General features: G+C 44.7%; 94 protein-coding genes, 3 rRNA genes, 2 pseudogenes and 3 riboswitches. Of the genes and pseudogenes, 79 read left to right on the plus strand and 20 right to left on the minus strand.

Annotated elements, in window-relative coordinates; all coding sequences use genetic code 11:
• The first annotated feature begins 203 nt into the window (after window positions 1-203).
• The 12 genes from NSQ91_RS03260 (at window position 204) to NSQ91_RS03315 (ending at window position 15,931) form a co-directional block, all read left to right on the plus strand.
• On the plus strand, window positions 204-2,459 hold the full coding sequence (locus tag NSQ91_RS03260; RefSeq protein WP_340916382.1) for a glycosyltransferase 87 family protein: 2,256 nt from the start codon (window positions 204-206) through the stop codon (window positions 2,457-2,459).
• A complete protein-coding gene (locus tag NSQ91_RS03265) occupies window positions 2,449-4,227 on the plus strand; it encodes a phospholipid carrier-dependent glycosyltransferase (protein WP_340916384.1) in 1,779 nt (592 codons plus the stop codon). The genes NSQ91_RS03260 and NSQ91_RS03265 overlap by 11 nt, the downstream gene beginning before the upstream one ends.
• A 97-nt stretch (window positions 4,228-4,324) precedes the next feature.
• Window positions 4,325-5,305, plus strand: a complete 981-nt coding sequence (locus tag NSQ91_RS03270) for a glycosyltransferase family 2 protein (protein ID WP_036679898.1) — start codon at window positions 4,325-4,327, stop codon at window positions 5,303-5,305.
• Window positions 5,292-5,699 carry a GtrA family protein gene (locus NSQ91_RS03275; protein WP_076130538.1) on the plus strand — a complete coding sequence of 136 codons (408 nt, stop codon included), beginning with the start codon at window positions 5,292-5,294 and terminating at the stop codon, window positions 5,697-5,699. Before NSQ91_RS03270 ends, NSQ91_RS03275 begins: the two co-directional genes overlap by 14 nt.
• 102 nt (window positions 5,700-5,801) lie before the next feature.
• Window positions 5,802-6,467, plus strand: a complete 666-nt coding sequence (locus NSQ91_RS03280; RefSeq protein WP_340916387.1) for a class D sortase — start codon at window positions 5,802-5,804, stop codon at window positions 6,465-6,467.
• A 113-nt stretch (window positions 6,468-6,580) separates the two neighbouring features.
• Window positions 6,581-6,663: riboswitch (cyclic di-GMP riboswitch) on the plus strand.
• A gap of 70 nt (window positions 6,664-6,733) precedes the next feature.
• Window positions 6,734-6,814: riboswitch (cyclic di-GMP riboswitch) on the plus strand.
• A 13-nt stretch (window positions 6,815-6,827) separates the two neighbouring features.
• A complete protein-coding gene (locus NSQ91_RS03285; protein WP_038568647.1) occupies window positions 6,828-7,637 on the plus strand; it encodes a transglutaminase-like domain-containing protein in 810 nt (269 codons plus the stop codon).
• Between the two features lie 367 nt (window positions 7,638-8,004).
• A 16S ribosomal RNA gene (locus NSQ91_RS03290) occupies window positions 8,005-9,562 on the plus strand.
• A gap of 262 nt (window positions 9,563-9,824) precedes the next feature.
• Window positions 9,825-12,750: ribosomal RNA gene (locus NSQ91_RS03295) — 23S ribosomal RNA — on the plus strand.
• A gap of 127 nt (window positions 12,751-12,877) precedes the next feature.
• Window positions 12,878-12,994 (plus strand): 5S ribosomal RNA (gene rrf, locus NSQ91_RS03300).
• The 16S, 23S and 5S rRNA genes sit together here, the layout of an rRNA operon.
• Before the next feature lie 238 nt (window positions 12,995-13,232).
• Window positions 13,233-13,985, plus strand: a complete 753-nt coding sequence (locus NSQ91_RS03305; protein ID WP_340916390.1) for an acyl-[acyl-carrier-protein] thioesterase — start codon at window positions 13,233-13,235, stop codon at window positions 13,983-13,985.
• Window positions 13,986-14,181: 196 nt separating this feature from the next.
• Window positions 14,182-14,769 (plus strand): RNA polymerase sigma factor, encoded by a 588-nt coding sequence (locus NSQ91_RS03310; protein WP_076128449.1) that lies wholly within the window; start codon window positions 14,182-14,184, stop codon window positions 14,767-14,769.
• Window positions 14,744-15,931, plus strand: coding sequence for a DUF4179 domain-containing protein (locus tag NSQ91_RS03315; RefSeq protein WP_076128451.1), 1,188 nt, complete (start codon window positions 14,744-14,746; stop codon window positions 15,929-15,931). Before NSQ91_RS03310 ends, NSQ91_RS03315 begins: the two co-directional genes overlap by 26 nt.
• A 106-nt stretch (window positions 15,932-16,037) precedes the next feature.
• On the opposite strand, the gene NSQ91_RS03320 is transcribed toward NSQ91_RS03315, so the two are convergent.
• Window positions 16,038-16,955, minus strand: a complete 918-nt coding sequence (locus NSQ91_RS03320) for an AraC family transcriptional regulator (protein WP_339246281.1) — start codon at window positions 16,953-16,955, stop codon at window positions 16,038-16,040.
• Window positions 16,956-17,005: 50 nt separating this feature from the next.
• Window positions 17,006-17,452, minus strand: a complete 447-nt coding sequence (gene tsaA, locus NSQ91_RS03325; protein WP_340916393.1) for a tRNA (N6-threonylcarbamoyladenosine(37)-N6)-methyltransferase TrmO — start codon at window positions 17,450-17,452, stop codon at window positions 17,006-17,008.
• A gap of 127 nt (window positions 17,453-17,579) precedes the next feature.
• Here tsaA and NSQ91_RS03330 point away from each other — a divergent pair, with 127 nt between their 5' ends.
• The 18 genes from NSQ91_RS03330 (at window position 17,580) to ilvA (ending at window position 40,002) form a co-directional block, all read left to right on the plus strand.
• Window positions 17,580-19,715, plus strand: a complete 2,136-nt coding sequence (locus NSQ91_RS03330) for a DNA topoisomerase III (RefSeq protein WP_340916395.1) — start codon at window positions 17,580-17,582, stop codon at window positions 19,713-19,715.
• 161 nt (window positions 19,716-19,876) lie between these two features.
• Window positions 19,877-21,079 (plus strand): MFS transporter, encoded by a 1,203-nt coding sequence (locus tag NSQ91_RS03335; protein WP_340916396.1) that lies wholly within the window; start codon window positions 19,877-19,879, stop codon window positions 21,077-21,079.
• A gap of 112 nt (window positions 21,080-21,191) precedes the next feature.
• Window positions 21,192-21,455 (plus strand): DUF1294 domain-containing protein, encoded by a 264-nt coding sequence (locus NSQ91_RS03340; RefSeq protein WP_036680925.1) that lies wholly within the window; start codon window positions 21,192-21,194, stop codon window positions 21,453-21,455.
• A 40-nt stretch (window positions 21,456-21,495) separates the two neighbouring features.
• Entirely contained in the window at window positions 21,496-21,930 is a 435-nt protein-coding gene (locus tag NSQ91_RS03345; protein WP_036680923.1) for a universal stress protein, read from the plus strand.
• 233 nt (window positions 21,931-22,163) lie between these two features.
• Window positions 22,164-22,265, plus strand: a riboswitch (purine riboswitch).
• Window positions 22,266-22,570: 305 nt separating this feature from the next.
• The gene (gene purE / locus NSQ91_RS03350; RefSeq protein ID WP_036680920.1) at window positions 22,571-23,056 is read left to right on the plus strand and encodes a 5-(carboxyamino)imidazole ribonucleotide mutase; all 486 of its coding nucleotides are present in this window, start codon (window positions 22,571-22,573) and stop codon (window positions 23,054-23,056) included.
• Window positions 23,053-24,285: a 5-(carboxyamino)imidazole ribonucleotide synthase gene (gene purK / locus NSQ91_RS03355; protein WP_340916398.1), complete on the plus strand. Its 1,233-nt coding sequence runs from the start codon at window positions 23,053-23,055 to the stop codon at window positions 24,283-24,285. Before purE ends, purK begins: the two co-directional genes overlap by 4 nt.
• A gap of 5 nt (window positions 24,286-24,290) precedes the next feature.
• Complete coding sequence (gene purB, locus NSQ91_RS03360; RefSeq protein ID WP_036680917.1) at window positions 24,291-25,586, plus strand: adenylosuccinate lyase; 1,296 nt, start codon at window positions 24,291-24,293, stop codon at window positions 25,584-25,586.
• 487 nt (window positions 25,587-26,073) lie between these two features.
• Entirely contained in the window at window positions 26,074-26,964 is an 891-nt protein-coding gene (locus tag NSQ91_RS03365) for a phosphoribosylaminoimidazolesuccinocarboxamide synthase (protein ID WP_076279486.1), read from the plus strand.
• A gap of 125 nt (window positions 26,965-27,089) precedes the next feature.
• Window positions 27,090-27,335 (plus strand): phosphoribosylformylglycinamidine synthase subunit PurS, encoded by a 246-nt coding sequence (gene purS, locus NSQ91_RS03370; protein WP_036680912.1) that lies wholly within the window; start codon window positions 27,090-27,092, stop codon window positions 27,333-27,335.
• 5 nt (window positions 27,336-27,340) lie between these two features.
• Window positions 27,341-28,030: a phosphoribosylformylglycinamidine synthase subunit PurQ gene (gene purQ / locus NSQ91_RS03375; RefSeq protein ID WP_340394985.1), complete on the plus strand. Its 690-nt coding sequence runs from the start codon at window positions 27,341-27,343 to the stop codon at window positions 28,028-28,030.
• Window positions 28,008-30,254: a phosphoribosylformylglycinamidine synthase subunit PurL gene (purL, locus tag NSQ91_RS03380; protein ID WP_340916400.1), complete on the plus strand. Its 2,247-nt coding sequence runs from the start codon at window positions 28,008-28,010 to the stop codon at window positions 30,252-30,254. The genes purQ and purL overlap by 23 nt, the downstream gene beginning before the upstream one ends.
• Window positions 30,239-31,735, plus strand: a complete 1,497-nt coding sequence (purF, locus tag NSQ91_RS03385) for an amidophosphoribosyltransferase (RefSeq protein WP_036680905.1) — start codon at window positions 30,239-30,241, stop codon at window positions 31,733-31,735. The genes purL and purF overlap by 16 nt, the downstream gene beginning before the upstream one ends.
• 562 nt (window positions 31,736-32,297) lie before the next feature.
• Entirely contained in the window at window positions 32,298-33,338 is a 1,041-nt protein-coding gene (gene purM, locus NSQ91_RS03390; protein ID WP_076136912.1) for a phosphoribosylformylglycinamidine cyclo-ligase, read from the plus strand.
• Entirely contained in the window at window positions 33,338-33,955 is a 618-nt protein-coding gene (purN, locus tag NSQ91_RS03395; protein ID WP_076128467.1) for a phosphoribosylglycinamide formyltransferase, read from the plus strand. The genes purM and purN overlap by 1 nt, the downstream gene beginning before the upstream one ends.
• A 206-nt stretch (window positions 33,956-34,161) precedes the next feature.
• Window positions 34,162-35,709, plus strand: coding sequence for a bifunctional phosphoribosylaminoimidazolecarboxamide formyltransferase/IMP cyclohydrolase (gene purH / locus NSQ91_RS03400; RefSeq protein ID WP_076279485.1), 1,548 nt, complete (start codon window positions 34,162-34,164; stop codon window positions 35,707-35,709).
• A 23-nt stretch (window positions 35,710-35,732) separates the two neighbouring features.
• The gene (purD, locus tag NSQ91_RS03405) at window positions 35,733-36,998 is read left to right on the plus strand and encodes a phosphoribosylamine--glycine ligase (protein ID WP_076142419.1); all 1,266 of its coding nucleotides are present in this window, start codon (window positions 35,733-35,735) and stop codon (window positions 36,996-36,998) included.
• A 287-nt stretch (window positions 36,999-37,285) separates the two neighbouring features.
• The gene (locus NSQ91_RS03410) at window positions 37,286-38,581 is read left to right on the plus strand and encodes an SEC-C metal-binding domain-containing protein (RefSeq protein ID WP_076128473.1); all 1,296 of its coding nucleotides are present in this window, start codon (window positions 37,286-37,288) and stop codon (window positions 38,579-38,581) included.
• Between the two features lie 158 nt (window positions 38,582-38,739).
• Window positions 38,740-40,002, plus strand: a complete 1,263-nt coding sequence (gene ilvA, locus NSQ91_RS03415; RefSeq protein ID WP_076104158.1) for a threonine ammonia-lyase IlvA — start codon at window positions 38,740-38,742, stop codon at window positions 40,000-40,002.
• Window positions 40,003-40,089: 87 nt separating this feature from the next.
• On the opposite strand, the gene NSQ91_RS03420 is transcribed toward ilvA, so the two are convergent.
• Window positions 40,090-41,028 (minus strand): hypothetical protein, encoded by a 939-nt coding sequence (locus tag NSQ91_RS03420; protein WP_081387209.1) that lies wholly within the window; start codon window positions 41,026-41,028, stop codon window positions 40,090-40,092.
• Window positions 41,029-41,078: 50 nt separating this feature from the next.
• The gene (locus NSQ91_RS03425) at window positions 41,079-41,741 is read right to left on the minus strand and encodes a DUF1129 family protein (protein ID WP_076128474.1); all 663 of its coding nucleotides are present in this window, start codon (window positions 41,739-41,741) and stop codon (window positions 41,079-41,081) included.
• A gap of 183 nt (window positions 41,742-41,924) precedes the next feature.
• Here NSQ91_RS03425 and NSQ91_RS03430 point away from each other — a divergent pair, with 183 nt between their 5' ends.
• Window positions 41,925-42,125: a hypothetical protein gene (locus NSQ91_RS03430; RefSeq protein ID WP_036680885.1), complete on the plus strand. Its 201-nt coding sequence runs from the start codon at window positions 41,925-41,927 to the stop codon at window positions 42,123-42,125.
• Between the two features lie 1,182 nt (window positions 42,126-43,307).
• Here the strand turns inward: NSQ91_RS03430 and NSQ91_RS03435 are convergent.
• Window positions 43,308-44,234 (minus strand): IS3 family transposase, encoded by a 927-nt coding sequence (locus tag NSQ91_RS03435; RefSeq protein WP_143766647.1) that lies wholly within the window; start codon window positions 44,232-44,234, stop codon window positions 43,308-43,310.
• On the minus strand, window positions 44,183-44,500 hold the full coding sequence (locus tag NSQ91_RS03440) for a transposase (RefSeq protein ID WP_076305695.1): 318 nt from the start codon (window positions 44,498-44,500) through the stop codon (window positions 44,183-44,185). The genes NSQ91_RS03435 and NSQ91_RS03440 overlap by 52 nt, the downstream gene beginning before the upstream one ends.
• Before the next feature lie 476 nt (window positions 44,501-44,976).
• Between NSQ91_RS03440 and NSQ91_RS03445 the strand changes: the two genes are divergently transcribed.
• The 7 genes from NSQ91_RS03445 to corA all read left to right on the plus strand — a co-directional run bounded on the left by NSQ91_RS03445 (window position 44,977) and on the right by corA (window position 52,532).
• Window positions 44,977-45,807, plus strand: a complete 831-nt coding sequence (locus tag NSQ91_RS03445) for an alpha/beta hydrolase family protein (RefSeq protein WP_076195105.1) — start codon at window positions 44,977-44,979, stop codon at window positions 45,805-45,807.
• 85 nt (window positions 45,808-45,892) lie between these two features.
• Window positions 45,893-46,669 carry a DODA-type extradiol aromatic ring-opening family dioxygenase gene (locus NSQ91_RS03450; protein WP_038568677.1) on the plus strand — a complete coding sequence of 259 codons (777 nt, stop codon included), beginning with the start codon at window positions 45,893-45,895 and terminating at the stop codon, window positions 46,667-46,669.
• 204 nt (window positions 46,670-46,873) lie between these two features.
• Entirely contained in the window at window positions 46,874-47,971 is a 1,098-nt protein-coding gene (locus tag NSQ91_RS03455) for a DUF3048 domain-containing protein (RefSeq protein WP_076128478.1), read from the plus strand.
• A 202-nt stretch (window positions 47,972-48,173) separates the two neighbouring features.
• Window positions 48,174-48,791, plus strand: a complete 618-nt coding sequence (locus tag NSQ91_RS03460) for a DUF47 domain-containing protein (protein WP_036686871.1) — start codon at window positions 48,174-48,176, stop codon at window positions 48,789-48,791.
• A gap of 13 nt (window positions 48,792-48,804) precedes the next feature.
• Window positions 48,805-49,797: an inorganic phosphate transporter gene (locus NSQ91_RS03465; RefSeq protein ID WP_036686873.1), complete on the plus strand. Its 993-nt coding sequence runs from the start codon at window positions 48,805-48,807 to the stop codon at window positions 49,795-49,797.
• Window positions 49,798-49,878: 81 nt separating this feature from the next.
• Window positions 49,879-50,424, plus strand: a complete 546-nt coding sequence (locus tag NSQ91_RS03470; RefSeq protein WP_340916407.1) for a hypothetical protein — start codon at window positions 49,879-49,881, stop codon at window positions 50,422-50,424.
• Between the two features lie 1,148 nt (window positions 50,425-51,572).
• Window positions 51,573-52,532, plus strand: coding sequence for a magnesium/cobalt transporter CorA (gene corA, locus NSQ91_RS03475; protein ID WP_076128481.1), 960 nt, complete (start codon window positions 51,573-51,575; stop codon window positions 52,530-52,532).
• Between the two features lie 82 nt (window positions 52,533-52,614).
• Here corA and NSQ91_RS03480 read toward each other — a convergent pair whose 3' ends face one another.
• Window positions 52,615-53,175 carry a hypothetical protein gene (locus NSQ91_RS03480; RefSeq protein WP_038568686.1) on the minus strand — a complete coding sequence of 187 codons (561 nt, stop codon included), beginning with the start codon at window positions 53,173-53,175 and terminating at the stop codon, window positions 52,615-52,617.
• Window positions 53,176-53,604: 429 nt separating this feature from the next.
• Here NSQ91_RS03480 and NSQ91_RS03485 point away from each other — a divergent pair, with 429 nt between their 5' ends.
• The 5 genes and pseudogenes from NSQ91_RS03485 to NSQ91_RS03505 all read left to right on the plus strand — a co-directional run.
• On the plus strand, window positions 53,605-53,895 hold the full coding sequence (locus NSQ91_RS03485; protein WP_019913624.1) for a YerC/YecD family TrpR-related protein: 291 nt from the start codon (window positions 53,605-53,607) through the stop codon (window positions 53,893-53,895).
• A gap of 3 nt (window positions 53,896-53,898) precedes the next feature.
• Window positions 53,899-54,669 (plus strand): sirohydrochlorin chelatase, encoded by a 771-nt coding sequence (locus NSQ91_RS03490; protein WP_076276936.1) that lies wholly within the window; start codon window positions 53,899-53,901, stop codon window positions 54,667-54,669.
• A 231-nt stretch (window positions 54,670-54,900) separates the two neighbouring features.
• Window positions 54,901-55,791 (plus strand): diacylglycerol kinase, encoded by an 891-nt coding sequence (locus NSQ91_RS03495; RefSeq protein WP_036680719.1) that lies wholly within the window; start codon window positions 54,901-54,903, stop codon window positions 55,789-55,791.
• A 64-nt stretch (window positions 55,792-55,855) separates the two neighbouring features.
• Window positions 55,856-57,406, plus strand: a complete 1,551-nt coding sequence (rlmD, locus tag NSQ91_RS03500) for a 23S rRNA (uracil(1939)-C(5))-methyltransferase RlmD (protein ID WP_340916409.1) — start codon at window positions 55,856-55,858, stop codon at window positions 57,404-57,406.
• A 106-nt stretch (window positions 57,407-57,512) separates the two neighbouring features.
• Window positions 57,513-57,898, plus strand: a pseudogene (locus NSQ91_RS03505) (GNAT family N-acetyltransferase); the annotation flags it as partial.
• Window positions 57,899-58,233: 335 nt separating this feature from the next.
• Here NSQ91_RS03505 and NSQ91_RS03510 read toward each other — a convergent pair.
• From NSQ91_RS03510 to NSQ91_RS03525, 4 genes are all read right to left on the minus strand, one after another.
• Complete coding sequence (locus NSQ91_RS03510) at window positions 58,234-59,853, minus strand: M56 family metallopeptidase (protein ID WP_340916411.1); 1,620 nt, start codon at window positions 59,851-59,853, stop codon at window positions 58,234-58,236.
• Window positions 59,854-60,054: 201 nt separating this feature from the next.
• A complete protein-coding gene (locus NSQ91_RS03515) occupies window positions 60,055-60,654 on the minus strand; it encodes a DUF1129 family protein (RefSeq protein WP_339281657.1) in 600 nt (199 codons plus the stop codon).
• Window positions 60,648-60,968 carry a PadR family transcriptional regulator gene (locus tag NSQ91_RS03520; RefSeq protein ID WP_438357084.1) on the minus strand — a complete coding sequence of 107 codons (321 nt, stop codon included), beginning with the start codon at window positions 60,966-60,968 and terminating at the stop codon, window positions 60,648-60,650. The genes NSQ91_RS03515 and NSQ91_RS03520 overlap by 7 nt, the downstream gene beginning before the upstream one ends.
• 470 nt (window positions 60,969-61,438) lie before the next feature.
• Entirely contained in the window at window positions 61,439-63,229 is a 1,791-nt protein-coding gene (locus tag NSQ91_RS03525; RefSeq protein ID WP_340916414.1) for a flavocytochrome c, read from the minus strand.
• A 272-nt stretch (window positions 63,230-63,501) separates the two neighbouring features.
• Here NSQ91_RS03525 and NSQ91_RS03530 point away from each other — a divergent pair, with 272 nt between their 5' ends.
• The 18 genes and pseudogenes from NSQ91_RS03530 (at window position 63,502) to NSQ91_RS03610 (ending at window position 80,765) form a co-directional block, all read left to right on the plus strand.
• Window positions 63,502-65,088, plus strand: coding sequence for a histidine kinase (locus NSQ91_RS03530; RefSeq protein WP_340916416.1), 1,587 nt, complete (start codon window positions 63,502-63,504; stop codon window positions 65,086-65,088).
• Entirely contained in the window at window positions 65,063-65,845 is a 783-nt protein-coding gene (locus tag NSQ91_RS03535; RefSeq protein WP_340916418.1) for a response regulator transcription factor, read from the plus strand. The genes NSQ91_RS03530 and NSQ91_RS03535 overlap by 26 nt, the downstream gene beginning before the upstream one ends.
• 70 nt (window positions 65,846-65,915) lie before the next feature.
• A pseudogene (locus tag NSQ91_RS31965) lies at window positions 65,916-65,999 on the plus strand (SF0329 family protein); the annotation flags it as partial.
• A gap of 447 nt (window positions 66,000-66,446) precedes the next feature.
• Window positions 66,447-66,596: a six-cysteine ranthipeptide SCIFF gene (gene scfA, locus NSQ91_RS03540; RefSeq protein WP_076098734.1), complete on the plus strand. Its 150-nt coding sequence runs from the start codon at window positions 66,447-66,449 to the stop codon at window positions 66,594-66,596.
• A 122-nt stretch (window positions 66,597-66,718) separates the two neighbouring features.
• On the plus strand, window positions 66,719-68,113 hold the full coding sequence (scfB, locus tag NSQ91_RS03545; RefSeq protein ID WP_340916420.1) for a thioether cross-link-forming SCIFF peptide maturase: 1,395 nt from the start codon (window positions 66,719-66,721) through the stop codon (window positions 68,111-68,113).
• Between the two features lie 170 nt (window positions 68,114-68,283).
• Window positions 68,284-68,694 carry a hypothetical protein gene (locus NSQ91_RS03550; RefSeq protein ID WP_340916422.1) on the plus strand — a complete coding sequence of 137 codons (411 nt, stop codon included), beginning with the start codon at window positions 68,284-68,286 and terminating at the stop codon, window positions 68,692-68,694.
• Between the two features lie 258 nt (window positions 68,695-68,952).
• Window positions 68,953-69,216, plus strand: a complete 264-nt coding sequence (locus NSQ91_RS03555) for a type I restriction-modification enzyme R subunit C-terminal domain-containing protein (RefSeq protein ID WP_303047250.1) — start codon at window positions 68,953-68,955, stop codon at window positions 69,214-69,216.
• Window positions 69,217-69,730: 514 nt separating this feature from the next.
• A complete protein-coding gene (locus NSQ91_RS03560; protein WP_076282546.1) occupies window positions 69,731-71,605 on the plus strand; it encodes a flagellin N-terminal helical domain-containing protein in 1,875 nt (624 codons plus the stop codon).
• Between the two features lie 409 nt (window positions 71,606-72,014).
• Window positions 72,015-72,497: a nuclease-related domain-containing protein gene (locus tag NSQ91_RS03565; protein WP_340916425.1), complete on the plus strand. Its 483-nt coding sequence runs from the start codon at window positions 72,015-72,017 to the stop codon at window positions 72,495-72,497.
• Window positions 72,498-72,803: 306 nt separating this feature from the next.
• Window positions 72,804-72,986 carry a hypothetical protein gene (locus NSQ91_RS03570; protein WP_340916427.1) on the plus strand — a complete coding sequence of 61 codons (183 nt, stop codon included), beginning with the start codon at window positions 72,804-72,806 and terminating at the stop codon, window positions 72,984-72,986.
• 176 nt (window positions 72,987-73,162) lie between these two features.
• Window positions 73,163-73,510: a hypothetical protein gene (locus NSQ91_RS03575; protein ID WP_340916432.1), complete on the plus strand. Its 348-nt coding sequence runs from the start codon at window positions 73,163-73,165 to the stop codon at window positions 73,508-73,510.
• Window positions 73,511-73,966: 456 nt separating this feature from the next.
• Window positions 73,967-74,545 (plus strand): sigma-70 family RNA polymerase sigma factor, encoded by a 579-nt coding sequence (locus tag NSQ91_RS03580; RefSeq protein WP_081383426.1) that lies wholly within the window; start codon window positions 73,967-73,969, stop codon window positions 74,543-74,545.
• Window positions 74,538-75,395 carry a hypothetical protein gene (locus NSQ91_RS03585; protein ID WP_340916434.1) on the plus strand — a complete coding sequence of 286 codons (858 nt, stop codon included), beginning with the start codon at window positions 74,538-74,540 and terminating at the stop codon, window positions 75,393-75,395. The genes NSQ91_RS03580 and NSQ91_RS03585 overlap by 8 nt, the downstream gene beginning before the upstream one ends.
• Before the next feature lie 213 nt (window positions 75,396-75,608).
• The gene (locus NSQ91_RS03590) at window positions 75,609-76,721 is read left to right on the plus strand and encodes a helix-turn-helix domain-containing protein (RefSeq protein WP_340916436.1); all 1,113 of its coding nucleotides are present in this window, start codon (window positions 75,609-75,611) and stop codon (window positions 76,719-76,721) included.
• 112 nt (window positions 76,722-76,833) lie between these two features.
• Window positions 76,834-77,850 (plus strand): ABC transporter substrate-binding protein, encoded by a 1,017-nt coding sequence (locus NSQ91_RS03595; protein ID WP_312148553.1) that lies wholly within the window; start codon window positions 76,834-76,836, stop codon window positions 77,848-77,850.
• Window positions 77,847-78,668 carry an alpha/beta hydrolase gene (locus NSQ91_RS03600; protein ID WP_076190091.1) on the plus strand — a complete coding sequence of 274 codons (822 nt, stop codon included), beginning with the start codon at window positions 77,847-77,849 and terminating at the stop codon, window positions 78,666-78,668. Before NSQ91_RS03595 ends, NSQ91_RS03600 begins: the two co-directional genes overlap by 4 nt.
• A gap of 70 nt (window positions 78,669-78,738) precedes the next feature.
• Complete coding sequence (locus tag NSQ91_RS03605) at window positions 78,739-79,779, plus strand: FecCD family ABC transporter permease (RefSeq protein ID WP_076190092.1); 1,041 nt, start codon at window positions 78,739-78,741, stop codon at window positions 79,777-79,779.
• Window positions 79,779-80,765, plus strand: coding sequence for a FecCD family ABC transporter permease (locus tag NSQ91_RS03610; RefSeq protein WP_340916441.1), 987 nt, complete (start codon window positions 79,779-79,781; stop codon window positions 80,763-80,765). The genes NSQ91_RS03605 and NSQ91_RS03610 overlap by 1 nt, the downstream gene beginning before the upstream one ends.
• Window positions 80,766-80,845: 80 nt before the next feature.
• Here NSQ91_RS03610 and NSQ91_RS03615 read toward each other — a convergent pair whose 3' ends face one another.
• A complete protein-coding gene (locus NSQ91_RS03615; protein WP_076128531.1) occupies window positions 80,846-81,385 on the minus strand; it encodes a PadR family transcriptional regulator in 540 nt (179 codons plus the stop codon).
• A 46-nt stretch (window positions 81,386-81,431) separates the two neighbouring features.
• A complete protein-coding gene (locus NSQ91_RS03620; RefSeq protein ID WP_076185138.1) occupies window positions 81,432-82,619 on the minus strand; it encodes a YhgE/Pip domain-containing protein in 1,188 nt (395 codons plus the stop codon).
• A gap of 169 nt (window positions 82,620-82,788) precedes the next feature.
• On the opposite strand from NSQ91_RS03620, the gene NSQ91_RS03625 reads away from it, so the two are divergent.
• A complete protein-coding gene (locus tag NSQ91_RS03625; protein WP_340916444.1) occupies window positions 82,789-83,913 on the plus strand; it encodes an NAD(P)/FAD-dependent oxidoreductase in 1,125 nt (374 codons plus the stop codon).
• 162 nt (window positions 83,914-84,075) lie between these two features.
• Here the strand turns inward: NSQ91_RS03625 and NSQ91_RS03630 are convergent, their stop codons facing one another.
• The gene (locus tag NSQ91_RS03630; protein ID WP_076128537.1) at window positions 84,076-84,528 is read right to left on the minus strand and encodes an Lrp/AsnC family transcriptional regulator; all 453 of its coding nucleotides are present in this window, start codon (window positions 84,526-84,528) and stop codon (window positions 84,076-84,078) included.
• A 249-nt stretch (window positions 84,529-84,777) separates the two neighbouring features.
• On the opposite strand from NSQ91_RS03630, the gene NSQ91_RS03635 reads away from it, so the two are divergent.
• Both NSQ91_RS03635 and NSQ91_RS03640 read left to right on the plus strand, forming a co-directional pair.
• Entirely contained in the window at window positions 84,778-86,310 is a 1,533-nt protein-coding gene (locus tag NSQ91_RS03635; RefSeq protein WP_340916447.1) for an MFS transporter, read from the plus strand.
• A gap of 202 nt (window positions 86,311-86,512) precedes the next feature.
• Window positions 86,513-87,679, plus strand: a complete 1,167-nt coding sequence (locus tag NSQ91_RS03640) for a DUF4317 domain-containing protein (protein WP_340916449.1) — start codon at window positions 86,513-86,515, stop codon at window positions 87,677-87,679.
• 73 nt (window positions 87,680-87,752) lie between these two features.
• Here NSQ91_RS03640 and NSQ91_RS03645 read toward each other — a convergent pair whose 3' ends face one another.
• Window positions 87,753-88,286 carry an NAD(P)H-dependent oxidoreductase gene (locus NSQ91_RS03645; protein WP_340916451.1) on the minus strand — a complete coding sequence of 178 codons (534 nt, stop codon included), beginning with the start codon at window positions 88,284-88,286 and terminating at the stop codon, window positions 87,753-87,755.
• Window positions 88,287-88,477: 191 nt separating this feature from the next.
• Between NSQ91_RS03645 and NSQ91_RS03650 the strand changes: the two genes are divergently transcribed.
• From NSQ91_RS03650 to NSQ91_RS03665, 4 genes are all read left to right on the plus strand, one after another.
• On the plus strand, window positions 88,478-88,843 hold the full coding sequence (locus NSQ91_RS03650) for a winged helix-turn-helix transcriptional regulator (RefSeq protein ID WP_076282561.1): 366 nt from the start codon (window positions 88,478-88,480) through the stop codon (window positions 88,841-88,843).
• Window positions 88,825-89,394 carry an SF0329 family protein gene (locus NSQ91_RS03655; protein WP_076282562.1) on the plus strand — a complete coding sequence of 190 codons (570 nt, stop codon included), beginning with the start codon at window positions 88,825-88,827 and terminating at the stop codon, window positions 89,392-89,394. The genes NSQ91_RS03650 and NSQ91_RS03655 overlap by 19 nt, the downstream gene beginning before the upstream one ends.
• Window positions 89,395-89,507: 113 nt before the next feature.
• Window positions 89,508-90,230: an MBL fold metallo-hydrolase gene (locus NSQ91_RS03660; RefSeq protein ID WP_340916453.1), complete on the plus strand. Its 723-nt coding sequence runs from the start codon at window positions 89,508-89,510 to the stop codon at window positions 90,228-90,230.
• Window positions 90,231-90,483: 253 nt separating this feature from the next.
• The gene (locus NSQ91_RS03665) at window positions 90,484-91,242 is read left to right on the plus strand and encodes a hypothetical protein (protein WP_340916455.1); all 759 of its coding nucleotides are present in this window, start codon (window positions 90,484-90,486) and stop codon (window positions 91,240-91,242) included.
• A gap of 22 nt (window positions 91,243-91,264) precedes the next feature.
• Here the strand turns inward: NSQ91_RS03665 and NSQ91_RS03670 are convergent, their stop codons facing one another.
• Window positions 91,265-92,206: a helix-turn-helix domain-containing protein gene (locus NSQ91_RS03670; RefSeq protein ID WP_076306689.1), complete on the minus strand. Its 942-nt coding sequence runs from the start codon at window positions 92,204-92,206 to the stop codon at window positions 91,265-91,267.
• Window positions 92,207-92,631: 425 nt separating this feature from the next.
• On the opposite strand from NSQ91_RS03670, the gene NSQ91_RS03675 reads away from it, so the two are divergent.
• Both NSQ91_RS03675 and gnpA read left to right on the plus strand, forming a co-directional pair.
• Complete coding sequence (locus NSQ91_RS03675) at window positions 92,632-93,651, plus strand: glycoside hydrolase family 88/105 protein (RefSeq protein WP_076128555.1); 1,020 nt, start codon at window positions 92,632-92,634, stop codon at window positions 93,649-93,651.
• 12 nt (window positions 93,652-93,663) lie between these two features.
• On the plus strand, window positions 93,664-95,826 hold the full coding sequence (gnpA, locus tag NSQ91_RS03680) for a 1,3-beta-galactosyl-N-acetylhexosamine phosphorylase (RefSeq protein WP_280753646.1): 2,163 nt from the start codon (window positions 93,664-93,666) through the stop codon (window positions 95,824-95,826).
• An 83-nt stretch (window positions 95,827-95,909) separates the two neighbouring features.
• Here gnpA and NSQ91_RS03685 read toward each other — a convergent pair whose 3' ends face one another.
• The gene (locus NSQ91_RS03685; protein ID WP_340916459.1) at window positions 95,910-97,433 is read right to left on the minus strand and encodes a flavocytochrome c; all 1,524 of its coding nucleotides are present in this window, start codon (window positions 97,431-97,433) and stop codon (window positions 95,910-95,912) included.
• Between the two features lie 483 nt (window positions 97,434-97,916).
• On the opposite strand from NSQ91_RS03685, the gene NSQ91_RS03690 reads away from it, so the two are divergent.
• Window positions 97,917-98,804 carry a spermine/spermidine synthase domain-containing protein gene (locus tag NSQ91_RS03690; RefSeq protein WP_254848973.1) on the plus strand — a complete coding sequence of 296 codons (888 nt, stop codon included), beginning with the start codon at window positions 97,917-97,919 and terminating at the stop codon, window positions 98,802-98,804.
• Between the two features lie 52 nt (window positions 98,805-98,856).
• Window positions 98,857-99,726: an aminoglycoside phosphotransferase family protein gene (locus NSQ91_RS03695; RefSeq protein WP_340916462.1), complete on the plus strand. Its 870-nt coding sequence runs from the start codon at window positions 98,857-98,859 to the stop codon at window positions 99,724-99,726.
• 226 nt (window positions 99,727-99,952) lie between these two features.
• Here the strand turns inward: NSQ91_RS03695 and NSQ91_RS31970 are convergent, their stop codons facing one another.
• Window positions 99,953-100,033, minus strand: coding sequence for a putative holin-like toxin (locus NSQ91_RS31970; RefSeq protein WP_445670806.1), 81 nt, complete (start codon window positions 100,031-100,033; stop codon window positions 99,953-99,955).
• 365 nt (window positions 100,034-100,398) lie between these two features.
• Between NSQ91_RS31970 and NSQ91_RS03700 the strand changes: the two genes are divergently transcribed.
• From NSQ91_RS03700 to NSQ91_RS03715, 4 genes are all read left to right on the plus strand, one after another.
• Window positions 100,399-101,955: a glycosyltransferase family 39 protein gene (locus NSQ91_RS03700; RefSeq protein ID WP_248549423.1), complete on the plus strand. Its 1,557-nt coding sequence runs from the start codon at window positions 100,399-100,401 to the stop codon at window positions 101,953-101,955.
• A 31-nt stretch (window positions 101,956-101,986) separates the two neighbouring features.
• On the plus strand, window positions 101,987-102,235 hold the full coding sequence (locus tag NSQ91_RS03705) for a hypothetical protein (protein WP_076128566.1): 249 nt from the start codon (window positions 101,987-101,989) through the stop codon (window positions 102,233-102,235).
• Between the two features lie 96 nt (window positions 102,236-102,331).
• Window positions 102,332-103,084 carry a peroxide stress protein YaaA gene (gene yaaA / locus NSQ91_RS03710; protein ID WP_076279447.1) on the plus strand — a complete coding sequence of 251 codons (753 nt, stop codon included), beginning with the start codon at window positions 102,332-102,334 and terminating at the stop codon, window positions 103,082-103,084.
• A 175-nt stretch (window positions 103,085-103,259) separates the two neighbouring features.
• Entirely contained in the window at window positions 103,260-106,625 is a 3,366-nt protein-coding gene (locus NSQ91_RS03715) for a HEAT repeat domain-containing protein (RefSeq protein ID WP_340916466.1), read from the plus strand.
• Window positions 106,626-106,707: 82 nt separating this feature from the next.
• Here NSQ91_RS03715 and NSQ91_RS03720 read toward each other — a convergent pair whose 3' ends face one another.
• Complete coding sequence (locus NSQ91_RS03720; RefSeq protein WP_036684845.1) at window positions 106,708-108,483, minus strand: ABC transporter ATP-binding protein; 1,776 nt, start codon at window positions 108,481-108,483, stop codon at window positions 106,708-106,710.
• The gene (locus tag NSQ91_RS03725) at window positions 108,470-110,245 is read right to left on the minus strand and encodes an ABC transporter ATP-binding protein (RefSeq protein ID WP_076098706.1); all 1,776 of its coding nucleotides are present in this window, start codon (window positions 110,243-110,245) and stop codon (window positions 108,470-108,472) included. The genes NSQ91_RS03720 and NSQ91_RS03725 overlap by 14 nt, the downstream gene beginning before the upstream one ends.
• A gap of 274 nt (window positions 110,246-110,519) precedes the next feature.
• Between NSQ91_RS03725 and NSQ91_RS03730 the strand changes: the two genes are divergently transcribed.
• From NSQ91_RS03730 to NSQ91_RS03740, 3 genes are all read left to right on the plus strand, one after another.
• Window positions 110,520-111,221, plus strand: a complete 702-nt coding sequence (locus NSQ91_RS03730; RefSeq protein WP_340916468.1) for an ABC transporter ATP-binding protein — start codon at window positions 110,520-110,522, stop codon at window positions 111,219-111,221.
• 13 nt (window positions 111,222-111,234) lie between these two features.
• Window positions 111,235-113,880 (plus strand): ABC transporter permease, encoded by a 2,646-nt coding sequence (locus tag NSQ91_RS03735; RefSeq protein WP_076305244.1) that lies wholly within the window; start codon window positions 111,235-111,237, stop codon window positions 113,878-113,880.
• A gap of 960 nt (window positions 113,881-114,840) precedes the next feature.
• The gene (locus tag NSQ91_RS03740) at window positions 114,841-115,209 is read left to right on the plus strand and encodes a hypothetical protein (RefSeq protein ID WP_340916470.1); all 369 of its coding nucleotides are present in this window, start codon (window positions 114,841-114,843) and stop codon (window positions 115,207-115,209) included.
• Window positions 115,210-115,343 lie beyond the last annotated feature (134 nt).

Below are 115,343 nucleotides of genomic sequence, written 5' to 3' on the forward strand. Positions count from 1 at the left end.
TCCTTGATCCTGATCTCTGTTTATTTTGTACTGAAAATACTTCAAACCCCTAGATGGTCCTATGGTCTTACCATTTTGTTAGTTCTCTCGCTTTATGCTGATAGAATGGCCTGTTTTTTTGCTCCGGTATTTGCTTTAGCCACTGCGATTCTTCTATTCTATATAAGAGTCTATATAAGAGCCTTGAAGCTTAGGGCGATCCTATGGAATGGAATATTGTGGATGGAAGGGTCTGCGATCCAGATAAGGTTAACATACCCTATATTTATATGCTCTTTTATGAGAAAATCAATCCGAATGATTTCTTAGCAACGGTGAAATACACTAATTCGGGAGCTGTTTTTCAGAAGGGATATGCTTTTGGCTGGACTAAGATGAATATAGGACGAGGTGAGGTTGGGACGATGATCAAGAGTACACGTGCGGCCGTAATGACTGTATTGATGCTGTTATTGTTTGTGCTTCCTGTAACAAGCATTTATGCAGAGGGGAATCTATTGCAGAACCCTGGCTTTGAGGAGGGGGGAGATGATGCGCCTTCTAACTGGACTAAGGATATGTGGATTTCAGGAGACAACTCAGCTCTACTTTCAATCCAATCGGAGGAAGTTCATTCCGGCAGCAAGGCAGCAGTCATTGAGAATATCGAGCCCAATCATTCGAAATGGGTGCAGACGATTGAGGCTACGCCGAATAGTTATTATAAAATCTCTGGATGGATCAAAGTAGTAAGTACAGCAGGGGAGGGAATGGGCGCCAACATTCTTGCCGTTGGAGTAGGCGGGGGGTATCCCAGCGTAACTGATACGGCAGGTGAATGGCAGTATCTTGAATATATCGGCCAGACAGGACCGGAGCAGAAGTCATTTGGCATAGGCGCAAGTCTGGGCGGCTACTCTAGCTTGATTCAAGGTAAGGCTTATTTTGATGATTTTGCTGTAGAAAAATTAGACGCGGCTCCCGAAGGGGCTAACGTTATTTCGCTGGATAGTTCAGCGGTTAGTCCAGATGCCGGCGACAAAAAGGCAGACACTCCACATAAAGTATCTCCAACTAAGATGTTGCTGATCTCAGCGCTGTTTAGCGTGTTTTTTGCAGTGCTTTATACTAAGGCATTCCGTAGTGAGAAGCTTATGAAGCAGCCTGAGAATATTTATTCCAAATGGCTGAGCATTGCCATCGGAATTGCTTTTATCCTGAGAGTGTGGATTGGTCTTACCGCGCAAGGATATCAGAATGATATGAATACCTTTATTTCTTGGGGACAGCGTATGGTGGATTTAGGTCCAGGCAAATTTTATGAAGAAGGTTATTTTGCCGATTATCCTCCTGGCTATTTGTACATATTGTACGTGCTTAGCGCCATTCGTGGCGTTTTAGGATTCACTCAGGGCTCAGGTGGAGAGAATTTGCTCTTCAAGCTCCCTGCGATCCTTTCTGATTTGGTGCTCGGCTACTTCATTTATCAAATGTCACGCAAAAAACTCGGCACAGGAATAGCTTTCGGCTTAATGTTGTTGTTTCTGTTTAACCCAGCGGTACTTATTAATTCAGCGGCTTGGGGACAAGCAGATTCATTCTTTTTGATCTTCCTGCTGCTCAGTATCCATGGCGCTGCGAACAAAAAGTTTGTCCGCTCCGCAATTTTGTTTGCCTTAGCGACGCTAATTAAACCGCAAGCGTTGATATTCACGCCAGTATTGTTGTTTGCTTTTTATCATCACCGCGCTTGGAAGCAGCTTGGATTCGGAGCTTTGTATGGATTAGGGATCTTCGGATTGCTTGCGGCACCGTTTTTCTGGAATAACGGAGGATTGGTAGGGGTTATTGATCTTTACAAGAGTACGTTATCTTCCTATCCGTATTCTTCAGTGAATGCATTTAATCTGTATGCACTGACTGATCCGATGTGGTCATCCCTAAATCTAACCTGGCTTGGCATTCCATACCGTGTATGGGGCTTCATATTTATTTTAGTGGCTGTAGCTGTTGCGGCATTTTATTCCTTTAAAAAGGATCGCTTGGACCTGACCAAATCCTATTTTATCGGGATGGTGCTCATAGTAGTGGTCTTTGTGCTTGGCACCAAAATGCATGAACGTTATATGTTCCCTGCTCTTATTCTTTGTTTGTTTACTTATATAGAAAGTCGGGACCGCCGCTTTTTATCGCTATTTCTCGGATTCAGCTTAACGCAATACATCAATGTGGCGTACACCTTATCCCACCTGAATGCAGATGTTAGCCCGGGTGCAGACGGAATCGTATTAGTGACTGCTATAGCTAATCTAGCATTGCTGCTTTATATGCTGAATATCGGATACGATGTGTATGTCCGCAAGGGAATAAAACCTCTTCCAGCGCCAATTACACCGGAAGAACAGTATGAAGAAGATTTGAGAGTTGTCGGGCAAATTAAACCGCATCAGAAGGGAGGGCGATTTAACGATGAAGTTTAAGCGTATAGATTGGATATGCATAATAGCTATCACGGCCGTTTACGCAGCGCTTGCTTTATATAATCTTGGCTCTACTAAATCTCCAGAGACCTTATGGGAGCCTGCTGCCAGTGGTGAAAGCTTCTATGTAGATTTGGGGCAGAGTAAACCATTGGAACGGGTCAATATCTTTGGAGGCGTGGGCACGGGGAAGTTCAAGCTGGAATTCAGCGACAATCCTGAGGTCTGGAGCAGTCCGATGGATGTCAGTGAGGATGTCGGGAATGTCTTCATCTGGAAAAGCCAACCCCTGAACGTTACTGCGAGATATGTGAAGTTTACAGTTACCTCTCCAGGGTTCACTTTGAACGAAATGGCCTTTTATGAGCAGGGGGGAGAAAGAATCCCCCTTCCTATTGCCGGTGTGACACCGGATGCTAACGCAGTACCTAAAAGAGGAGCAGCGGCCAATCTTTTTGACGAGCAGTCGCTCATTCCGGAATATTCTAACTTTATGAATAGCACTTATTTTGACGAGATCTATCATGCGCGAACAGCTTATGAATATACACACGGGATAGTGCCTTACGAGAATACGCATCCACCGCTTGGCAAGCTTTTGATTGCCATAGGTATGGAGCTGTTCGGAGTCAATCCATTCGGCTGGCGTATTATCGGAACCTTGTTCGGAGTTGCCATGTTACCTCTCATATATGTAATGGCGCTTCGTTTGTTTAAGAAAAGCAAATACGCCGCCCTCGCGGCAGGATTGTTTGCACTGGATTTCATGCATTTCACACAGACAAGAATCTCCACGATTGACGTATACGGAGTATTCTTCATTATGTTGATGTTCTATTTTATGCAGCGGTATTACACAATGAATTTCTACAAGCAGCCTTTAAGAAAAACATTAATTCCGTTATTCTGGTCTGGCTTATTCTTCGGAATCGGCGTAGCTTCGAAATGGATTGTGCTCTATGGAGGAGCAGGGCTGGCCATTATGCTGGCTATCTCCCTTTTTGAACGCTACAGAGAATACCAAGCCTCCGGACGCTTGCTGGCAGAGGGGAAGATTAAAGACAAGGAATTGCTGGGCACCTGTCGTGAAGCAGTAGATTCTTTTTGGAAAAAGACTATTATTACGTTGGCTAGTTGTATCGGGTTCTTTGTAATTATTCCAGTAATTATTTACAGCTTATCTTTTGTGCCGGGGTTATCTGCATCAGCAGAGGGCTTCACTATAAAAGGTTTGATTGATTCCCAAAAGAATATGTACAACTACCACAGTCAGCTTGTAGCTACACATCCCTTTGCTTCCTCATGGTGGCAATGGCCGTTTATGAAGAGACCGGTCTGGTTCTTTAGCGGCGGTGAAGGTTTGCCGGAAGGTCAGGTCAGCAGTATAGTGACTATGGGGAATCCTCTTATCTGGTGGACGGGTATTTTTGCGATGCTGGCAACACTGTGGATTACGCTGAAACGTAAAGATAAGAATCTCTACATGATTTGGATTGCCTTCTTCTCGCAATATGTTCCGTGGATGCTTGTCCCAAGAGAAACATTTATTTACCATTATTTTGCTATGGTACCATTTATGATTCTTGGTATTGTATATATAATGAAGTTGCTGGATAGTAAATTCCCTAAGGCCCGTTACGTACAGTATGTCTATGTAGCCGTTGCTTTGCTGCTCTTTATCGCTTTCTACCCGGTACTGTCAGGGATGCAGGTCAGTGGAGATTACGTGAAAGATATGCTGCGTTGGTTCCCTACTTGGGTTTTCTAGGATTTAATAAAAATCTATAAAATAAGTTTATGCATGCAGCGTTATTATGAAGTGTAGATGGATGTAACGCTCCAAAAAGCTTGTAGGAGGAATAAAGGTGAAAGCCAGATATAGTGTGATTGTACCCATGTTCAATGAGGAGCAAGTAATTAGCCATACTTATGAACGTTTGAAAAAAGTAATGGACGAGTGCGGCGATACTTATGAGCTGGTCTTCGTCAATGACGGCAGTCGTGATCGTTCCGCCCAGATGATTCGGGAGATCTGTGAACGAGACGAGCATGTCAAGCTGATTGACTTCTCGCGTAATTTCGGACATCAGGTAGCGATTACAGCTGGCATGGACTATGCCGAAGGTCAAGCGGTTGTTGTTATTGACGCTGATCTTCAGGATCCTCCGGAGGTCATTCTGCAAATGATCGAGAAGTGGAAAGAGGGCTACGACGTTGTATATGCGAAACGCCTGAAGCGCCACGGAGAAACGATGTTCAAAAAGGTCACCGCGAAGCTTTTTTACCGCCTGCTCAGCAGTATGACAAGTGTAGATATTCCTACGGATACAGGCGATTTCCGTCTTATTGACCGTAAGGTATGTGATGTCCTGCGGGGACTTAAAGAAAAGAACCGCTATGTCAGAGGTTTGGTGAGCTGGGTTGGCTTCAAGCAGACTATGGTGGAATATGAACGGGAAGAACGTTTTGCCGGAGAAACCAAATATCCGCTGAAGAAAATGATTCGTTTTGCGTTAGATGGCATCACCTCTTTTTCACATAAGCCCCTTAAGATTGCTACGTATATTGGATTCTTTCTTTCATTTTCTAGCTTTCTCTATTTATTTTTCGTCTTGTTCCAAAGGATATTTTTCACCTCCTGGACGGTTCCGGGCTGGGCTTCCATTGTAGGTGTCAATCTGCTCTTTAACGGTATTGTTCTGATGCTGTTGGGTGTGATTGGGGAGTATATCGGACGGATTTATGACGAGTCTAAAGATAGACCGCTATATATTGTTAGTGAGACTAAAGGCTACCAGAACGAAGAACAACTGGACCGCCGGAAGGACCACAATGATGTCAGATAAGAACTTGCGCGCTGCATTCATACAGTTCCTCAAATTTAATGCCGTAGGTTTGCTCAATACGCTTATTGATTTTGTGATTTTCACATTGTTGAATTCACTAGGGATGGTATACGCATTGGCGCAGGTGATCTCCTATAGTGCAGGCACGGCGAATAGCTTTATTTTGAATAAAAAAGTTACCTTTCGTGATCGCAACCGGGGGAATAAAGAAGGCTTCGACCGCGTACAGCTGGTCAAGTTTATCGTGCTGAATCTGGTAGTGCTCGGAATATCACTGCTGTTAATGCATCTGTTGACAGACAAACTAGGTATTCAAGTCTTGATCTCCAAGGTGCTGGTTACCTTTATCACGGTGATCATCAATTTCTTTGGAAGTCGTAAATGGGTATTTTAAACATTAATTTCAGGCAGAAGGAGTTGCTATGCTTAAAGGCAAGTAGCTGTTTCTGCTTGATTTGTATATAACCATAGAAACAATATACGGAGGTGAATAACATTGCGTAAATTCTCCTATCTACTCATACTGGCTGGGATACTTATCATGTTATATCCGACAGCTAACGAGTGGTACAACGACAGGCAGCAGGAGAAGTTATTAGAAGCGGCTGAACTAAGCACTGCCGATAGTACTCCCCAGTCAGATCTGAGGAGCAGGTATGCTGAAGTTACTCAGCTGTTAGCAGAGGAATCGGTTCTGGATGCCCAGGCACAGCCCCAACCCCAAGAGACAGAAAAGCCTGAACCGGAGATTGAAGTCGGTGGCAAAGTAATCGCACTAATTGAAATCGATAAGATTGATTTGAAGCTGCCTGTATTAGAAGGGGCTACAAAAGCTAATATGAAACATGCTGCAGCCCATATGAAAGAAACGGCACCCCTTGGAGAGATCGGGAATGCTGCAATCGCGGCGCATCGGGCTCGAACTACGGGTCGTTTGTTTAACAGATTGAATGAGGTTGTTGTGGGGGATGTCATCACGGTAAAGACTAGTGATCAGGTGTTTAACTATGAGGTGTATGATATTTCTGTTGTAGATCCGAGTGATGTCTCCGTTCTTGACGGGAATGACAAGGATAAGATTCTTACTCTGATTACATGTGATCCGCTAGTGAATCCAACGCATCGGCTGATTGTTCATGCCAAATTAACAAAAGGAGAATAGTGAATGACAAGAAAACACAAATACCGGGAGATATTTATAAAATAATGGGTAATCTAGTAAATTAGGTCTTGTTCACAACTATAAATATGATAGTATTATACTATGAAAGCTAAACACGATAACGGCAAACCTTCCGAAAGGTAGGGACGCAAAGCTAAAGGGCCTTTTCCCGAAAGGATGGCAGCCAGCTACCGAATGAAGAGGCTTTTTTTGTTTCAAATGGATTCTATCAATTATATCTAGTAAAGCTAGAACAGATAGAGCTTATACGATAACGGCAAACCTATCGAAAGGTAGGGACGCAAAGCTAAAGGGCCTTCCCGAAAGGATGGCAGCCAGCTACCGAAAGGAGTTTTATCCGTGAAAAAGGTTTATTTTATGCTGGTGGCGTTGTTCGTCCTAATGACTTCAGTTCCGGTAAGTACAGCTCAAGCTGCAAGTGCAGATGCCAGCTGGTTGATTACATCCAAAGTGGCTCAAGGTGTTATTGGTATTAACTATGATATTCCGAAAGATAAAAGAATCAAACTCATGATCACCAAAGATAACAGCAGCTATACATATAACTTGTATGCTTCTGGACAAGCTGAGGACTTCCCTTTGCAACAAGGAAATGGGACTTATAAGGTTTCTGTTCTGGAGAATACAACCGGCAATAAATACAAAGCGTTATATTCCGAAGTAGTAGACGTAACCATGAGTGATTCGAATTCCGTATATTTGGGCTCCGTACAGAATGTGAAATGGAGTTCTTCTGATAAAGCGATTGTCAAAGCTAAACAATTAGTACAAGGCAAAACAACAGACGAAGAGAAAGTTAAAGCGATCTATAACTATGTAGTTGCGAATGTACAATATGATTACTCTCTTGCTAATAGTGTAACTACTGATTATATTCCAAGCATCGATAAGACATTGACTACTAAAAAAGGGATTTGCTATGATTACGCTTCTCTTTTTGCCGCAATGCTGCGGAGTGTAGATGTTCCTGCTAAGTTGGTAATGGGAAATACAAGCTACGTTACGCAATATCATGCATGGAACGAAGTGTTGCTTAATGGGAAGTGGGTTACCATTGATACTACAGTGGATGCAGGACTTGCAAAGAGTGATAAGAAAACCGATTTAATTAAAGCCTCAAGCAAATATACTGCGGCAAAATACTATTAAGTTCGTCGCTAGAAACATAACTCTATTAAATAAACAACTGGCTTAATTATTAAGCCAGTTGTTTATTTTTATATTAGGGGTTGCTTTTCTATTAATAGTTGGGGTATTATAGGTAAGCGTTGTTAGACAGCGTACAGGCGATATAGACGAGGCTGATAAAAAGCTTCGAAAAATAAAGCTTGCATTTCTGAAAACAACATGATATATTATAAGAGTTGCTGCTGAGACATTAAACGGCGCCAACGAGAACTTGATCTTTGAAAACTGAACAACGAGTGAGTAGGAAATCACGTAAGTGAAATCCAAAATTAGAGAATTAATTTTCTCGTCAGATGTTTCAAAATGAGCATATCGCTCTTTTCAATACTAATTGGAGAGTTTGATCCTGGCTCAGGACGAACGCTGGCGGCGTGCCTAATACATGCAAGTCGAGCGGAGTTATTTTGAAAGCTTGCTTTCAAAATAACTTAGCGGCGGACGGGTGAGTAACACGTAGGCAACCTGCCCTTCAGACTGGGATAACTACCGGAAACGGTAGCTAATACCGGATAATTTCTTTTTTCTCCTGAGAGAAGAATGAAAGACGGAGCAATCTGTCACTGAGGGATGGGCCTGCGGCGCATTAGCTAGTTGGTGGGGTAACGGCCCACCAAGGCGACGATGCGTAGCCGACCTGAGAGGGTGAACGGCCACACTGGGACTGAGACACGGCCCAGACTCCTACGGGAGGCAGCAGTAGGGAATCTTCCGCAATGGGCGAAAGCCTGACGGAGCAACGCCGCGTGAGTGATGAAGGTTTTCGGATCGTAAAGCTCTGTTGCCAGGGAAGAACGTCCGGTAGAGTAACTGCTACCGGAGTGACGGTACCTGAGAAGAAAGCCCCGGCTAACTACGTGCCAGCAGCCGCGGTAATACGTAGGGGGCAAGCGTTGTCCGGAATTATTGGGCGTAAAGCGCGCGCAGGCGGCTATTTAAGTCTGGTGTTTAAACCTTGGGCTCAACCTGAGGTCGCACTGGAAACTGGGTGGCTTGAGTACAGAAGAGGAAAGTGGAATTCCACGTGTAGCGGTGAAATGCGTAGATATGTGGAGGAACACCAGTGGCGAAGGCGACTTTCTGGGCTGTAACTGACGCTGAGGCGCGAAAGCGTGGGGAGCAAACAGGATTAGATACCCTGGTAGTCCACGCCGTAAACGATGAGTGCTAGGTGTTAGGGGTTTCGATACCCTTGGTGCCGAAGTTAACACAGTAAGCACTCCGCCTGGGGAGTACGGTCGCAAGACTGAAACTCAAAGGAATTGACGGGGACCCGCACAAGCAGTGGAGTATGTGGTTTAATTCGAAGCAACGCGAAGAACCTTACCAGGTCTTGACATCCCTCTGAATCTGCTAGAGATAGCAGCGGCCTTCGGGACAGAGGAGACAGGTGGTGCATGGTTGTCGTCAGCTCGTGTCGTGAGATGTTGGGTTAAGTCCCGCAACGAGCGCAACCCTTAACTTTAGTTGCCAGCAGGTAATGCTGGGCACTCTAGAGTGACTGCCGGTGACAAACCGGAGGAAGGTGGGGATGACGTCAAATCATCATGCCCCTTATGACCTGGGCTACACACGTACTACAATGGCCGGTACAACGGGAAGCGAAGCCGCGAGGTGGAGCCAATCCCATCAAAGCCGGTCTCAGTTCGGATTGCAGGCTGCAACTCGCCTGCATGAAGTCGGAATTGCTAGTAATCGCGGATCAGCATGCCGCGGTGAATACGTTCCCGGGTCTTGTACACACCGCCCGTCACACCACGAGAGTTTACAACACCCGAAGTCGGTGGGGTAACCCGCAAGGGAGCCAGCCGCCGAAGGTGGGGTAGATGATTGGGGTGAAGTCGTAACAAGGTAGCCGTATCGGAAGGTGCGGCTGGATCACCTCCTTTCTATGGAGAATCGTTCTCTGCAATGAGAACATTCAAATCGGAAGCTAAGCTTCCAAAACTCAGGTTTAGGCCTGTTACTCACTCGTTGCTCAGTTTTGAGAGTTTAAGCTCTCAAGTAAGACTTGATCCTTGAAAACTGGATACCGAAACGAATTTGCGTTTTAGAACATCTTTTAGCAACTTGTGCAAACAAGTAAATGTTATTAGTGAGATGATTCCAAAGAGAATGTCATCGTATGATATTTTCCTGCGGAAGAATCAAGGTTAAGCTAATAAGAGCACACGGAGGATGCCTAGGCGCCAGGAGCCGACGAAGGACGTGGCGAACAACGAAACTGCCTCGGGGAGCTGTAAGCAAGCTTTGATCCGGGGGTGTCCGAATGGGGAAACCCAGCTGTGGTAATTCGCAGTTACTCATTTCTGAATACATAGGAAATGTAGAGGCAGACCAGGGGAACTGAAACATCTAAGTACCCTGAGGAAGAGAAAACAATAGTGATTCCGTCAGTAGCGGCGAGCGAACGCGGAACAGCCTAAACCTAAGAGCTTGCTCTTAGGGGTTGTGGGACGTCTCACATGGAGTTACAAAGGAATATGGTAGGTGAAGAGGTCTGGAAAGGCCCGCGATAGAGGTAAAAGCCCTGTAACCTAAACTGTATTCTCTCCGAGACGGATCCCGAGTAGTGCGGGGCACGTGAAACCCCGTATGAATCCAGCAGGACCATCTGCTAAGGCTAAATACTACCTGGCGACCGATAGTGAAACAGTACCGTGAGGGAAAGGTGAAAAGCACCCCGGAAGGGGAGTGAAATAGAACCTGAAACCGTGTGCTTACAAAAAGTCAGAGCCCTATTAATGGGTGATGGCGTGCCTTTTGTAGAATGAACCGGCGAGTTACGTTTAACATGCAAGGTTAAGCCGAGAAGGTGGAGCCGCAGCGAAAGCGAGTCTGAATAGGGCGAATTAGTATGTGGACGTAGACCCGAAACCGTGTGATCTACCCCTGTCCAGGGTGAAGGTGCGGTAACACGCACTGGAGGCCCGAACCCACGTACGTTGAAAAGTGCGGGGATGAGGTGGGGGTAGCGGAGAAATTCCAATCGAACTCGGAGATAGCTGGTTCTCCCCGAAATAGCTTTAGGGCTAGCCTCGGTATAAGAGTAGTGGAGGTAGAGCACTGATTGGGTGCGGGGTCCGCAAGGATTACCAAGCTCAGTCAAACTCCGAATGCCATATACTTATTGCCGGGAGTCAGACAGTGAGTGCTAAGATCCATTGTCAAAAGGGAAACAGCCCAGACCATCAGCTAAGGTCCCCAAGTGTGTGTTAAGTGGGAAAGGATGTGGAGTTGCACAGACAACCAGGATGTTGGCTTAGAAGCAGCCACCATTGAAAGAGTGCGTAATAGCTCACTGGTCGAGTGACTCTGCGCCGAAAATGTAACGGGGCTAAACACACCACCGAAGCTATGGCTAGATGCTTTGCATCTGGGGTAGGGGAGCGTTGTGTAGGGGTTGAAGGTGTACTGAAAAGAGCGCTGGACACTACACAAGTGAGAATGCCGGTATGAGTAACGAAAAGATCAGTGAGAATCTGATCCGCCGAAAGCCCAAGGTTTCCTGAGGAAGGCTCGTCCGCTCAGGGTAAGTCGGGACCTAAGGCGAGGCCGAAAGGCGTAGTCGAAGGACAACAGTTTGAAATTACTGTACCACCGTAATCCGCTATGAGCGATGGGGTGACGCAGGAGGGTAGTGACGCGGACTGATGGATGTCCGTCTAAGCAGTGAGGCTGATGTGTAGGCAAATCCGCACATCATTAAGGCTGGGCTGTGATGGGGAGCGAAAATTGTAGTAGCGAAGGTCATGATCTCACACTGCCAAGAAAAGCCTCTAGCCAGGAGAAGGTGCCCGTACCGCAAACCGACACAGGTAGGCGAGAAGAGAATTCTAAGGCGCGCGGAAGAACTCTCGTTAAGGAACTCGGCAAAATGACCCCGTAACTTCGGGAGAAGGGGTGCCCCGGTAGTGTGAATAGCACGAGGGGGCCGCAGTGAAAAGGCCCAAGCGACTGTTTAGCAAAAACACAGGTCTGTGCGAAGCCGCAAGGCGAAGTATACGGGCTGACGCCTGCCCGGTGCTGGAAGGTTAAGGGGAGTGGTTAGGGGTAACCCGAAGCTATGAACCGAAGCCCCAGTAAACGGCGGCCGTAACTATAACGGTCCTAAGGTAGCGAAATTCCTTGTCAGGTAAATTCTGACCCGCACGAATGGCGTAACGACTTGGGCGCTGTCTCAACGAGAGATCCGGTGAAATTTTAATACCTGTGAAGATGCAGGTTACCCGCGACAAGACGGAAAGACCCCATGGAGCTTTACTGCAGCTTGATATTGAATTTGGGTACGATCTGTACAGGATAGGTGGGAGCCGTAGAAATCGGAGCGCAAGCTTCGGTGGAGGCGCCGTTGGGATACCACCCTGATCGTATCTAGGTTCTAACCTAGTACCCTTACCGGGTACGGGGACCGTGTCAGGCGGGCAGTTTGACTGGGGCGGTCGCCTCCTAAAGAGTAACGGAGGCGTTCCAAGGTTCCCTCAGAATGGTTGGAAATCATTCGCAGAGTGCAAAGGCATAAGGGAGCTTGACTGCGAGACCTACAAGTCGAGCAGGGACGAAAGTCGGACTTAGTGATCCGGTGGTACCGCATGGAAGGGCCATCGCTCAACGGATAAAAGCTACCCTGGGGATAACAGGCTTATCTCCCCCAAGAGTCCACATCGACGGGGAGGTTTGGCACCTCGATGTCGGCTCATCGCATCCTGGGGCTGAAGTAGGTCCCAAGGGTTGGGCTGTTCGCCCATTAAAGCGGTACGCGAGCTGGGTTCAGAACGTCGTGAGACAGTTCGGTCCCTATCTGTCGTGGGCGCAGGAAATTTGAGAGGAGCTGTCCTTAGTACGAGAGGACCGGGATGGACGTACCGCTGGTGCACCAGTTGTTCCGCCAGGAGCATGGCTGGGTAGCTACGTACGGACGGGATAAGCGCTGAAAGCATCTAAGCGTGAAGCCCCCCTCAAGATGAGATTTCCCAATTAGTAAGACCCCTTGAAGACGACGAGGTAGATAGGTTGGAGGTGGAAGTGCAGCAATGCATGGAGCTGACCAATACTAATCGGTCGAGGGCTTATCCTATAGTTAGAATGCAGATTCGTTTCGGATTCAGTTTTCAGGCATCAAGCCTGTAACACGCTTAGAAATTCATTGTCACTTCTGTGATGAACTGAATTTCACGCGGCAGCGTCTGTTTCACAGACGCATGTTTGGTGGCGATAGCGGAGGGGTTCCACGCGTACCCATCCCGAACACGACCGTTAAGCCCTCCAGCGCCGATGGTACTTGGACCGAAGGGTCCTGGGAGAGTAGGACGTTGCCAAGCACACGAAGCCATTGTTGATTTATCAACAATGGCTTTTTTGTTCCCTTTACCGCTTAATTTTAAAAATGTGGATAAGTTATGGGGAATTAACGAAATTATAAAAGTTACTAACATGTGGATGAAATAATAAAATATATTCAAAAATGAAAGTAGTCCCCAATTTATGTGGATAGAGCAGTGGTATATGTGGATACTTCAAGTAAATGCAAGGATATTTTGCATGGCAGGAGGATAAACAATGGACAACAGTAGCAATCTTGTGTGGATAGAAGATTTTTCTGTACATGCGAGCGACACGGATTATCGTTCGCAGGGTAAGTTATCCTTTGTTCTGGATATCATGCAATGTGCGGCAGACTTCGCAGTGGGTAATTTGGGGATAAGTGTGGAAGAAATTCTGAATGCAGGAATGGGCTGGATGATGATTACGTTAGATCTTGATTTTAAGCGTATTCCCCGCCCGAATGATGTGCTTAGCGTACATACCTGGAGCAAAGGCACTAAAGGGGCACTGTGGCAACGGGATTATCGTATTTTCGATGCAGATCATATAGAAATCGCTACAGCACGATCTATATGGGCTTTAGTAGATATTGAGAAGAGAAAGATACTTAGACCGAACGCTCTTCCAGTTCAGGTTAAACACTATAATGGCGATTCAGTAGGCGATATGCCTGTTAAGGTAGCGATCCCTTCTGATATTACCATGGAAGAAGCTTATCGGTATCAGGTAAGATATAGTGGGCTGGATAGCAACGGACATTTGAATAATGCCCGATACGGGGATTTATGTTGTGATGCACTCACTTTAGCGGAATGGGATAATGCAGAGTTCACACGCTTCCGGATTACTTATCTACAAGAAGCTAAGTTTGGGGATGAACTGACTATTTTACGTTCAGCTGTAACGGATGATGGTATATATGTACGCGGTCAGAATAGTGATACTGTATATTTTGAAGCATGTATAGCGTTAAAAAGTGTCCAATAGTACGAATAAGTAAGTGATTTATAAATATGGAATATTATTATAAAAGCGATTTCTCCGAAAATCAATCGGGGCAGTCGCTTTTTTTATTGAAAACGGATGATGTTTCTAACATATTTGGAAAATTTTTTTGAGCCTGTCACAATTCAAGGGATCACATTCGTTATATAGTTGTAGTCAATAACAAGGAGGTGATTCTTTGGAACGTCGCAGCCCCGGGGTCCAAGTGAATCAAACAATAATTGAAGAGGCTATCGATCAGGTTCTTGCGGGTAACCGCGAAGCCTATAGAACTATAATACAAGCCTATGAAAGAAAGATTTATACGTATTGCTATTATATTTTGAGAAGTCATGAAGAAGCAGAGGATGCTGTGCAAGATATATTTGTAAAAGTGTATCAGGAACTCAGACGTTATGAGAAACGAGTCTCTTTTAGTGCATGGCTGTATAAAGTGGCTTATCATCATTGTCTGGATCAGGTTCGCAAACGCAAGCGAAGAAACCGTCTGTTGTCGCTATATAAAGAGCAGCAGCCCAAAGCCTATTATAATCCTAACGATGAGGAGCCATTGCAGAAGTTATTTATGGATGACCTGACAGCCGAAGAGAGCAATCTCCTGATTCTTAAGGTGGTTGAGCAGTACAGCTTTGAAGAAATGGGTCAGATTATGGATTGTAATTCAGCTACTTTACGCAAGAAATTTGAACGTCTACGCAAAAAGTTAGTCCGGCAAAGAATGAATGAAGGAGGCAGCCCTCATGGAGAAATGGCAAGATCGAACTGAAAGTCAGAAGATGGAGCACATTCGTCAAACATTCCAAAATCATGAAATGCCGGTAGACAGTTTCAGCGATTCAATTATGAAGCGGATAGGAGACGAGGGAATGGAAAAACGAGCGTCAAGAAAGAATGGAAATAAGTTTCTGAAAAAATCATTGGTGGCTGCCTCGGCAGCAGCAGTGTTGGGTGCGGGGATAATCGGTAGCGGATTTGTATCCCCGGTCATGGCTGAAACATTGAAGCAGATTCCTGTTGTAGGAAGTATTTTTAAGGGGATTGACGATAAAGGTCTAAATGCTGCTGAGGAAAAAGGATTATCTACTGCCCCTAACCAAAGTGTTACCCATGATGGAGTGACCTTAAAGGTTACCGATGCCTATTATGACGGCTCGCGGTTGGCTTTTGCGATTGAACGGGAAGGCATTGATAATGATAAGATGATGGCTGAGATGATTATTGAACCGATTGAGTTCGATCCATCGCTAACAGAACAACATGCGAAAGTGACAATGAACCAGTCCGAAAAAGGGTTGTTGGGTTCAGCAGAAGTGAAATTGCCGAATGGGAAAAAACTGGAGAGCCAAATGTCATCTTTTGGTGATGTTGAGGGAAAAAAGAATGCTATTTTATACGATTACAGAAATCTAAATAATATAGAGGCTTTGGGGGATGAATTTGAATTAAGCATCAGTGTGCCGGTTACACAAATTGCAGAGCCTTTTGTAATCAAGGTGCCGGTGAAAAAAGTAACGGAAGGAATTATCAAGCTTGATCTGAACCAAACAAAAGAGGCAGAAGAATTCAGTTATACGATTACCAAGCTGGAATTAACTCCAGCCACAAGCAGATTACAGCTCAGCGAAGAAGGTAAAGCGCCAACTGTGAAAGAAAAGGATGGATACACAACCTCTGAAATGTTCTATGAAATTGTTGATGAACTAGGTAATGCGTTCTCATCGGGTGGGTCATTTAACTTGCCAGCTATAGTCTATCCTTTGGTAGATAAAGATTTCATACCGTTCGCGCAAACACCAAAGACAATTACAGTTAAGCCGTTTACTTACTCCATTGATGAAAATCATAAAGCATTAAGGGATGAAGAAGGAAAACAAGTTAAACATTATTATCCGGAGCTTGAACAAACGATTCAGGTGGAGCAAAAGTAACTATTAATCCCATAAGCAAAAAAAGCCCGTGTCTGCATAGCAGATACGGGCTTTTTATTAAAAGATAAGAATTTATAAGCTACACAACTATAATATCTTTATATTTCTAAGAGTAACGGTTGTCATCTATAAAAGACGACAATGTAGTCTCTATTTGTAAAAATTCTAACGGAATGTAGATTTCACTCACCGAGTTTTCGTTATCTGGTCCATGGTACAATTCACCATAATATTCTAATTCAAATGGAATGGACATCCTGTATTCTGTTTTCGGCAGCCAGATTCCGTAGATATATTTATAGGTAGAAGGGATATCACAAGAGCGGCCTTTATGGATGAATTTCAGATAACGTATGGGTGGTAAGATCTGAAGGGGGAAAGTCTGATTGTGGTCTGCTTTTATAGGACTAAGCTCGCAGGCACACATGATCGAAAACCCATTACTCTCATAGTCATCTGGCCAGAAGCCAAGCTGATAATATTTTTCAGGCTGTATTCTATCCGATATAGTGGCTACCTTATTGAAAAGCAAAGGCCAAGTATCAGAAATGACGGAGAAATCTAGGTCTACTTTAACTACGGGTCCTTGAAGTATAATTTCTCCGAAATCAACGAGCTGGGGGGAGAGATCACTATCAGAAAGGACTTGAAGTAGATCCTGTTCATATAGTCTAGGGAGCAAAGGGAGTTTCGTTTCAGTAAGTCTTTTTCGAACAAGAGAGGGAGTCGTGTGCAGCATTCTTTTGAAGGCACGGGTAAAGGTCTCATAGTTACTAAAGTTATAGTCTAATGAGATGTCCTGGAGTGAACGTTCTGGCATTCGATGAATGTCTAAGGCTGCTTCAGTGATTTTGCGTCTGGCTATATAGTCGCCGGGTGCTATCCCAGTGACTGCTTGAAATAGACGGGTGAAATGATAAAGGGAGTATCCCATTTCTTTGGAGAGGACAGCTACAGGAAGAAACGTGGTTAAGCGATCCTCAATGAGATCTAAGGCTTGAATGATTAGTTGGCGATTGTTCAAGAGATGTCCTCCCATAACAGTTAATAGAAATGGTGTCTAGCACGATTACTTCAATGATTTGCTGTCCAGTCGCCCCAAACAGCAGCCCAATCGGGAACTGTCACTTCCATTACGCGATCTGCACTAGGAAAATAGGCTTTGATGTCGAGAACCGGTGTGCCCGGATAGGCATCAAGCCCGGCCACCTCTACTATTCCAGAGTCTACATCGACAGACAGGATTGCTGCTACACTTAGCCCAATCGGATTAGGGCGAATAGGGGAACGGGAAGCGGATACTCCAGTTAAGGTCGCATCATAAGGAGGCTGAATCTGTGTAGTCTGCCGGAAATGATCCTCTGCAAACTCATGCAGCCACCAAAGCACTTGGCAATGACTAAACTGAGATAAACCTTTAAGCGCTGGTCTGAATTCCGGGTTGATTTCAAGCCGCAAATTATGTGCTGTACCTCTAACCGATCCTATAGATAATATATTATAGCTTTCTTGTTCATTCATTGACTATGACTCCTTTCGGGTATCAGATATGATCTAGTGTATAACAGAGGCATACGGTAAAGCCTGACGATATTTGCTAACATTCATTTAATGCTATAATGAAATTTGATGTGGAAAGGGGAGCATTATGAAGACATTAGTATTGGCGGAGAAGCCGTCTGTTGCACGCGAGATTGCACGGGTCATGGGATGTAATAATAAACAGAAGAGTTATATTGAAGGTCCAAAATATGTGGTTACCTGGGCGCTGGGTCATTTGGTCGGCCTGGCAGAGCCAGAGGATTATAATAAAAAGTTTGCAACTTGGGCCTTGGAGGATCTGCCGATTTTGCCGGAGAAGACTAAGCTGAAGGTGCTGCGGGAGACCAATCAGCAATACAAAGCTGTCCAGCATCTAATGAAGCGTCAGGACATTGAGGAGCTTATTGTTGCTACAGATGCTGCCCGTGAAGGGGAGCTGCTGGCTCGTTGGATTATGAATATGGCAGGGTGGAAAAAGCCATTCCGGCGGTTATGGATATCCTCGCAGACTGATAAGGCAATTAAAGAGGGATTTGCAAAACTCCGTCCGGGCCGGGAATTTGATCGGTTGTATGAATCTGCACGGTGCCGCGCAGAGGCGGATTGGATGATTGGACTGAATGTCACAAGAGCTTTGACCTGTAAGTTCGGTTCGCCGCTCTCAGCAGGACGGGTACAAACGCCGACATTAGGGATGATCATGGATCGTGAACAGGAGATTACGGGTTTCCGTTCCGTCGATTTTGAGACGCTGACTGCTGATTTTGGGGATTTCCAAGCGGCATGGCGGGCCAGTAACGGTAATGTTCGAATATTCGAAAAAGATAAGACAGCCAGCTTAAAGGATAAGCTTACAGGACGCAGCGGCCGTATTATTAAGGTACAGAAGAGTGAGAAAAGTGAACCTCATCCACTGGCTTATGATCTGACTGAACTGCAGCGTGATGCGAACCGGAAGTTCGGCTTCTCCGCGAAGCAGACCTCCAGTGTGCTGCAGCGGTTATATGAGCAGCATAAACTTGTCACATACCCGCGTACGGACAGTCGTTACTTAACTTCAGATATGACGGGCACACTCAAGGAAAGACTGGATAGTGTTGCGGTCGGTCCATATGCAGCGTTAGCACGTCCATTGCTGCGCAAGCAGCTGCCGATTACGAAGCGAATCGTGGATGACAGTAAAGTCAGTGATCACCACGCTATTATTCCTACAGAACAGACCGTATTGTTAAATGGTCTGAGTACTGAAGAACGTAAGTTGTATGATCTGATTGTGCGGCGTTTTATAAGCTTGTTCTATCCGCCAGCTCGTTATGATGCGGTAGCTGTAACCGTCAATGTGGAAGGCGAAAGCTTCCATGTCAAAGGGACGACAGTAAAAGATGCCGGCTGGCGCGAAGTATACGGCGGAGATATGAGTAGTGATGACGAGGAGGAATCTGCGGACGAGCCGGCAGCGGGCAGTGTAAAGCTGCCTGAGCTGCGCGAAGGGGCTACTGTCACGATTGGCCGCTGTATGTTGCGTGCTGGCCGAACGCAGCCACCGAAGCGTTATAATGAAGCTTCGCTGTTGACGCAAATGGAGAAGCACGGCCTCGGAACCCCGGCTACACGCGCGGATATTATTGAGAAGCTGGTAAGCTCCGATACGATTGAGCGGCAAGGTAATCTCCTGCATCCGACAGGAAAAGGCAAGCAGTTAATCGAGCTGGTATCCACTCAGCTACGAACCCCGGATCTAACCGCACGTTGGGAAGCTGAGCTGGAGAAAATAGCGCGTGGTCAAGGCAAACCGGAGCTCTTTTTACAAGGTATCCGCGGTATGGCACAGGAATTGGTAACAGGTGTGAAAACTAGCGGAGCAGAATATAAGCCGCATAATGTCTCTAACAGTCATTGTCCGGAATGCGGTACAAGACTACTCGAGAAGAAGAGCAAACGAGGTAAGCTACTGGTGTGTCCTGCAGATAACTGTGGTTACACCCGTGCAGGTGAGAAAAGACTATCGAATCGCCGCTGCCCACAGTGCCATAAGAAAATGGAGCTTAAAGAGGGTAAAGCAGGCATGTTCGTACAATGTCTAGGCTGTGGAATCACAGAGACCTTAGATAAGGATCACAAGCATGTTAATAAACGTGAACAGCAAAAGCTGGTGCAGCAATACAGTAAGCAGGAAAGCATAGGTTCTAACCTTGGGGAACTGCTGAAAGCAGCGCTTGAAGGACAAAAGAAGGATAAGTAGTAGGAATCATCGGATGGTTAGCTTCAATTAAAACGAATGATTAGAATAATGAAGGCTGCTGAGTGTGCTCAGTAGTCTTTTTTCTATCCTAGTAAGTTTATGTGGTCTACGGATAGGCTTTGAATTAGAATGGAAAGCAAATGAGTGGAGCAGGTGATTAGGTGGCAGCTGAGCAGCAGGCGAATCCGTTGAAAGCGGCAGATCGCCCACAGGGGCAAGGAAGCAGCAGGTTTTTCTTTTTGGTTATTGTATTTATGTTTTGGTTCTCTTCTTATATTTATGTGCCGGTGCTTTCACCATATGTTGAGCATTTGGGAGCATCGTATTTTATGGTGGGCATGGTGCTTGGGATATATGGGTTAATGCAGATCCTATTCCGTATACCCATTGGCATCGGTTCAGATTATTTAAATAGGCGGCGGCCGTTTATCTATCTGGGATTGATTGCGAGTGGAGTCAGCTGTTTTCTTTTTATGTGGGGAGCACAGCCGGGTTGGGCGTTGGCAGCACGTGCGGTATCCGGGATAGCAGCATCGGCATGGGTTGTGTACTCTGTGATGTTCGCAGGATATTTTCCAAAAGAGGAAGCTGGAAAAGCGATGGGCATGCTGCAATTCACTACAGTAATCGCCCAATTGACCAGCATGATGATCAGCGGCTATATGGTAGAGCATTGGGGCTGGAATGCCCCCTTCCTGATTGGGGGAATTGTAGCTATTGCGGCACTAATACTTGCGCTTCGGTTACCGGAACAAAAGCAGGAAAAACGGCAAAATGCCATACAGATCAAGGAGCTGGCTGGTGTCGTAAAGGAACCTTTGCTGGTAAAAGTATCACTGTTGTCTGTGCTGGCACACTGTGTGCTATTTATAACAATGTTCGGATATACTCCGAACCAGGCGCTGAATATCGGAGCAAGCAAAGAAAGCTTGGGCTGGCTAACACTCGCTTTTATGATTCCGCATGCCATCGCAACGCTCTACGGCTCACGTCTGTTTGGAGGGCTGCTGGGTGATAGAGGGAAGCTTATGCTAGGCTTTGCGGGAAGCGCACTGTTTACGCTGCTCATTCCTTCTATGCCGACGTTAGCGGCGCTTTGTCTGACTCAGGTGGGGAATGGTTTTATGCAGGGACTTATTTTTCCGCTGCTGTTGAGTAAATCCGTATCAGAAATAGATCCCTTTAAACGGGCTACAGCTATGGGTTTCTATCAGGCCGTTTATGCGATAGGGATGTCAGCAGGGCCATTCGTAGCAGGTTGGATGAGCTCTGTATATGGCTTGACCGGAGGATTCTGGTTAGGTGGGATTGCGGCGGCGTTGGCTACAATTTTATCCTGGGTATGGATGAAGGATATGAAGTAGAAGCAGCTAAAAGAAACTTAACAGACTTGGCAGAGCGTGTAAGGATGATTGGTTTTTTGTGCAAAAGGGGAATATAATAGAGATAGGAAGCAAGGAGGAGGAGCCCGGGAGAATGGTCAAGGTTGTAATGTTGTGGTTTGTGGTAATTAATATAATCGGGTATGTAGTGATGTCCGAGGACAAGAACAAAGCCCGCAAAAGGCGAGAACGTGTACCTGAGAAAACACTTTTTCTGCTGGCAGCCATGGGCGGTGCACTAGGTGTGCTGATTGCCATGTACCGTAAGCGCCACAAGACGCGTCATACATCCTTCAGGATCGGAATTCCGCTTCTGCTGCTGCTGAATATCTTTTTGTACAGCTATTTTTTAAGATAATAGTCTTTAGGATTACAAACTAGAAAAAGAGGTGGCGTACATGTTATTCTCTAAAATTTTGCTAGCCTATGACGGTTCAAAGGCTTCTAATCAAGCATTGGAGCGCGCAATTGAACTCGCTAAAGTCACACCAGGTTCTATATTGCATGTCGTACACGCATTTGAATTCCCAAGATTTTTTATCGGAGAAGCTCTTGCACCACTACCAGCTTCAGTAAATAAAGAATATTATGATTTGGCGGTGCAGACTACAGAAGAAGTGAAGGGACGTCTTGAGGCTGAAGGCCTGAATGCTGAGGTTGAGCTTTTACAAGGATCTCCTGCGGAAGTGATTTTGAAATATGCTAAGGAAAATGCTATAGACATCATAGTTATCGGCAGCCGCGGGCTTGGCGGTATACGTGAATTTGTTCTGGGCAGTGTCAGCCATAATGTAGTACAAAGCGCTCGTATTCCAGTGCTGGTTGTAAAATAATATAGAGTTCAAAGGGACGCTGATAGCGTTCCTTTTTTTCAATTTAAGGAAGTACAGGTCGTATTCTGGAGCTTAAACATCATAGAGTATTAGAGTTAGGAGTGTACGGAAAGAAGTCTTTCTTCACAAAATATAAGGTTATTGAGAATTCAAATCCGCCCAAAAGCGAACATTTATTATGGTGATTTTACCAATGTTCGTGTTTGAGTTGACATCATGTGTAGGGGATTGTTAAACTGATGTCATGAAGAGCTCGTATAAAACCGGGAATATGGCCCGGAAGTTTCTACCCGGGAACCGTAAATTACCGGACTACGAGGAAATAGGATGCTAGAATGCGATAATGCAGTCCAGATAATGGAGTGATGCATTGTGCAGCTTTCCGCGCTTAATGCCAGTTTGGTGAGAGGCAAGCGGGAGTGTTTTTTCCTAATTCCTTTACTAGTCCGATCCTCCCGCAGCAAAATGCGTCTGGACATCGGGCTTTTTTAATATAAGGAATAAGTTACACATAATACATCAACCTTATACTATTAAGGAAAACGATAGTCATCCCTGAAGGACGAGAATGTAGTCTCTGTTTGTTCGGATTTACAAGATAAAGATATCTCATACTAGTGATTGGAAGGTAGGTCGAATCATGTCTGTGCAGGTAGCTGTCATCATGGGTAGTAAGTCGGATTGGGATACGATGGAGCACGCTTGTGGGGTGCTGGAAGAGCTGGGATTGTCTTATGAGAAGAAGGTAGTATCCGCGCACCGTACACCGGACTTGATGTTCCGCTATGCGGAGGAAGCCGCAGGCCGCGGCATTCGCGTGATTATTGCAGGAGCAGGCGGCGCCGCGCATTTGCCGGGTATGGTGGCTGCAAAGACAATCCTGCCAGTGATTGGAGTGCCCGTGCAGTCGAAAGCACTTAATGGGCTGGACTCGCTGCTCTCCATCGTGCAGATGCCTGGAGGCATACCGGTAGCAACGGTAGCTATTGGTAAAGCAGGCGCTGTAAATGCGGGCCTGCTGGCCGCACAGATCATCGGAGCGTTCGACCCCGAAGTGCAGCAGCGTGTGCAGCTGCGTCGGGATGCGATTCGCGATGAAGTATTGGAAAGCAGCGACAGCTTATGAGGCCGGAGGAGCTGAAGCTGCAGGAGGCTGGCGGCGCAGCTTCGCCAGCTGCACAAGCGTCCGGTGCAGACACCGTCCGGACGCTGCTGCCCGGCTCGACCGTCGGCGTGCTCGGCGGCGGGCAGCTCGGGCGCATGATGGCGCTGGCCGGCAGCGCCATGGGGTACCGCTTCGTGGCGCTGGATCCTGCGCCGGATGCGCCGAGCGGTCAAGTTACGCCGCAGATTACGGCGGCGTATAACGACCGGGACGCGGCGCGGGAGCTGGCCCGCCGCTCGGACGTCATCACGTACGAGTTCGAGAACGTCGACGCGGGCGTAGCAGCGCTGCTGGCGGAAGAATCGTACGTGCCGCAGGGCAGCGCGTTGCTGTATACCACGCAGCATCGGCTGCGCGAAAAAGCCGCCATCGAGGCGGCGGGCGTTCCGGTCGCCCCGTACCGGAAGGTGGACAGCCTTGCGGAGCTAAAAGAGGTGGCGGCTGAACTTGGACTACCTTGTGTGCTCAAGACAGCCACAGGCGGTTATGACGGCAAGGGTCAAGCTGTGATTCGTCAGGAAGAAGAGCTGGATAAAGCTTTTCGGCAGGTTGCACCCGGTAAGGTGATTCCGGAGCTAGTGCTTGAGAAGTTTGTAGCTTTTCAATGCGAAATATCCGTTGTTGCTGCACGTAGTGCATCTGGGGAGGTCAAAAGCTTCCCGCCTTCTGAGAACATTCATGTAAACAATATTTTGCATCTGTCCATTGTGCCTGCAAGAGTGTCAGCGGACATTCAGCGCAGAGCTTGCGAGCTGGCTGAGACTTTAATCGCAGGCCTGAATGCGGTTGGACTGCTTGCCGTGGAATTGTTCGTCACAGCGGACGGTGAATTGTTCGTTAATGAGCTGGCACCAAGACCGCATAATTCCGGCCATTACACCATGGATGCTTGCGTGACCTCACAGTTCGAGCAGCATGTCCGGGCGATTTGTAATCTGCCGCTGGGCGATACAACGCTTTTGACACCTGTAGTTATGGTAAATGTATTAGGTCAGCATTTGGATGGTGCGATTAAAGCGACCTGTACACATGAGGAAAAAGATAATAAGCTGGGTATTGTACCTAAGCTTCATATATATGGCAAGACTGAGAGTAAGACTGGTCGTAAGATGGGTCATATCAATCTGCTGTGCAAGGATACCGGAGACGGCCTATCCTGGGTGGAGCAATCTAAACTTTGGAGGAACTAAAGAATATGATCGAACGTTACAGCAGACCCGAGATGCGGGCCATTTGGACTGAGGAGAATAAATTCAAAGCGTGGCTGGAAGTGGAAATATGCGCTTGTGAAGCATGGGCGGAGCTGGGAGTCATCCCACATGAAGACGCTGCTAAGCTGCGTAAGGATGCTAAATTCGACATCGCACGTATTGATGAAATCGAACAGGAAACACGTCATGACGTAATCGCCTTTACTCGTGCGGTTTCCGAAAGCCTTGGCGCAGAACGCAAATGGGTACACTACGGCCTTACTTCCACAGATGTGGTGGATACAGCACTGGGTTACTTGTTGCGTCAAGCGAATGAGATTCTAGAGAAGGATATTATTAACTTCATTGAGATCCTTAAAGATAAAGCTATTGCTTATAAAGATACACCGATGATGGGCCGTACACATGGGGTTCATGCTGAGCCAACTACTTTTGGTCTGAAAATGGCATTGTGGTACGAAGAAATGAAACGTAACCTGGAGCGTTTCCGCCATGCTGCGAACGGTGTGCAATTTGGCAAAATCTCCGGAGCCGTTGGTACGTATGCCAACATCGATCCATTCGTAGAAGAATTTGTCTGCCGTAAGCTGGGTACAAGCCCTGCACCGATCTCGACACAAACTCTACAGCGCGACCGTCACGCTGAATATATGGCAGCTCTTGCTCTGGTAGCAACCTCGCTAGACAAATTCGCTACCGAAATCCGCGCTCTGCAAAAGAGTGAGATTCGCGAAGTAGAAGAAGCTTTTGCCAAAGGTCAAAAGGGTTCATCTGCTATGCCGCATAAACGGAATCCTATTGGCTGCGAGAATATTTCCGGTCTGTCCCGCGTGATTCGCGGACATATGGTTACAGCTTACGAGAACGTGCCGCTCTGGCATGAACGCGATATCTCGCACTCTTCAGTGGAGCGTATCATCCTTCCGGATGCAACGATGCTGCTGAACTACATGCTGAACCGTTTCGGAAACATCGTGAAGAACCTGACTGTATTCCCAGAGAATATGAAGCGTAACATGAACCGTACCTTCGGCGTTCCTTTCTCTGGCCGGATCTTAACCAAGCTGATTGATAAAGGCTTCAGCCGCGAGCAAGCATACGACACTGTTCAACCACGTGCGATGCAAGCTTGGGAAGAGCAAAAGCAGTTCCGTGATATCGTGGAAGCTACACCTGAAATCACTAATGTCCTCACCCCAGAAGAGATTGAAGATGCATTTAACCCTTCTTGGCACCTTAAGCATGTGGATACCATCTTCCGCAAGCTAGAACTTATCTAAGAAAGATAAGTTAGTGGTGAACTAAGGAGCTAGGAATAGTACGAGCGGTTAAGGTTGTGCAGAATTGAAATGCAACTGGTCGATAAGGAACGGAGAGAAATTTTGGAGCTGTAGAAGCGTTAGCGTTCGCCTTTATTCTCGGATTTCTACCACTGGCAGTGGTTCAATCAGGAAATCTGAGGATAACAGCGATCAGAAGTCCAAACATTTCTTGTAGTTACGCCTTTGAGACTCTAAAAAAGATAAGTTAGTGGTGAACTAAGGAACGCTTTAATAAATGCAAAGCTGGATGGGGGAGCACTGTAGAGGAAGTTTGGAACTGTAGAAGCGTAGCGTTCGCCTTTATCCTCGGATTTCTACCGCGAGAAGCGGTTCAAATCAAGAAATCTGAGGATAACAGCGATCGGAAGTCCAAACATTCCTCGGAAGTGCTTCCTCCTAGACCAGCCCAACTTAGGAAGATCATTAGTTCAAGGGAGGAAAGGTCATGACATCATCGGCCGTATCCACAGCCGTGGAACTCATCAATGCGCCGCTGCTCTACAAAGGGAAGGTTCGTGAGCTATACGATTTAGGGGAAAATGTACTGATCGTAGTTACAGATCGGATATCTGCTTTTGACTATGTGCTGGACCCGGCAGTCCCTGAAAAGGGCAATGTGCTTAACCGTCTGAGCGCGTTCTGGTTCGGACAGACTAAAGAGCTGATGGAGAATCATGTCGTTCATATCGATGTGGATCTGCTCGGCGACGTAGTTAAGGACAAAGAGGCTCTCAGAAACCGTGTCATGGTGGTACGCAAAGCTGAGCGTATTGATATCGAATGCGTAGTGCGTGGATGCATCACTGGCGGCGGCTGGAGACAGTATCAAGAAACCGGCAAGGTAAATGGTATTGAACTTCCTGCTAACCTCCGCAAAAACGCGCTGCTGGCAGAACCGATTTTTACTCCTGCGGCTAAAAATGATGTAGGTCACGATGAGGATATTCCGTTTGAGAAAATGCAGGAATTAATCGGAGCTGATCTGGCGCTTGAGCTGCAGGAAAAGAGCTTAAAGCTGTTCGCTTTTGCTAGAGAATATTGTGCTGAGCGTGGGATCATTCTTGCGGACTGCAAATTCGAATTCGGCTTGTTGGACGGTAAGGTGATTCTGATCGATGAGATTTTTACACCGGATGCTTCCCGCTTCTGGGCTAAGGATAAATACGCGCTTGATATTGAAATTGATAGTATGGATAAAGAGCCTGTTCGTACGTATCTATCGGCATCTTCCTGGGACAAGAATAGTAAACCTGATCCGCTCCCACTGGAAGTAGTAGAAGAAACTACACGGCGTTATCTGGACATTTATCATCGTCTTACTGGCAAGTCTTTATAGTTCAACATAGTGTGTGCACTCATGGGAATAAATTCAGTATATATTTTTGAAGCTAAATGTACTCATTGTAGAATTTTCAGTTTCAAAGGGTATGCTCATTAAAATTTAGGAGGAACTACAAGCATATGTTAAAAGCGACGGTATATGTCACCATAAAGAAAAGCGTTCTTGATCCACAAGGGGTAGCAGTACAAGGAGCACTTCATTCGGTAGGCTTCCAAGAAGTTGAAAGCTTGCGTATCGGGAAATATATGGAGCTGACTTTGGATACGGATAACCGTGCTGAAGCGGAAGTTCGTCTCAAGGAAATGTGCGAAAAGCTACTTGCCAACACGGTGATCGAGGATTACCGCTACGAATTGGAGGACTAAACGACATGAAATTTGCTGTACTTGTCTTCCCAGGCTCCAACTGTGATATTGATTGCTACAAGGCGGTAGAGGACAGTCTCGGCGAACCAGTCGATTATGTGTGGCATACAGCGACGGATTTGTCGGCGTATGATTGCATTTTGGTTCCAGGCGGATTCTCATATGGTGATTACCTGCGCTGTGGCGCGATTTCGAGATTTGCTCCTGTTATGGCGGAAGTTGCTAAAGCAGCAGAGCAAGGGAAATACGTGCTAGGCATTTGCAATGGGTTCCAAATTCTTACTGAGGCTGGTTTGCTGCCAGGTGCGCTTCGCCGCAACATGTCGATGAAGTTCCGCTGTCACGATACAGTGCTTAAGGTTGTTAATAATGAAACCCCATTTACTATTGACTATGCTAAAGATGAAGAAATCATCATCCCAATCGCACACGGTGAAGGCAACTACTACTGTGATGACGAGACTTTGGCAGAGCTGAAAGCTAACAATCAGATTATTTTTACCTATAGCGATAATCCTAATGGCTCCGTAGCCGATATTGCGGGTGTTAGTAACGTACAAGGGAATGTGGTTGGCATGATGCCTCACCCTGAGCGCGCGGCTAATAGTTTACTTGGTTCAGAAGACGGCAAAAGAATGTTTACATCCATACTGAAGACTTGGAGGGATCGTCATGACGCAGCAAGTATCCGTTAAGGAACCGACCGCAGAACAGATTGCGGAGCAGAAAATTTACAGCCAGTTCGGTGTGTCGGACAGCGAATATGAGCTGATCAAGTCTTTTATGGGACGTTTGCCGAACTACACTGAAATCGGCGTATTCAGCGTAATGTGGTCCGAGCACTGTGCCTATAAGAACTCCAAACCCCTCCTGAAACGTTTCCCAATTTCCGGACCACGTGTCCTGATGGGACCTGGCGAGGGCGCAGGGATTGTAGATATCGGTGACAACCAAGCGGTTGTTTTCAAAATCGAAAGTCATAACCACCCTTCAGCGGTAGAACCTTTCCAAGGTGCGGCAACGGGTGTGGGCGGGATCATTCGTGATATTTTCTCCATGGGCTCCAGACCTATCGCAATCCTCAATTCACTACGTTTCGGGAAGCTGGAAAGTGATCGAGTGAAGTATTTGTTCGAACATGTAGTGTCTGGTATTGCTGGTTATGGTAACTGTATCGGGATTCCAACGGTTGGCGGCGAAATCATGTTTGATGATAGCTATGACGGCAATCCGCTAGTTAACGCAATGTGTGTGGGTCTGATCGATCATGACAAAATCCAACGTGGTGTAGCTAAGGGTGTAGGCAACCCTGTCTTCTATGTAGGCCCTCCTACAGGACGTGATGGAATTCATGGTGCTACTTTTGCATCGGTAGAGCTTAGTGAGGAATCAGAAGCTAAACGTACCGCTGTACAGGTCGGCGATCCATTTATGGAAAAGCTCGTAATGGAATCTTGTCTAGAACTGATCGACAGCGGCATCGTTATCGGGATTCAGGATATGGGTGCAGCTGGCCTTACATGCTCTAGTGCGGAGATGGCAAGTAAAGCAGGCAATGGTCTGGAGCTGTATCTTGATCAGGTGCCACAACGTGAAGAGGGCATGACGCCTTACGAAATGATGCTTTCAGAATCACAAGAACGGATGTTGTTCGTCGTTGAGCCGAAGGATGAGGCCCAGGCACAAGAGATTTTTGACCGCTGGGGTGTTATCTGCTGTAAAGTCGGTAAAGTTACGGATGATGGCCGCTTGAAATTGTATCATCACGGCGAGGTTGTTGGTGACATGCCAGTAACGGCGCTCGTGGATGAGTGCCCAGTATATAACAAACCTTCTGAGGTTCCTGCTTATTATATTGCGAATGAAAAGGTAGATACCCTTCGTTACGAGGAAGTTACGGATCTGGGCGGTGCATTGCGTACAGTACTTGGATCACCAACCGTAGCAAGTAAAGCATGGGTATACAATCAATACGATTACATGGTGCGGACGAGCACAGCTGTACGTCCTGGATCTGACGCGGCTGTAGTTACCATTCATGGTACTCGTAAAGGACTTGCGATGACTACAGACTGTAATGGCCGTTATGTTCATCTTGATCCTGAAGTGGGTGGACGTATTGCAGTCAGCGAAGCGGCACGTAACATCGTTTGTTCCGGTGCTGAACCGCTGGCTATTACGGATAATCTGAACTTTGGAAATCCTGAGAAGCCTGATGTGTTCTGGCAAATGGAGCGTGCGGTTGATGGTATGGCTGAAGCATGTCGTGTGCTGGATACTCCGGTTATCGGTGGTAATGTCAGTCTTTATAACGAAAATACTACGGGTTCCATCTATCCAACGCCGGTTGTCGGCATGGTTGGTTTAGTAGCGGACACGGATCATATTACGACTCAAGGGTTCAAGCAAGAAGGCGATTCCATTCTTCTGCTGGGAGTGACCAAGGCTGAGCTGGGCGGCAGTGAATTCCAATATGCTGTTCATGGTGTGACCGAAGGTCGTCCTCCGGCTTTGGATTTGGCTACTGAGAAAAAACTGCTGAACGCAGTCCTTACCTCAATTCGTGGCGTTCTGGTGCGTTCCGCACATGACTTGTCCGAAGGTGGACTTGCCGTAGCGCTTGCAGAGAGCTGTATCAGCGGCGGAATCGGAGCGAACGTTGAACTTTCAGCTAACGGTCTTAGATCTGATGTAGCATTGTTTAGCGAAAGCCAATCACGCATTGTGCTGACAGCCGCTCCTGAACGTGCGGAAGAGCTGAAAGCAGCGATTGCAGCCAGCGGTGTTCCCGTGGAAATCATCGGAACTGTAGGTGGAGACAGACTGCGCGTAAATCTGGACGGCGTGTCCGCACTAGATGAAGCTGTAGCAGAATTGAAATTCGTTTGGGAGGATGCTATTCCATGTCTTATGAAATAAAGACCGGGAAAGAGCAGGAGACTCCTATCCTGTGGACTGGTGACTTTTACAATGAAGGAACGGGCTCGGGAGATATTTTTGACACATTAAAAGAAGAATGCGGCGTTTTCGGGGTCTTCGGACACCCGGAAGCGGCGTCCATGTCTTATTACGGCTTACACGCCTTACAACACCGTGGAGAAGAAAGTGCGGGAATCTGCGTAGCAGACGGCCGCGATTTCAACTATCACCGCGGGATGGGGTTAGTAAAAGAAGTATTCGACAAGGACAAAATTGCCTCATTGGTTGGAGACATGTCCATTGGGCATGTACGTTATTCCACTAGTGGAGACAGCCGTTTAACCAATGCGCAGCCGCTGGTATTTAAATATCGTGACGGCGATTTGGCAATTGCTACGAACGGCAACATAGTAAATGAACCGTTGATCCGCAAACAGCTGGAGCAAAGCGGGTCGATCTTTCAAACTACGAGTGATACAGAAGTGCTGGCGCATCTGATTGCCCGTTCGCCAAAGGATTTTGTTGAGGCGGCAAAAGATGCGCTGCAGCAGCTCGTTGGCGGGTTTGCTTTTCTGCTTATGACAAATGATAAGTTAATTGTCGCTTCAGATTCCCATGGCTTGCGTCCGCTAGTGATGGGACGGATTGGTGAAGCGTATATTTTTGCTTCCGAGTCCTGCGCATTAGAGGTCATTGGGGCACAGCTGGTTCGTGATATTGAGCCGGGCGAACTGCTAGTCCTCGACAAAAACGGTCTCTTGGAGGACCGTTTTACCGAACCCAAACGTAAAGCGCTGTGCGCGATGGAGTATATTTACTTCTCACGCCCAGACAGTGATATGAACGGCTCTAACCTGCACTCCGCCCGTAAGCGGATGGGTAGCCGCATGGCACTGGAAGCTTTTGTCGATGCTGATCTCGTAACCGGTGTGCCGGATTCCAGTATTTCAGCAGCTATCGGGTATGCCGAGCAAACGGGAATTCCTTATGAGCTTGGGCTCATTAAGAATAAGTACACTGGACGGACCTTCATCCAGCCGAGCCAAGAACTGCGTGAGCAAGGTGTGAAGATGAAGCTGAGCGCCGTGCGCAGTGTAGTTGATGGCAAACGTGTCGTTATGATCGATGATTCCATCGTTCGTGGCACGACCTCACGCCGAATCGTCAATCTGCTTCGGGAAGCGGGAGCTGTTGAAGTGCATGTGCGGATTACTTCGCCGCCGTTCAAGAATCCTTGCTTCTACGGCATTGATACACCAGACCGCCGCGACCTCATCGCGTCCTACAAGACCATTGAGGAAATGTGCGAAGAGATCAACGCCGATTCCCTGGCATTTTTGTCGCCGGAAGGCTTAATCTCTTCCATTGGTGGACACAACAAAGATGACTACAAAGGCGGACTTTGCCTTTCTTGCTTTGATAATGATTACCCGACGCAGGTGGATTTTGGCGGGGCAGAGAAAGATGGCTGCTCGTGTTGACATCCCCCTAAGTCCCCCTTTCAAAGGGGGATTCCGAAGGGCTCTGCCCTCCGGCACCCGAAAGCTCGGCGGTAGGAGTTAGGTTATAACTTGCTAATTAGACTTGGGTACGAGTGCTCGCTTTGTCCCTGTGTGCTGCGCACGGACGGGACACGCTTTACGGCGCTCCGCCCCCCCGGCTGCATCCGCCGCTGGGACTGGCTCGCCAAGCTTCCCTCTGTTTGCTTCGCAAATACGAGGGCCGCTTGTCTCGCTTAAGGAGGTGCATGGCGCAGCTCATGCACTGAGGTCTTGAGGTCCGTGTGCAAGGCGCGCACTGCGGCTTGCAGTAGGGACAAACCGGTGGTTGGAGGGAGTTATGGAGAGGAAGTTTGGAACTGTAGAAGCGTAGCGTTCGCCTTTATGGTTGGATTTCTACCGCGAAGAGCGGTTCGAATCAGGAAATCCAACCATAACAGCGATCGGAAGTCCAAACATTCCTCGCAGTAACTCCCCTACAACCACCCAAAAGCCGAATGCGCCCAAACGCGCTCTAAACTATTAAAAGATGAGGTGTCCAATAGTGTCGGAAGCTTATAAAAACGCCGGAGTGGATATTGCGGCTGGTAATGAAGCGGTAGAACGCATGAAAAAGCACGTAAAACGTACTTACCGTCCAGAAGTAATGACGGATCTTGGTGGGTTCGGAGCGCTGTTTGGCCTCAATAAAGATAAATATGAAGAGCCAGTGCTTGTATCGGGAACCGATGGTGTAGGCACAAAGCTCAAAATCGCGTTCGCGGCGGATCGCCATGATACGATTGGCATCGACGCTGTAGCTATGTGCGTGAACGACATTGTAGTGCAAGGTGCAGAGCCACTCTTTTTCCTCGACTATCTGGCTTGCGACAAAGTGGTGCCGGAGAAAATTGAGGCTATCGTAGCCGGAATCGCTGAAGGCTGTCACCAAGCGGGTTGTGCACTGATTGGCGGCGAAACGGCTGAGATGCCGGGTATGTATTCAGCAGGTGAATATGATATTGCTGGATTCACAGTGGGCGTAGCTGACAAAGCGAAGCTGGTAACAGGCGCTAACATCGCTGCTGGAGACACAGTGATTGGTCTGGCTTCCAGTGGTGTGCACAGCAATGGCTTCTCGCTGGTGCGCAAGCTTTTGCTTGAGCAAGAGGGTTATGGCCTGAATGATGTGCTTCCTGAGCTTGGCGCTCCGCTCGCGGATGTACTCCTTGCACCAACTAAGATTTATGTGAAGCCTTTGCTGGCACTGCTGGAGCAGCTTCCGGTAAAAGGTATGGCTCACATTACGGGTGGCGGATTCATCGAGAATATCCCACGCGTATTGCCTGATAATGTAGATGTGGAGATCAATTACGGATCGTGGCCGATTCTGCCAATCTTCGGATTGATGCAGGACAAAGGAAATGTAAGCAACCGTGATATGTTCACTACTTTTAATATGGGAATTGGTCTTGTTCTCGTAGTTAGCGCTGCTGATGGAGAACGCGCTCTTGAACTGCTTAAAGCTAGCGGAGAAGAGGCGTATATCATTGGGAAAGTAACGGAAGGGGAACGCAAAGTAACCTTTACTGGAGCTGAAGTGTGATGCAATCAAGTCGAATCGCTGTTTTTGCTTCGGGGCAGGGCAGCAATTTTGCAGCACTGATCGAGGCACAGAAAGCAGGTTTGCTTGGAGACGGCAGGATTGAATTGCTTGTCTCGGACAAGCCGGAAGCGCCTGTAGCACAACGTGCGGAGGATGCGGGAATTCCCGCCCTCTTGCTGCGGCCAAAAGACTTCGCCAGCCGTGAACTCTACGAAGCAGAGATTGTAGCAGAGCTTCAGCGAAGGGAAATCGGGCTGGTTGTGTTGGCAGGGTATATGCGCCTCATTACACCAGTGCTTTTAACGCCGTATGCGGGTCGGATTATTAACATTCACCCATCGCTGCTGCCTGCTTTTGCCGGAAAGGATGCGATCGGCCAAGCGCTGGATTATGGCGTGAAGCTGACGGGAGTCACTGTGCATTTTGTCGATGGAGGTATGGATACCGGGCCAGTTATTGCTCAGCGTAGCGTAGTTGTGTTGGATAACGACACGGCAGATTCATTGGCGGAACGGATTCATAAGGTTGAGTATGAGTTGTATCCTGAAGTGGTTGGCGCTTTTGCCAGCGGGAAAGTGGAACTGAGTGGAAGAAAGACGATTATCCGCGAAAAGTAAGCCACACTGTAGCCATTCGAAGTTTTGGATCGACATTTGGTGACAGGCGGAGAGATTTCAGGGTATTTCTCGGGAAATATTGCATAAGCGGCATTATGTGTCGTGTAGTAGGTAATAGAGTCAGATTCTTTCTTATAGTAATTTCCCAAGCTTTTAGATGTCATCACATTAAATCGCACGTACAACCCGAAGGAGGACTATTCAAAGTGAGTATCAAAAGAGCGCTAGTTAGCGTATCGGATAAACAAGGTATCGTGGATTTTTGCCGCGAGTTGTCTGCATTAGGCGTAGAGATTATTTCCACAGGTGGAACAAGCACGCTTTTGGCTAAGGAAGGTGTTCCAGTCATCGGTATTTCCGATGTTACAGGATTCCCGGAAATCATGGATGGACGTGTCAAAACCTTGCACCCGGCTGTACACAGCGGATTGCTAGCGGTTCGTGACAATGAGGAACACACGCGTCAAATGAAAGAGCTTGGTCTGGACTACATTGATCTGGTAGTAGTAAATTTGTATCCGTTCGCGGAAACCATTGCTAAACCGGATGTATCGTATGAAGAAGCCATCGAGAATATCGATATCGGCGGACCGACGATGCTGCGTTCTGCGGCGAAGAACCATGCTTTTGTAAGTGTAGTGGTAGATGCTAACGACTATGCTACAGTGCTTGAAGAGGTTCGCGCAGGTGGAGATACAACGCTGGAAACACGCAAACGTCTTGCGGCAAAAGTGTTCCGTCATACGGCGGCTTACGATGCCTTAATTTCCGATTATTTGGCTAATGTTACTGGCGAACCGCTTCCTGAGCGCTACACCGTGACTTATGAGAAAATTCAGGATCTGCGCTATGGCGAGAATCCGCATCAAAAAGCGGCTTTCTATCGCAAGCCTTTGGCTGCGGGGGATACTCTTACAGCAGCTGAGCAATTGCATGGCAAAGAATTATCCTACAACAATATCAACGATGCTAACGCAGCGCTGCAAATCGTGAAAGAATTTGAAGAACCTGCTGTCGTAGCCATTAAACATATGAATCCTTGTGGTGTAGGTGTCGGTGAAAGTGTATACGAAGCTTATCAAAAAGCTTACAACGCAGACCCAACCTCTATCTTTGGCGGAATTGTAGCCGCTAACCGGATTATCGATGCAGACACTGCTAATCTGCTGAAAGAGATTTTCCTCGAAATCGTATTGGCGCCAGGGTTTACGGATGAAGCACTGGAAATCCTTACGAAGAAAAAGAACCTGCGTTTGCTCAAAATCGGCAATCTTAGCACGGCTAGCGCGCGTAAGAGCAGCTTCGTAGTTACCTCTATTGATGGAGGAATGGTTGTACAGGAGAGCGATGTGCATTCTGTGAACCCGGATGATCTGCAAGTTGTTACGGACCGTAAGCCAACCGAAGAAGAATTGAAACAGCTGTTGTTCGGCTGGAAGGTAGTTAAGCATGTGAAATCTAATGCGATTGTATTAGCGGCGGATGATATGACAGTTGGCGTAGGTGCAGGGCAAATGAACCGCGTTGGCGCGGCAAAAATTGCGATTGAACAAGCTGGCGAGAAGTCCAAAGGATCAGTCCTTGCCTCTGACGCCTTCTTCCCAATGGGAGATACACTTGAAATGGCAGCTAAAGCAGGTATTACCGCAGTTATTCAGCCAGGCGGCTCCATTAAAGACGAAGAATCGATCAAGGTCGCGAATGAGTATGGAATTGCTATGGTCTTCACAGGCGTCCGTCATTTCAAACACTAGAACGCTGGGAGGATTTTATTCTAATGGATATTTTAGTGGTTGGCGGCGGCGGCCGGGAGCATGCGATTATTTGGAGCCTGTCCCAAAGCCCCAAGGTTGGTAAAATCTATTGCGCACCCGGCAACGCCGGAATCGCGCAGCTAGCAGAATGTGTGCCTATCGGTGTGTTCGAGTTCGATCGTCTGACGGCTTTTGCCAAAGAGAAGGAAGTTGGCCTTGTCGTAATCGGACCGGATGATCCGTTAGCAGGGGGCATTGTGGATGCTTTTGAAGCACAGGCTATTCCAGTGTTTGGTCCACGTAAGAATGCAGCTGAGATCGAAGGCAGCAAAACCTTTATGAAGGATCTTTTGCACAAATATAATATTCCGACAGCAGCCTATGAAAAATTTGATGGCTATGAAGCTGCACTGGCTTACTTACGCGAGCAACCGCTGCCGATCGTAATCAAGGCAGATGGGCTTGCCGCAGGAAAAGGCGTGACCGTTGCCTATTCACGGGAAGAGGCAGAGCAGGCACTAGCTGATATTATGGTAACCAAAGTGTTTGGTGAGGCTGGCGCTCAGGTTGTCATTGAAGAGTTCCTAGCGGGTCAGGAAATGTCGATTTTGGCTTTTGTTGATGGAGAGACAGTTCGTCCGATGGCTGCCGCTCAGGATCATAAGCCCGCTTACGATGGAGATAAAGGCCCTAATACCGGTGGAATGGGTACCTATTCGCCTCTGCCGCATATCGACGAGGCGATTATCCAAGAAGCGATTGAGACCATCATTAAGCCAACAGCCAAGGCTATGGTAGCTGAAGGCCGTTCTTTCAGCGGCGTTTTGTTCGCAGGGCTGATGATTTCTCCAGAAGGTAAACCAAAGACCATCGAATTTAATGCCCGGTTTGGGGATCCGGAGACACAGGTCGTGCTGCCTAGATTGAAGAGCGACTTGTTAGAAATCTTTTTGGCAGTAACCGAGGGTAGACTTGCGGATATCGACATTGAATGGAGCGACGAAGCAGCGGTGTGCGTGGTTCTCGCTTCTGGAGGATATCCAGGCTCTTATCCTAAGGGAGTGCCGATCGAAGGGCTTGAGGACAGCCAAGGAGGGCTGATCTTCCATGCCGGTACAGCACGGGGGGCAGATGGCAGCTGGGTAACGAACGGCGGACGGGTCTTAGGCGTGGTAGGCCTGGGTGCTACGATTGCCGAAGCTCGTTCAGCAGCCTATGCTAGGGCTGAAGGAATCTCTTTTTCCGGGAAACAGAATCGCAGCGACATCGCTATGAAGGCTCTGGTATAAGGATAAAGCACTGTATCTAGCAATTTTTTGCGCTTTAAGTCCTAAAAAAGGACTGACAAGTGATAGAAGAAGTGCTATAATACTACACGTACGGGGGAAAATGTGCGGATATATACAGATAAGGGCCTTTCCGATCATGGGAAGGCCCTTTTAAATCGGAGTCCTTCAGACTTTGTGCAGTAACCTTATAAAGGATGCCTCGTGCCTGAAAATGTTGATACTTATAGTGCATACTAGCGATACGCTTATGGCGAATGGCTACTCACAGATTTAAGGGGGAATTCGTTTTGAGTAAGATTGGAAGAAATGATATGTGTCCTTGCGGAAGCGGGAAAAAATATAAGAAATGCTGCCTAGGGAAAGAAACTTCTGCAGTGGAATCCATCATGCGACTGGTAACAACGGAAGAATCCGCTGCTACTGTGGCTGTGGCCGAGAAACCAGAAGCGGCAGCAATTCCTGAAGCTAAGCTTACCCTAACTACGCTCAAAAAAAAGGTGTCACGTGATCTGAAATGGGAGCATCCGGCGCATGAACAATTGGCTCTGCATCTTATTGAGACCATGAGAGACAGCTATGACCGGGAGCTAATCTGGGAAGGTCTGGTTCTATGGAATGGTTATTCCCGTCACATCAAGCCTGCAGTGAAGAAAATGGGCTCCTTCTGTGCAGCTATCGAGTTTATCTTGTCTGAGGAATATGGATTCCTTCAAACTCAAGCTGATCTAGCGATCAAACATGAGGTTACTGCACCTACCATCTCCAGAAAAGTTAAAGAGATGCTTAATTATATCGAACAGTACGGCATGGGCGGGGCAGAGGAAGAATTACTTTTGCTCAACGTTTCAGGCACTCCGAAGGATCAGGAACAGGCTTTGCTGCAAAAAGCAATGGAAACTAAAGCATCCAATCGCCGGATCCAGCTAGCAGAAGCGGCATTGGAAGTTTATCCGGACAGTCCGGATGCCTATCTCATTTTGGCTGAGGAAGCTGAGAATGAAGCAGATGCCCGTGCTTATCTGAAAGCAGGGATGGAAGCGGGTGCGCGTGAGCTTGGAGAAGCCTTTTTCACTGAGAACAAAGGACATTTCTGGGGTCTTTACGAGACACGTTCGTACATTCGAATCTGCAAAAGCTACGCTGACTCCTGCTGGTTTAGCGGAAATGCAGAAGAAGCACAAAAGACGCTGGAGCACATTCTAGAATTGAACCCAGAAGATAACACAGGTGCACGTTACCTTCTAACGGCAACGTACCTTTACACTAATAAGCTTAAGAAGACCGAGAAGGTACTGGAGAAGTTCGGCAAGGATGCAGCAGCAACAGTAGCATATGACCGTATGGTTTTAGAATATAAGAAGAACGGGATTACTTCCCAGCTCAAGATGCTCTACCGCGTGGCAAAGAATGTGAACAAGCATGTGCCAGATTATCTGTTAGGTATCAAAAGATTGCCGCATAACCTGCCTGATTTTGTAGGCGTGGGTGACGCTAACGAGGCTATCGAATATGTTATTGTACATTCACGTTTGTGGACAAGCTTACCAGACCTGGTGAAGTGGATGCTGAAGCAACAGGACTAGTAGGTTTCATAGCGTAGGGATAGCAAATACTATTAAGAGACTATAGGGTTCCTTTAGTCTCTTTTTCTTTATCACTGATTAGGATGCTTGAAAAAATGTCCTCGGGAGAGTATGTTACAAGAAGTAGAATAACAGATAGATAGTGAGGCGAGAGGGTTATGAGAGAAGAGGAAGACCGAATCGTAGGAATGGAAGATATTGTGCGGGCTCATCACGTACTGCGTGAAGTCATAATCCGGACACCCCTACAACGTGATGCTGTGCTGTCAGCCAAGTATGATTGTGATGTGTATTTGAAGCGCGAGGATTTGCAGATTGTACGTTCTTTCAAAATCCGCGGAGCTTATAATATGATTCGTAGTTTGTCAGCAGAAGATAGAGCAAAAGGGATTGTCTGTGCGAGTGCGGGCAACCATGCACAAGGCGTAGCCTATTCCTGTAAAGCGCTTGGAATTAAAGGCAAGGTCTATATGCCAAGCACTACGCCTAACCAGAAGGTTAAGCAGGTTCGGCGGTTCGGCGGTGAGTTTGTTGAGGTCATTCTGAAGGGCGATACCTTTGATGACGCTTATGATGAAGCACTGCAAGCTTGTATAGATCATGGGATGACGTTGATCCATCCCTTTGATGAGCCACGAATCATTGCGGGCAACGGCACCATTGCAATGGAAGTGATGGAGAGTCTGGACAACCCTGCAGACTTTATGTTCGTAACCATTGGTGGAGGCGGCCTGGCAGCGGGCATAGCCACCTATGTGAAGACAGTTAGTCCTTCTACCAAGTTGATTGGTGTGGAGCCACTCGGAGCAGCTTCTATGACGGAAGCGATCAAGCTGGGAGAAGTGGTGACTCTAAAGGAAATTAATAAGTTCGTGGACGGAGCGGCTGTAAAACGTGTTGGCGGATTGACGTACGATATTTGTTCCCGTCATCTGGATGACATCGTGATGGTGCCTGAAGGTAAAGCTTGTACCACGATTCTGGAACTATATAACGAGAATGCCATAGTGGTTGAGCCAGCAGGTTCGCTGCCTATCGCAGCGCTTGATCAATATCGTGATCAAATCCGCGGCAAAACAGTTGTCTGTATCATAAGCGGCGGCAACAACGATATTGACCGGATGCAGGAGATCAAAGAGCGTTCATTGATTTACGAAGGCTTAAAACACTATTTCATGGTGAACTTCCCGCAACGTGCAGGTGCGCTGCGTGAGTTCTTGGGCGAAATCCTTGGACCTCACGATGATATTACCCGTTTCGAGTATATCAAGAAGCATGATAAAGAAAATGGTCCCGCGCTTGTGGGCATTGAATTATTGTCAACGGATGCCTACGAACCTCTCATCGAACGGATGCAGCAGAAGGGCGTCGATTATGTAGAGATCAATAAGGATTCTAATCTCTTTAACATCCTTATTTAAGGCTCGCATCCACTTCATAATCACGTTAATGAACATAAACAAGCCCGTCCCTATTCATTTCAGGGACGGGCTTTTGTGGTTTCTTTATTAGAGAGGTAACGAAGTCTTACGATATTGCTCGACCTCATCGGTCAATTTATAGCTATTATCTTTCATTAATTTCATGAAGCTATCCAGCTTTTGTAGAAATGGGCTGTTGTCATTATTTTTGGTCAGAATACTGGAGTAAGCCTTTTGCGCCTCCAAATCCATTTCCAGATTGTCATAATGGAAGAGAGGAGTGTTATTCTGGCCGTAAAACGTATTATTCACATACATAGTATACAAGGCTTTTACAGCAGAAATTCGGTTTGATTTCGGATGATTTTGAATGAATTGCTCTTGAGATAAAGCTCTGGCTGCTACCTCAGTCCAGGCGATAACTAGCCCGTTGTCCTTGGAAGAGGGCAGGTCCGATTCGGTGGCCATAATGGTAATATAAGCGCTGATATCATTGGTGACGTATAGCTTGTACTTGCGGTAAGCCCCATAATCGATCACCGGGAAAAAAGTACCCTCTGCTGTCTCCAGCTTATATCCGCTTTCGCTGGCACTTTTCAGCAGTGTACGCAGCTGGAGATCATCGGTAATAGCGGCAAGAGAAGACATGCTGGCGCCTGCTTTATAAATGGCGGTGAGCTTCCGCTGGACAGTGCTGGTACTGAATTTACTCTCCCAGGCTTGCAGCGCAGCTTTATGCAGATTCTCAAGCTTCAGCGTCATCATTGTTGCACGATACGAACCTACCGCATACATATTGGAGTTCAAATATTTTATGGCTTCGGGTAACTTTTCAGAGGTAGATAACAGCGGTAACGCAGCTTTATAGACAGCCTCTGCATGATTATTGCTAGCTGCTTGGGTTATTGCCTTAGCGCCTTCCCCAGGAGGGCTGGTAGCACCTTCGGCGTGAATAGCACTGGGCACTATGCCTAGCCCTAAGGCTATAGCTAGAACGGAGTAGAGAATATAATGCTTCTTAATCATGGAAGTTTCCCCCTATCTATCGGATGGAATAAAGTTTTCAGCCTAGGTATTTATTTTTTGAAAAATATAAATTTCAGTCCCAACCCCCCAATGATGCACAGAATTAAGCTTACCCACGGGGATATTGTAATGACCGGAAATAACCGATCGAGGAACATACCGATAAATACAGCAGCTACTGCGATGCCAATATAGATGCCAAGGCTTTTTATATCAAAAGGTTTGGCACTGGGTGCATCGCTTTCCGACAAGGAAGACATCCATTTCATAATGAGTTCAATTAAGATAATGGAGCCTACTCCCACAGCGAGCAGGGTGAAAAGGCTGATCTGTCCGAACATTCCAGGTGAATCGTCAGTCCATTGGAAGAAGAGTCCACCGATTGCCAATATCCCAAAAAGACAGGTCAGAGCTGCGCAGGGAATCATCAAGTAATAGTTCCATTTACTGCGCACCGGGCGCCCGGGAACACTGTCTATGATTTCTTTAAAATAATCGTGCGGATTCTCGCCGAATACTTGCTTGGCATTTTTCCCTTTACGTTGTTCCTTCAACAGCAGCTTGGCCGCATCCAGCAAAAGTTCCTCTCCGCGCAGAGGGTCAATTCGACTGGCTCGCACCGCAAGGATCATATCTTCTAAATAGGAGCGATTGAAGGGCGTCAACTGCTCACGCAGGGCGTTATTTTCCTTAATCATATCTTTCACTTTCATAATTTGGATGTAAACCTCCAGTGTTGTTAATCGGTATAGTCTTTAACCTAGAGTATACGTTTGCATGACAGGTCTACGCAAGGACAACCATTTCTATGGCGATATGCATAATCCTTTTAGAAGAGTGAACACTGATAATGTTGTTGCTTGATCAATATAGCATTGGGAAAGGTTGGGAGCTTTATGGAACATGAGAACAAGAAAGAACAGGGAAGATCCATGGGCAACGGTTTCGAGCCTACGCCCAATAATTCAATGGGGGATTGGGGCGGCTCCGATGGATTCAGCATGTGGGATTCCGCAGAAGATGCTCCCGAGGGCTTGCTTAAGGATTGGGAAGGCAGCCATGAAACCCATGAGATGTTTAACGACAGCTACGATTGATTAACAACCCTGGTCATTCATCTCGAAAAAACAACAGAGCAGCGATCCTCCGATACTGGGATCGCTGCTCTTTGTTTTTTGGTGGGGTTCTGAAACCCCGGAACTCCGGAACCCCGGAACCCCGGAACCCCGGAACCCCGGAACCCCGGAACCCCGGAACCCCGGAACCCCGGAACCCCGGAACCCCGGAACCCCGGAACCCCGGAACCCCGGAACCCCGGAACCCCGGAACCCCGGAACCCCGGAACCCCGGAACCCCGGAACCCCGGAACCCCGGAACCCGGAACCCCGGAACCCCGGAACCCCGGAACCCCGGAACCCCGGAACCCCGGAACCCCGGAACCCCGGAACCCCAGAACCCCGGGAACTCCAGAGCTCCCAGACCCCCGGTTGTCGTAGCATCCACCATCTTTCGGACTCAGATGACGTTATTAGCCAAATTATCGCCTTTTCAGCACAGTTTCGGACCCCAGTGATGCTATTGCTCGAAAAGTAGCTCTTATTTGCTGTTTTACAGGGTGATAGCGACTATGGGGTCCGATAGAATTCAAAAAGTGTGCTAAATCTGCGAATAGGGTCTTCTGAGTCCTATAGAGCCTGCTGAATCCGATGGATTCAGCAGCGGGATTTCCGCGGAAGATCCCCCCGAGGGCCTGCTTAAGAATTGGCAAGGCAGCCATGGAACCCATGAAACCCATGAAACCCATGAGATGTTTAACGACAGCTACGATTGATTAACAACCCTGGTCATTCATCTCGAAAAAACAATAGAGCAGCGATCCTCCGATACTGGGGATCGCTGCTGTGTGTTTTTGGTGGGGTTCTCAAACCCGAACCCAAACCCAAACCCAAACCCAAACCCAAACCCAAACCCAAACCCAAACCCAAACCCAAACCCAAACCCAAACCCAAACCCAAACCCAAACCCAAACCCAAACCCAAACCCAAACCCAAACCCAAACCCAAACCCAAACCCAAACCCAAACCCAAACCTCAAGCACCCCCAGACCCCCGGTTGTCGTAGCATCCATCTTTCGGACTCAGATGACGTTATTAGCCAAATTATCGCCTTTTCAGCACAGTTTCGGACCCCAGTGACGCTATTGCTCGAAAAGTAGCTCTTATTTGCTGTTTTACAGGGTGATAGCGACTATGGTGGACCTCTGTCAAGAAAGTGGACAGTCACGCAACAGACATTCTAGTCAATTGCTCAGCAAAACGAACTGGAGAAAGATACCCCAGCGCGCCATGCATTCGCTTGCGGTTATAGTAAAACTCAATATATTGAAAAAGTGTCTGGTAGGCTTGCTCCTTAGTTTTGAATCGCGGATTACAATAAATGAGCTCCTTTTTCAAAATGCTGTGCCACGACTCGATACAGGCGTTATCATAACAGTTACCTCTGCGGCTCATGCTGGACTCCATGCCATACGCTTTCAACTGCTTCGTGTATTCATGAGAAGTATATTGAGAACCTCTATCGGAGTGATGTAATAGACCCTTTTCCGGTTGTTTAGCTTCGTAAGCATCTTGTAAAGCGCCCGAAATCAAGCTAGTTTCCATATGGTTCTCCAAGCGCCACCCCACGATTTCGCGCGTGCAAAGGTCCATCACACTTGCCAGGTACAAGCGCCCTCCCCGGCAAGGAATGTACGTAATGTCGGTAACCCATACTGAATTGGGTTTGAGTATTTTAAATTGCTGGTTCAGCGTATTCGGGGCAATCGGATGGTCATGATTGGAGTCGGTGGTCTGTACGCGATACGTTTTGGAGACAATGGAGCGAAGCTTCATATGTCGCATGTACACACTCACCGTGCGTTCGGTAACGGTATAACCTTCTTGATGTAACAGGCGGGTGATCTTCGGACTCCCATACCGCTTTTGATGGTCTGCAAAATGATACTGAATTCGCTTCATTATCGCAGCCTTACGAAGCATATGCGTACTGGTTTTTTCTGTCCGCCACTTGTAGTACCCGCTCCGTGACACATGTAGGGTCATGCACATCTTCTCCAAGAGAAACTCGGAGCGATGTTTTTCAATAAACTGGAATCTCAGTTCCTTGGTTTGCTGAAGATGTGCACTGCTTTTTTTACGATCGCTAATTCCTCTTCCACATCGGCAATCTTGTTATCTTTTTCTTGAAGTTGCCGACGCATCTCCTTCAACTGTGCCTCGAGTTCCCGTACTCGATCCACGCTAGCTGCCGGTTCATTCTTTAGTTCTCGATACTGGCTCATCCATTGATGCAGGGTACTTTTTGGGATGTTGAGCTCTTCCGCCAAGTCGCCCACTGTCTTTGTTTGCTCTTGAATGAACTGCACTGTCTGTTTTTTAAATTCTTCGTTATACCGTTGTCGATGTTCTCCCATGTGAACACACCTCCGTGGACTCATTATCGCCAGTCTGTTAACTACTGTCCACTTTTTATTCTAGCTTCATGGGGTCCGATAGAATTCAAAAAGTGTGCTAAATCTGAGAATAGGGTCTTCTGAGTCCGCTGAAGCTACTGAGTCCGCTGAAGCTACTGAGTCCGGTGGAGCTACTGAGTCCGATGAAGCTACTGAACTAGAGGGAGCTGCTGAATCCCGGATTGGCGGTTTCAATCCACTCGACGTGGGAGCCCTAGAGTCATGTTCATATCTTACGGGACACCCTGATTGTCGCGCAGACTCTAATGCCCAAATACTCCGTGCGTTTATTAAGAATTGTCCCCTTGCTGTTGACAATATGAACGAAATCTTTATAATTAGATTATAATTCATACTAAGTTAATCGGAATTCTAATAAATTAAAATAAATTAAATTATAAATATAAATATAAATATAATTATAGGAGGATGCGGCAATGGAACGGAATATTGTAATCCGGCATAACGGAGAAGAATTGACGGCGAGCATACATTACCCGAACAAAGAGAAGGGAACCTCTTCGCGTTGCAAGGATAGACTGCCATTAGCCGTGATCTGCCACGGATTTGTGGGGAATCGTATTGGCGTAGACCGGATTTTTGTGAAGGCTGCTCGTGAGCTGGCACAAGAGGGATATATGGTTATTCGTTTTGATTATGTGGGCTGCGGCGAGAGCAGCGGGAATTATGGCGGCGAAGACATGGAATCGATGATCGCTCAGACTAGAGCGGTGCTTGATTACGGAATTAGCTCTGCTGATGTGGACCCACAGCGCGTGACGCTGATTGGCCATAGCCTGGGTGGCGCGGTGGCGTTGCTGACAAGTATTCGCGATCGCCGCGTGAAGAATCTCGTGTTATGGGCCTCTGTTGGTTATCCTTTCAATGATATTGTGAAAATTGTAGGGCGGGAGGCGTATGATCGTGCTGTGAAGAATGGGTCAGCGGATTATGTGGGCTATTCGTTTACACCGGTATATTTTAATTCTTTGGCGGCTTTTCAGCCCTTCCAAGAAGCGAGCAAATTTAGCGGCGATGTACTCGTCATTCATGGCACCTCTGATGATGTCATTCCGGTGGATTACGCTTTTCTTTACCAGAAGCTGTTCTGGACACGTCCCGAAGGACGTTGCGACAAAGAGATCATTTTTCAAGGGGATCACACCTTTTCTTCTGGACCGGCGCAGCAGCAGCTGCTTAAGCGGACTATAGAATGGATGAACGAACAAGAGCATCTGCAGACAGAGTGGCAGAATTGGATGATTTAGGAGAAGGTTTTTATTCGCATTAACTTGCAATAAGCGGTAAAATAAAGATGCACACCATATACTGGGTTATGGAGGTTGGCATCCTATGAAATTACCGTCATTTTTTATTGCGCACGGTTCTCCGCTCCTCGCACTGGAGGATAACGAGTATACCCGTTTTCTGGAGCGGCTTGGTCAAGAACTTGAAGCGCCACGCGGTATAGTAGTTTTCTCAGCGCATTGGGATAGCCCTGAACAGCTACTTACCGTTGATGAACTGCACGAGACACAGCATGACTTCTACGGATTCCCTGAAGAAGTTTACACGCTGACCTATCCGGCCCCGGGCGATCCGGCCCTAACAAGACGGATTTCTGAGCTCTTCAAGGATAACAATCTATCACATCAGCCCGTTCTGGGGCGAGGACTCGATCATGGAGTCTGGGTGATACTGAAAAAAATGTTCCCGAACGCCGACATTCCGGTAGTTGCTTTATCCGTCGATTCCCTGCGCTCTCCCAAGGAGCAGTACAATATCGGGCGGATGTTAGCACCGCTTCGTGACGAAGGCATACTGCTGATTGGAAGCGGTGGACTTGTTCACAACTTGCGGATGCTAAGTGAAAGTGAGCAACCTGAGGATTGGGCACTTGAATTCGATGCCTGGATTGCCAAGGGACTAGAAGCCTGGGATTTGCCTTCACTTTTTGCGTATGAGAAAAAAGCTCCACATGTACGCGATGCGGTTCCTTCTTATGGAAGAGAGCATTTTGCACCTCTCTTTTACGCGATGGGAACAGCGGATGGCAGCAGGAAGGCAGAGCGGATTTTTCAGGCTTATCAGTATGGGACATTAAGTCTTAATTGCTGGAAGCTAGACTAACTGAATGAATAAGAGACCCGCAGGGTGCAGCCCCAATGGCTGTACCCTTTTTTTTATATAAGAATTTATCTATTCCATGATATAAAATTTCCTTATGCTTGCTATGAAAAAAGGGAGAAGGTGATCAAGACAAATGGGACTGACTGTGATTAAATGGAAGGAATCAGTGAGTTTCATAAAACGTTTAGGAGGAACTACAAGCTTATGAAAGTAAATTGCTCTTCTTCCCGTCTATTATCTGCCATTGTATTGACCACCCTATTGCTCTCCGCTTGCGGAACACAGAGTGCAAATAATGAGATCACCCCGACACAGCAGCCTACCGCAGAGCCCACGCCTATCGAAACGATTCAACCCTCACCTACTATTGATCCCGCTGCTGAGCTCGTATCCGGATTAACAGGTCTTCCAGTTTCTGAAGACAGTCTTCCGCGTCCCTTGGCCGTAATGATAAATAATGCTCCTGCCGCCCGGCCGCAATCGGGGGTTAGTGAAGCAGATATTTTGTATGAGATTCTTGCCGAAGGTGGCATCACACGTTTGATTGGTATTTTTCAGAGCCATACAGGTGTGGTGAAAATCGGACCGATTCGCAGCATCCGCCCCTATCTGCTGGATATTGGCGAGAGCTACGGTGGTGTGACGGTGCATGCCGGAGGGAGTCCGGCGGCTTATGCCATTTTGCAAAAAGAGAAAAAAGAAGATATGGACGAGATCGGCCGTGCCGGAGCTTATTTTTGGCGGGATAAAGCGCGAAAAGCACCACATAACCTGTACAGCAACGCAGCCAAACTGCGGGAAGGTGCCGAGAAGCTTGGGTTTGCGCAAAGTGTGAAGGTACCTGGGTATCTTTTTAACAATCCAGATTACATACCGGCGGACGGAGAGAAAGCCGCTGAATTTAGCATAAACTATCTGCTCAAAAGTTATAAAGTTGACTATAAATATGATCCTAAACGTCAAACCTATCAGCGTTATGTGAATGACAAACCTCATGTGGATCTAAATAACGATAATCCGGTGGAAGCGGCCAATGTGATGGTTATTGGAGCCGATCATAAAGTGCTTGATGATGTCGGAAGACTTCAGATTGATGTGGAGCTTGGCGGGGAAGCGTTGCTTTTTCAGCGGGGACAGGTCACCAAAGGCAGATGGTCGCGTGAACCAGGGGATGTGATCCGCTTTGTGAGGGATGGAAAAGAAGAGCTGATGTATCCAGGAATTACCCATATTTTGGTGGTCCCTAATGCACCTTCATTTAGCAGTCATGTGGTATATGGCGGGGCGGATGGTACAACATAAGAAAGTCGGAATATCCAGTGTTATACAGATTTGTGTTCGGAATAATGGGTATGTGTTAATAGAGTGTAAAAAAGTTCATTTCTATAGCTTCTATACCTTGTACGGATATGATAAGATAACAAGGGTTGTCATTCATTTTCATGCTTTTTACATATGAATGGCTCTGTATTCACGGTAATTTTATGTAAAGGGGTTTAAAACAATGAAGTTGAGAAAAAAGGACATATTCTTTGAGACGCTGGAAAATATGGCCGATACTATTGTCCAAGCTGCAGATTATTTTGCTCAGAATATCACTGATCTCCGGAATAATGTCGATAATTTCGCTGCAGAGATGAAAAAGTACGAATCCCAATGTGATACTTACACGCACACCGTCATCAAAGAATTGAACAAGACGTTTATTACGCCGCTTGAACGTGACGACATTATGGACTTGATCACAAGCATGGATGATGTCATCGATGGTCTGGAGGCATCCGCCTCACGTTTCTATATGTACAACCTTCTTGACCCGGATGAATACATTGTACAATTCGCCGAAATCCTTCGTCAGTGTGCTTATGAAATCCAAAAAGCGGTTCATTTGCTCTCCCAGAAGAAGCTGCTTGCGATTCGTGAATATACAATCCGTCTGAATGACCTTGAGAATCAAGGGGACGAAGTGCTTCGTATTTGTACTAAGGTCCTGTTCGAAACTGTAAAAGACCCGATTGAGCTGATTAAACGCAAGGAACTGTATGAGCGGCTCGAGACCACTACAGACAAATGTGAAGATGTAGCCAACATGTTGGAATCGATCATCATGCGCAACTCATAAGGGGTACTAGAATATGGAAACATCTATATGGATTCTTGGAATTGTTATATTTCTCGCGCTTGCGTTTGACTTTATCAATGGATTCCATGATACGGCCAACGCAATTGCTACCTCTGTCTCAACACGTGCCTTAAAACCGCGAACAGCAATTATTATGGCAGCACTGATGAACTTTGTTGGGGCCTTGATGTTTACAGGTGTGGCCAAAAAAATCGGCGGAAGTATCACCGACCCGACCTTGCTTGAAAATGGGTTGGATATCATAATAGCGACGCTGATTGCTTCGATTATTTGGAATTTGATTACTTGGTGGCTCGGGATTCCATCCTCATCGTCTCATGCACTGATCGGCGCTTTAGCGGGTGCAGTATACGTGGGGGCAGGCTCAGCACACATCAATTGGGGCGGGTTTGTGGAAATTGTCGAAGGACTGATTTTCTCCCCAATCATTGCGTTTGTTATTGGTTATATTATCATGACCATCCTGAAATGGATCTTTGCTAAGCGTAGTCCACATACGGTCAACAAGGGCTTCCGCTCTATGCAGGTCCTTACGGCAGCGTTACAGTCGTTCACACATGGTACGAATGATGCGCAAAAAGCGATGGGGATCATTACTTTTGCACTCGTTACCTCAGGACGTCAAGAAACTATGGATGTTATCCCTTTGTGGGTTAAGATAGCTGCAGCTACGGCTATGGCGCTCGGTACCTCCATTGGCGGTTGGAAGATTATTAAGACTATGGGTACGAAGATTTTTAAAATCGAACCTATTAACGGTTTCGCGGCTGATATTTCCGCGGCATCTGTTATTTTCTCAGCAACGCTGCTGCATTTGCCAGTAAGCTCAACGCATGCGATCACATCAGCGATCCTTGGGGTAGGCTCTGCCAAACGTTTCTCTGCAGTGAAATGGGGAGTAGCCGGACGTATTGTGGTCACTTGGTTCATCACGATTCCAATCAGTGCGGTATTAGCAGGTCTGATTTTCAAAATCATTTTTTAAACACCCTTTAATAAAGATGTCAGTTAGCCATTGGGCTGCGGACATCTTTTTTTGTTGTTTGGACATGAGGATGGGTGAAGAATGTACGGTATAAATCCCGTAGAAATGACGGAGTTTAGCGTTGCAGGGAGAACGTACGGTATAAATCCCGCAGAAGTGGCGGAGTTTGGCGTTGGAGGGGGAATGTACGGTATAAATTCCGTAGAAATGACGGAGTTTGGCGCTGGAGGGGGAATGTACGGTATAAATCCCGTAGAAGTGACGAAGTCTGGTGTTGGAGGGGGAATGTGCGGTATAAATCCCGTAGAAGTGACGAAGTTTGGCGTTGGAGGGGGAATGTACGGTATAAATCCCGTAGAAGTGACGAAGTTTGGCGATGGATGGGGAATGTACGGTATAAATCCCGTAGAAATGACGGAGTTTAGCGCTGGAGGGGGAATGTACGGTATAAATCCCGTAGAAGTGACGAAGTTTGGCGTCGGAGGGGGAATGTACGGTATATATCCCGTAGAATTTACGAAATTCGAGGATGGTGACAAAAAGAAGAGCATAATTGCCCTAGAATTGGAGACACTTCGTCGAAGAAGCAGAAATAAAGGCATAAATGCCTTAGAATGGGTGAACTAGCGTCGAAGAAGCAGAAAGAAAGGCATAAATGCCTTAGAATTAGTGGAATAGCGTCGAAGAAGCAAAAAGAAAGGCATAAATGCCTTAGAATGACGGAACCTGACTTGTATGAGGTTGGACCAGCCCAACTTAACACATTTCAAGGGAACCCAGCGCACCTAAATCCAGTCCATCGTAACGTAACCTAGCCCAAATTAAATCAGCACTGTCCAACTTGTCTCATTTCAGCAGAATCCAGCGCACCGAAGTCCAGCCCTGCACAAAGTAACCTAGCCCAATTTACCATATTTTAATGGAATCCAGTGCACCCTTAATCCAGTCCATCGTAACGTAACCTAGCCCAAATTAACTCAGCATAGTCTAACTTACCTCATTTCAGCAGAATCGAGCACATCGAAGTCCAGCCCTGCACAAAGTAACCTAACACAAATTAACTCAACAGCCTAACGTAATACATTTCAACGGAATCCAGTGCACCCAACCCAACCCAACCCAACCCAACCCAACCCAACCCAACCCAACCCAACCCAACCCAACCCAACCCAACCCAACCCAACCCAACCCAACCCAACCCAACCCAACCCAACCCAACCCAACCCAACCCAACCCAACCCAACCCAACCCAACCCAACCCAACCCTTACCTTTCTCCCTGCTTTTCTGCCGTCGAAGAATATCGCCTTATTTCCATTATCCCGCCCGCATTCAACTTTACAGGCAAGAATTGCATCCCTATCCCACGGTCACTACCAGCCCAAAGTAAACCATATGTTACTTACGGTAAATGAACGAGAGGCGATGAACTCAAACTTTTGCGAAATCAAGGTCAGTCTGCTTACGATCGAAGGGTTGTTTACCATTCCTAATGAGCACTTTTTCACCAACTAATTCGTAAAATAGGCGGTAGTTATTCATAGCCACGAATTCATCTCACTCATAAACCCGATACCGACAGCAGAGAATAAGGACAGCTCGCCCCCAGCGCAACCAACCTTACACAAATGAATCGAGCATTAACGAACGACGAAGCACCAAATGTTTCTTAGTCTAGCTTGAGCGGTGCTGCTGGCTATGTTTTTTGCTTTTTGGAAGAGTTGTCTTCTTGCTGTACAATAGAGGCGTGGAAGAAGATGAAGCGGAGGAACATTTATGATACGTACACTTGTTGTCACACATAAAGGTGAGGTGCTGACAGAGATCCCTCTGCAAAATATCCGGCTGGAGGATTATGCTTGGATATGGGCAGATTTTGCTACGCCTACGCCAGAAGAGACGCTTTTGCTGGATGAATATTTTCATTTTCACCCCTTGGCGATAGAGGACTGTATGCATGTATTGCAGCGGCCGAAGCTGGATCATTATGAGAATGTGCAGTTTTTTGTGCTGCATGCGCTGAATGAGCGGACGTTGGATGCTGAGGAGGTTGACCTATTTTTAAGCGCGAACTTTCTTGTCTCCTATCACCATCAGGAAAAAGCAGAGATGAATGAAGCGTGGGAACAGGTGAAGAGCGAAATACATAGTCGAAAAGGCTGGTCGGGTGGGCCGATGGCAGCTGCATATACGGTGATGGACAAGCTGGTGGATAAATATTTTCCATGTCTCTACAGTTTAGAGGACGAGCTTGCGGATCTGGAAAGCAGCGGCAGCAGTGAGTCGGTGGAGGAATTGATGAGCCAGGTGTTTGGCGTGCGCGGAAGACTCCTCAAAATGCGGCGGACGATTGTGCCGATGCGCGACTTGATGTACCGGATCGTGAATTCACAGCATGTCCAGAGCAATGGCGAGGAACGGATTTATTTTGGCGACATTTATGACCATCTGCTAAAACTCTCCGATATGATTGAGGCTGATCGGGAAATGACAGCGGATTTGCGTGACAGCTACATTTCACTCAATTCCAACCGGATGAATTCGATTATGAAAACACTAACGGTAATCACCACCGTATTCATGCCGCTGACGCTTATCGCCGGGATCTACGGGATGAACTTTGTGAAGATGCCTGAACTAGAGTGGAAGTATGGTTATTTTGGTGTGCTGCTGTTTATGCTGGTGGTTGGTTTTGGGATGTTCCGATGGTTTCGACGGAGTGGCTGGTTTAAGTAAAAATAGAGCAGAAGCGCTAACAGCAAATCTCTTTCCTGCGAGAATTGCTGTTTTTCTGATACATAGCTAGAAAACGTCACCGCTATTTGCGGCGACGTTTTCCGGTGGAAGAAGTAGAGCGCCGGCGAGTAGTTGTAGTAGATTTGCGACGGGGTGAGGTGGAGCGCTTTTTTTTGCGGCGATTAGGACTGTACAGGGCAGCATCCTCTTCGGCGGCTAGTGCGCCTGCTGCGCCTTTGTTTTTACCGAAGCTACCCATGAACAGCTTAACCATTGGAGCCATCTGCTGGAAGCCGGACATCACCTTTTGTACTTTACCCATAGAGTTTACGATCCCGTCAATGCCGCCCATACGATCGATGATACCTTTGATTTGCTCCATATTCCCACCAATTCCGCCACCGCCGCCTAAGCCGCTGAGCAGTCCGGCAAGCCCGCCGCTTGCCTTTGTTGCAGCTTCGGCTGCAGGGAGCGCTAGCGCAGTTTCGGTGGCAGCTTCTGCTCCTAAAGCAGGAAGGATTCCGGTCTCACCTGGGAGAGCTGAGGGCGCATATGAACTGAGGCCGGGGTAGGCAGAGGCATTATACGAATCGCTCAGTGAACGCTGATTCCGGCGGGAATGATTATAGTAATGATCAGGCATAATATCACATTCCTTTGTTAGTGGTCTGCTATACTGTATGTCATGGGCGAACATACGGTATAGACGAATGCCCGGGTAATAGGGATAGGAGCGGAAAAGGGCGTATGCCTATAAACAGGTTAAAGTAGTGAAGAAACCGTGTACGAGCTTGATTTTCGGCGCTTTTGTAGTACTATAGTGTAGGCGATAATTCTTATGTAGAGAAAAATACTTGTATTGGGGTACATAAATGGTGTGCGCGTGGGGTGGACGTTTGTCCATCATTTTCGTTCTTTACAGCGTGAAATCGTTAATGCTTGAAAAATGCGCTCCAGTGCAATATAGTAAAGGCAGGATAGTGACATTAGGTTGATGTTTCCGGAGCTAGTTTTGTACGGAGCTTAATCAGAGAAACTAATGCTGATAGAACTTTTAGGGGATGAAAAATTGATGCAACTTAAGAAGTTAAATGATAAAAGTATAGACCAATTATTTGAAGCCATTTTAACATTAAAGAATATGGAAGAATGTTATGTTTTCTTTGATGATTTGTGCACCGTGAACGAGATTCAATCGCTGTCGCAACGACTGGAAGTAGCACGTATGCTTGGCAAAGGTTCGACCTACAATCAGATCGAAGCAGAGACAGGAGCAAGTACAGCTACTATTTCCCGTGTAAAACGTTGCCTGAACTACGGAAATGATGGTTATAAATTAACGCTGGAACGTTTGGGACGCTAATTTATGGTACCGGGCGTACTTATTATCAGTCACGGCTCCCGCGACGAGGTTTGGGTGTCGATTGTGGAAGAGGCCGTAAGCGAATTATCGCTAGATGAAGAGATGCCAGTGGTGGTCTCTTTTTTAGAGCTGGTAGAGGGCCGTCTGATTCAAGATGGAATAAATGAACTGGAACATGCAGGGGTCACAGATATAATTGTGATCCCATTGTTCGTTTCCTCGGGAAGCACACATGTCGATGAAATAGAATATGCACTAGGGGCTAAACCTGCACCTGAACGTGAGACCGATTTAGAGCCGTTCCACGTGAAGGCTAAGGTTCACTATGGTTATCCTGTCGACGATGACCCGGACATCGCTGTGATGATCTGGGACAAGCTCCGTAAGCTGTCTACGGAACCTGAACGTGAGACGATTCTGTTGGTAGGTCACGGCAGCATTTATGATGGCTTCCGCCAGCGTTGGCAGCAGGGTATCTCTTCACTGGCAGGACGTGTACGTGAGGTGAGCGGCGTAGCGGCTGCCGATTACGGTCTGCTGAATCCGGACAGTGTAAGAAGTAAAGTGGAGTATTGGCAGGAGCAGGGTCACGAGGTTTTGGTGGCGCCGCTTTTTTTGAGTGAAGGTTATTTCACTAAACATGTGGTTCCGAACAGACTTAAAGGGTTAACCTATAAGTATTCTGGCCAGACGCTTTTGCCGCACCCGCTTCTTCCGCATTGGATTGAGAGACAGGTAGAGACACTCCTCGGACAGATTCGAAAAAAGAGTTAAAAAGCTTCCTTTTTAGCCCACTTAATCATGAAAAATAGTGCCCATTTCCGTGGATAATACGGGATTTGCTGCATAGACATATATATAGTTGTTTTTGCCTAATAAGGTGTCGTGAATTGTTGTATAATGGAATATTTACGATAAATGTCCTCTGACATTGATTGTAGTGGTCCGAATTAGGTATAATCAATTAGGTTATTCTATTATAAAAAAACAGGTGGCGTTCCGGTAATGAAAACTGCGAGATTGATTTATAATCCCACTTCTGGACGGGAAGAAATGAAGAAGCGGCTCGCCGACATTTTGGACCGGCTGGATACGGGTGGCATTGAAGCCTCCTGCCATGCAACGACCGGAGAAGGCGATGCTATGTTAGCTGCTGCGGATGCAGTAGAGCGCGGTTATGATCTAATCATAGCAGCCGGTGGGGATGGCACTTTAAATGAGGTTATCAATGGTATGGCGGAGAAACCTAATCTCCCCCCGCTTGGCGTATTGCCACTTGGGACTACCAATGATTTTGCACGTGCGATGGGGATCCCGAAGAATTGGGAAGATTCCGTTGATTTGATCCTTCGTCAAGAGTCGCGTCCGATTGATATCGGTAAAGCCAATGATCGTTATTTCATTAATATAGCAGGCGGTGGCAGTCTAACCGAACTGACCTATGAAGTTCCCAGTAAGCTGAAGACCATGATAGGGCAGCTTGCGTACTATTTAAAAGGTATTGAAAAAATGGTCAGCCTATCTCCTCAGGAACTAATCATTCGTGCCAATGGGCAGGAGGTTATTCATGATGAGTTTATGCTGTTCCTGATTGCAAATACGAATTCTGTTGGCGGCTTTGAAAAGCTTGCTCCCGGCGCTCGAATCGATGACGGTCTGTTAGATGTTATTGCGGTTAAAAAATGCAACTTGGCAGAGTTTGTCCGTTTGGTTAGATTGGCCCTTCGTGGCGAGCATTTGCAGGATAAAAAGGTTGTGTATTTCCGTACGGATGCAATGGATGTAATCTCTCCAGGGCATGTCCAATTGAACTTGGATGGAGAACTTGGCGGAGAGCTGCCGGGTCGTTTTCGGATTTTGCCGCAGCATCTGCGGATTTTTGCTCAGAATAATTAGGTTGATTGAAAGCAAGAGTGTGGGATTATACAGCGATGATAATGAAAGAAGTGAACTATAAATAATGAGTAAACACCGCAGTGGACGCAGCACCAGCCGCCCAGCCGGCAAGGCGCCTGTCGCCGGACTGCCTGTGAATAAAAATGATGAGGTTATGCTCGATATTATCGGCATGACCCATGAAGGTGAAGGGGTAGGCCGCGTAGAAGGCTTTACCCTTTTTGTGCAGGGAGCCCTTCCCGGAGAGAAAGTCCGGGCAAGGGTGCTCAAGACCAAAAAGCAGTATGGCTACGCCAAACTGCTGAATATAGTAGAAGCGAGCAGCGCCCGCATCGCGGCGCCTTGCGAGATCTATGACCAATGCGGCGGCTGCCAACTGCAGCATATGGACTACACTGCTCAGCTGGCGTGGAAACGGCAGCTGGTGGTGGACAACCTGGAGCGGATTGGGAAGCTTCGGGTGAGTGGTGGCGGGGATAGCGGAAAGAGCAAAGAGAATGAAGCTGTTGAGAGTCAGATAGATAGTGCTAACGATGGTGGCATCGTGGATGGTACGACTGATGGCGCTGGAGTAGCTCAGACAGATGGCATTCTTGTTCGCCCTACACTCGGCATGGACGAACCTTGGCGTTACCGCAACAAGGCTCAGGTACCAATTGGCGTAACCGAAGGTGGCCTTGTAGGCGGTTTTTACGCACGGGGAAGTCACCGTATCATCGATATGGAGACGTGCTTAATCCAGCACGAAGATAATGATGACGTTGTGCGCAAGGTGAAAGACATTGGCAGAGAACTTGGCATCTCTGCTTATAGTGAAGAAACCGGTCGTGGCCTGCTGCGTCATGTCGTCGTGAAGAAAGCTTTCCGCACCGGTGAAATGATGGTCGTCCTCGTAACCAACGGCCGCGACATCCCGCATCTGGACGCCTGGATTGGCAGCATCCGCGAACAGCTGCCGCATGTAGTCAGCATCTGCCAGAACGTCAACACTCAGCGTACGAATGTCATCTTCGGTGGCGAAACCCGCGTCCTGTGGGGCAGAGACGTCATCTATGACTACATCGGCGATGTACAGTTCGCTATCTCAGCGCGTTCGTTCTATCAAGTGAACCCGGCACAGACTGAGGTGCTGTACGGAAAAACCGTAGAATACGCCGGACTGACTGGCAATGAAACGGTTATCGATGCCTATTGCGGCATCGGTACGATCTCCCTCTTCCTGGCACAGCACGCAGCCAAGGTATATGGAGTAGAGATTGTGCCTGAGGCAATTGAGGATGCTCGGGCGAATGCGAAGTTAAATGAGATGAAGAATGTAGTGTTCGAGGTTGGTGCCTCTGAGGATGTAATCCCTAACTGGAAAGAGCAGGGGATTACGGCAGATGTTATCGTTGTCGATCCACCGCGTAAGGGTTGCGATCCGCGGTTGTTAGAGACGATTCTGGCGATGAAGCCAGAGCGTGTGGTGTATGTGTCGTGTAATCCATCGACACTGGCAAGAGACTTGCGGGTGCTCGAAGATGGAGGGTACAAGACAGTGGAGGTAACTCCGGTGGACATGTTCCCGCATACGGTGCATGTGGAGTCGGTGGCGGTGTTGGTCAGGAAAGACTAATAGTTGAGGTGTATTGGTGGATACAGCAAAGGGTGGGGAGAAGTCCCTACTCTTTTTTATTTATATATGAAAATGTGGCAGGGGGGCATCGATCCGTTTGCTTAACTCAAACCGCCATATTAAAAAACAAGCATCTGAAGGGGTTTTTGGCGAAGAGACAGTCAAAGAATTTATAAAGAAGCCAGAAATTTACCTGTCGTATTAAAGAATAATGGAAGGCTTATGGGTGATATTGTTTTTCATGAACATTTTGGTGAGCATACATATGAAATTGGATGGGTATTTAATCCAAGCTTTCACAGTCAAGGATACGCTTCAGAAGCGGCATTAGCAATTTTGAAATATGGTTTCGAACAAATGAATTTGCACCGAATAATTGCAACTTGTCAGCCAGAAAATGTTCCATCTTATCGGGTTATGGAGAAAATCGGAATGAGACGAGAAGAATATTTCAAGAAGTGTATTCCCTATAAAAATGAATGGTATTACTAGGATATTATAGTTTAACATAGCTTTTATTTTAGGTGAGTAACAGCCACATCTTAATGTAAAATATACCTATCTACCGTCAGTACTCATCCCATGTGGAGAGTGTAGTATTGAGGGGCGAGTCTATATAGGTTACGCCGCCTGCTTTAGTGGGTTTTGGAAGTTGTAACTTATCTCGATTGAACCTTCTTCGTGAAGGAATACACGGTTAATCATCTTGTGAATCATATCTCTCAGGATTTCCTCGTTGCTTACTTCTAGCAAGGCGAATTTCGTTAACTCCGCCTTGAATTTCGATATGGGTCATTCGAGGCATAGTCCATTGTGTAGAACATTGATCACTTTGTAAATGATTCCTTAAATCGGTCGATCCACCAACGTCTACGAATTTCTTTTCCCCATTTATGACCGTAAACTCTTAACGTATATACTCGCCAGTACATAGGTGGATGATCCATCATTTGAAATTCCAAGAACCTTAAGAACCTAGGCGACCTTGCAAGAGATGACTTTATTTCTTTCAGATCATTTTTCTTCATACTATACTCTGCTGTTTTCTTGTTCGCTTCATCTTGGGATGTAGCAAGAGTCGCTAAGCTATTAGCCATTTGCAGCGTTCCTCCATCAAGAAATGAAGCGCCTAGATGATCTGCCCTTACTTCCATCAATTGAGAACAGAATGATTGAAATACTGGAAATAGAATTACAAGTAACCAAACTAAAAAAAATAAAGGAATAGCAAAAGCTTCAACATCAGAAATTTGTTTGAAGATAAATAAAAGTGAAACAACCACAATTAACATTAATAGAACTCTATACAGTTGCCCAAACAGGATATCTCTCTTCTTTACATGAACTGCTTCGTGGGCTAATATCCCTTCAATAGCATCTATGGGCAATTTTAATGTAGCGGTTGTTAAAGTTACCATTGACCGTCCAATATTCATACCTGTTGCTAGTCCATTGTATTGTGCGGAATCAGTCTCATAAACTTTCACGTTTGGAATATTAGCTTTAGCAAATACCTTTTCAGCTACTGATATCACTTCAGGATCGGTTGCAAGTTTAGCATCCATGGCAACCTGTAGTACACGATCAGATATATATATATTAAATAACCAATAAACAATCGCTATACTAACCATCAACCACGCAGGAGTTCTAAAGTAATATAGGAGCAATATCATCCCAGTATAAGCGGATACCCCCTTTACTGTTATAGCAAAATAGAACTTGCCAAGAAGCCGTTTGATATTCCGTTTATGATAAAATGGCAGAATGTAAAGCTCATTTTCAATAGTATTTTCAAATTTGGTTCCCGTTCCCAATTCAGTTTTCCACTTTTCTGTTTCTTTAATTGTCAGGTATATTGTTTCTCCTGGTAATTGAAGTCGTAATACTTTGTTAAAGCTAGTTGTAAAGTCGGTATTTGATGTGAACAGGGTAAGATATGGATGAAGTTTTAACAGGTCTACTGTTGATTCGATAGTTATCTCCTGTATATCTTTGATTGAAAATTTTCTTGAGTCCAAGCGGGAAATGATATATAAGTTGCCTTGTTGTTTAGAAAAATACAGGCTAGTTGTAAAATAGATCACAAGACGTTTGATCATTTCGGTAATAGCAATGAGCAGCCCGTATACAATTAAGTATTTTAATGGGCTATTTTCGGGTCCATATATCAAATATAAGAAGGCACCAGTAAATACAAGAATTGAAATTCCCAATTCCCCAAGTATCCGTTGATTATTTCGAATAATTCCTATTTCCTCGACTTCTAGTTGGATGACTTCTTCCTTTAGCTCTCCAAACTTCCCCTGACCCGTCATTAAAAGAGACATCGATAAGTACCCAGCCGAAACAAACGCAAAATAAATGAAACCTTCTGGAAAGCCCTGTTGGTAGAAGATAAATCCAATTGCTATAATAGCTCCGGTAATTTCACTTGCATAACCCAATTTACTACTCCATCTTCCAGTTAAGACGCCAACCAGATAAATAATACAACCTAGTAATAGATATAAGATAGTTTCAAAGATACTTGGGAACATATAATTACCTACAATTCTAATTATTTTTCTCATTGATCTTAATGGTTAACAGATGAGTGTGTTCTCGTTCTAACTAGCGAAGTAGCACTCTTTGCTTTATTGTGTCGGTCAACGTTTCTTTTTCACAAATGTACCAAATAACGAATAGAGAATGATAACAAGGCTGACCGTAGCGGTAATATAAGCAGCGCCATCATGAAGAACGAGATGTGGTCTAGCAGGCAGAATACGATCGGACACAAGAAAGAATCCAACATATACGAGTATAATGACCATTCCTAGTCCGTAAATCATCCAGAAGGATTTGTGCTTTGAGGAGAAAGAGCCAGCACGAAGAATGGTAAATAAAACATAGGATAGGGCTAGTGAGAGTGCTAGATATACGATATTCTCATATAGCGGAATCGTTAGGTCTCCGCTGAAACCGTTTAGAAAACGCCAAATAAGAAGCAAAGGGACCATAGGTGCAATTGTTTTTATTTGTTCCCATTTCGATGATTTGGGAAGCTCTTGAATGATCTCATTACAAAAGGACTTGGGATCTTGGCCAAATACTTGTTCGAATGATTTCCCCTCCCGCTGAGCCGTTAATAAATGATCTTCGAGTTCCGTGAGGATCTCACTAGCGCTGGTATCCGATACGGAAGAGTTGCTCTGAATGTAGAATCTCATTTCGTTTAAGAGGGATTTATTTTTTTCGTTCAGCATTTAGCACCATCCTCTTTTTTTATAATACTGTTTACCGCATTACTTAGTTCGTTCCAATTTCCACGGAATAATTGAAGCTGCTGTTCTCCTTTTAGGGTTAGGCGATAGTATTTGCGGTTTGGCCCCGAAGCAGAGGGACGTAGTGTACTTGCTACAATATTTTCTTTCTCCAGACGAAGTAAGAGGGGATAGATGCTCCCTTCCTTTGCGAACACGAAGCCACTAAGAGCAAGCTTTTCCATAATTTCATATCCGTATGTTTCCTCTTCATCAATGATTGCAAGAAGACATCCCTCAAGCACCCCTCTAACCATTTGAGTGAACACGTGCATTCCTCCAATTGTAGCCCCTAGCTATATTGTTCAACAAGGTACTGAGTAAATAAATAGGTAGCTTGTATTGCAAGCTACCTATTAAATACTATCCAATTGTTACTTATAATGCAAGTCAAGATATTATCATTTGAGGAATATGTTTTTTGGAAAGTTACTTTATTTCGTTAATAATAGAATATACTGTAGCAATTGACGAGCGTAGCCCCTAGGCTCCACCATAAAAAAATCGTGAAGATCATCGTGGTCACACTTTTGGTCACAGTGCTTATTTTTTTCATGCCGATGACACGAATACATAAATAAACCGCCCTGTTCGCAATGTTGCGAACAGGGCGGTTTGCTATGTCATAGAGGGCAGCTTGAAAGTTAGAGTCAACCTGCACTTTACAAACTATCTTGTACATTTTTAAGGATAACTTATTAGTAGAGCAGTTACACAAAAAATAAGATTACTCTGCTACAACTTGTTTGCCTGCAATCCGGCCGAATGTGAAGATATCAGCGATGGCATTACCGCCAAGACGGTTTGTACCATGAATGACCCCTGTTACTTCACCTGCAGCGAACAACCCAGGGATGACTTCGCCTTTTTCATTCAAAACGCGAGTCTTCTCGTCGATCACCAAGCCGCCCATTGTATGGTGAACGGAGGGTACAGCTTTTTCGATGTAGTAAGGGCCTTTTTCAAGAGATTTCAATCCACCGCGATGTTTGAAATCAAGGTCTTTACCTGTTTTCGCATAATCATTTACTTTATTAATCGTTTCTTTCAAAGTGTTCACGTCAATTTTAAAGAAATCAGCCGCCTCTTCAATCGTATCGGCTTTAAAGAGCAAGCCTTGTTTAACGAGTTGATCGTATTCGTCTTGATGAACTTCGATCGTTTTACCAATATCCTCAATGCCTTGATTCCATAATTGATACGTATATCCACCCGTTTGGGCAAGAATTGCTTTAGAAATAACGTCACGACGTTCTAATTCCTCAACGAAGCGCTTGCCTTCTTGGTTAATCAGGATCGCACCATCGAAGCGGGAGTCTGCAACCAGGGAAATAACACCTGTCTCAGGATTACAGATTGGATACGTTTGAATACTCTCCATGTTTGTCAGTTTGGCGCCAATCGTTTCTGCCATAACGATACCGTCACCTGTAGATCCTGGTGTATCGGTAGTCATATATTTTTCATCCATTGTAGGGTTATACTTCTTACGCATCTCTACATTGGATCCAAAACCACCGGTAGTGATGATGACGCCTTTGTTCGCATGGAATGTGATCTTGTCGCCAGTACCCGAAGTCGCAGTTACACCTGTTACTTTGCCGCTTTCGTCCTTCAGCAAGGTTTCGGCTTTCATATTCGTTTTGATCGTGATTTGATCAGCGTCTGTTTTGGCTTTTAACTTAGTAATCAATTCAACACCTGTATGACCTACAGGAATCAACGCACGTTTTCTGGAATGGCCACCAAATTGGAACAGATGATCAGGTAAGAACTCTACCTTGATATCATCGCGCAGCCATTCGGCAGATGCTAGAGCATTGTCGGCAAGAATACGAACCATCTTTGGATCCCCGAGGTTGTCTCCGCCTTTCATCGTATCATTATAGAACAAGTCAGCCGTGTCATCTGTGATGCCAAGAGCACGTTCAACCCAGTTGTCAGGCGCATTCATCTCACCACCGGAGATCAATGTGTTGCCGCCAACAGCTGGCATTTTCTCGAGCAGAACTACATTAGCTCCAGCGCTCTTCGCTTCGATAGCCGCACTAAAGCCAGCACCCCCGGCACCGATGACGACAACATCATAGGTTTGCTCGACTTCTTCTTTGTCTTTGCTTCCACTGACTGTAGCGCCAGCGACAAGGGTAAGTCCAGACTTCGTAATTGCATCTTGAATGGCTTCGAGATATCCTTTGCTTGTAACTGTAGATCCGCTAATGGCATCAACTTTTGCGCTGTTAGTTGCCATGACCTCTTGCTTGAGCTGCGTATAAACAGGTTCTGCAAGTACTTCATTTTCCTTATGCTCTGTCACTTTAATGTCAGTGATCTTGTTATCTAATAAGGAGACTTGTACTTTAATATCGCCATGTTTACCTTGCCCAACTCCTTCAAAGACTTGAACTCCGTTTGCATCTGCAGCGGGCTCTGCATCTTTACTGCCGCAAGCAGCAAGCGTGAACATAAGACTGAGGACTAGTAGAATAGATAACAGCTTTTTCGTGTGAGTTCGCATAATATCTCCTTCATTCTGTTGTGGATTGGTTACATACACTAGGGAGAGGAAGATTTGCTAGGCAAATCCTTTATCTCTAGCCTAGACATGAATGTTATTTCATGTGAAAATATGCACAAGACCTATTATAGATTTAGTACAGCATTATGTATTTGCACAGATTAGTGTTTTTTTGTCTTTTTCGGGCATGTAAGAAACGGATATTGTGAAGGGCTATGATTACAATGAAATCAATTCACTTAAAAATTACGTTAATCGCAGGAGGCTGCTTCTTGCTGCTGTTCGTTGCATTGCTTGTAACAATATATTTGGAGATGAACCATACGGTTGTCCCTTTGAATAAGAACTTAACGCAGCAAGTGGTTACTGCACGCAGCGACCAGATTGATTATTGGTTTAATCAGCGCATTGGAGAGATAGACATGCTTGCTTCTCTAGCTTCGGACCATCAGTGGACACGAGATGAATTGCTGCAAGAGTTCGATAAGTTCGAGGCGAAGAAGAAAGTAGAGTACGAATCCATACGCGTGGTGGATATTCACGGAAATTCCTGGTCAGCAAGGGACAAGCCTTTTTCGATACTAAACCGACCCTACTATCGAAAACTGCTGAATTCAGATTCCAATTATGTGGTAAGCAATCCGATCGTATCCAAAGCGAATGCAGCCGAAATCGTCGTCATTCTTTATCGCGTGAATCCATCGGTGAATGATGAGGTAGCTTATATTGCCGCAGCCGTCTCCGTCAAGAAGATGAGGGAGATTGCTCAAGATGTAATGCTATATGACCAGTCAGGCCAGCTTATCGTCGATTGCAGAGAGCTGGGTGAAGAAGATGGAGCGGAGGATACAGCAGATAAGAAGAACATGAGTGTATTTGAGGCTCCAATTCAAAATGTGGAAGGCTGGAAGTTAGTACTCAAAGTACCGAATTCAAGTCTATCGTTAGCGGTGATCAAAACCCAGCGGACTGCATTGCTGGTAGGCGTTCTTATCGGTAGTGCGTTTATCGTCTTTCTGGTGCTGCTTGCTTCTTCCATTATTCGTCCAATTCAGTCGCTTCGCCAGGTAATGGAAAATGTGCAGAACGGCAACCAAACCATACGAGCAGATGTTACGCGCTCGGATGAGATCGGCGATCTTGGACGAAGCTTCAATGACATGCTTGTTCAATTATACGCTGTGGAGCAGGACCGAAAGGAGATGGAACTCAGACTGATTCATGAGCAGATCAAGCCGCACTTTTTATACAACACATTGGATACGATCCAGTGGATGGCAACGGAACATGGAGCAGACAATGTGGTGGAGATGGTGGAAGCGCTTAGCGCGTATTTCCGATTAGGGCTTGGCACAGGCAGTCCCTACATTCTGCTTGATCAGGAGTTGTACCATGTCGAGAGTTATCTTCATATTCAAGGTGTGCGATATGAGGAGATTCTGGACTACGAGCTTCGATATGATGAAAAGCTTGCTCAGTGCCAAGTCGTTCGCTTCATGCTGCAGCCTTTGGTGGAAAATGCGATTTATCACGGGATTAAGCCACTTGGGGATCAAAAGTGCAAAATTTCGATTACAGCATATAAACAGGCCGATTATTTGGTCATTAAGGTTGAAAATAATGGGGTTATGATTCCGGAAGAGAAGCTTGTGCAGATAAATCAAGCCCTTCTTGATGATACATATGATCGTTCTGCCACAGGCTTTGGGCTATACAGTGTAAACCATCGCATTCGACTAGCTTACGGAGTGCCATATGGCCTTGCAGTGAAGAGCGAAGATGGCATTACCGTTATGGTCATTCGAATACCTTTGGACGGGGAGCGGAATGAAGATGTGGAAGATTGTCATCGTCGATGATGAAACGATCATTCGCAAAGGCTTGCGACAATACATTGAGGAGAGTCCGTATCTTTTTGAGGTTGCAGGAGAAGCGAAAAGTGCAAACGAAGCATTGAATATGGTGGAGGAAGCCCCACCACATGTATGTCTTGTGGACATCAACATGCCGAATATGAATGGGCTCGATCTGATGAACATATTGCGCGAACGCTGCCCGTCGGTTCTGGTTGTCATTATCAGCGGGTACGATAACTTTGAATATGCGCGTCAAGCCGTGCAACTGCAAGCATTCGATTATGTATTGAAACCTGTGCCGAAGAGTGATCTGAACAAGCTGCTTCATCGGATCGATGAGCATCTTCAGGTAAAATATCCTTTGCATTCACATGAAGACAGGGTGGATAAGGAGCGGGAGCTTCCCGGGTATACAGGGGATGGAACAGTGCTTATCCAAAAAGTGACCGAGTATATTGACGGTCATTATCAGGATCCGGAGCTGTCTATTACTCGAGTAGCAGCACTATTTCATATCAACCAAACCTATCTTAGTAAGCGTATGAAGCAAGAAATCGGTGCTTCATTCCTTGACTATGTCACCGAGCTTCGGATATCGAAGGCGAAGGAGATTCTGGATGACGTAATGCCGAATATCAAAATCGGGGATCTGGCCGTGAAGGTAGGGTATAAGAGCCAGTACTATTTTAGTCGTGTGTTCAAAAATAGAGTCGGCTCAAGCCCCTTAGAGTACAAAAAGCATCCGTTCGGTTATGGATAGGAGGGCCATTCTCGTCCCTCTGCAGCACGCCATAGATGTTATGCTCGGAGCCGCCTTCTATCAATACGGTTGGATTTTAAACATGAGCGAGAAGATGAAGTTAAAGCATCCAATAGTGCAATATTTTTATGAACTAAGGCGTAGTACATTATAAAAATAAATAACTTCATTGAATATTCAAGAGCAGATAAACTGTCCGGAAGTGTCTTAGGACTCCTCATATAAGTTTGTTCACATTGTCCACCCACGCATGTGGAGAGTGTCGCTCTACTGGTAAGGAAGGATACAGTGCTATGAAATCCTTATATTTATTGGACTTTACGGACAAGTATGAGAAAAAATGTTGTTAAAGAGATGGCATCATTGCCGTCTCTTTTTTGTTTCACTTTTTTAGTATTGCTCTGACTCTGGTTCCCGCTGCCGCATCCTACGATCACAAGCATGAAAGACTGCACGAAAATTAGTGTTGATGCTTATGTTTAACCCCTCTCTGCTCTGCTAGGTGACAGGCATCATAGACGTACCTGCGTGATGTTGCTACGATGTTCCATGGAAATTAAGTGAAAGTGATCACAAGAAATTACAGAAGGAGTCATTTATCGTGAAAAGAATCGTAACACTGAGCACCCGCAAACTGATGGATACCGCAAAACACGGCGGATGCGGCGCATGCCAGACCTCTTGCCAGTCCGCTTGTAAAACTTCCTGCGGCGTTGCAAACCAGAAGTGTGAAAATGCAATGAACAGATAGGATTCGGAATTTTACCGCCCATTGCTCTGCTGATGGGCGGCTATTTTTAAGAAATGAATGCTTCCTCTAAAGGATGGCAAAGCCGTTTCTACTTGTGTGCAAAAGGAGCTTGATTAGTAAGTATGATTCATCAATATAAACTAAACGGATACAATATCGTGCTCGATACCTATAGTGGCTCGGTGCATGTTGTTGATGACCTAGCATATGAAATTATAGCGGATTATGAGAAAACTTCTGTCGACCAAATCGTGACAATGATGTTAGAAAAATATAAGCATGATTCCAGCATTTCTGAGAGTGACATTCGAGAAACCATCGTGGATATCGAGGAGCTTATAAATGATGGACAGCTTTTTACAAAAGATGAGTATGAGAACCTCTCGCTCGATTTAAAAAAACGAAAAACTTATGTCAAGGCACTCTGCCTCAATGTTGCGCATACCTGTAATCTATCATGCGACTATTGCTTCGCTAGCCAGGGGAAATACAACGGAGACCGAGCGATCATGAGCTATGAGGTTGGACAAAAAGCTATCGATTACCTGCTTGAAAATTCGGGTCATCATCGAAATCTGGACATCGACTTTTTCGGCGGGGAACCGCTTTTAGCCTGGAAAGTGGTTAAACAGATCGTAGCTTATGCAAGAAGCAAAGAACAAGAATACAAAAAGAAGTTCCGCTTCACCTTCACGACGAACGGGATGCTGCTGAACGATGAGGTCACCGAGTTTTTAAATCAGGAAATGTACAATGTCGTATTAAGCCTGGATGGAAGAAAAGAGGTACATGACCGACTTCGCCAAACGGTTAACGGAAAAGGCAGCTATGATCATATTCTTCCGAAGTTCCAGGAATTCGTTCGTAAGCGCGGAGACCAAGAGTACTATGTACGAGGAACCTATACCCGTAACAATGTTGATTTCACTAATGATATATTTCATATCGCAGATCTTGGTTTTGACAAAATCTCGATGGAACCGGTCATTTGTGATCCAAGGGAACCCTATGCACTTACCGAGGAGGACCTCCCGGAGATATACAACCAGTACGAAATTCTCGCCAAGGAAATGATCGGGCGTGGTGAACAAGGCAAGGGGTTTACCTTTTATCATTACATGCTTGACCTCTCGGAAGGACCTTGCATCCAGAAGAGAATCACTGGCTGTGGTTCAGGAACGGAATATCTTGCCGTCACCCCTTGGGGAGAGCTTTTTCCTTGCCACCAGTTCGTAGGGGATGAAGAGTACAGCATGGGAAACCTCTGGGATGGCATCACAAAGCCAGAGCTGCAATGTCAATTCAAAGAGAGCAACTGCTACTCGAAGCCGGAATGCAAGGACTGCTGGGCAAAACTCTACTGCAGCGGCGGTTGTCCAGCCAATGCACTTCACGCGACGGGTTCCCTGGTCGGAACCTATGACTTCAGCTGTGACGTCTTCCGCAAAAGAGTCGAATGTTCCATGATGGTAAAGGTGGATGAATCTATTAGAGCGATGGAAGGGCAATCTAACTAGTTAACGTAACGGACGAATAAACTATAACCGAGAAATAGACACTTTTAAAATAAGTGCTCTTTCTCGGTTTTTGTATGAATTTAGAGAAGGAGGACCGTAAAACAAGCGAGACTAGCGGTTTCTGCATTTGAGAATGAGATAAAAATGAACGGGTATTTGGAGGATGAATCATGAGGGTTAAAATATTTCTTATGGTGACTATATTGTCTGCCTGTTTGGTTGGATGTAGTAATGTAACAGTATTTAAAGATCAAAATGATGGAATTGCAAAGAATATCCCTACGATAGAACCATCAATGGATGCAGGAAAAGAAGATAATCTTATTCCAAGTAATACATCTGAACCTTTTGTAGGAAGTAAGGATTTGGATAGTGAAACTGAGAAGTTCTTCTATGGAACTTGGAAAGTTGAAAACCTTTTAGGATTTGCAAATTCTTACAATGATGCTTCGGAATATCTAAGTGTCTCCGACTCTTCTACAGGGCTTGCTATACCCGTAAGTTTTTTGGATGTGAATAATGACAGACTTATCTTGATATTAGAGGCAACACAATTTGAACTGAAAAGAGTCACGGAGTAAAGGTTATGTAATGTTAGTCATTGATGTAAGATATTTTTAAGCAGCAGTTTTGTGTTCCTCCTACCAGCTTATAATTAAACCTGTTGCAGACTTTTGCTCGACGTTCTTTTTAAACTCCACTTTTGTTGAATATATTGGGTGAGCGTGCTACTCTCGGGGTTAAAATATACATTACTATAACATGTTGTAATTGAGGAAGAACTAAGGACATAAACAGGTTAGTCTTAACACTTAAGGATAAAGATTTGTCAGGAATTCATTAATTACCAGTCGCTGAGTCAAGGGCAGATTGTCTTTGTCAAAAAGGTAATTGATTATATTGTTCAGAACGGTTATATCGACAATGTGTCTGAACTGATTAAGCCACCTTTTGACAAGTCGCAGAGCTTCATTAAGCTGTTTGACGGAACGAAGCAAAAGAGACTTATAGAGATGGTTACACAGATTAAAGATAATGCGGCTAAGATTGTAGATTATGCTTACCAACAGACAAGTACTAGGCCACGATCTTCTGTGGTCTAGTTTTCATTTGAGGGTGACTCATCGAATAAAGTTGTTCACGCTGTTTACTCTACACATATAGAACGCATAGTATTGATGGAAAGAAAGTCGTAACTCCAAAAAAACTTGTGAAAAAATCAAATAAAGCTGTGAAAAAAACGGGGAATCATCAATTTGAAGTGTGTCTTTATTTATGCGAACAATGGTGATTGCAGATTGTGGGCTGTTTTTAACAGAGGTTTATTCATATTGAACAAAGGTGTTAGCGACTATACCCCTTTTTAAGTTGCTTTTGTAAGTTGTAACTAATTTCTATTGAGTCGTCTTTGTGAACGTTTAAACAGTTAATTCATCTTGTGAATCAAAGCTCCTCTAAAGAGTTCTTCATTGGCTTTTAAGCGTGGAGATGTTGAAAGGGGCTTACCATGGAAAACTAAACAAAAATACCTCGGATTTCTAAAAAGATAAAATATAGGTATTTAGTGCTAATAAAATGGATACAAAACACCGATGTAATATTATGGGTGGTGACAATATGAGAATTGCGCATAACATTTCCGCACTAAATACATTAAATAAATTAAATAAAAATAATAAATCTGTGGGAACTTCATTAGAAAAGTTGTCTTCAGGATTATTTATTAATAAAGCGGCAGATGATGCAGCGGGGTTGGCAATATCGGAAAAAATGAGAGCGCAGATTCGTGGATTAGCTCAAGCGGGAAGGAATGTTCAAGATGGTATTTCACTAATTCAAACCGCTGAAGGGGCATTAGGGATAATACAAGACCCTAATCTTTTAAGGTTAAGAGAACTTGCTATACAGGCTTCTAATGGTACTTTAACTGATTCAGATAGAAGCCATATTCAAAAAGAAGCTCAACAAATTAAAGAAGGGATAAATGAAATTGCAAATAACACAAATTTTAACGGAATTAACTTATTGAATGTCAGTTCGAACAATTCAGGAACCAATATAATATACACAGGTGAGAATATATCTTCATTAACTAGCTCAACTTTAATTGGAAATAGTGATAATATTCATAATGCTGCAGGGATTGAAATTATTACTGGGGTGAACGATGAGCTGACGGTGAAAGTTGATGGGAATTCTTATTCTGTTACTATTGCCTCGGGGATGTATAACGGCTCTTCAACTGCTTTATACAATGATATCAATTCCAAACTTGCAGCATTAGGGGCACCTGTAAAACTTACTGATGTGTATAGTAAGTGGGATGATACTCATATGAGAACCTTACTTACAAGTACATTACCAGGCAATCATACGATCGAAGTTGAGGGAACGGGATTTAATGAGATATTTGCTCAAGAAGATAACTTTTTGGGGAATTATCAAGTGTGGGGAAGAGAGGCAGATTTTTCAATAGGTTATACCGTGGTTTCAGGTGTAAACGATACACTTGATTTTAAAGAAAATGGAGTATCCAAAACGATTGTGCTAACAGAGGGGGCCTATAGCAGAGATGAGTTTATTATTGAATTAAATAAACAACTCACGAATGTCGGAGCCAATATTACGGCGTCATTTAAAGGTCCAATTGGCGTAAACACGAGCGCAGGTCCGGGTAATACTCATTACATGCTCTCATTGAAGCATAATTCAAGCAATTCTAAGAATGCCATACAGTTGGTATCCGGAAATGCATTGAATCCATTATTTATACGTTTGGCTAATCCCGGTGATGTTTGGACTCCAAATACAAAGAGTTACCTCTTAACCAATATTGATATTTCAAACGGAATATCAATAGAAAATAGCCAAGATTGGGAATTTACAGTTGATGGTTCAATCAAAAAAAAAGTTACATTAGGCGCAGGTTCATATACTACTTCCGATTTCATTAATATCCTTAATAATGAATTCTACAATATTAGTGCTGGTATAATTGCTAAAGATGATAACGGCATACTTAAGTTTGAGCGAGAAATGAATGGTAGTAGTTATACGGTATCTGATCTAACAATCATTGATGCTGTTAATAATAGTAATACATTACATTTAGAAGTAGGACCGAATGCAGGTAATATCTTTATAGTTAATTTATCGGATGCGAGGACAACTGCCCTAGGCATTAATGGGATTGACTTTTCAACAATACAGGGTGCAGAATCAGCAATATCCAAAATTGATAAAGCAATAAAAATAGTTTCAGCAGAGCGGTCTAAGTTCGGTGCTTATCAAAATGCATTAGAACACATACATAATAATGTTTCGAATTACGGAGTTAACTTAACAGCAGCGGAATCAAGGATAAGAGATGTGGATATTGCGAAAGAAATGATGAAAATGACTAAGAATAATATTCTTGCTCAAGCATCTCAGGCATTATTGGCTCAAGCCAATCAAAAACCACAAGATGTCTTAGAATTATTAAATATATAAGTTCACTTCCTTCTTGCTTAAGAGTCAACCAAGACTAAGATTTATGGGTTATTATAACAATTAGGCGAATACTGCGCCGTTCTTTATGAACGTCTATATCTTCAAGGACTAAAGGATGGCATGCAGCTTGCAAATGCCTTTACTGCCCCTTCAGTTTTCTTGGACTAAGACATGCCCTGTGGGTAGCGGAGAAGCACATAGGTATCGGGACCAAGGGGATATATTCAGATCTTATCTTCGGACTGTCAATGCGACAGTCTTTTTTTATATATATTAGGAATTTTTGTTTTTTAGATGCTGTTCATTCAAAAGAGGGCAGACCTCCATTCATGATATGAATAAAGGGATAACTTCCCATGTTGTCGAATAACCATACATATTGTAAATCTATATCAGATGAGGTTTTGATATGTTTAAAGCGCTATTGTCTCTCTTTAAAAAATCCGACACTAAGCCACCACAGGCAGTGCGTAAGGCACAAACTCCCAAGTCGAAACCGAAGGTTGCTTCCACACGAATTGGAGAGTTAGGTGAGCATAAAATCAATATCCAACTTGACCAGCTACCTAAGGAGTGTAAATCATTAAGCGATCTAATGCTTCCTAATCCCAAGTCTCGAACAGGTTACACCCAGATTGATCATATCGTTATTTCCCCGTATTGCTTATTTGTCATTGAGACGAAAAACTACAATGGAGAAATTAAAGGTGGGCGAACGGATCAACAATGGTCAGTGAGCAACCGTTACAAGATGTATAATCCGCTGAAGCAAAACTATGGACATATCAAGGCCATCGAGAGCCTGATACAAGGTATAGCTGCAGTGAAATTTATCTCTATGATTTCATTTACGATGAGATGTCGGTTCAGTATTGATCCGGATCTTCGGTAGTCCCACTCGGACGAACTGGTTGTCTATGATGTGGAAATAAGTGAGTTTATTTCTAGGAAGCTGATCAGTTTAAAAACAGGAATTCCTGAACCTTCTATCTCTCCGTCGAAAATACAAACGATTTATGAGCATTTGCTTAAGGCTAATATCACCGATACTAAAATTCGCAAGCGAGAATAAGGGGGAAGAACTAGAGAGGCCTGTGAGGTACCTATCATCGTACTAAAGGGAATCAACATACATGATCAAACAACTAAGAAGCTGGTGGAAGAATACAGAGATCCCTAACTTAATTGGTGGGATAAATTGAAAAAAAATGACAATAAGAGGGCGAGGGAACTACACGGTGCTTTATACGAGCAAGTACATCCTGGACCGGGCCTGGAGATTGCTGAGCTCCGTCTAGAAACGGAGGAAGAGCTTCGTGAATGGCGTGAGAAGCGCCGAAAGGGCAGAGTGAAGGTGAAGTTGGATCCTGAGCAGTATTAGACTTTGGGAAGGTTGTTGAAGTTCGGAATATTTAGGTTAGTGAAAATGAAGTAAGGTGAACGAAACATCATCGAACTCAAACTGAATCATACGTAAGTGGATTTGGCTATATAATGTAGCTAGCGCGGATACTTTAAGTATTCGTGCTAGTTTAATTATCAAGGGAATTAAACTACATGAATAAAAATGTCTTCAGAGTAGTTATTATTTTGATTTTTGGTTTAATTATTTTGGGTGGGATATTTGTATATCGTTCACCAACTAAAGAAATCAATCACTACATATCTCAATTTCCATTCAATAGAAGTAACCATATCCTTTATCCTGATAATATCTCTGGATTTCTTGCTTTTGATGAACAGGAAGGTTTACCTGCTCCTTCGGTTAGACTAAATGTCCTCAAACGCTCTCTAAATACTATGGAAGTATTAGCTGGTTTTGAAGTGATGGTGTATAATTCGGAAAATGTGCTAAAAGAGGTATACTCCGGCGAATTATTGTTTTTTTGGTTCGTGACAGATTAAATTGGAAGATTAGTACTGTGAAAATTATTAATGAAATGAAAGGAAATTTCACTTGAACAACTGAAGTACATAAATTATGAAATTAATTGTAACGCAGAGAATCTCCCCTTTTTCACCTCCCTATGTAGACCCCGCAAATCTAGTATCAACGCTTTCGCGGATAACACTCTTTTACCGCCATTGTTTCGTCCACTTGCCTATAAACATCGGCCGATCCTTGTTTGAATACAATTCATCTCTTATCCCAAAAATTCGGCTCGAAGTTGCTGTATGTTCTATTGAATGAATGTTGAAAAAAGCCTCTGGCTTCCCCACTTTTCGCACTCTCCCACAATTATCAAAACATTTTGTTAATGCTCCGCTCGTTTCTCCGTATTAACATATGTAAGTTTCTTCACAACAAATTGCGCAATTTGTTTAGCTTTTCGATGAAGGTGAGGTGGAAGGAGGGTGGAGATGGAGGTTATCCAGGGTAAAGTGGAGCGTTACATGAATACCGAAAGATCACGTGAAGCTATCATGTCCAAAGAGGAATTTACCCGGATGTATGATACGTACTACCAACGTGTTTACAAATATATCTGTTATCGGATTAATAACCACCACGCGGCAGAGGACATATGCAGTCAGGTGTTTGAGACTGTGATGTGTAAGTATTATAGTTTTTCACAAGAAAAATCCAATTTTGAGGTGTGGCTGTTTGCCATTGTAAGAAATGCTGTGACGGATTACTTTCGGGCGCAGAAGAAAAGAAGCTATACCTCACTGGATTCGTTGCTGGAGCTTATATTTCCCAAGCCGTCTCCTGAGGAGCTGGCGATCCGTGAGGATAATAATCAAGCACTGTTCAAGGCGCTCTCCAAGCTGCGTGAGAAGGAACGAAATATCATTGCAATGAAATATGGGGCTGGGCTGAAAAATTCCGAAATTGCACAGATCATGGGAGTTAGTGAGTCCAATATCGGTGTCGTAGTATATAGAAGCTTGAAAAAACTGCATATTTCCTTAAAGGCAGGAGGGTTCAAAAATGAATAAGAAAGATGATCTCACCAAATTCAGCAAAACCATAGAACTGCTTGAGAATGCCGAACAGGGCAGCACTACCGCCAAAGAAAGAATCTATAACCGCTTGATATACAAATTGGACCATGGGGCTCTTAGCCCCCAATCAGAGATAAAGGACGGGATAACGATGAAAAAAAGCAGCTGGAGAAATGCAATAGTGATTGGCAGTGCAGTAATTTGTCTGGGTGGAGCATTCTCTGCAACCTCCTATGCACAGGATATGTTCCAATCGATCATGGCAAAGTTTGAAGTGGGAAATCTCGAAATCACACAATACGATAAGGAAATCCCATCGGCTGCACAGTCAATGACTCCATCTGAAGATGCCCAAGGTGGGGAGAATGCGGTCATTGAATTGCCGGTTGCAGCTAAGTTGAGCCTAGATGAAGCACGTGCAGCACTTGGCATGAACTTCCCGGCACCCGATTGGATGGGAGACTATGAGTTTGTGAATTGTGTTCTTCAGGGGACCAGCATGGTTGAAGTGCAGTATAATTCCGGTGAGAATGCTGTGAATTTTCTAATCTCCAAGGGCGGGGACAATGGGATCAGCACTACGGAAGAAGTGAAGACAGAAGTAATTAACGGGACTAAGGTTTATTATGCAAATGGAATTGTGATATGGGAAGAGGATGGCTATACAGTAGAGTTGTATTCCCAAGTAGATTTTGACCAAGCTACACTAGGGAAAATCATTGATAGTTTTAACATTGGTGCGCCTGTTCAGCCTTTAGAGCAAGGTCAAGTGAAGGAGAACTTGCAAAAGAATGGAGCAGCGGTTGCAGCTCCGGCTCCGGCTCCGGCTGTAGATTCGGAATAAAAGACTTACTCCGGGCAGCAGCAGCCTATAGTTACACACAGAAGACGCGAGGGGATTAGTCCCCTAAGCGTCTTCTTTTTTGAGCACACTTTTATAGAACATTCCCCAACCATTGCCACCCCCCAAAAACAAAAGTATAATTGATAATGATTATCAATTAATGAATGAATAAAGAGTTAAGTGTATTTATATAAGCAGTAAAGAGGTGACAGCATGCAAAAACAATCGCAGAAGACGGATTTAAGCGAGGTTAGAAAATATATAGAAGAGAATTTCACGAAGCACCTGTCTTTAGCACATTTAGCTAATCTTTCTGGTCTTAGTTCCAGTTATTTTTCCTCGGCGTTTAAACAGGAATATATACAAAGTCCAATGGAGTTTGTTACCCAGCTGCGGATTCAAAAGGCTAAACAATTATTGCAAAAGGAAGACGTTCGCTTGAAGTTTATAGCAGAAGCGGTTGGATATAGTGATGAGTTTTATTTTAGCCGAGTGTTCAAAAAGGTTGAAGGGATCTCGCCAACGATGTATTCCAGCCAGCAAAAATCTCATATCGGTGTTGTAACTGGGAACATGATGGGGTATTTACATGCGGCAGGAGTCATTCCGTTTGCTGCACCCTTAAGTGCAAAATGGACACCGTACTACTATAATTTATGGTCGCAAGAAATCGAGCATAAGGTAACCTTGACGCAAAATAAAAATTATTGCAGCCCAAATGAGCTGCTGCATTTGCCAATCGATCTTCTTATTTCTCCCAAAGATTTGTCGTCAGAGCTGGTAAAACGGATAGAGGATCATTTTCCAATCTATTGGCTGGATGATAAGCAAGATTGTTTAGTAGCCTTAACTGAACTTGCTGCCCGACTAAATAAACAAGAAGAAGCGAAACAGTGGATCACACAGTATAGGGCAAGATTGGAAGACGTTCGGCGCAGGTTAGAATGGACCTCTACACCACCTAAAGTTCTAGTTATACGTATCTATCAGCAGCAAATCTTTGCTTATTGTAATACAGGCATTCAGCATCTTTTATTTCAGGATTTGGGAGCGGAATCTAGTTATGAGCAGCCCAGTCTATATAATGCAGAGATTACTTTTGAAGAGTTAAGTAGATTGAAGGTAGATAAGCTGTTTACGATTATCTGCCCCGATGATGATTCACGAGCAACATGGCATCATTTGCAGAGAGAGGTTGGGTTCAGACAGTTAGAGGCTATTAAGCAGCAACAAATCTATGTTATTCACTCCGATCCTTGGTTTGAATATTCGCCTGTAGCTTTAAAGCGGATGCTAGAGGAAGTTGCAGTAATGATGATACCTTGAAAATGTACATGTCTAATCATAAGATGTTACATGGTCAATGCGTCCTATCTCTTATACACTCAATACTGAGAATGATTATTATTGAGAATATAGGAAAGAGGGAAGGTCTATCATGAAGGGGTTTAATACAAAAACAATAAGTTATGTTGTAATGGTTGGTTTATTATCCATTCTACTAACAGCTTGCGGTGGCAATAATACAGCTAATCAGCAAGCAACAGATACTCCAGTAACAACCAGTGAAGCGAGTGCAACTGCAACCGATGAACCCGCTGTACAAGAAACGGAAGTAGCGGCTAGAGATGCGTTTGTAGTAACAGACCAAGTAGGCAATACAGTAAACATTCCGGGGACTGTACAAAAGGTGTATGCCCCTGGTCTAGAGGATTACTTAGTTACCCTTGGTGTAACCCCAGTAGCCCAATGGTCCACGGGTGAAAGACCGCAGCAGTATCTACAGGATACGTTAAGTGGTGTAAAAGAAATCAGCTTCGCTAATGGTGTTCCCTCTCCAGAATCTGTAGTAGATTTGGAGCCGGAATTAATTATATTCCCCACTGCTTTTTATGCACAAAATGGTGTTTATGAAAACTACTCGCAAATTGCTCCAACTTACGTGTTTAAGAATGCACTCGGCAATGTAGTGGAGGCCACAGAAACGATTGCGAAATTGCTAGGTTTAGAGGATAAAGCAACAGAAGCTATTGCTGCTTACAATACAAAGCTAGAAGCAACTAAAGCACAGTTAGCCAGCGTTTCTGCCGGTAAAAAAGCAATTTATATTAATGCGAATGCCCGTGCGATCTTTTTAGTGGGTAACTTCCATTACGGGGGTTATGTGCTGAGTGAGCTAGGCTTTGCTCAAAGTGCTCTTGTAGAAGGAGAAATGTCCGCTGATATTTCGCTGGAAATGTTGTCTGATTTAGACGCTGATTATATCTTTATTAACGATAATGATGGTCTGGGAGATGCTTTCCTGGCAGACATTAAAGCTAGTCCTTTATGGAAGGCGCTGCCTGCAGTTCAAGCAGGTAAAGTGTTCGAGGTGGATGGCGATCACTGGAGATCCAGTGGATTAATTGCTTATCAAAAAACGATGGACGATATTGTAGCGTTCCTGCTGCCATGATTATCAAACCGTACGTAAAACCAAACTATGAAACGATGTTGATCACGAGTAAAGCTAATCATAAGGACTATGAAATCTTTATTGCCAAACCTTTGGATGAGTCTGCAAAAGATGGCTACGGCGTCATTTATGTTCTTGACGGCAATGGGCTTTTTGAAACCGCTGCTGAAATCACCCGATTGCTGACGCGTAAGCCTAAAGGCTATCCACCCGCGATTGTTGTTGGCATTGGTTATCCTGGAGGTGAGGCGTTTGATACCGTGCGTCGAACCTATGATTTAACCATGCCAGCTGAGCTCGCGAATTTACCGAAACGTCCCAATGGGGAGCCTTGGCCTGAATTTGGCGGGGCAGATGAGCTGCTAGCTTTTTTTGAAAAAGAGTTAATGCCAGCCATTGCCCAGAGGTTCGTTATCAATAAGCAGAAGCAAGCATTGTTTGGCCATTCCTTTGGCGGATTATTTGTTCTGCATGCGTTGTTTACTCAACCCACCTTGTTTTCACATTATATTGCAAGTAGTGCTTCCATCTGGTGGAATGATTACGCACTTTTAAAGGAATATGAGAGTTTTAAAGCTGATTTACACAGCAATATGCTAAGTCAGTTACCTAAAACGCTTATGATTGCCGGTGGAGAAGAGCTGGATTATATGGTCAAGGATAGCTTGGATTTATGTAACAGCATGATAGCCTTACACCTTCCAAGCTTCGAAGTAAGCTGGGCATTGCTTGAGCAAGAGGAGCATGTGAGCGTAATCTCGGGTGCGATTAGTCGGGCCGTCAAATTTTTGCTTACCACATCCTCTGACTTAAGTTAGATAGAAATCATATTCGTTTGCATCTGAGCTGGCCCTTGGCTGGCTCTTTTTGTAAAGTGAAGGGAAAGGGTTGGAAACATTGGCCGCAAATGTTCAGAAATCATCACTAGCAGGAGAAAAAAAGTTCTCCTTTTTATTATTGCTAATCCTCATGCTCCTCCTATTAATAGGCGTATTAGTGCTTGCTATGGCCCTTGGCGCGAAAAAAATGCCCTTCGCAGATGTATTCATGTCTATTTTTGCTTTTGATGATAAGGCGTCTACTCATCAGGTGATCCAGTCGATTCGTTTACCCCGGGTACTTGCCGCTATGGCAACAGGCGCTGGATTTGCAGTAAGTGGAGCGATTATTCAAGGGATTAGTCGCAATCCTTTAGCCGATTCGGGGATTCTTGGATTAAATGCTGGGGCAGGGGTCACGTTAGTTATTGCTATGGTTTTCCTGCCGACGATTTCATTCACAGGTACACTTTGGCTCTGTATTCTAGGTGCGGGATTGGGAGCGGGTTTAGTCTTTAGTGTGGGTTTATTAAGTAAACGAGGCATGACGCCTATTCGGCTTGTATTGGCGGGTGCTGCCATCTCTGCTATGCTAACTGCCCTAAGTGAAGGAATAAGTATCTTTTTTTCAGTGGCTCAGCAGGTGGCTTTTTGGTATGGAGGAGGTTTAAGTGGCATTAGCATGGCTCATCTACAGCAAATGTTGCCTTGGATGCTTCTTGCGCTATTACTTGCCATCGTAATTTCAAAGTCGATTACTATACTTTCTGTAGGGGATGAGACAGCGGAAGGGTTAGGCGTTAATATAAAACTTATCAAAAATCTCTCGCTTTTAGCCGCATTCATGTTAGCTGGGATCTCATGTGCTTTAGCTGGATCTGTAAGCTTTGTGGGCTTAATTGCTCCGCATTTGGTACGTTACATAGTGGGTGTGGATTATCGTTATATTATTCCATTATCCGCAATTCTGGGAGCCATCCTTGTTGTGCTTGCTGATTTAGTGGCACGTATCGTAAATGCCCCTTATGAAATCCCTGTAGGTGCTGTAATTGCGGTTATTGGTGTTCCGTTCTTTCTATATTTGGCGCGTAAAGAAAGGCGGGAGCTATAGTGAAGCTAAGATGGAAATTTATAATTATAGCAATCATTTTACTGCTAGGCTTTATATATAGTGTATCTACTGGTCAAAGCAGCTTAAGCTTACAAGAGTTATGGCAAACCGTATTGGGAAAGGGAACACCGAGGCAGGAGCTTGTACTTTTTCAGTTCCGTATTCCACGTATGATCTTGGGTTTTCTAGTAGGTGGCGCGTTGGCAATAGCAGGAATGCTGCTGCAAGCTATAAGCCGAAATGCTTTGGCCGACCCGGGCATACTGGGGATAAATGCTGGTGCTGGATTATCCATGATGTTATTTTTACTCTTACAAAATAGCTCAACCGGCTTACATACTTATGTTCAGCCACTGTATGCTTTATTGGGCGGATTTATCGTTGTCGCTCTATTATTTATGCTTTCCTATGATCGCAATCAAGGCATTATTCCCATTCGATTAATTTATACTGGTATTGCTGTTGCGGCTGCGATTAGTGCATTTATGATTGTGTTAACCTTCGTACTAGATCCTTCGCAATATCAGATGATTAAGGTGTGGCTGGCAGGGAACATAGGGAATAGTAATTGGAGTCACGTGTATGCTATGCTGCCTTGGTTACTTCTTATTGTGCCTTTATTAATTCGGAATCATCTTATATTGGATGTACTAAGGCTTAACGATCTTGTAGTCATTAGTTTAGGGGTATCTCTAAATAAGTATCGTGTTTGGTTTTTAGTGTGTAGTGTCTTATTGGCGGCACCAGCGGTTGCTGTCAGTGGGAGCATTGGATTTGTAGGACTAGTAGTTCCACATTTAGTTAGACGACTCTTTCGTGGCCATAAAATAATGATTCCCGCGTGTTTATTAATCGGTGGCGGATTAGTTGTTATTGCAGATGCGCTTGGTAAAATGGTAGTAGCCAATACTGAAATACCAGCAGGAGTAATCGTGGCTTTAATCGGTGCTCCATACTTTTTATATTTATTAATTAAAAGTGAATAACTGAAAAAAGCTATTGTGTGATTGATGCTGGAAATAAAAAAAGAATGCCTTGATTATGCAATAATCCAAGGCATTCTTTTTTATATCGTTTTCGTTTTCAGCTTTTCTAAAAGAACTTTCCACCAGTGTATAGATTGCTCAAGTTGAGAAGCGTAGTAGCTTTCCATGAAATCTACACTTTCACGAGTGGAGCTATCTACATCTATTTGCTGGTAGATTTGATTTAATTGATCTTTTTTTATAAGTGACTGTTCAATTTTCTTCTCGATAATCGGGATCACTTTATCAGTCTCTACAAAACGAAGATTCACAAGAGCGACAATCATATCTGAAATAGATTCTGCATCTTCTATTACCTTATAAATTTTGAGCGGGAGCTGCTTGCGCCCTTTATCGGTAATGGAAAACACCTGTTTGTCTGGACGATGTTCTTCTTTGATAATCTCTACCTGTTCAACTAAGCCCTGTTTCGTAAGAGATTCAAAGTGATAATACAGTTTGCTTTCAGATAGATTGAGCAATTTATCAAAAGGAATAGGGGTGGATAGTTCTTTTTTTAATTTATAAGGATAATTATTTTCATCCATTAACTTACTTAAGATATAAATTTGAATTGACATCACAGAACCCACTCCTAATTGTTGGCTAAACTCTATCTTACCAAACCTAGGCGGTTATTTCAGCTGTATTTTTAACTTCAACGGGCAGTATAGTTTCTTTAGTTACAGGTACAGGTTTATGAACAAACCGGACGATTACAATGTTAATCATCATAGCCCCGGCAAATACGCCTGCTAATCCCCATAAGAAGGGGGCTGGACTAATGGAACCAAACATTTGTGCCAAATAAGCTTGCACAGAATAATACATCGGGGTGATGCGGCCGAACCAATCGTATGGTGTATACATCATATCACGAGGCATGGTAGCACCATTGGCGATGGTTTGCATGAGCAGGATTGGAATATTTAAGACCATACCGCCTTCGCCAACTAGGAAGACCATAATCGCACACACGTTAAATGCAGCCATATACATTAGAATTTGCTGAGCAGCAACTGGTAACAGTAAGGATAGGTCTACATCTGCAACAGAGAAGGCAATGGTTAAAGCAACGACTGTTGATAATACAGCGATTAATAAAGCTGTGAATTGAACGAACATAAACAGTTTTGTCTTGCTTGCTTTCCCGCGGTTCGCTTTAAAAGAAGCAACTAATTGCATGGAGGCAATCATTGCCCCAACATAACCAGCCATAGTTAAGAACATAGGTAACATGTTGTTGTGCATGCCGTCCGGAACATCATTGATGACAACATAATTCCCGACATAGCTATTTTCAATTTGTGTAGCCATTGCGGTGGCTTGTTCTTCTGGTACGTTAAAGTTCATTAACACACCTTTTGCGGTTTGCTCTGAGAAGTTCGCGCTTAATTGTTTGTTAATTTCTCCTACAACGGAAGACATGGCTGAAGATACCATGGTGGCAGAAGCTTCGTTGACTGTGAAATCAATACTTGCGGATACCTTACCGCTTTGAACGTTGGCTGAAAATTCTTCTGGAATATGGACAACTAGAGCTAACTTATTATGTTCTAATTCATCCATCGCTTTTTTATTCGATACATCGGTTTTTATCGTTTTGAATGGTAAACTCTCCGAGAACTGACTCGAAATCTGAGCCCCATATTGACCTGCATCATCATTGACAATAGCAATTTTTAAATCATCCATGTTCCCTGGAAGTGCTGTATACCCTGGTAAGAAAATACCAAGCATCGCAATGGCATAGAACACACCCATAAAAATAGAACCAATGGCCCCTTTGGACTTCAAAAACTGTGAAAACTTCAACTGTATTCCTTCTTTCTTCTGAATAACACTTTTATTATAGTACTTCAATTAAAGTACTTTTAACTGAGTGAAATTTATAGTACGATAATTCATTAGAAATGTCAAATTTAAGATACAATGGGTAAGTAGTGAATGATTAAAAAAATGAATAACTGAAGGGACTTCGAACATGAACAAGGTTATTGTAATTGGTGCAGGCATATTAGGAGCTTCAGCAGCTTATCAGCTAAGTAAGTTAGGTGCTGAGGTCATCATTATAGATCGTAAGGATGTTGGACAAGCAACGGATGCAGCAGCAGGGATTATTTGTCCATGGTTGTCTCAACGCAGAAACAAAGCATGGTATCGTCTTGCTAAAGCGGGAGCAAGCTTTTATCCGGCACTTATTCAAGAGTTGGAAGAGGCTGGAGAAACCGAGACTGGATACGCAAAAGTTGGAGCGATATGTATCCATGAGGATTTGAAAAAGTTACTCGCGATGAAAGAAAGAGCGGAGCTGCGCAGAGAGGACGCCCCTGAAATAGGGGAACTTACGATGCTGACGGATCTTGAAGCGCAAGAGAAGTTTCCCTTATTGTCGGAAGGCTATCATGCGCTTCATGTATCCGGTGCAGCAAGAGTGAACGGACGTGAATTACGTGATGCTTTGCTAAGGGCTGCTCAGCGTAATGGTGCGCAAATGATTGAGGGAGATGCTATTTTAGAACATGATGAACATGAAATTAAAGGGGTTAGTGTAGGAGAACAGACATTCACAGCGGATGAAGTGATTGTGTGCGCAGGGGCTTGGTCTAACGCTTTGCTTCATCCGCTTGGGATCATGCTTCAGGTGCGTTATCAAAAAGCTCAAATTATGCATTTGAAGCTTGCTCAACAAGCGAGTACAGAGCAATGGCCTGTGGTAATGCCGCCTACAGATCAATATATACTCGCATTTGCGGATCAAAATATCGTGGTAGGTGCTACTCACGAAAATGATGTCGTAGGTTATGATACTGCTGTAACCGTAGGAGGAATGCAAGAAATTCTAAATAAAGGTCTTCAAACGGCTTCCGGTCTTGCGGATTGTAGCCTAAATGAGATAAGAGTAGGGTTCCGTCCATTTACAGCAGATTTTCTTCCCGTGTTGGGCAGGGTTCAAGGATGGAATAAACTAATTGTTGCTAATGGACTAGGATCATCCGGATTAACGATGGGACCCTTTCTTGGTGAGCAGCTAGCCAAGCTGGCCATGAATCAACAGGTAGATATTCAGCTTGAAGACTATGCATTAGAGCATGCGATAAATGAGTAGTAAAAAAGGAGGTCAGCGATTCGATCCGCTAAAGTGCCACCATACGTATTCCTTAAAACGACAGAGATGTCGTTTTTTTTAACTAAACATTTATTCCTGCTTATTGTAAGACGCTCTTAATAAAGCTACTTCTCTGAAAACTCGTTGTCCTTCTGCTTGGCATTAGTCTACTTTAGATGCCTCTTCGAGAGAATGAATGAGAAATCTATGATCTATCGGTGAAGACATAACAATCAGGATCGTATAGGTTCCATACTTATCACATTGATTGCCAAACTCTTCAAGAGCATGTGTAGATTCGGTCACTACTTTTAATAAATAGCTGTGTTCTCCACTTATACGGTGGCACTCGGCAACTTGGGGAGAGGCATGGACAAAGTCAAGAAATGCCAGGCAGTCTCTAGTCCGAAACAACATATAGGCTGCCGTATTTTTCCCGATTTTTTCAGGGGAGATGATGGTGCGATATTCCTCAATGATTCCTTTCTCTTCCATTCTTCTAACTCGTTCCGTAACCGCAGGTTGAGACAGACCTACGGATTTCCCCAGTTCTGTCATTGAAATCCTCGCTTGATTTTGAAGATAGAAGAGAATTTGTTTGTCTACATGATCCACTTTGGATGGCCTCCTTTATATTTAAGGTAATTCATTAAAACTCCTTTAATTACTTTGTTAAATCATCATAATTGATTGATTATAATATGTAAAATGAATAATTTACATTATATAATATGACTCTCACCAAAATGATGATCTACACTTGGAAAGTTAGAGAGGATGGCTACCATTGAGAAAATTTGATTTAAATAAAGTAGGTACAGAAGATTTACAGGCACGTATTGATGAGTCTGGAGGAAACTCCCAATGAGACTCTCCCACTCCCGCAAAAATATAATCACATTAGCTGCTATATGTTTGTCCGCATTGATGTTTGGCCTCGAAATTTCCAGTGTGCCTGTGATACTGCCTACCCTGGAAAAGGTACTGCACGGTAGCCTCAAGGATATGCAATGGATTATGAACGCCTACACCATTGCCTGTGCGACAGTTCTGATGGCTGTTGGAACGCTGGCTGACCGGTATGGAAGGAGGCGTATTTTTATTATCAGCCTTATCTTGTTCGGTATTACATCTTTGATTTGTGGCTTGGCGCAAAGCACAACGGTTCTGATCGCCAGCCGGTTCCTTCAAGGCGTGGGTGCTGGCGCGATGCAGATTTGCCAGATAGCCATTCTTTCACATCGGTTTCAGAAAGGAGAAGAACGCAGCAAAGCTTTTAGCACATGGGGGATCGTGTTTGGTATCGGTCTCGGTTTTGGACCTATCATTGGCGGTATGATCGTGGCTGTATTGAACTGGCATTGGGTTTTTCTGGTCCATGTCCCGCTGACCCTTTTTACTTTGATCCTTGTCTTCAGCGGCGTGGAGGAGTCCAGCGATCCACAGGCAAAAAAGCTGGACATTATCGGCATCGTCACGCTTTCGTTGACGGTTTTTGGCCTGGTCTATTTTATCACACAAGGGTCGGAACTTGGTTTTAGAGGTACAGCATCCCTCAGCATCCTTGTTGCAGTGGCAATAAGTTTCATAGTATTTCTATTTGCGGAGAAGCACAGTGCTCATCCAATGTTCGACTTTTCCGTATTCAAGATACGTAATTTTTCTGGTGCTCTCCTTGGCTCCGTCGGGATGAATTTCAGTTTTTGGCCATTCATGATCTATCTTCCAATTTATTTCCAGAGCGGGCTTGATTACGACATCGTAAGTGCCGGGTTGTCTGTTCTGGCTTATGCACTGCCCACCCTGGTAATTCCGCCTCTGGCAGAGCGATTTTCGCTCCGCTACCAACCGCGCATAGTTATCCCATTGGGTCTATTCGTTATCGGCTTGGGCTTCATTTTGATGAAGTATGGCAGCAGCGGTGATCACGCCAGCTGGTTGACTATGCTCCCCGGCTCTCTGTTGGCTGGTATTGGGCTGGGATTAACCAACACGCCTGTCACCAACACGACTACCGGCTCGGTACCTAGTACTCGTGCAGGTATGGCTTCCGGCATAGACATGAGTGCCAGATTAATCAGTCTAGCCATCAACATTGCCGTAATGGGCTTCATTTTACAGGAAGGCATCTTTTCTTATTTGAAGAAAGCTTTTCCTGAGACTGTCGATGTTTTACAATTGCGATCTTTGGCCGAAAAAACAGCTGCCGGAAACACTTCGTCTCTCAATCAGGGTTTTCCAGAACTATCCTCACTGGATGCATCTGGAGCTATCGTCCATGCCTCGCTTGTACACGGCTTTGGTTTGGTGATGCTCTATGGCGGTATTGGTGTCTGGGTGTTGGCCGCGATCAGTTTTATAATTTTTGGACCCAAGAGAGCATTGTTGCAAAAGTAGAGAGTGAAGACTATCGCGCCCACAAGCGATTCGTGAGTCTCAACTGATTAAGCCGCCTAGTATTATCACGTAAAGTCGTTGTATTATTGCTTTGGAACAAAACTGAAATGAAGTAACGTTAAAAACCCCTTCTAGCGAAGCTTTTTTTTATCCTTTATACTGAAAAGACCAATTAATCTTCCTAGGAGTTGTCTAACGAATCATGATAAAGAAAGAAGTCGCGCATATACGCAAGCAATTTAAGCTGGATCACGATTTAATGAGTATTTACGATATTCTCAACGTGTATATTATGAAGGAAAGCAACGAAATCTATCATTGGGAGCGCCAGCCGTTTGGAATGGTGGACAGAGAGAAGCAGGAGCTGTATATGGGCAATTTCAAAAAACTCCTGACCGGTGAACTGGATCAGAAATTGTTCGAGTTGAAGTTTCAAGCGGAAGCGGAGGAGCCGGCGCAGGTGATGCTTCATCAAGCTTTGGTGACAGGGGATCCGGATGAATGGCAGGATCTGATGCTGCTGTTGGTGGACAGAATGATGGCGGATACTCATTATGAACGGGATACGGTGATCACTTTCGTTCGCGGACAGTATTTCCGCCCGACTAAAGATAGAAACGATGAAGCCGAGGAAAGTGAGAAAAACGAACTATTCGCGCATCCTTTTATCCTATGCAGCGTGAATTCCACGGAGAAACAACGGAAAGCTCTCTTGTTTGATTACGTGGAGCGGGAGTTCAAGTACAATGTCATTGTAGATCCGATCGTCAAGTTAAGCACACCGGAGCAAGGTTTCTTTTACCCAAGTGTGACGGACAATTATTCCGATGTGAACCGTATTCTATATTGTACGGGGAAATCGAACTTTCTAGATCCGCATTTTGTCGGAGAGGTCTTGAATGCCGAAAGATCCAATACGGCTCTGGAAGAGAGAGCTATATTCGAAGACATCGTGAAGGAAGTGGCGGGCGAACAGCTTGATGCAACCACTCTCGCACAGGTGTACGAGGAGATCCATCAGGTCATCGAAACCAACGACGATAAGGAAGAACCTCCAAAGCTCGATTATAGAGACCTGGAACGTGTACTAACGGTAAGTGGCGTTGAGAACGTGACAATGGAAAAAGTGGAACGGGCGTTTGAAACGATCGTTGACGATAAGCATTATGAGATGAAGGCGAGCAGCGTAATGCCGAAATTCACTACCAAATCGATTAAGATCGATACAAAGGTAGCTACGATTTCGGTCAGCCCGCAGGATTTAAAATATGTGAAGCAAGTGAATTATCATGGGAGACGCTGCATTTTGATTGAGGTTGACGAAGATGCCGTGATCGAAGGCTTCACCCTTACTACAGAGAATCTTTAGACTGCTTCAACAATGCTATGGGCTATCCTTAAAGTCTTTGAACAAGACTAAGGATAGCCCAATTTGTTTTGTATCAAATACGGTGATTAAAGATATATTCGATATATTCTTTTGCGCTAGTATTAATTTCTTCATCGCTGGCTTGGAATGAAGCTCCAAAAACAGCAAAGTACGGTAGGGCTTCTGCGCCTACATGTTTGGCACTGGCTTTAAAGGGTGCGATCACTGCGTCTACGGTAAAAGAAACAGAGCCCGCTGGCTGATAATTTTCTTTTTTATCACCGATGGACAGGGCCAGCCCTAACTTTTTCCCGTTAAGCTTGTTCCCGTTTGATCCATAAGCCCATCCGTAAGCCAACACATCGTCAAACCATTTTTTCAATAGCGGCGGATAACTGTACCAATACAACGGGAATTGAAAGATCACATGGTCATAAGCTTCCATTAGATTCTGCTCTCTAGAAACATCAATATTCCAGTCAGGGTACTCCTTATAAATCTCATGAAGGGTAATATCGTTGGGATATAATAGCAGTTCCTCTTTCCAGCGCTGGTTGACCCTCGAATTTTCAAGGTTTGGATGCGCCAAAATCACTAGTGTTTTCATGATGAATCTCCATTCTCAGGCCTATATTATTTATGAATATTATTATTATCTTGCAGGTTGTAAAAAAAGAAAATACACACAATAAAGTAAGATGGTTACTTCGAGGTGTGTACTGGACTCCGAAAAAAATATATGCAACAATGAAGTTTTGAGTAAGCTTAATTTGATCAGCATGAACGAGGTGTCATTCTATGAAACAATATCATTTAGGGATAGAGGCAACACTAGAAATCATCGGCGGAAAGTGGAAAGCTTTGATCATTTGCTTTTTGATGTCCGGTGCCAAAAGAACAAGTGAATTACAGCGTAATATTCAAGGCATCTCACAAAAGGTTCTGATCCAGCAGCTTCGTGAACTTGAGAGGGATGGGCTTGTCAAAAGATTCGTGTACCAGCAGATGCCGCCAAAAGTTGAATACAGCCTCACGGAATATGGCGTTACAGCTAATAAGATCGTGGATGTTATGTGTGCTTGGGGAAAAGAAAATATAAAAATAAGGCAAAGACGAGGAGAAGAGATCGTCTTGTTGGAGGATACATGTCCTGGAGCAAATTAAAGCAACAACTGGAGAGTTTTCTCTGTCCTGCGTTATCTGGCAAGGTTGAATATCGCGCAAGCAGCTACCGTTATTTACCTGATAAATCAGGGAGCTGTTATATTTCGGTAGATAAAAAGAACGTACTCAATATGAATGATAGAACTAACTCAATCAGATGGTATCTGACGGAGCAGGAGATTAAGAATGATTCAGAACTCCAAATTCCAATCCACCCTGAAGACATTGAAGCGGTTAGAAAAGATAGTAAAGGGAACATCCCGGAGGATCGTCTAATAGTCATTGCAAGAAGCAGAAAGATATCAGAAGTTGCAAAGGAGCTTTTGTCAGCACAGACGTCATTAAGTAAATCGAATTTTATCGTTATAGCTAATAAGTTTTTATCTACTTCTATAGAGGAAAGCATAGAGAGCGATGATATCTTATTGAATATTCTGGCTTTAGTGGACAGACGGGTTGGGAAAAAGCGGATTTTAAACATGAGCGAGAAGATGCAGTTAAAGCATCCGATTGTGCAATATTTTTATGAACTACGTCGTAGTACATTGTGAATATAACTAAACTCTCCCTTGCCCAATGGGACCTGCTTCATCCATTATAAATAGGTAATCATCTCCTCCATAGAGCGTACTTTTACCTGTATCCATAAAGGAGAGAAAATAGGATGGAACTCAAAAAAATAAATGACTCTATTTATTATTTAGAAAACGTCAGAGAAACAGACAGACCTGTTTTGGGATATGTTGTAGGTGACAGCTTTTCAATTATGATTGATTGTGGCAATTCAAAATCGCATTTAGATGCCTTTATAAAGTGTTTAGATGATAACAATCTGCCACGTCCCAAATATGCTTTGATCACGCACTGGCATTGGGATCATACCTTTGGTATGCATGCTTTTGACGGGGGAACTATAGTCTCTTCAGCAACGAATGAGGCACTACAGCGCCTGAAAGAATGGGAATGGGATGAAGAAGCTGTTGTAAAACGCTTAGAGACCAAAGAAGAAATAGCATTCGCCTATAACTGTATGAAAAAAGAATATGATACGTTTGATAAGATTAAGGTTAGCACAGGAAATATTATGTTCGAGGATGCTTTAACGCTGGATTTAGGGGGCACCACTTGCCAGATTATAAAGGTAGGAGGGCCACATGAAGACGATTCTTGTGTTGTATATATAAAAGAAGCGGGAGTATTATTCGCAGGCGATGCACATAGCGGGGATTATTATCATGGAGAAGGTAAAATTGATCCGATAAAAATGAAAGAATATATTGTGTTTTTATCCACTCTTTCATTTACTACGTATATCCCGGGGCACGACGCCCCTATGAGCAAGGAACAAATCATTCCCTTGTTAAATAGATTTTGTGAGGTCAAGTAAAGGCTAGCCTTATCACATAACAGCTTATTTTATTAGGCGACTTGTTAGGTATGAATTCGGTAGTTTACCGGACGCATGCCTTTTTGTTGTGCCTGATGGGGCAGTTCAGAGGGGGGGGCTTATTTGCGTTTATTGGGAAGCAGGGTTACGATTAACCATAAGCAGCCTTGCTTCAGACCCCTTCCGAGCTATTAGAAATCTTAGACGAATTATACATCGATGGCTGGGGACTTGTACAGAAAGGGAAACAGAAATGGATAAGAAAATAAGCGTAGAGAATCTAAAACTGACACCACAAAATGATACTTATTATATTGCTTGGAGTATCGGAGTCGATAAGAAGTATAAAAAGCATATGAAAAAAGAAATAAAGAGCCAACTCACAGACGTTCTAGGATCCATGACTCAAAATAATGCTGTGGAGGATATTTCAGTTTACAGTCATAACAAAACAGCCGAAAAACATGGAGAATTCATTATATGGGATTATCTTATCCTAATGCAGATCAAGGAAAAAGAAGATGCCGAAATCATTTTACCTAACTTAAAAAATGTGAATATACCTTTCGTGCTCGAAACAATCCGTATAGAGTTACTTGTAACCACACCAAACAGCACGTACCCTACACCAGGGGAAGGCGCGCGAAAACGGCATGTAAAGCCATTTTATGCAATTGAATATGTCGATGTTCAGCCTAATCATTTAGATGAATTCCGAGACATAATGATTAACAATAACGGACCGGCAATGAAGTACATAATGGAGGAAGCGAGATGGTGTCATAATTTTTATGCATTAGAAACGCTGACTGTCTTCTATCATCATTCAAGTTATCCTACTTGGAATCAGATTCATGTCATAGGTTTGTATTTGGAATCAATTTTTCTATATAAAAAAAATTTCTCAAAAGGGCTGGCACTGACCCACAGCATTTCATTTGAAGAAAACTTTGCGCAGTTAAAGAAGATAAGAACCATGTTATATAAAACGATCGGGAGAAAGATGATCTAGAATAGACCAATGGATCAATGGATCATACCCACCCCGTAAATTCCAATATAGACGCTTTAGCGGATTGTGCTTCGGATTGTGCGCCTTTACGCCATTGTTTAGGTGACTCACCCATAAGCTTGGAGAAACATCGGTTGAAGCTGGATATGGACTGAAAACCGACTTGCTCAGAGATGGAGAGAATGGAATCATCCGTACTTTTTAACTGCTTGCAGGCCTCTTCAATACGGGTACTGTTTAGGAAGTCGAGAGGTGCGGACCCCATAATCTCATGGAATTTCCTGCGGAAATGAGTGGTACTTAGGTGGCACAGATCAGCTAAAAAATCGATGGTAATCGGCATCATGTAGTTTTTAGTGATGTATTCCAGAACGGGTGAGATGACAAAATCGCCCTTCAGGCTATGCTCTGTTTCTTGATTAACCAAGGGTTCATACCGGGAATGAATTCTTAGGAGTTCTATATAAAGCGATAACAATAAGCCGTAGGCACTTTCTTGATAGTAAGGATTTTTTTGTTTCAATTCCTCCACGACCGATGTCGCAAGGGTATAAACCTTGGGATGTTCCTCTTTATTCAAAATACAGTTTGTTCCCTTTATAGCCCACAGATTCGGCTCAAAGTTGCTGTAAGCGCTCTTGAAGGATTGCTGAAAAAGATCCTCAGGCGAAAAAAAGATATAAGACCACAGACTGGCTTCATTCGGCGAACTATAAGTTGTATGAGGGAGATACCTAGGGATGAAGGTCACATCTCCGGCTTTAAAAGGCACAGATTCTCCTTTGATCTCCATGATGCCGCTATCCGAATGGCAAATGCCAATCTCCAAATGATTATGGAAATGCAGATGTTCACTTTTAATATCAGAAATCTTCCAACGTTCACCACTTAACAGCAAGATAGGAAAGTTTATCGGTAAGCTGTAGTGGCGGTATTCAATGACGGGCTTCTTTTTTCTGGGCATATTCTCAATACTCCCATTCTTATTACGTAGGTTGAGTAGATTATAGGTTAACGTTATATCAAATTCAACTATATAAAGAGAACTTGATATTATACAATTTGGGAAAAAAGTGGCGGAGGAGAAGTTTGGAACTGTAGGAGCGTTAGCGTCCGCCTTTGTCTGCAGATTTCCACCGCGAAGAGCGGTATAAAATCAAGAAATTCTTACGACAACAGCGGCCGGAAGTCCAAATATTCTCTGTAGTCACGGCTAATTCCAAGATATAGCGAACAAAAGTTAATGGTTGAAATTGCACAGTTTAGTTATGAATATGCTTAGAATCAGACCATTTTACTACTTACAATAGAGTTAGTAAAGCGTTTACAATATGGACGGACAGCTCTCAAGCGCCTTTGGGGGCGTGTGCGAAAGAGAGGAGAAACAAGATGCTTCAATTAACTTATGACAGAGAAGAGATTTTAAGGGTCATCGACAAAGTGGTCAGAAAAACAATGGCGATGGATTTAACATGGGACTGGCCTTGTGGTGTGGCTTATTATGGGGTAACCAGAGCTTATGAAACTACAGGAAATAAAGAGTATTTGGATATGCTTGTCCAGTGGGCAGATGAATATATCGAGCTGGGTCTGCCGGATTGGACGGTAAATACCTGTGCCATGGGCCATATGCTGATCACTTTGTATGAGGAAACAGGCAATCAGAAATATTGGGATATTGTGATGAGCAAAGTAGATTATCTGCAGAACAATGCGCTTAGATTCGGAGATCATGTATTGCAGCATACCGTCTCTATTTCTAATGATTTTCCAGAACAGGCATGGGCGGATACCTTGTTTATGGCGGCATTTTTCCTGCTCCGTGTAGGAAGCAAATTAAAGGATCAGGAAATGATTCAAGATGCCTTGAATCAATATTATTGGCATATCAAATACCTGCAAGATCCTAGCAGCGGGTTTTGGTACCATGGCTACAATAATGTGAAGCAGGATCACATGTCTGGACTATTCTGGGGCAGAGCGAATGCTTGGGGCGCATACACCATGTCGCAAGTTAAAAAGCTTTTGAAAGAATGGTATCTGTATCCGCAGTGTATGGACGTGGAGTGTTCGCTGCGCGATCAGCTGGCCGCACTCAAGCTGGTGCAAACGGAGAACGGCCTGTGGCGGACAGTACTCGATGACGAGGAGTCTTATGAAGAAGTATCCGCGTCTTGCGGCATTGCGGCTGCTATGATTAATAACGGCAATCCGCTGCATACCAAATATGTGCAAAAGGCCCTGAAAGGTATTTTGAACAATATCAGCGAAGATGGACGGGTACTGGGTGTCTCTGGCGGAACAGCGGTTATGAAGGATCGGGAAGGTTACCGTAATATTCCAAAAGACTGGATTCAAGGCTGGGGTCAAGGCTTAGCATTAGCTTTTCTATCCGATATGCTTAAATAGGAGGGATCCAAGTTGTCCAAACAAACAACGGGGGCCTTTACACTGCCGGGAGAATCCGGTTATGAGGCATTGACCCTGGAATTAGCTGAACGTTGGGGTGCCGATGTCATCCGTGACAGTGACGGCACACAGTTGTCCGATGAGATTATCAACGCAGGATACGGCATTTATTCTACAATCTGCATCATCAGAGATCATAACGAATGGGCGTCCCAGAATTCAGACAAGCTGCAGCAGAGCTTTTTAATAACAAATCCGAAGGTAGCGGTACAAGATTATTTATCCATCTATCTGATGGAGGATTTTTTTGCTGAACAATTCCGAGTGAATGATTCCAAAGAGGCGTTTAAGTACTGGCAGGTTTTTGACCGAACGACGGGCGAAGAGGTTCCAAGAGAACTGTGGAATTATGAGCGGGAATCGGGAAATGTAGTCATTACTGGAATAACGCCTTGGCATAAATACACAGTCAGCTTCATGGTCTACCGGATTTGGGAAGAGATCTCCATGTACAATCACACCACGAATCACTGGGAAAAAGAGCATCTGATGCAGATTGATCCCATCTATGTAGAAACGCAAAAATATTTACTCCATTGGATTGAAGATTGGTGTCGTAAGCATAAGGAAACAACAGTGGTTCGGTTCACCTCCCTCTTTTATAATTTCGCCTGGATCTGGGGCAGTGATGAGCGCAATCGCCATTTGTTCTCGGACTGGGGTTCATATGATTTTACGGTAAGCTCAAGAGCGCTTGATCTGTTTGCCAAAAAATATGGGTATTCGCTCACGGCCGAGGATTTTGTGAATGGTGGGAAATATCGGGTCAGTCATATCCCGGCGCAGCAGCGGAAGCTGGACTATATGGCATTTATCAATGATTTTGTCATCGAATTTGGTAAGCAATTAATTGATATTGTGCATAAGCACGATAAGCTGGCGTATGTCTTCTATGATGATAGTTGGGTTGGCATGGAGCCTTACAATGACCGTTTTGAGGAGTTTGGTTTTGACGGGATGATTAAATGTGTGTTCTCAGGGTATGAGGCAAGGCTTTGCTCTGGTGTAAAAGTAGATACCCATGAGATTCGGCTGCATCCCTATTTATTTCCGGTTGGATTGGGAGGGCTTCCTACGTTTATGGAGGGAGGTAACCCTACGCTCGATGCCAAAAAGTATTGGATTAATATCCGGCGCGCCTTGCTCAGAGAGCCTATAGATCGGATTGGACTGGGCGGATATTTGCATCTTGTAGAGCCTTATCCGGATTTTTGTGATTATATCGAAAAGATCGCGGATGAATTCAGAGAAATTAAAGAGCTGCATCATAAAGGCAAACCGTATCACATTAAGACGAAGGTAGCCATTTTGCACGCTTGGGGCAAATTGAGATCGTGGACCTTGTCCGGGCATTTCCATGAAACGTATATGCATGATTTGATTCATATCAATGAGGCTTTGTCCGGATTGCCGGTTGAGGTGCAGTTCATTGATTTTGAAGATATCCGTAAGGGAGTATTACATGAGTGTGATGTAGTGATCAATGCCGGCTCGGCAGGTTCAGCATGGAGTGGTGGAGAATACTGGAGTGACCATAAGTGCGTGGACTTACTGACAGAATGGGTTTATGAGGGTGGTACTTTTATAGGTATCAATCAGCCTTCGGCGCTTGATGGTTATGACAGCTTTTTCAGAATGGCACATGTGCTTGGTCTGGATGAGGATACAGGCTCCAAGGTAGCTCATGGAAGATGGACATTTGAGGCTAGAGATGAGCAAGGTTTAGTGCCTGAAGGAGCCAGCATAACACCTAAAAATAACATTTATCTTACGGATGGCTCAGCAGCGGTATTGTGTGAAAAGAGTGGGATGATAACATTGTCCACCCATGCATTTGGTAAAGGAAAGGGGATCTACCTGCCTTCTTTCACCTTAAGCTTTGAAAATACAAGATTGCTATTAAATGTGATTCGTTATGCCGGGAATGAGTTAAAGGAAACAAAGTACATTACGGATAATTTATATACAGAGTGTGCTTATTATCCAGAAAGTAAAATACTCGTCGTGATTAACAATAGCGACCAGCTTCAAAAAACTACGATTGATACGGAATATGGACAACAAACCCTGGAATTAGATCCGTTTGATACTATTATCCGAACTATTGGCGATTAATCCCATTAAAAAAGCTCAAGCCAGCGGCTAACTTGCCGATGCTTGAGCTTTTTGCTGTGAGGCCTATAGTATCTGTTATCTACTTATTTTGCTTTTATGAATTCAGCAGATTTGATCCCAGCTTGACGACCAAAAATAATGATTTCTGCAACAGAGTTGCCGCCAATCCGGTTTTGTCCGTGTAAGCCGCCTGTAACTTCGCCTGCCGCAAACAGACCAGGGATAGCTTCACCATCTTTATTTAGAACCTCTGTGTTCGTATTGATCTTCACGCCACCCATGGTGTAGTGAATCCCAGGAGCAATTTTAATAGCGTAGAAAGGACCAGTGGACAGGTCATTGTCCATTCCTGTAGTTCTGCCAAATTCGGCATCCTTTTTATTCTTAACGGCGCTGTTCCAAGTATCAAGCGTTGTTGCCAGCTTATCCTCTGGAACACCGATTTCTTTGGCCAAAGCTTCGATGGAATCCGCCTGAATCACGAAGCCCATTTTGTCATATTGTTCAATAGCCTTCACACGGGATTTAACACCGGAATCAAAGACCAGCGTAGCTGCTTTATTAGGCAGTGTATTGATGGAAGCTGTTACTTTATCACGGGTATCCAATTCATTGGTGAACCGTGTACCTTCACTGGAAACAAGGATAGCGCCTTCCCCACGAACAGCTTCGCCGATGAGGTAGGATTTTTCTTGCTGCACAGTCGGGTGAACTTGGATTTGATCCATATCGACGGTTGTGCCGCCGAGTTTCTCAATCATCTTGATGCCGTCCCCGGTACTGCCGATTTGGTTAGTAGTAACGTAGCCTTCCAAGTCAGGTCTTACTTCGGAGATCAAATCCATATTGGCACCGAATCCGCCAGTGGTTACAACGACAGCATCTGCCGTAATTGTTTTTTCCTCTGTTTGGTTAAAGAGGACTTTGACGCCATTTACTTTGCCATCTTTTTCAGTGATTTCTTTGACATCAGCATTCACGAAAAGAGGGATTTCTTTCTCTTGTACGTTTTTCACTAAACCTTTGACAAGGTATTGTCCCACAGCAGAGCCATCTTCAGGACGGTGTGTACGTTTTTCGTTCATGCCGCCTGTAATGGTGATATTGTTCAAGCGGATTCCGATGGAATCCAGCCAATCGATCGCACTCGCGGAATTATCAACGAAGAAACGAAGCATTTCTTTGTCGTTAGTGTCATGGCCACCTTTTAATGACTCTTCATAAAATAAATCATTGCTGTCTTCAATGTTTTGTTCTTTTTGGAATTTCGTTTCAGAAGCGTTCATCCCCGAAGAGGATTTGGTTGTGTTCCCGCCGGCAACCGGCATTTTTTCCAAAATAACAGGGTTCATGCCTTTCTCTTTGGCCTCAAGCGCCGCGGACATTCCCGCACCACCCGCACCGACAATGATGATATCATATTTATCTTTTAATTGATCGAATGGTGTGTAGCTTGCTTCAGATGCCCCGGAGACGGCTTCAACTTCTTTTTTCTCGTTGTTATTACTCTTGCTCTCGTTCACCTTGTCGTTTCCATTACCGCAACCTGCGATAACGAGCATGACAGAGAGGACGAGACTCAGAGCACCAGCTGCTTTCTTTTTCATTGTTAACCCTCCACTTTTATATTTCTCTATTAAGATGTACCAAAAGAACCCGACAAAAAAGAAAGGAAGTATCAGAGGGAGTTGGAAGTGGAGAAGCGCGCGCGTCGCTGTTATTCTCCTAACTTCAAATCTTCTACGGTTACGTCCACAGTTTCCATCGTTATTCTCTTTAGTTCATCTTCTTATTAAGTATACCATCAATCATGACTATTAGTGAAAGTTTTCACAAATTATACAAGTCGTCTATTCTAACATAGGGTAACGAAATATTGAGCGGATTAGGCGGAAAATGGACCATAAACCATATAACTAGAAGATTTGGCGTGAGATTTTCTCACTGTAGAAGTGGTAACTGTCACGGATTAGTAAAGCGGTTTTTGTTCTTCTGGATTTTTAAATGGTAAAATGAGAGTATTGCCTACTAGTCAATCCGGAAAGACTAACATGAGACATAGGAACAAATTCTAATTAATAGGTGAGAATATGGAATTTAATAACGTAATAAAAGAAAAAGTAAAAGAAGATAACTATAAAGTGTTTGCTTTACTAAGCCGCTATTTGAATAATACCCCCGACTTTATTAACAAAGAAGAAATTGAAGAAATCGTAAACTGTGGTGTATCTTATGAATACGCTTTTGGTTTAATGCTGGCTGCTGCTTTTGGGATGGATACGGTTGATAATGTTGATGATAAGGAATTGTTCAACCAATATTTTAGCAATATGCTTCATAAGCTTGATGCAAATGAATATTATGACAATCCATATTATAAAAATATCAAGATACCAACTATAAAGATTAATAATAGTGAATTAAAATATGAAAAATATAAACCTTTTGAAGGTTTTGTTTGCAATGATATCATCCGGACAGAAGAGGGAAGACAAATTCCTCAGGTTGGTTTTTTTCAAACTGAATTCATGTTCCCGGCTGTCTTGGAGAATGACAGAATCTGGATGACGATCACGCCAAATGAAATAGAAACAATGAAAGAAGCTGTTGATAAAGCGTTTGGGAATGTTCTTACGTTTGGGCTTGGACTTGGCTATTATGCTTATATGGTTTCTGAAAAAGTTAATGTTGAAAGCATAACGGTTGTTGAAAAAAATCAAGATGTCATTGATTTATTTAATAAATATGTACTGCCACAATTCAGTAATGCTCACAAGATCAGGCTTATCCAAGCAGATGCTTTCGAATATGCAGAACAACATATGTCTAAGGAAAAATATGATTTTGTATTTACGGATTTATGGCATGATGTTTCTGATGGAATGGACATGTATTTAAAAATGAAAAAGTTTGAAAAGGAAAGCCCGGATACTGTATTTATGTACTGGATAGAACAATCTATTTTATGTTATTTGTAATTTTGAGTTGCGTTAATCTGTTGTAGCTGACTCCGAAAGGAAGAACCCATTTTTGAAAACTCCTATATCTATCATAAATTGGCTAGAGCACAACGAAATCATAAACGACTTATTAAATCAGGAAGACAGCTTAACTGCGCATACAATGGATCAAGGATTTGAAGCTGAGGTCATGAGGATTAATTCTGATCAAGAGAGCTATGTACTGAAAACATGGAATAAGGAATCCAGACCGGATGTCCAGTTTCAATATCGTTTATTGGATGTTCTATCCGAACGAGGAGTAGCCGTCTCTAAAGCAGTGGGCTGGGGAATCAATCCGGAGGGACATAAGGTGTTGTTAACAAGTTTTGACGGAACCCCTATTCATAAAATGAATACCAGGAAAATGAAGAAACTCGCAAGCCTATTAGCAAAAATACATAAAATTCGCGTTGAAGAGATTGGAAATATACAACTGCCAAAATACGATTTCATCGGCTACTTTTTCCCTGAAGCTAAAGAACAATCTGATATTTATAATGTATTGACTTCTCTGGTTGAGCAAACTCCAATGAAGCAAGACTGTATCATTCATGGGGATTTTCATATCGGAAATATAGTGGAGAATAAAGAGCGATATACCATAATCGATTGGACGAACGGCCAGTTGGGAGACTCTAGATATGATTTTGCCTGGTCACTTATTCTGCTGAAAATATATATCTCTGAGCGTTATGCTGATGTGTTCAGAACTGCTTATCTATTGGAAAATGATATGGATCAGGAAGAACTTGAGATCTTTGAAGCTTGGGCATGTCTACGGTGGATTTTGCTGAATAGAAGAGGTAGCACACCGAAAGGGCCTAATACAACGAAGAGAGTGAAAGGCTTAATCGCTAATAATCGGTTTTTAAAAAAGATGGATAGTAAATTGTTCTGATGTACGCAAGGATGGATGGATTTTCTGGGAGATTGGAAATGTAATGTAACACCGTACATTATTACGTTATTAAATTATTTGTGGTATATTAAAGGTAGAAAAGACGTAAAATGCAAAGAGAGCCGTGCTGTAACACGACTCCCAAGGCAATAGCCGCTTTTAAGGGCGGTAGGCTTCAGCAAATAGGACACGACAGATAGACCGCATGCCTTTGTGAGTGGGCGGTCTATTTGCGTTTATTGGACAGCAGCGCTACGATAAGCGAACCAAAGGTTAGCATAAACATCATTGCTTCAAACACTGTCACAAGGCATCCCTCCCTTCGGTGAGAGGTAGCCGACCGACCCTTTAAGCCTATTCTATTTGCTCCACCAGTATAGCATAATCGTTTGAAAGAGAATTAAGACTCTTGTCATAATACTCCCTAGGATTGGAGTAGTTTTCCATTTCCTCTCTTTGTCTCCGCAACTCTCTCCATTTTGAAACTTCCGTATCACATTTGCGATTTTTTGATTCCCAATTGTAGGACGTACCTCTCTTTCTAAATCTCTTCTTTGCGAATTCCCAAACTTCCGATTTTCATTGGATTTTCAGTTTGGGTGTTTATAATGCTTTTTATGAATCGGGGCAGCGGATTGTAAAGGGCTTTCGATTGCGCAAAGGAGGTTTTCCATGATAAGAGGAATTCAAAAAACATTGTATCTCATACTTGCATTCTTTATCGGTCTTTTTATCGCATCCTCCTTTTTTATTAGGGCGAAATATAATTATTTCGTATATGGGGACACGCCAATTTTGGAGAGACAACAGCTGGGTCTTTTTATTCTAGTGATCGCAGTGGTGCTGGCATTAAGCGTTATTTTGTATAAAATGTGCCTGAAGCTTAATAAGTACAGTTGGAAAATAGTCATTCCAGCCATACTGCTGTTTTCTTTTGCAATCCAGATGGTGATTATCTTTCTGTTTCCACGCATGCCGACGGATGATTCGCAGACAGTGCTTTCATTGGCACTCGACATGCTGTACAGGAATGATTATTCGTCGTTTGACACGAACGGCTATCTGCATATGTTCCCTTTTAATTTTTCGATCGTTTTATATTTAAAGACGTTGTTGTTGATCTTTCCGGATAATTATCTGGTAATCAAAATATTTAATATTCTGTTTACACTCTTAACCTCATTAATGATTTACATGCTGTATAAAGAGCTCAATTATAAGTCCAAGGATAAGGATTATGGCATCCTCGTGTTTGCTGCAACCTTTATCCCTTCATTGTTTATGAGTAATTTTATCTATAACGATGTGATCGCTACCGCCTTTCTGACAAGTGCTTTATATTTTGCCATAAGATTTATTAAAAGAAGGTCCATTAAGGATATTCTCTTCGCAGCTCTCTTACTGGCAATAGGCAACTATTTCCGCAGTATCGGTGTTATTTTTCTGATTACCGTGGTGGCGGGTCTTTTATTTAACATACGTTCTATCGGGGTGAAAAAGGTTTTTAGCGCTTTGTTTATCACGGCCATATTGTTTAATGTTCCCGGCTGGACGCAAAATGCTGTGCTGCAGGCGACGAATGTTGTAGATGAACCGATGAACGAAAATTCCGCACCTGTCTACATGTGGCTGAATATGGGGATCAATCTGGAGACGTTTGGGTTCTGGGACAACCGGGAGAGCTACGCTATCTATCAGCAGGATGCAAATTATAATAAGGCAGAAAGTACGGAGTTATTTAAAGAAGAAATCAGTAATAAACTCTCCGAGGCGGGCCTAAGTGACTTAGTGAAGATGTATTATAAAAAAATCGTTTGGACCTGGACGGAAGGAACCTACCAGATGGAACGATATGGGCTCGGAAATGACGGATCATCCAGTAACGGGGGAAGAATGGGCTTTGTCATGGACCGTTATAGCTACACTAATGCTGCTACGGATTTGTTTAAGGCAGACTCCAATTATAGAAGCGGAATGTTGTGGCTGCTGTATGTTCTGAATTTTCTGATGTATGTATTTATACTCGTTCGCTTAATGGGTGGAATAAGAGCCAAAAGATTTGAAGAGACCTCTTTGATTCTTGTGGTGCTGGGCTTTATCGGATTCTATCTTTTATGGGAGATCAAATCCCGGTATATTTACCCGGTGTATCCGCTGCTGATCGTATTATCCTACATGGGTTTTAAGGACGTATACGATTATATGTTAAAAAGATATTTTCCACGTTAACTATGTTCGCTCGGAAAGAGGGGATTCAAAGATGCGGATCAAGCGATATTTCGCTTTGCTCATAGCAGTGCTAAGTTGTTCCATGGTGCTCGTCTCCTGCGATGCTATTACCGCACAGAAGATAACGAGTACTGACTCCGGGTCAAGAGCGAACGGGGGACAGGGCTTCACCGGCGGGCGGGGGAAAGATGGGGGCGGATCTCCCAACATGAAGGGTGGAACAAGGAGAAACGGCAACCCAGGTACAGATGGCGGTGGCGCACAAAGTGGGCGGCAGTGAACAAATTTCATGAACTTGCCCCAAGCCTACGAAGATTAAGTGTGATAGGATAAGGTTACATTTAAATTCCCCGCGGGGGTAAGAAAAGGGAGCACCATGAGAATCATTATATCGCCTGCCAAGAAGATGAAGATGGATACGGATTTCTTGGATTGCCGCCAGATGCCGCAATTCATAAGCGAGTCGCAGACTCTTCTGGCCTTATTACAAAAGTTGAATTATGAAGAAGCCAAATCGTTATGGAAGTGCAATGATGCCATCGCCACGCTGAATGTGGAGCGGATTCGGGATATGGATGTAACACGGAATCTTACACCGGCTATTTTTTCTTATGAGGGTATCCAGTACCAGTACATGGCACCCGGGGTACTTCAAATGGAGGAGCTGGAATATCTTCAGCAGCATTTACGGATATTGTCCGGATTCTATGGAATCGTCCGGCCATTTGACGGCGTTGTGCCGTACAGGCTGGAGATGCAGGCAAAGCTTAGCGGACCTGGTTTCAAGTCTATCTACGAGTTCTGGAACAGGAAGCTGGCAGATCAGCTGTTTTCGGAGACTGACATCATTCTGAATCTGGCCTCTAAGGAATACAGCAAGTGCATCTCCCCTTACATTGGCGGGAATGTTCGAATGGTTAGTTGTGTATTCGGGCAGGAGATCGGCGGTAAGGTAGTAGAGAGAGCGACCCTGGTCAAGATGGCCAGAGGTGAAATGGTACGCTTCATGGCTGAGCGGCAAATCAGCTGTGTGGAGGATATCAAAGGCTTCGACGGATTTGATTTCAGCTTTGCTGATGAGCTGTCGGATGAGCGTACGTATGTGTTTATTCAGAAAAAGAATGACTAGAGCAAGCAGTACATGATGGGTAATTCTGAAGGGGGTTGAATAACCTGCTTCAGGGTTACCTTTATTTTTTGGTCAACGAAACCAGATGCTGAATTCTAGTTTTTTTAAAGGGGATAGATTAGGGCATAGAGAATAAAGTTCGGGGGGAATAAGAATAGGTTAACGAGGAGGACTTATGATTTTCAAAAGAGATCCATTGGATAAACAGAGCTTACTTAAAGAATTGGATTCGCTAGGTTATTCCGACAGAATCAAGAAAGTAGCAATCCTAGGCCGTGATCATCTCGGATCTGTCCAGTACTCCCAATTACTAGCCTCTTTGCTGGAGGATGGCGTTTATGAAGCACGACTTGCCTTAATCGGTGCCATTGCAACACAAGATGCTGCTATTATTCTATCAGCACTGCGGCATCCCAAGGCAAGTATCAGAAATACGGCTGCGGGTCTTTTGGCAAAGGTGGCTTTGGATGCTGATATTGAACGTGAGCTCCCCCATTTATCCCATGATTGCCGCCGCAAGCTGCTGCACAGTATTTCACAGATTAACCGTCAGGAATTAGCGGAACGCTTATTGCCTGTAGTGTATGCCCGATGGGGAGCGGAGGAAGCCGCGATTATATTGCAGGCCTGTTATTCGGCAACGGTAAGTAAATGGCTTGCTGATATCGGATATGCCATAAAAGACTGGAAGAAATTATCCAGCCGGCATCTTGAAGTAGTAGCGGAATACTTTGCAACAACACTGGAAAGCACACCACTCAGGGAAAAAGGCTATGTCTGGTGGAGATTCTCATCAACTCTGGAGATCCTATGCAATCTGAAGGCAGATTTGGTGCTGGAGTGTGCGCTGAATCATGGACCTATGGGCATCATACATCCTGCGTTAAAAGAGCAGCTTGGTACGCTTGTACGCCAAAATCCTAATAAGGTATATCAGCTGTTAACGCGAACGGAGTCGCGGAGCGATCTGATTTCTTATGGTGTTCCTGAAGCTGTTCTTAAAAGGAAAAAGTATTTATCCATGGATCAATGGATGGAGATAGCGAAACTACTCGCAGATCACCCTATGCACATAGCAAAGCTGCTTCAGAATATTGCACCCTCTAACCGCAAGGTCATTTTCGATGCTGTGTATGAAGAAGATAAACGCAATGAACGCATTTTTCCTGAAAGATTACTATATGTATTACCACATGCCTTGCGTGACAAGGAAGCCACCCGGATGCTTGGCCTTCGTGAAATCAATGATGACCGGGAGAGAACAGTCAGATTTACTGCTTGCCGTTCTATTCTTCATTCAAGAGCGGGACTTGAACAAGCAACACAGGTATCCAGTGCAGACGAACGTGCCACGGCGCTTATGCAGCTGATCAGAAGTACCGTTCTGTCGAGACAGGGCATGAATGAAACTTTGGTGTACCTGGGCCGGATTAAAAATGATCAGGATCCTGTCCGGGGCGCTGTGTTTAAAGAGCTATCGGAAAGTCCTGCGTCTGTGTTCACGGATGCCCATGTACAAGAGCTTACTTTGCTTGTTGATAGTGTTATAGAGGCCAGAGATACTTCATATGGTACAAAATTTTCCGTTCAACAACTGGCGTTTGCTATTCTCCGGCATAACGCATTACTTCCTCACGGTGAGCTGTTTAAGTTTTCTTTAAATACGATTCAGAAATTGGCCAAGCAGAATGGGCAGCTTTCCCTTCCATCCTTGGAGAAGAATTTACCCCGGGGAGTAGAAGAGATTATCTTCGACGAAATTTATACATTAGCTGTACAGGCCAACAAAAGAGAAGACTACAATCTGGTATTAAGCCTAGCTAGCTCATTCGGTAAAAGAGGTTACGGCATCATAAAACTTCAGAATCTGTTAAAGGAAGCAACGAGGGCAAAGGCGGATTCTACAGCCATACAAGCGGCCAGATACTGGCTTGCGCCTCGTACAACGCGTGATGCCAGAGTTAAGGAATTATTAGCTTTAGATAAATCGTATATTACGATCCATGAAGTGTTCCAGCATCTGCATCTGAAGCGTCAGGAATGGCTCGATCCTTTTATTTCAGGAGCTATCATTAAGGGCAAGTTCCTATCAGGCAAAACTATCTATCTTGTGCCGGCCGCGGATGGATTCCACAGATGGCTGCCACGTCAGCAACAAGCTTTAAGTGCCTTATTAGAAAAAATTGCATACGATGCCAAACGTAATCTTTGGGAGCGTGCAAGCGTTATTAAGATCATGGCAAGCATGCCTGATCTCGGTTCGGATAGGTTACTTGGGCTTATGCAGGATAAGGAAGTAACTGTAGTAGAAGCTGCACTTCATGCCTTTTCGCTTATGGAAGAACCGGAGAAGGCACTTCCCGTTCTGCTGGAGAATCTGGATGGGGACCGGGCCCGTGTAGCCATGTACTCGATACCCAGATGCATCCGCAGGGTGAATCCGGTGTTACTGGTTACCATGCTGAAAGAGCTTCTGAATCGGGATAAGCTGAAGATCACTGTCAGAAAAGAAGCCATCCGCTTACTGGGCGCTTATAGAAGCGATGACAGCCTTCCACTATTGATGAATGAGTTCGAGAAACCCAATGCACACAAGGATGTAATCATAGCCATAGGGCATGCTGCGAAACAGCTTTTAGATGATGAACGCGCTTGGGATATGTTAAGTACAATGGCTTCTTCATCAGAAAGTGACATTGCAGGAAGTTTATTATCTCAACAGCCTAATGCTCTTCCGCTAGACTTTAGACCACGTTATCTAGGATTAATCCTAGAAATCGCAAGGCACCAAGATGCGTATATTGGCAGATATGCTTTCATTTCTATGATGCGGTGGACAAATGGAAATGAAGGGATTGTTGCAGCTGCCACCGCTCGGTCTATTACGGATTTGGAAGACAGCACTAGATGGGAAACTGCTATGAACACGCTGGTAGAAACCTGTCGCGATGGTAAGATCAATGAGGTTGTAGTTGGTGTATGTCAGAGACTGGTTAGTGCAGCGATAAGGGATGAATGGAACGCCACTGCCAAAAGAGATTTGCCTCATCGGCAACGTCTACTGAAATTAGTCAACCAGCTGATAGCTTTGCCAAAAATCACCCGGATGCACCTTATCCCTTTGTATACGGACCTGATTGACTGTCTGGCATCTGATGAGACCTTACAGCAAGCTGTGATGAAATTGTATATAGCAGCAATAGATTGGAATAATATGAAGGAATCCGCCAATTATCTCAATCGGATGGTTACCACTATTTCAAAGCAGCCCCAGCTATTAAGCGATGTCTATAAGCAGGTCGCGTATAATTTAGAAGAGAGCACGGGATACTGGAGTCCGGAAACTTTATTGGAAATTGTAGATGTTCTAGGGTCTGAGAGCCGTTATGAATCTCAGTATATTGGACTTTCGTTGCTTGAAGTTGCCGGAAGTGCTCTATTGTGGAGTCCAGAGCCTGCAGAGCGTCTGCGGTTGTACAGAAATCACACGAACCTTGCGGTTCGCTCACTTGCGCTAAATATTTGGACGGCGATAGATTAGTTTTTGATATTTTTTTGAAAATATAAAGCATCAAAAAAGCTCAGGCTGCAAATCGGCCTGAGCTCTTTTGGTGTTTATTCAATTAAGCTTCCATCTTCTGTGCTGTGTAGAGGCGGTAATAAAGGCCCCGCTGTGCGATAAGCTCATCATGTGAGCCGCTTTCCGCGATGCCTTTGTTAGATACGTACATAATACGATCGCAGTTTTTTACGGTGGAGAGGCGATGCGCGATAATGAACGAGGTGCGTCCCTTAAGCAGTTCATTCAGCCCTTTTTGCAATAAGCGCTCAGTCTTCGCATCAATGGAAGAAGTGGCTTCATCCAAGATGAGAATGCGCGGATCTGCTAAAAGTGTTCTTGCGAACGAAATGAGCTGCCGCTGTCCTTGAGACAGCTTGGAGCCACGTTCATTGACCTCTGTCATGTAGCCTTGATCGAATTCACGGATGAATTCGTCGGCGCAAACGGCCTTTGCAGCGGCGATTACTTCTTCTTCGGTCGCATCCAGTCGGCCGTACCGAATATTGTCCAGAATGGTACCGGAGAAGATGAAGCTATCCTGTAACATAATCCCCATCTGACTGCGAAGAGATTTTAACGTCACCTGCGAGATATCCTGGCCGTCGATCAGAATCTGACCACTGGAAATGTTATAAAAGCGTGAGATCAGATTGACGACGGTTGTTTTGCCCGCACCTGTGGGTCCTACCAGCGCGATGCTTTCTCCCGCTTTGACCTTGAAGGAGATATTCTCCAGAATATTAAGCCCCGGGTCATAGGCGAAAGTTACATCGTCGAAGGTGACATGGCCCTGTACAGATGGCAGTGTTTTTGCATCCGGGATATCACTGACGGTAACCGGTTCATCCAGCGTTTCGAAGATACGCTCAAGATAGGCAACGGCGTTGATGAAGTTATTGTACAGGTTCGAAAGATTCAGAATCGGCTGCCAGAAGCGGGCAGCGTAGCTGCTCATCGCCAGAATGACACCGAGGGTCATGTCTTGAGGACTCAGTGTTAATAGGCCCACAAGGAAAATTAATGATGTAACGATTGTAGACAAGTTGTCTACAGAGAACGGAATAAGTAAGTTGTAACGTTGAGCCTTCATCCATTCTTTACGGAAATTACCCGCGAGACGTGTGAAGATTCCTTCGTTACGTTGTTCCCGGGAGAACATTTGTGTCACACCAATACCGCTGATGCTCTCTTGCAGATAGGCGTTCAGGTTAGAGCTTTTGTTGGACACTGCTTGCCATGCCCGGCGTTGCCGGGTTTTGATCAGCAGCATGATGCCAAGGAAGACTGGCAGTCCGGCAAGGATGACAAATGAGAGTCGTACATCGACAGCGAACATGAAGGCTGCGATAAAGAGCAAATTCACGATTTCTAGAATAAAGTTGATAATCCCGTTGGACAGCACATCTGAAACGGCGTTGACGTAGTTTACGACCCGGATAAGGATCTTGCCCTGTGGGCGGTCGTCATAATATTTGAAAGGCAATTCTTGCAGATGCTTAAACAAATCCGTTCGGATGTCAAAAATAATATCCTGCCCAACACTCGTCATGATGCGCGAGCGTATCGTAGCCAGATAAACGCTGACCACGATGGTCACAAGCATCAGTGCAGCCCAACCCAGCAGTGCAAGCTTCTCTTTTGCCGGAATGGTCACGTCGATGACATGTTGCATGATCAGCGGAGCCGACAGTGAAATGGCTGCTGAAAGTGCACTGAGCACGAACGCAACAATCATTGGGGTTTTCTTTCGTTTGATATATACCATCGCACGCCGGAAGTGTTTTATATTAAACGGCGATTCAAGATTTTCATCGACGTCAAATTTATTCCTTGCCACTTGCGGTCACCTGCCTTCCAATACCCTCGTTCTGCAGTTTAAACACTTCGTAATAGTAACCACGTTTCGCCAGCAGTTCAGTGTGAGTCCCTTCCTCAACTAGCTTCCCGCCATCCAGAATGAGAATACGGTCGGCTTGCGAGGTAGTAGATACACGCTGCGCAATAATAATTTTCGTACAAGGATAGTCCAGTTCACGTAGACTTTTTTGGATATGCTCCTCCGTCTCAAGGTCGACCGCAGAGGTCGTATCATCGAGAATCAGGATAGGACGGTGTACCGCCAAAGCACGCGCTAAGGCAATACGCTGCTTTTGTCCCCCCGATAGTCCGACTCCGCGTTCCCCGACAACGGTATCATAACCTTCAGGCATTTTGGTAATGAAGTCGTGTGCAGCTGCGAGCTCTGCATAACCCATTGCATCTTCTTCCGGAAGATCAGGATCGCCATAGGCGATGTTTCCATCAATGGTATCAGAGAACAAGAGTACATCTTGGGTCGCCATGCCGATATTTCCACGAAGTTCATCAAGCTCCAGCTGCCGAACATCAACACCGTCTACGAGTACGCGCCCTTCAGCTACATCGTAGAAGCGAGGGATGAGGTTGATGATTGTTGTTTTGCCTGATCCTGTCGCGCCCATGATTGCTACAGTTTCACCGGGTTCAACGGTAAAGCTAATATCGTCCAGTACGATAGCGCTATCATATTTGAAGCGGACATGATCGAATTCAATACGGCCTTCATAACGGCGTTTGTCAGTGACAGTATGCTCATTAACAATATTTGGCCGGGCATAATAGATATCTACGATTTTGGACAAGCTCGCAAAAAAGCGCTGAATGTCGTTGATAATGATACCGATGTTGCGCATAGGGTTCGATATAGCCCAAATAAGCGAAGAGAAGGCCATAAACTCACCGAAGGTGATCCGGCCGTTCATAAGGAACAAACCACCAACCAACATAAGGATTACGTTGAAGCCCTGAGCGAAGGATTCCAGATAAGGAAAATAATCAAGCCATACAAGGGCGGCCTTTTTGTTCGCTGTAGAATAGTTGACATTCTTCTCTGTGAATTTTTCGACCTCGAATTCCTCGCGGGCAAAAGCCTTGACCACACGGTTGCCTGAGATATTCTCCTGTGTAGTCGTGTTAAGCTGGGACAGCCGTTCACGCAGGTCAATATACATAGGACGGACGCGTTTAGCGAATATGTAAGCCACGATAAAAATGGGCGGTGACAGGATAAGCATCCACAGCGTAAGTTCCGCATCTATGGTGAAAAAATAGATAACGGCGGCAAGGAAGATCGTTAGCGATTCAATGATCGTCTTAAAAATCCAGGCCATAGAGTGACGGACCATGTCCAGATCACCTGTCATCTTGGTCATGAGATCGCCGGTACGATTATGATCGTAGTATTTTCTGTCCTGTCCCTGAATTTTGTTGTACAAATAAATGCGGACATTGTACATCATATTTTGCGAGGATATCTCGTACTGCATGGTCGTGAAATATGCGAGACCTGTGCGCAGTAGAGAAAATCCGATCATGCCCAGACAGAGCATAATCAATAATTGCCGTTCTTGTGTAAGATTCTGCAGGGCGTTGTCACCAGCTATAAACGTATCGACAATGCGCTGACTGATGTACGGATTCACGATTGTAAGACTTGAGCCCACCACCGAAAGGCAGAGTGCCAGAATATATCGCGTCCGGTTTCCCTCTAGGTTCTGCCATAGCCATTTCAGTTCGAACATCTGATCACCTGTTTCTGATTGTTCTTGTTCTTTCACTCTTGCCTGAAAAGAGTAAATAAAACAAAGTGATTATAACATTATCAAATGACTAAGTATCGTTTACGGTAAAATTTCCTTGTTACATTATTGTTACAAAAAAATGAACTTATTAATGATGTGAATTTCACCTTGTGTAATGAGGGTTTGCCATTCGGGCTTGGGCGTTCTAATTATGATAAACTGAGACAATGTAGAGTAATTAGACTTAGTTCGGATAGGGACAGGAGGAAGAGGAATGAGTTTTGTTGCTGTAAAAGGGGAGTACAAGCGTTACAAGATGGGCGAGAATGTAATTGTCGCGAATGACGGGATTGATTTTGAGATAAAAAAAGGTGAATTTGCCGTGATCGTCGGCCCAAGTGGTGCGGGTAAATCTACGGTGCTTAATATTCTGGGTGGAATGGATTCCGCCGATGAAGGTCAGGTCATTGTGGATGGCATTGATATCGCCAAGTTTAGTGCCAAGGAGCTGACAGGCTACCGCCGAAATGACGTAGGTTTTGTATTTCAGTTCTATAATCTAGTACCTAATCTGACCACACTGGAAAATGTTGAGCTTGCTTCGCAGATTTCCCCGCGTGCACTAGATGCACGTAAGGTGCTGGAGGATGTGGGTCTGGGCGCGCGGTTAGATAATTTCCCGGCTCAGTTGTCCGGTGGTGAGCAACAACGTGTCGCTATCGCCAGAGCGTTGGCTAAACAGCCGAAGCTGCTGCTCTGCGACGAGCCGACAGGGGCGCTTGATTATAACACCGGCAAGCAGGTGCTGAAGCTGCTGCAGAATACTTGTCGTAACACCGGGACAACGGTCATCGTAATTACACATAATCTGGCGATCGCTCCGATGGCTGACAGGGTTATAGAGATTAACAACGCTAAGGTACGGAAGATGGTGATCAATCCTTCGCCGGTATCCGTTGACGATATTGAATGGTAAGGAGAAGGCATCTATGAAAAAGCGAGCATTGTGGAAAGATATTTTTCGTGAAATTGGGCATACCAAAGCCCGGTTTATTTCGATTTTTGCAATTATTATGTTAGGCGTCAGCTTTTTTGCCGGAATCAAGGCTACTGGGCCAGATATGCTGAATACAGCTGGAACCTTTTACAAAGAGCAGCGCTTGATGGATCTGAAGGTGCAGACTAACTACGGCCTGACCGAAGACAACATCGGGTTACTCAGAAATGTACAGGGGATCGATGAGATTCAACCGAGCTATAGTGCAGATGTATTCATAGGTGATAATGCCTTAATACTTAAAGTCAATTCTTACAACACGGATAAACCACTTAATCAATACCGTATTATTGAAGGCCATCTACCGGAGCGTTCCGGTGAAATCGTGCTGGACGATAAGCTAGCGGAAGAATATGCGTTGGGTGACAAGATATCTTTTAGTGGAAACGGTACGGATGCGGAGCTGTCGAACAGCTTCGAGACACTGGAGTATACCGTAGTTGGTTTTGTTAGAAGTCCACAGTTTATTGAGCAAAGTACCCGGGGCACCAGTGGGATCGGCAAAGGTACGGCGGATGCGTTCGCCGCGATCCCGGAGTCAGATTTCAAGCTTCCGGTGTATACGGAAGCCTATCTGTCCTTTAAGGATACAGCCGGAGTGAAGGCTTATTCGACGGAGTATGAAGATCTGATCGAACAGCATACCCATGCTGTAGAGCAGGCGATGTCTGGCGTGCCGGAAGCACGGCTTGCTGAGCTGCGGGCGGAAGGCGAGAAAGAGCTTTCTGGTGGCCGCGCAAAGGTGGCCGCCGCCGAGCAGCAGCTTGCGGATTTGCAGCGCCAGCCGGAGGAAGTGCAGCAGGAACAGGCTGCAAGTATGACGGCAATTGCTGCCGGACTTGCTTCTGCCAAGGAGGAATTGGCGGCAGGGGAGCAAAAGCTTGCAGAGCTGGAGCAGCTAAAGGTCTACGTTACTGACCGAAGCGCTAATCCGGGATATGCCGAATATAAAGATAACGCTGATCGGTTGTCGGCGATTGCCAGTGCGTTTCCTGTGTTCTTTTTCCTGATTGCTGCGCTGGTCAGCTTGACGACCATGACACGGATGGTTGAGGAGCATCGCCTGCAGATCGGGACACTGAAAGCACTCGGTTATGGCAACCGCGACATTATGGCCAAATTTCTGGTCTATGGTACGCTTGCCAGTCTGGCGGCTTCAATTGCGGGTCTTGCGGTTGGTTTTACCCTGTTTCCGGGTATTATCTACGATGCGTATAGTGCAATCTATAATTTACCGGATATCACGAAGAACTTCTATCTTTCGTATTCGATCATATCCGTTATCGTAGCGTTAATATGTACTACGTTGACGGCGTGGATTGCTTCACGGGTAGAATTACGCAGCAATGCTTCCGTATTGATGCGTCCGAAGGCACCGAAGAGTGGCCAGCGTATTTTACTGGAGCGGATCACTTTTATATGGAAGAGATTGAGCTTTGTCCAAAAGGTTACCGCACGGAATATATTCCGCTATAAGCAGCGGATGTTCATGACTGTATTCGGCGTGGCTGGCTGTACAGCGCTGATCCTGACGGGATTTGGTCTCAAGGATTCAATTGGCAGCATCGCCGGGTCGCAGTTCGGCACGATTATGAAATATGATGCACTTGTGGCGCTGCATGAAGATGTGTCTGCCGATGTGCTAAAAGCCTACGACCAACTAATCACTGGTGAATCTGCAGTAACTGGGACGCTGAGTGTGGCGCAAGAACGGATGACCGCACATGCTAGTGGTGTAAATGACCAAGAGGTTCATCTGTTCGTTCCTACCTCCGTTAACTCTTTATCCGATTTCGTGGAGTTGCGTGATCGAAAAAGTGGAGAAGGACGGATGCTTACGGATGATGGGGCTATTATCTCAGAGAAGCTAGCTAAGCTGTATGGGCTGGAGTCTGGCGATAAATTGACCGTGGTGGACAAAGATAATGAAACATTCGAGATTGAGGTCGCGGCGATTACAGAGAATTATGTAATGCACTATGTTTATATGACACCGGCGTATTATGCTTCTGTGTTCGGAGAAAAACCAGTATTCAACACAGAACTTCTGAACTACACCGCACATGATAAAACATGGGAAGACAAATTTGGTGAGAAGCTGACGGCTAATGAGGGCGTCGCTGCTATCAGCTTTTCCAGCAGTGTAGGTTCCGCCTTCGATGAGACTATGAAGAGTATGGACGTTGTAACTTTGGTGCTCATTGTTTCAGCGGCGGCGTTGGCTTTTGTCGTCCTCTACAATTTGACCAATATCAATGTGTCCGAGCGGATCCGGGAGCTGTCAACCATTAAGGTACTGGGCTTCTACGACAAGGAAGTAACCATGTATATTTACCGCGAAAATATGCTGCTTAGCCTCCTCGGTATTGTGGCTGGATCGGGTCTCGGCATAGTGCTGCATAGCTTCGTCCTGAAGACGGCCGAGCTGGATGCGACGATGTTCGCTCCGATCATCAAGTGGCCAAGTTATATTTATGCGGCGCTCCTAACCCTCTTGTTCTCCGGTATTGTTATGGCGTTCATGCATATTAAGCTCAAACGAATCCATATGATAGAGGCTTTGAAGTCGGTGGAATAGCATCTAAAAATGACAGAGCTGCGGCTCTTTCTATGGAATAGCTTCACTGGAGTCCGAAACTATGCCTCAAAGGCGATAAATGAGCAAATAGTGTCATCTGGGTCCGTAAGCAACAGGGGATGGTTAGGAACCGACGCTATCGGACGCTATCGTTCGCAATCGATGCCATTCGATGATTTCTGACGATATTGTTTGCTATCTGAATCTATGCCTGACGCTATCGGACCCAGATGACCTTAAACGCCGGATTATCCGCCATTTGGGATGTTATCGGACTCCACAGCAGCTATTGGCATAAAAAATGCCAGATGTGAGGCTCTTTCTATGGAATAGCGCCACTGGAGTCCGAAACTATGCCTCAAAGGGGGTAAATGAGCAAATAGCGTCATCTGGGTCCGGAAGCAACAGGGGATGGTTAAGACCCGAAGCTATCAGATGCCATCCGACGGTTTCTGACGATATTGTACCCTATCGGAACCAGATGACCTTAAACGCCGGATTATCCGCCATTTGAGATGTTATCGGACTCCATAGCAGCTATTGGCATAAAAAACGCCAGAACTGAGGCTCTTTCTATGGAATAGCGCCACTGGAGTCCGAAACTATGCTTCTAAGGCGATAAACGTGCAAATAGCGCCCCCTGGGTCCGTAAGGAACTGGAGATGGTTAGGAACCGACGCTATCGTTCGCTATCGATGCCATCCGATGATTTCTGACGATATTGTTTGCTATCTGAATCTATGCCTGACGCTATCGGACCCAGATGACCTTAAACGCCGGATTATCCGCCATTTGAGATGTTATCGGACTCCATAGCAGCTATTGGCATAAAAAACGCCAGAAATGAGGCTCTTTCTATAGAATAGCGACACTGGAGTCCGAAACTATGCCTCAAAGGCGATAAATGAGCAAATAGCGTCATCTGAGTCCGTAAGCAATAGGGAGCTATGATTCGGCGATGTGCATGAGGGTTTATGCGTAGATTTAGAAGTAGTTGCAGAAGCAGAAGTAGAAGTAGAAGTAGAAGTAGAAGTAGAAGTAGAAGTAGAAGTAGAAGTAGAAGTAGAAGTAGAAGTAGAAGTAGAAGTAGAAGTAGAAGTAGAAGTAGAAGTAGAAGCAGAAGCAGAAGCAGCAGTAGCAGTAGCAGCAGTAGCAGTAGCAGTAGCAGCAGCAGTAGCAGCAGCAGAAGCAGTAGAAGTAGAAGTAGCTGTAGCAGTAGAAGTAAATGCAGAAGTAGAAGTAGAAGCAGAAGCAGAAGCAGAAGTAGAAGTAGGGGTAGAATTAGATGAAGATACAGCTGAACCGAATACTCGGAGCCGTTTCGCCTAGCTCCTCCTATCTACGCCTAGCTTCTCCTATCCGCTCCTAGCTTCGCCAACCTAAACTGCAGACAACTAAACAACAGAGCAGCGTTCTCAAACGAGAGAATCGCTGCTCTGTTGTCTTTTTACAATATTAAAATG

The organism is Paenibacillus sp. FSL R7-0048, assembly GCF_038004505.1.
Classification (GTDB): Bacteria; Bacillota; Bacilli; order Paenibacillales; family Paenibacillaceae; genus Paenibacillus_AQ; species Paenibacillus_AQ odorifer.

Bases quoted from the DNA above. Each gene is read 5' to 3' on its own strand.
- NSQ91_RS03420 (WP_081387209.1), bottom strand. From the start codon at position 41,028: ATGATTAAGAAGCATTATATTCTCTACTCCGTTCTAGCTATAGCCTTA.
- NSQ91_RS03495 (WP_036680719.1), top strand. From the start codon at position 54,901: ATGAAAACTGCGAGATTGATTTATAATCCCACTTCTGGACGGGAAGAA.
- NSQ91_RS03520 (WP_438357084.1), bottom strand. From the start codon at position 60,968: ATGGTTAGAGGGGTGCTTGAGGGATGTCTTCTTGCAATCATTGATGAA.
- NSQ91_RS03655 (WP_076282562.1), top strand. From the start codon at position 88,825: ATGTCCTGGAGCAAATTAAAGCAACAACTGGAGAGTTTTCTCTGTCCT.
- scfB (WP_340916420.1), top strand. From the start codon at position 66,719: ATGATTCATCAATATAAACTAAACGGATACAATATCGTGCTCGATACC.
- purF (WP_036680905.1), top strand. From the start codon at position 30,239: ATGTCTTATGAAATAAAGACCGGGAAAGAGCAGGAGACTCCTATCCTG.
- purQ (WP_340394985.1), top strand. From the start codon at position 27,341: ATGAAATTTGCTGTACTTGTCTTCCCAGGCTCCAACTGTGATATTGAT.
- rlmD (WP_340916409.1), top strand. From the start codon at position 55,856: ATGAGTAAACACCGCAGTGGACGCAGCACCAGCCGCCCAGCCGGCAAG.
- NSQ91_RS03670 (WP_076306689.1), bottom strand. From the start codon at position 92,206: ATGCCCAGAAAAAAGAAGCCCGTCATTGAATACCGCCACTACAGCTTA.
- NSQ91_RS03550 (WP_340916422.1), top strand. From the start codon at position 68,284: ATGAGGGTTAAAATATTTCTTATGGTGACTATATTGTCTGCCTGTTTG.
- NSQ91_RS03725 (WP_076098706.1), bottom strand. From the start codon at position 110,245: ATGTTCGAACTGAAATGGCTATGGCAGAACCTAGAGGGAAACCGGACG.
- NSQ91_RS03675 (WP_076128555.1), top strand. From the start codon at position 92,632: ATGCTTCAATTAACTTATGACAGAGAAGAGATTTTAAGGGTCATCGAC.
- NSQ91_RS03535 (WP_340916418.1), top strand. From the start codon at position 65,063: ATGTGGAAGATTGTCATCGTCGATGATGAAACGATCATTCGCAAAGGC.
- NSQ91_RS03450 (WP_038568677.1), top strand. From the start codon at position 45,893: ATGAAATTACCGTCATTTTTTATTGCGCACGGTTCTCCGCTCCTCGCA.
- NSQ91_RS03260 (WP_340916382.1), top strand. From the start codon at position 204: ATGGAATGGAATATTGTGGATGGAAGGGTCTGCGATCCAGATAAGGTT.
- NSQ91_RS03560 (WP_076282546.1), top strand. From the start codon at position 69,731: ATGAGAATTGCGCATAACATTTCCGCACTAAATACATTAAATAAATTA.
- NSQ91_RS03640 (WP_340916449.1), top strand. From the start codon at position 86,513: ATGATAAAGAAAGAAGTCGCGCATATACGCAAGCAATTTAAGCTGGAT.
- NSQ91_RS03275 (WP_076130538.1), top strand. From the start codon at position 5,292: ATGATGTCAGATAAGAACTTGCGCGCTGCATTCATACAGTTCCTCAAA.
- purD (WP_076142419.1), top strand. From the start codon at position 35,733: ATGGATATTTTAGTGGTTGGCGGCGGCGGCCGGGAGCATGCGATTATT.
- NSQ91_RS03730 (WP_340916468.1), top strand. From the start codon at position 110,520: ATGAGTTTTGTTGCTGTAAAAGGGGAGTACAAGCGTTACAAGATGGGC.
- NSQ91_RS03715 (WP_340916466.1), top strand. From the start codon at position 103,260: ATGATTTTCAAAAGAGATCCATTGGATAAACAGAGCTTACTTAAAGAA.
- purB (WP_036680917.1), top strand. From the start codon at position 24,291: ATGATCGAACGTTACAGCAGACCCGAGATGCGGGCCATTTGGACTGAG.
- NSQ91_RS03445 (WP_076195105.1), top strand. From the start codon at position 44,977: ATGGAACGGAATATTGTAATCCGGCATAACGGAGAAGAATTGACGGCG.
- NSQ91_RS03585 (WP_340916434.1), top strand. From the start codon at position 74,538: ATGAATAAGAAAGATGATCTCACCAAATTCAGCAAAACCATAGAACTG.
- NSQ91_RS03600 (WP_076190091.1), top strand. From the start codon at position 77,847: ATGATTATCAAACCGTACGTAAAACCAAACTATGAAACGATGTTGATC.
- NSQ91_RS03590 (WP_340916436.1), top strand. From the start codon at position 75,609: ATGCAAAAACAATCGCAGAAGACGGATTTAAGCGAGGTTAGAAAATAT.
- NSQ91_RS03340 (WP_036680925.1), top strand. From the start codon at position 21,192: ATGGTCAAGGTTGTAATGTTGTGGTTTGTGGTAATTAATATAATCGGG.
- NSQ91_RS03565 (WP_340916425.1), top strand. From the start codon at position 72,015: ATGTTTAAAGCGCTATTGTCTCTCTTTAAAAAATCCGACACTAAGCCA.
- NSQ91_RS03480 (WP_038568686.1), bottom strand. From the start codon at position 53,175: ATGCCTGATCATTACTATAATCATTCCCGCCGGAATCAGCGTTCACTG.
- NSQ91_RS03525 (WP_340916414.1), bottom strand. From the start codon at position 63,229: ATGCGAACTCACACGAAAAAGCTGTTATCTATTCTACTAGTCCTCAGT.
- NSQ91_RS03615 (WP_076128531.1), bottom strand. From the start codon at position 81,385: ATGTCAATTCAAATTTATATCTTAAGTAAGTTAATGGATGAAAATAAT.
- NSQ91_RS03635 (WP_340916447.1), top strand. From the start codon at position 84,778: ATGAGACTCTCCCACTCCCGCAAAAATATAATCACATTAGCTGCTATA.
- NSQ91_RS03455 (WP_076128478.1), top strand. From the start codon at position 46,874: ATGAAAGTAAATTGCTCTTCTTCCCGTCTATTATCTGCCATTGTATTG.
- NSQ91_RS03490 (WP_076276936.1), top strand. From the start codon at position 53,899: ATGGTACCGGGCGTACTTATTATCAGTCACGGCTCCCGCGACGAGGTT.
- purL (WP_340916400.1), top strand. From the start codon at position 28,008: ATGACGCAGCAAGTATCCGTTAAGGAACCGACCGCAGAACAGATTGCG.
- NSQ91_RS03345 (WP_036680923.1), top strand. From the start codon at position 21,496: ATGTTATTCTCTAAAATTTTGCTAGCCTATGACGGTTCAAAGGCTTCT.
- NSQ91_RS03365 (WP_076279486.1), top strand. From the start codon at position 26,074: ATGACATCATCGGCCGTATCCACAGCCGTGGAACTCATCAATGCGCCG.
- NSQ91_RS03515 (WP_339281657.1), bottom strand. From the start codon at position 60,654: ATGCTGAACGAAAAAAATAAATCCCTCTTAAACGAAATGAGATTCTAC.
- NSQ91_RS03685 (WP_340916459.1), bottom strand. From the start codon at position 97,433: ATGAAAAAGAAAGCAGCTGGTGCTCTGAGTCTCGTCCTCTCTGTCATG.
- NSQ91_RS03440 (WP_076305695.1), bottom strand. From the start codon at position 44,500: ATGGGAGAACATCGACAACGGTATAACGAAGAATTTAAAAAACAGACA.
- NSQ91_RS03645 (WP_340916451.1), bottom strand. From the start codon at position 88,286: ATGAAAACACTAGTGATTTTGGCGCATCCAAACCTTGAAAATTCGAGG.
- NSQ91_RS03735 (WP_076305244.1), top strand. From the start codon at position 111,235: ATGAAAAAGCGAGCATTGTGGAAAGATATTTTTCGTGAAATTGGGCAT.
- NSQ91_RS03575 (WP_340916432.1), top strand. From the start codon at position 73,163: ATGAATAAAAATGTCTTCAGAGTAGTTATTATTTTGATTTTTGGTTTA.
- NSQ91_RS03690 (WP_254848973.1), top strand. From the start codon at position 97,917: ATGGAATTTAATAACGTAATAAAAGAAAAAGTAAAAGAAGATAACTAT.
- NSQ91_RS03315 (WP_076128451.1), top strand. From the start codon at position 14,744: ATGGAGAAATGGCAAGATCGAACTGAAAGTCAGAAGATGGAGCACATT.
- NSQ91_RS03595 (WP_312148553.1), top strand. From the start codon at position 76,834: ATGAAGGGGTTTAATACAAAAACAATAAGTTATGTTGTAATGGTTGGT.
- NSQ91_RS03700 (WP_248549423.1), top strand. From the start codon at position 100,399: ATGATAAGAGGAATTCAAAAAACATTGTATCTCATACTTGCATTCTTT.
- tsaA (WP_340916393.1), bottom strand. From the start codon at position 17,452: ATGAATGAACAAGAAAGCTATAATATATTATCTATAGGATCGGTTAGA.
- ilvA (WP_076104158.1), top strand. From the start codon at position 38,740: ATGAGAGAAGAGGAAGACCGAATCGTAGGAATGGAAGATATTGTGCGG.
- NSQ91_RS03625 (WP_340916444.1), top strand. From the start codon at position 82,789: ATGAACAAGGTTATTGTAATTGGTGCAGGCATATTAGGAGCTTCAGCA.
- NSQ91_RS03425 (WP_076128474.1), bottom strand. From the start codon at position 41,741: ATGAAAGTGAAAGATATGATTAAGGAAAATAACGCCCTGCGTGAGCAG.
- NSQ91_RS03660 (WP_340916453.1), top strand. From the start codon at position 89,508: ATGGAACTCAAAAAAATAAATGACTCTATTTATTATTTAGAAAACGTC.
- purE (WP_036680920.1), top strand. From the start codon at position 22,571: ATGTCTGTGCAGGTAGCTGTCATCATGGGTAGTAAGTCGGATTGGGAT.
- NSQ91_RS03650 (WP_076282561.1), top strand. From the start codon at position 88,478: ATGAAACAATATCATTTAGGGATAGAGGCAACACTAGAAATCATCGGC.
- purN (WP_076128467.1), top strand. From the start codon at position 33,338: ATGCAATCAAGTCGAATCGCTGTTTTTGCTTCGGGGCAGGGCAGCAAT.
- NSQ91_RS03470 (WP_340916407.1), top strand. From the start codon at position 49,879: ATGTACGGTATAAATCCCGTAGAAATGACGGAGTTTAGCGTTGCAGGG.
- purS (WP_036680912.1), top strand. From the start codon at position 27,090: ATGTTAAAAGCGACGGTATATGTCACCATAAAGAAAAGCGTTCTTGAT.
- purK (WP_340916398.1), top strand. From the start codon at position 23,053: ATGAGGCCGGAGGAGCTGAAGCTGCAGGAGGCTGGCGGCGCAGCTTCG.
- NSQ91_RS03430 (WP_036680885.1), top strand. From the start codon at position 41,925: ATGGAACATGAGAACAAGAAAGAACAGGGAAGATCCATGGGCAACGGT.
- yaaA (WP_076279447.1), top strand. From the start codon at position 102,332: ATGAGAATCATTATATCGCCTGCCAAGAAGATGAAGATGGATACGGAT.
- corA (WP_076128481.1), top strand. From the start codon at position 51,573: ATGATACGTACACTTGTTGTCACACATAAAGGTGAGGTGCTGACAGAG.
- NSQ91_RS03485 (WP_019913624.1), top strand. From the start codon at position 53,605: ATGCAACTTAAGAAGTTAAATGATAAAAGTATAGACCAATTATTTGAA.
- NSQ91_RS03665 (WP_340916455.1), top strand. From the start codon at position 90,484: ATGGATAAGAAAATAAGCGTAGAGAATCTAAAACTGACACCACAAAAT.
- NSQ91_RS03465 (WP_036686873.1), top strand. From the start codon at position 48,805: ATGGAAACATCTATATGGATTCTTGGAATTGTTATATTTCTCGCGCTT.
- NSQ91_RS03580 (WP_081383426.1), top strand. From the start codon at position 73,967: ATGGAGGTTATCCAGGGTAAAGTGGAGCGTTACATGAATACCGAAAGA.
- NSQ91_RS03705 (WP_076128566.1), top strand. From the start codon at position 101,987: ATGCGGATCAAGCGATATTTCGCTTTGCTCATAGCAGTGCTAAGTTGT.
- NSQ91_RS03265 (WP_340916384.1), top strand. From the start codon at position 2,449: ATGAAGTTTAAGCGTATAGATTGGATATGCATAATAGCTATCACGGCC.
- NSQ91_RS03305 (WP_340916390.1), top strand. From the start codon at position 13,233: ATGGACAACAGTAGCAATCTTGTGTGGATAGAAGATTTTTCTGTACAT.
- NSQ91_RS03460 (WP_036686871.1), top strand. From the start codon at position 48,174: ATGAAGTTGAGAAAAAAGGACATATTCTTTGAGACGCTGGAAAATATG.
- NSQ91_RS03330 (WP_340916395.1), top strand. From the start codon at position 17,580: ATGAAGACATTAGTATTGGCGGAGAAGCCGTCTGTTGCACGCGAGATT.